This is a genomic window from Streptomyces fulvorobeus, from assembly GCF_013167895.1.
In the GTDB taxonomy this organism is placed as follows: domain Bacteria; phylum Actinomycetota; class Actinomycetes; order Streptomycetales; family Streptomycetaceae; genus Streptomyces; species Streptomyces fulvorobeus.
In genome coordinates this window covers 4450793-4566135 of record NZ_BLWC01000001.1, presented here as the reverse complement: position 1 = coordinate 4566135, position 115343 = coordinate 4450793, and the positions used below count along the sequence as shown (strand labels likewise).

At 70.9% G+C, this 115343-nt stretch carries 77 protein-coding genes and 12 pseudogenes (2 of these 89 running past the window's edge); 42 read left to right on the top strand and 47 right to left on the bottom strand.

Annotated elements, in window-relative coordinates; all coding sequences use genetic code 11:
• Nucleotides 1-588: the end of a serine hydroxymethyltransferase gene (gene glyA, locus Sfulv_RS20610; RefSeq protein ID WP_173316057.1), read on the top strand. Its footprint begins 672 nt before the window's first position; only the last 588 of its 1260 coding nucleotides appear in the window; its start codon lies beyond the left edge, outside the window; its stop codon occupies nt 586-588.
• A gap of 161 nt (nt 589-749) precedes the next feature.
• On the top strand, nt 750-2135 hold the full coding sequence (locus Sfulv_RS20605; protein ID WP_173316056.1) for an L-serine ammonia-lyase: 1386 nt from the start codon (nt 750-752) through the stop codon (nt 2133-2135).
• A gap of 200 nt (nt 2136-2335) precedes the next feature.
• Here the strand turns inward: Sfulv_RS20605 and Sfulv_RS20600 are convergent, their stop codons facing one another.
• Both Sfulv_RS20600 and Sfulv_RS20595 read right to left on the bottom strand, forming a co-directional pair.
• A complete protein-coding gene (locus tag Sfulv_RS20600) occupies nt 2336-3718 on the bottom strand; it encodes a cellulase family glycosylhydrolase (RefSeq protein ID WP_173316055.1) in 1383 nt (460 codons plus the stop codon).
• 88 nt (nt 3719-3806) lie between these two features.
• Nucleotides 3807-6365, bottom strand: coding sequence for a glycoside hydrolase family 9 protein (locus Sfulv_RS20595; protein ID WP_173318064.1), 2559 nt, complete (start codon nt 6363-6365; stop codon nt 3807-3809).
• Nucleotides 6366-6826: 461 nt separating this feature from the next.
• On the opposite strand from Sfulv_RS20595, the gene Sfulv_RS20590 reads away from it, so the two are divergent.
• The 4 genes and pseudogenes from Sfulv_RS20590 (at nt 6827) to Sfulv_RS20575 (ending at nt 12575) form a co-directional block, all read left to right on the top strand.
• On the top strand, nt 6827-7849 hold the full coding sequence (locus Sfulv_RS20590) for a LacI family DNA-binding transcriptional regulator (RefSeq protein ID WP_173316054.1): 1023 nt from the start codon (nt 6827-6829) through the stop codon (nt 7847-7849).
• Nucleotides 7850-8376: 527 nt separating this feature from the next.
• On the top strand, nt 8377-9528 hold the full coding sequence (locus Sfulv_RS20585; RefSeq protein ID WP_173316053.1) for a lytic polysaccharide monooxygenase: 1152 nt from the start codon (nt 8377-8379) through the stop codon (nt 9526-9528).
• 525 nt (nt 9529-10053) lie between these two features.
• Nucleotides 10054-10998 (top strand): terpene synthase family protein, encoded by a 945-nt coding sequence (locus Sfulv_RS20580; RefSeq protein ID WP_425576922.1) that lies wholly within the window; start codon nt 10054-10056, stop codon nt 10996-10998.
• A 108-nt stretch (nt 10999-11106) separates the two neighbouring features.
• Nucleotides 11107-12575, top strand: a pseudogene (locus Sfulv_RS20575) (carboxylesterase/lipase family protein).
• 42 nt (nt 12576-12617) lie between these two features.
• Here the strand turns inward: Sfulv_RS20575 and Sfulv_RS20570 are convergent.
• The 5 genes from Sfulv_RS20570 to Sfulv_RS20550 all read right to left on the bottom strand — a co-directional run bounded on the left by Sfulv_RS20570 (nt 12618) and on the right by Sfulv_RS20550 (nt 17592).
• Nucleotides 12618-12833 carry an EF-hand domain-containing protein gene (locus Sfulv_RS20570; protein ID WP_173316052.1) on the bottom strand — a complete coding sequence of 72 codons (216 nt, stop codon included), beginning with the start codon at nt 12831-12833 and terminating at the stop codon, nt 12618-12620.
• Nucleotides 12834-13300: 467 nt separating this feature from the next.
• Nucleotides 13301-13816: an ATP-binding protein gene (locus tag Sfulv_RS20565; protein WP_173318060.1), complete on the bottom strand. Its 516-nt coding sequence runs from the start codon at nt 13814-13816 to the stop codon at nt 13301-13303.
• A 251-nt stretch (nt 13817-14067) separates the two neighbouring features.
• Nucleotides 14068-14835: an enoyl-CoA hydratase/isomerase family protein gene (locus Sfulv_RS20560; RefSeq protein ID WP_173316051.1), complete on the bottom strand. Its 768-nt coding sequence runs from the start codon at nt 14833-14835 to the stop codon at nt 14068-14070.
• 82 nt (nt 14836-14917) lie between these two features.
• The gene (locus Sfulv_RS20555) at nt 14918-16171 is read right to left on the bottom strand and encodes a L,D-transpeptidase (RefSeq protein ID WP_173316050.1); all 1254 of its coding nucleotides are present in this window, start codon (nt 16169-16171) and stop codon (nt 14918-14920) included.
• Nucleotides 16172-16365: 194 nt separating this feature from the next.
• Nucleotides 16366-17592 carry a L,D-transpeptidase gene (locus Sfulv_RS20550; protein ID WP_173316049.1) on the bottom strand — a complete coding sequence of 409 codons (1227 nt, stop codon included), beginning with the start codon at nt 17590-17592 and terminating at the stop codon, nt 16366-16368.
• A 275-nt stretch (nt 17593-17867) separates the two neighbouring features.
• Here Sfulv_RS20550 and glgX point away from each other — a divergent pair, with 275 nt between their 5' ends.
• From glgX to Sfulv_RS20530, 4 genes are all read left to right on the top strand, one after another.
• Entirely contained in the window at nt 17868-19988 is a 2121-nt protein-coding gene (gene glgX, locus Sfulv_RS20545) for a glycogen debranching protein GlgX (protein ID WP_256669032.1), read from the top strand.
• A 177-nt stretch (nt 19989-20165) separates the two neighbouring features.
• Nucleotides 20166-21995 (top strand): ABC transporter ATP-binding protein, encoded by a 1830-nt coding sequence (locus Sfulv_RS20540; protein ID WP_173316048.1) that lies wholly within the window; start codon nt 20166-20168, stop codon nt 21993-21995.
• Entirely contained in the window at nt 21992-23863 is a 1872-nt protein-coding gene (locus Sfulv_RS20535; RefSeq protein WP_173316047.1) for an ABC transporter ATP-binding protein, read from the top strand. Before Sfulv_RS20540 ends, Sfulv_RS20535 begins: the two co-directional genes overlap by 4 nt.
• 641 nt (nt 23864-24504) lie before the next feature.
• Nucleotides 24505-26532, top strand: a complete 2028-nt coding sequence (locus tag Sfulv_RS20530) for a M4 family metallopeptidase (protein WP_173316046.1) — start codon at nt 24505-24507, stop codon at nt 26530-26532.
• A gap of 125 nt (nt 26533-26657) precedes the next feature.
• On the opposite strand, the pseudogene glgP reads toward Sfulv_RS20530, so the two are convergent.
• A pseudogene (gene glgP / locus Sfulv_RS20525) lies at nt 26658-29269 on the bottom strand (alpha-glucan family phosphorylase).
• Nucleotides 29270-29952: 683 nt separating this feature from the next.
• Here glgP and Sfulv_RS20520 point away from each other — a divergent pair.
• The 4 genes and pseudogenes from Sfulv_RS20520 (at nt 29953) to glgB (ending at nt 37968) form a co-directional block, all read left to right on the top strand.
• A complete protein-coding gene (locus Sfulv_RS20520; protein ID WP_173316045.1) occupies nt 29953-32004 on the top strand; it encodes an alpha-1,4-glucan--maltose-1-phosphate maltosyltransferase in 2052 nt (683 codons plus the stop codon).
• On the top strand, nt 32001-33725 hold the full coding sequence (treS, locus tag Sfulv_RS20515; protein ID WP_173316044.1) for a maltose alpha-D-glucosyltransferase: 1725 nt from the start codon (nt 32001-32003) through the stop codon (nt 33723-33725). Before Sfulv_RS20520 ends, treS begins: the two co-directional genes overlap by 4 nt.
• A 216-nt stretch (nt 33726-33941) precedes the next feature.
• Nucleotides 33942-35504 carry a maltokinase N-terminal cap-like domain-containing protein gene (locus Sfulv_RS20510; protein ID WP_246353178.1) on the top strand — a complete coding sequence of 521 codons (1563 nt, stop codon included), beginning with the start codon at nt 33942-33944 and terminating at the stop codon, nt 35502-35504.
• Between the two features lie 53 nt (nt 35505-35557).
• Nucleotides 35558-37968, top strand: a pseudogene (gene glgB, locus Sfulv_RS20505) (1,4-alpha-glucan branching enzyme).
• Between the two features lie 141 nt (nt 37969-38109).
• Here the strand turns inward: glgB and Sfulv_RS20500 are convergent.
• Nucleotides 38110-39468, bottom strand: coding sequence for a cation:dicarboxylate symporter family transporter (locus Sfulv_RS20500; protein ID WP_173316043.1), 1359 nt, complete (start codon nt 39466-39468; stop codon nt 38110-38112).
• 158 nt (nt 39469-39626) lie between these two features.
• Between Sfulv_RS20500 and Sfulv_RS20495 the strand changes: the two genes are divergently transcribed.
• The 3 genes from Sfulv_RS20495 (at nt 39627) to Sfulv_RS20485 (ending at nt 42850) form a co-directional block, all read left to right on the top strand.
• Nucleotides 39627-41303 carry a sensor histidine kinase gene (locus Sfulv_RS20495; RefSeq protein WP_173316042.1) on the top strand — a complete coding sequence of 559 codons (1677 nt, stop codon included), beginning with the start codon at nt 39627-39629 and terminating at the stop codon, nt 41301-41303.
• On the top strand, nt 41300-41974 hold the full coding sequence (locus tag Sfulv_RS20490) for a response regulator (RefSeq protein ID WP_173316041.1): 675 nt from the start codon (nt 41300-41302) through the stop codon (nt 41972-41974). The genes Sfulv_RS20495 and Sfulv_RS20490 overlap by 4 nt, the downstream gene beginning before the upstream one ends.
• Nucleotides 41975-42226: 252 nt before the next feature.
• Nucleotides 42227-42850: a helix-turn-helix domain-containing protein gene (locus tag Sfulv_RS20485; RefSeq protein ID WP_218901506.1), complete on the top strand. Its 624-nt coding sequence runs from the start codon at nt 42227-42229 to the stop codon at nt 42848-42850.
• Nucleotides 42851-42923: 73 nt separating this feature from the next.
• Here the strand turns inward: Sfulv_RS20485 and Sfulv_RS20480 are convergent, their stop codons facing one another.
• Nucleotides 42924-43949 (bottom strand): ATP-dependent 6-phosphofructokinase, encoded by a 1026-nt coding sequence (locus Sfulv_RS20480; RefSeq protein WP_173316039.1) that lies wholly within the window; start codon nt 43947-43949, stop codon nt 42924-42926.
• Between the two features lie 370 nt (nt 43950-44319).
• On the opposite strand from Sfulv_RS20480, the gene pta reads away from it, so the two are divergent.
• The 3 genes and pseudogenes from pta (at nt 44320) to pyk (ending at nt 49200) form a co-directional block, all read left to right on the top strand.
• Nucleotides 44320-46392, top strand: a complete 2073-nt coding sequence (pta, locus tag Sfulv_RS20475) for a phosphate acetyltransferase (RefSeq protein ID WP_173316038.1) — start codon at nt 44320-44322, stop codon at nt 46390-46392.
• 5 nt (nt 46393-46397) lie between these two features.
• Nucleotides 46398-47696, top strand: a complete 1299-nt coding sequence (locus tag Sfulv_RS20470; protein WP_173316037.1) for an acetate kinase — start codon at nt 46398-46400, stop codon at nt 47694-47696.
• Between the two features lie 74 nt (nt 47697-47770).
• Nucleotides 47771-49200 (top strand): annotated as a pseudogene (gene pyk, locus Sfulv_RS20465) (pyruvate kinase).
• 339 nt (nt 49201-49539) lie between these two features.
• Here the strand turns inward: pyk and Sfulv_RS20460 are convergent.
• Nucleotides 49540-49764 (bottom strand): hypothetical protein, encoded by a 225-nt coding sequence (locus Sfulv_RS20460; protein ID WP_173316036.1) that lies wholly within the window; start codon nt 49762-49764, stop codon nt 49540-49542.
• A 1-nt stretch (nt 49765) separates the two neighbouring features.
• Between Sfulv_RS20460 and Sfulv_RS20455 the strand changes: the two genes are divergently transcribed.
• Together Sfulv_RS20455 and Sfulv_RS20450 are read left to right on the top strand one after the other, a co-directional pair.
• Nucleotides 49766-57052, top strand: a complete 7287-nt coding sequence (locus Sfulv_RS20455) for a hypothetical protein (RefSeq protein ID WP_256669029.1) — start codon at nt 49766-49768, stop codon at nt 57050-57052.
• 92 nt (nt 57053-57144) lie between these two features.
• On the top strand, nt 57145-57534 hold the full coding sequence (locus Sfulv_RS20450) for a hypothetical protein (RefSeq protein ID WP_179764197.1): 390 nt from the start codon (nt 57145-57147) through the stop codon (nt 57532-57534).
• 78 nt (nt 57535-57612) lie between these two features.
• On the opposite strand, the gene Sfulv_RS20445 is transcribed toward Sfulv_RS20450, so the two are convergent.
• From Sfulv_RS20445 to Sfulv_RS20425, 5 genes are all read right to left on the bottom strand, one after another.
• A complete protein-coding gene (locus tag Sfulv_RS20445; protein WP_173316034.1) occupies nt 57613-58353 on the bottom strand; it encodes a hypothetical protein in 741 nt (246 codons plus the stop codon).
• Between the two features lie 474 nt (nt 58354-58827).
• The gene (locus Sfulv_RS20440; protein ID WP_173316033.1) at nt 58828-60099 is read right to left on the bottom strand and encodes a hypothetical protein; all 1272 of its coding nucleotides are present in this window, start codon (nt 60097-60099) and stop codon (nt 58828-58830) included.
• Entirely contained in the window at nt 60089-60658 is a 570-nt protein-coding gene (locus tag Sfulv_RS20435; protein WP_173316032.1) for a DUF6114 domain-containing protein, read from the bottom strand. The genes Sfulv_RS20440 and Sfulv_RS20435 overlap by 11 nt, the downstream gene beginning before the upstream one ends.
• 95 nt (nt 60659-60753) lie before the next feature.
• A complete protein-coding gene (locus Sfulv_RS20430; RefSeq protein WP_173316031.1) occupies nt 60754-61395 on the bottom strand; it encodes a DUF6230 family protein in 642 nt (213 codons plus the stop codon).
• A gap of 600 nt (nt 61396-61995) precedes the next feature.
• The gene (locus tag Sfulv_RS20425) at nt 61996-62976 is read right to left on the bottom strand and encodes a tetratricopeptide repeat protein (RefSeq protein WP_173316030.1); all 981 of its coding nucleotides are present in this window, start codon (nt 62974-62976) and stop codon (nt 61996-61998) included.
• A 336-nt stretch (nt 62977-63312) separates the two neighbouring features.
• On the opposite strand from Sfulv_RS20425, the pseudogene Sfulv_RS20420 reads away from it, so the two are divergent.
• Nucleotides 63313-63954: pseudogene (locus Sfulv_RS20420) on the top strand (TetR/AcrR family transcriptional regulator); the annotation flags it as partial.
• Here the strand turns inward: Sfulv_RS20420 and icmA are convergent.
• The 3 genes from icmA to Sfulv_RS20405 form a co-directional block, all read right to left on the bottom strand.
• Nucleotides 63930-65630, bottom strand: a complete 1701-nt coding sequence (gene icmA, locus Sfulv_RS20415) for a coenzyme B12-dependent isobutyryl-CoA mutase large subunit (RefSeq protein ID WP_173316029.1) — start codon at nt 65628-65630, stop codon at nt 63930-63932. The pseudogene Sfulv_RS20420 and the gene icmA overlap by 25 nt on opposite strands.
• Nucleotides 65631-65710: 80 nt before the next feature.
• Nucleotides 65711-66037, bottom strand: coding sequence for a DUF3817 domain-containing protein (locus Sfulv_RS20410; RefSeq protein WP_173316028.1), 327 nt, complete (start codon nt 66035-66037; stop codon nt 65711-65713).
• A gap of 43 nt (nt 66038-66080) precedes the next feature.
• Nucleotides 66081-66590, bottom strand: a complete 510-nt coding sequence (locus Sfulv_RS20405; protein ID WP_173316027.1) for a MarR family winged helix-turn-helix transcriptional regulator — start codon at nt 66588-66590, stop codon at nt 66081-66083.
• 298 nt (nt 66591-66888) lie between these two features.
• Here Sfulv_RS20405 and Sfulv_RS20400 point away from each other — a divergent pair.
• Nucleotides 66889-67922 (top strand): annotated as a pseudogene (locus tag Sfulv_RS20400) (glycoside hydrolase family 6 protein).
• A gap of 21 nt (nt 67923-67943) precedes the next feature.
• Here the strand turns inward: Sfulv_RS20400 and glxA are convergent.
• The 4 genes from glxA to Sfulv_RS20380 form a co-directional block, all read right to left on the bottom strand.
• Nucleotides 67944-69896 carry a radical copper oxidase GlxA gene (glxA, locus tag Sfulv_RS20395; protein ID WP_173316026.1) on the bottom strand — a complete coding sequence of 651 codons (1953 nt, stop codon included), beginning with the start codon at nt 69894-69896 and terminating at the stop codon, nt 67944-67946.
• Between the two features lie 3 nt (nt 69897-69899).
• The gene (locus tag Sfulv_RS20390) at nt 69900-71717 is read right to left on the bottom strand and encodes a glycosyltransferase family 2 protein (protein WP_173316025.1); all 1818 of its coding nucleotides are present in this window, start codon (nt 71715-71717) and stop codon (nt 69900-69902) included.
• A gap of 175 nt (nt 71718-71892) precedes the next feature.
• On the bottom strand, nt 71893-72186 hold the full coding sequence (locus tag Sfulv_RS20385; protein WP_173316024.1) for an MTH1187 family thiamine-binding protein: 294 nt from the start codon (nt 72184-72186) through the stop codon (nt 71893-71895).
• The gene (locus Sfulv_RS20380; protein WP_173316023.1) at nt 72183-72530 is read right to left on the bottom strand and encodes a DUF3817 domain-containing protein; all 348 of its coding nucleotides are present in this window, start codon (nt 72528-72530) and stop codon (nt 72183-72185) included. The genes Sfulv_RS20385 and Sfulv_RS20380 overlap by 4 nt, the downstream gene beginning before the upstream one ends.
• 158 nt (nt 72531-72688) lie before the next feature.
• Between Sfulv_RS20380 and Sfulv_RS20375 the strand changes: the two genes are divergently transcribed.
• The 4 genes and pseudogenes from Sfulv_RS20375 (at nt 72689) to Sfulv_RS20360 (ending at nt 75331) form a co-directional block, all read left to right on the top strand.
• Nucleotides 72689-73321 (top strand): AIM24 family protein, encoded by a 633-nt coding sequence (locus tag Sfulv_RS20375; RefSeq protein ID WP_173318052.1) that lies wholly within the window; start codon nt 72689-72691, stop codon nt 73319-73321.
• Nucleotides 73321-73970, top strand: a pseudogene (locus tag Sfulv_RS20370) (AIM24 family protein). Before Sfulv_RS20375 ends, Sfulv_RS20370 begins: the two are co-directional and overlap by 1 nt.
• Nucleotides 73967-74748, top strand: a pseudogene (locus Sfulv_RS20365) (AIM24 family protein). The pseudogenes Sfulv_RS20370 and Sfulv_RS20365 overlap by 4 nt, the downstream one beginning before the upstream one ends.
• 106 nt (nt 74749-74854) lie before the next feature.
• Nucleotides 74855-75331, top strand: a complete 477-nt coding sequence (locus Sfulv_RS20360) for a MarR family winged helix-turn-helix transcriptional regulator (protein ID WP_173316022.1) — start codon at nt 74855-74857, stop codon at nt 75329-75331.
• Between the two features lie 74 nt (nt 75332-75405).
• Here the strand turns inward: Sfulv_RS20360 and Sfulv_RS20355 are convergent, their stop codons facing one another.
• Both Sfulv_RS20355 and Sfulv_RS20350 read right to left on the bottom strand, forming a co-directional pair.
• Nucleotides 75406-76911: a sensor histidine kinase gene (locus Sfulv_RS20355; protein WP_173316021.1), complete on the bottom strand. Its 1506-nt coding sequence runs from the start codon at nt 76909-76911 to the stop codon at nt 75406-75408.
• Nucleotides 76908-77570, bottom strand: a complete 663-nt coding sequence (locus tag Sfulv_RS20350; RefSeq protein ID WP_173316020.1) for a response regulator transcription factor — start codon at nt 77568-77570, stop codon at nt 76908-76910. Before Sfulv_RS20350 ends, Sfulv_RS20355 begins: the two co-directional genes overlap by 4 nt.
• A 118-nt stretch (nt 77571-77688) precedes the next feature.
• On the opposite strand from Sfulv_RS20350, the gene Sfulv_RS20345 reads away from it, so the two are divergent.
• A complete protein-coding gene (locus Sfulv_RS20345; protein ID WP_173316019.1) occupies nt 77689-78303 on the top strand; it encodes a PepSY domain-containing protein in 615 nt (204 codons plus the stop codon).
• 58 nt (nt 78304-78361) lie between these two features.
• Here Sfulv_RS20345 and meaB read toward each other — a convergent pair whose 3' ends face one another.
• Together meaB and Sfulv_RS20335 are read right to left on the bottom strand one after the other, a co-directional pair.
• Complete coding sequence (gene meaB / locus Sfulv_RS20340; RefSeq protein ID WP_173316018.1) at nt 78362-79321, bottom strand: methylmalonyl Co-A mutase-associated GTPase MeaB; 960 nt, start codon at nt 79319-79321, stop codon at nt 78362-78364.
• A gap of 44 nt (nt 79322-79365) precedes the next feature.
• Nucleotides 79366-80567, bottom strand: a pseudogene (locus tag Sfulv_RS20335) (acetyl-CoA C-acetyltransferase).
• Between the two features lie 134 nt (nt 80568-80701).
• Here Sfulv_RS20335 and mce point away from each other — a divergent pair.
• From mce to Sfulv_RS20300, 7 genes are all read left to right on the top strand, one after another.
• Entirely contained in the window at nt 80702-81130 is a 429-nt protein-coding gene (mce, locus tag Sfulv_RS20330) for a methylmalonyl-CoA epimerase (RefSeq protein ID WP_173316017.1), read from the top strand.
• A gap of 166 nt (nt 81131-81296) precedes the next feature.
• Nucleotides 81297-85160, top strand: a complete 3864-nt coding sequence (gene scy / locus Sfulv_RS20325) for a polarized growth protein Scy (RefSeq protein ID WP_173316016.1) — start codon at nt 81297-81299, stop codon at nt 85158-85160.
• 184 nt (nt 85161-85344) lie between these two features.
• Entirely contained in the window at nt 85345-86283 is a 939-nt protein-coding gene (locus Sfulv_RS20320; protein ID WP_173316015.1) for a coiled-coil domain-containing protein, read from the top strand.
• 97 nt (nt 86284-86380) lie between these two features.
• On the top strand, nt 86381-87382 hold the full coding sequence (locus Sfulv_RS20315; protein WP_173316014.1) for an ABC transporter ATP-binding protein: 1002 nt from the start codon (nt 86381-86383) through the stop codon (nt 87380-87382).
• A 5-nt stretch (nt 87383-87387) separates the two neighbouring features.
• Nucleotides 87388-88167 (top strand): ABC transporter permease, encoded by a 780-nt coding sequence (locus tag Sfulv_RS20310; RefSeq protein WP_173316013.1) that lies wholly within the window; start codon nt 87388-87390, stop codon nt 88165-88167.
• Between the two features lie 106 nt (nt 88168-88273).
• Nucleotides 88274-89476, top strand: a complete 1203-nt coding sequence (locus Sfulv_RS20305) for an ABC transporter ATP-binding protein (protein ID WP_173316012.1) — start codon at nt 88274-88276, stop codon at nt 89474-89476.
• Nucleotides 89473-90345 (top strand): ABC transporter permease, encoded by an 873-nt coding sequence (locus Sfulv_RS20300; RefSeq protein WP_173316011.1) that lies wholly within the window; start codon nt 89473-89475, stop codon nt 90343-90345. The genes Sfulv_RS20305 and Sfulv_RS20300 overlap by 4 nt, the downstream gene beginning before the upstream one ends.
• Nucleotides 90346-90370: 25 nt before the next feature.
• Here the strand turns inward: Sfulv_RS20300 and Sfulv_RS20295 are convergent.
• Nucleotides 90371-90699, bottom strand: a pseudogene (locus Sfulv_RS20295) (Rv1322 family protein).
• A 210-nt stretch (nt 90700-90909) separates the two neighbouring features.
• Here Sfulv_RS20295 and Sfulv_RS20290 point away from each other — a divergent pair.
• Nucleotides 90910-91950 carry an LLM class flavin-dependent oxidoreductase gene (locus Sfulv_RS20290; RefSeq protein WP_173316010.1) on the top strand — a complete coding sequence of 347 codons (1041 nt, stop codon included), beginning with the start codon at nt 90910-90912 and terminating at the stop codon, nt 91948-91950.
• Nucleotides 91951-92092: 142 nt separating this feature from the next.
• Here the strand turns inward: Sfulv_RS20290 and Sfulv_RS20285 are convergent, their stop codons facing one another.
• A complete protein-coding gene (locus tag Sfulv_RS20285; protein ID WP_173316009.1) occupies nt 92093-92485 on the bottom strand; it encodes an SCO5389 family protein in 393 nt (130 codons plus the stop codon).
• A 260-nt stretch (nt 92486-92745) separates the two neighbouring features.
• Between Sfulv_RS20285 and nucS the strand changes: the two genes are divergently transcribed.
• A complete protein-coding gene (gene nucS, locus Sfulv_RS20280; RefSeq protein WP_173316008.1) occupies nt 92746-93417 on the top strand; it encodes an endonuclease NucS in 672 nt (223 codons plus the stop codon).
• Between the two features lie 68 nt (nt 93418-93485).
• On the opposite strand, the gene Sfulv_RS20275 is transcribed toward nucS, so the two are convergent.
• From Sfulv_RS20275 to Sfulv_RS20265, 3 genes are all read right to left on the bottom strand, one after another.
• A complete protein-coding gene (locus tag Sfulv_RS20275; RefSeq protein ID WP_173316007.1) occupies nt 93486-95858 on the bottom strand; it encodes an ATP-binding protein in 2373 nt (790 codons plus the stop codon).
• A 223-nt stretch (nt 95859-96081) separates the two neighbouring features.
• The gene (locus tag Sfulv_RS20270) at nt 96082-96405 is read right to left on the bottom strand and encodes an STAS domain-containing protein (RefSeq protein WP_173316006.1); all 324 of its coding nucleotides are present in this window, start codon (nt 96403-96405) and stop codon (nt 96082-96084) included.
• A gap of 238 nt (nt 96406-96643) precedes the next feature.
• The gene (locus tag Sfulv_RS20265) at nt 96644-97492 is read right to left on the bottom strand and encodes a 3-hydroxyacyl-CoA dehydrogenase family protein (protein ID WP_173316005.1); all 849 of its coding nucleotides are present in this window, start codon (nt 97490-97492) and stop codon (nt 96644-96646) included.
• A gap of 200 nt (nt 97493-97692) precedes the next feature.
• Here Sfulv_RS20265 and Sfulv_RS20260 point away from each other — a divergent pair, with 200 nt between their 5' ends.
• A complete protein-coding gene (locus Sfulv_RS20260) occupies nt 97693-98265 on the top strand; it encodes a cob(I)yrinic acid a,c-diamide adenosyltransferase (protein WP_173316004.1) in 573 nt (190 codons plus the stop codon).
• Between the two features lie 22 nt (nt 98266-98287).
• On the opposite strand, the gene Sfulv_RS20255 is transcribed toward Sfulv_RS20260, so the two are convergent.
• Complete coding sequence (locus Sfulv_RS20255) at nt 98288-98830, bottom strand: hypothetical protein (RefSeq protein ID WP_173316003.1); 543 nt, start codon at nt 98828-98830, stop codon at nt 98288-98290.
• A gap of 151 nt (nt 98831-98981) precedes the next feature.
• On the opposite strand from Sfulv_RS20255, the gene Sfulv_RS20250 reads away from it, so the two are divergent.
• The 3 genes and pseudogenes from Sfulv_RS20250 (at nt 98982) to Sfulv_RS20240 (ending at nt 102870) form a co-directional block, all read left to right on the top strand.
• On the top strand, nt 98982-100178 hold the full coding sequence (locus tag Sfulv_RS20250) for a sensor histidine kinase (RefSeq protein ID WP_256669276.1): 1197 nt from the start codon (nt 98982-98984) through the stop codon (nt 100176-100178).
• Nucleotides 100175-100824, top strand: a pseudogene (locus tag Sfulv_RS20245) (response regulator). Before Sfulv_RS20250 ends, Sfulv_RS20245 begins: the two are co-directional and overlap by 4 nt.
• Before the next feature lie 168 nt (nt 100825-100992).
• Nucleotides 100993-102870, top strand: a complete 1878-nt coding sequence (locus Sfulv_RS20240; RefSeq protein WP_173316001.1) for a glycoside hydrolase family 18 chitinase — start codon at nt 100993-100995, stop codon at nt 102868-102870.
• Between the two features lie 106 nt (nt 102871-102976).
• Here the strand turns inward: Sfulv_RS20240 and Sfulv_RS20235 are convergent, their stop codons facing one another.
• The 14 genes and pseudogenes from Sfulv_RS20235 to Sfulv_RS20170 all read right to left on the bottom strand — a co-directional run.
• Nucleotides 102977-103423: a DUF2550 domain-containing protein gene (locus Sfulv_RS20235; RefSeq protein WP_173316000.1), complete on the bottom strand. Its 447-nt coding sequence runs from the start codon at nt 103421-103423 to the stop codon at nt 102977-102979.
• 133 nt (nt 103424-103556) lie between these two features.
• Nucleotides 103557-103931 (bottom strand): F0F1 ATP synthase subunit epsilon, encoded by a 375-nt coding sequence (locus tag Sfulv_RS20230; protein ID WP_173315999.1) that lies wholly within the window; start codon nt 103929-103931, stop codon nt 103557-103559.
• A 109-nt stretch (nt 103932-104040) separates the two neighbouring features.
• A complete protein-coding gene (atpD, locus tag Sfulv_RS20225; protein WP_173315998.1) occupies nt 104041-105492 on the bottom strand; it encodes a F0F1 ATP synthase subunit beta in 1452 nt (483 codons plus the stop codon).
• Entirely contained in the window at nt 105493-106419 is a 927-nt protein-coding gene (locus Sfulv_RS20220; RefSeq protein WP_173315997.1) for a F0F1 ATP synthase subunit gamma, read from the bottom strand. It abuts the gene before it with no gap.
• A gap of 3 nt (nt 106420-106422) precedes the next feature.
• Nucleotides 106423-107994 (bottom strand): F0F1 ATP synthase subunit alpha, encoded by a 1572-nt coding sequence (gene atpA, locus Sfulv_RS20215; protein ID WP_173315996.1) that lies wholly within the window; start codon nt 107992-107994, stop codon nt 106423-106425.
• Nucleotides 107995-108137: 143 nt separating this feature from the next.
• The gene (locus tag Sfulv_RS20210; protein ID WP_173315995.1) at nt 108138-108953 is read right to left on the bottom strand and encodes a F0F1 ATP synthase subunit delta; all 816 of its coding nucleotides are present in this window, start codon (nt 108951-108953) and stop codon (nt 108138-108140) included.
• Nucleotides 108950-109495 carry a F0F1 ATP synthase subunit B gene (locus tag Sfulv_RS20205; RefSeq protein ID WP_173315994.1) on the bottom strand — a complete coding sequence of 182 codons (546 nt, stop codon included), beginning with the start codon at nt 109493-109495 and terminating at the stop codon, nt 108950-108952. Before Sfulv_RS20205 ends, Sfulv_RS20210 begins: the two co-directional genes overlap by 4 nt.
• Nucleotides 109496-109534: 39 nt before the next feature.
• Nucleotides 109535-109759 carry an ATP synthase F0 subunit C gene (atpE, locus tag Sfulv_RS20200; protein WP_018521144.1) on the bottom strand — a complete coding sequence of 75 codons (225 nt, stop codon included), beginning with the start codon at nt 109757-109759 and terminating at the stop codon, nt 109535-109537.
• Between the two features lie 72 nt (nt 109760-109831).
• Nucleotides 109832-110653: a F0F1 ATP synthase subunit A gene (gene atpB / locus Sfulv_RS20195; RefSeq protein WP_173315993.1), complete on the bottom strand. Its 822-nt coding sequence runs from the start codon at nt 110651-110653 to the stop codon at nt 109832-109834.
• Between the two features lie 225 nt (nt 110654-110878).
• Entirely contained in the window at nt 110879-111316 is a 438-nt protein-coding gene (locus Sfulv_RS20190) for a Cg1360 family ATP-synthase-associated protein (RefSeq protein ID WP_173318050.1), read from the bottom strand.
• A 263-nt stretch (nt 111317-111579) separates the two neighbouring features.
• Nucleotides 111580-112944, bottom strand: coding sequence for an MraY family glycosyltransferase (locus tag Sfulv_RS20185; RefSeq protein ID WP_173315992.1), 1365 nt, complete (start codon nt 112942-112944; stop codon nt 111580-111582).
• Between the two features lie 84 nt (nt 112945-113028).
• Nucleotides 113029-114309, bottom strand: a complete 1281-nt coding sequence (glyA, locus tag Sfulv_RS20180) for a serine hydroxymethyltransferase (RefSeq protein ID WP_173315991.1) — start codon at nt 114307-114309, stop codon at nt 113029-113031.
• A 107-nt stretch (nt 114310-114416) separates the two neighbouring features.
• Nucleotides 114417-115057: pseudogene (locus Sfulv_RS20175) on the bottom strand (arsenate reductase/protein-tyrosine-phosphatase family protein).
• Nucleotides 115054-115343 carry the 3' end of an L-threonylcarbamoyladenylate synthase gene (locus Sfulv_RS20170; RefSeq protein ID WP_173315990.1) on the bottom strand. 358 nt of this gene lie beyond the right edge of the window, so the window shows 290 of its 648 coding nt (coding positions 359-648); its start codon lies beyond the right edge, outside the window; its stop codon occupies nt 115054-115056. The pseudogene Sfulv_RS20175 and the gene Sfulv_RS20170 overlap by 4 nt, the downstream one beginning before the upstream one ends.

Genomic DNA, 115343 nt, shown 5'->3' with positions numbered 1-115343 from the left:
ACCACCACGCACAAGACCCTCGGCGGTCCGCGCGGCGGCGTGATCCTCTCGACGCAGGAGCTCGCCAAGAAGATCAACTCGGCGGTCTTCCCCGGCCAGCAGGGCGGCCCGCTGGAGCACGTGATCGCGGCCAAGGCCGTCTCGTTCAAGATCGCGGCGGGCGAGGAGTTCAAGGAGCGCCAGCAGCGCACCCTGGACGGCGCCCGCATCCTCGCGGAGCGCCTGGTGCAGCCGGACGTCACCGAGGCCGGCGTCTCCGTCCTCTCCGGCGGCACGGACGTGCACCTGGTCCTCGTCGACCTGCGTGACTCCGAGCTGGACGGGCAGCAGGCCGAGGACCGGCTCCACGAGCTGGGCATCACGGTCAACCGCAACGCCATCCCGAACGACCCCCGGCCGCCGATGGTCACCTCGGGTCTGCGGATCGGTACGCCGGCCCTGGCCACCCGCGGTTTCGGGGCCGAGGACTTCACGGAGGTCGCCGAGATCATCGCGTCGGCCCTCAAGCCGTCCTACGACGCCGACGACCTCAAGGCCCGCGTCGTCGCGCTGGCCGAGAAGTTCCCGCTGTACCCCGGCCTGAAGTAGTCCGCCGGGCAGTTCCGTACGTTCGGGTGGGGCACCGCGCACACTGGACAGTGTGCGCGGTGCCCCCACCCTTGTCCCCCCGCTGCACTCGGGCCCGACCGGCCCGTACCGCACCACCCGGCAGACAACGGCGTCTACCAACCCTGTATTGGAGTCCTCCCGTGGCCATCTCGGTCTTCGACCTCTTCTCGGTCGGCATCGGCCCGTCCAGCTCCCACACCGTCGGCCCGATGCGCGCCGCCCGCATGTTCGCCCGCCGTCTGAAGAACGAGGGCCTGCTGGCCCACACCGCCTCGATACGGGCCGAGCTCTACGGTTCGCTCGGCGCGACCGGCCACGGCCACGGCACCCCCAAGGCCGTCCTGCTCGGCCTGGAGGGCGAGTCGCCCCGTACGGTCGACGTGGAATCCGCCGACGCCCGCGTCGAGGAGATCCGCACCCGGGGCCGGATCAACCTCCTGGGCATGCACGAGATCCCCTTCGACGCGGACGAGCAGCTGGTACTGCACCGCCGCAAGGCCCTGCCGTACCACGCCAACGGCATGACGGTCCTCGCGTACGACGACGAGGGCGCCCCGCTCCTGGAGAAGACGTACTACTCGGTCGGCGGCGGCTTCGTCGTGGACGAGGACGCGGTGGCCGGGGAGAACCCGATCGTCCCCGACGACACCGTACTGAAGCACCCCTTCCGCACCGGCGACGAGCTGCTGCGCCTGGCCCGCGAGACCGGCCTGTCCATCTCCTCGCTGATGCTGGAGAACGAGAAGGCATGGCGCACCGAGGCCGAGATCCGCGCCGGCCTGCTGGACATCTGGGGCGTCATGCAGGCGTGCGTCGCACGCGGCATGGCCACCGAGGGCATCCTGCCCGGCGGTCTGAAGGTCCGCCGCCGCGCGGCGAACTCCGCCCGCCAGCTGCGGGCCGAGGGCGACTCGCAGGCTCACGCGATGGAGTGGATCACCCTCTACGCGATGGCGGTCAACGAGGAGAACGCCGCGGGCGGCCGTGTCGTCACCGCGCCCACCAACGGCGCCGCGGGCATCATCCCCGCCGTTCTGCACTACTACATGAACTTCGCGGCGGGCGGCTGCACCGAGACGGAGAAGGAGGACAGCGTCGTGCGCTTCCTGCTCTCCGCGGGGGCGATCGGCATGCTCTTCAAGGAGAACGCCTCGATCTCCGGCGCGGAGGTCGGCTGCCAGGGCGAGGTCGGCTCGGCCTGCTCCATGGCGGCGGGCGCCCTCGCCGAGGTGCTCGGCGGTTCGCCCGAGCAGGTGGAGAACGCCGCCGAGATCGGCATGGAGCACAACCTGGGTCTGACCTGCGACCCGGTGGGCGGCCTCGTCCAGATCCCGTGCATCGAGCGCAACGGCATGGCGGCGGTCAAGGCGGTCACCGCGGCCAAGATGGCACTGCGCGGCGACGGGACGCACAAGGTCTCCCTCGACAAGGTCATCAAGACCATGAAGGAGACGGGCGCGGACATGAGCGTGAAGTACAAGGAGACCGCGCGCGGCGGTCTCGCGGTGAACATCATCGAGTGCTGAGCCCGTAGGCCCTGACCAGCGCGTTTCTGTCTTTCAGCCGGGCGGACACGTCAGCACCGGGAAGCTCATGCGGGGTGGGTGGTCAGCTGCACCGCGTGACAAGCGCCGGCGGCTCGGCCTGCCGGAATTCCCCCTGGACAGCGGAACGGGGCTCCGGCTGTGCCGGAGCCCCGTTCCTGGTCAGCTTGCCCAGTTGCGGATCAGCTGGTGGGGAAGTTGTCGGCGGTGCTGATGCGGCTCTTGAGAAGGGCCCCGGACTCGGTCAGCACAGCGCTGCTGCTGTAGTCGGTCCCGTTGCAGGTGCCGGGCTTGAACGTCGCGCTGCTCTCATTGGCGTCGGAGTAGGTCCAGTTCGCGTAACCGATCTTGAGCTGGTCGAGCAGGTCGAGCCAGGCCGTGGTGCTGGCCCGGTCCATCGCTCCACCGCCGGTTGCGCTCACCGTGCCGAACTCGGTCACGAACAGGGGCAGCTTGCTGGCTGCCCGGCTCACCGTGGCGCGGTAGTTGTCCTTGTGGCTCGCGGCGTAGAAGTGGAACGCGTACATGATGTTGGTGGCGTTGACGGGAGCGTTGATGATCTCGCTCTCGTTGGAGCCGTCGGAGACTCCCAGCGAGGACCAGCCACGGGTGCCGACGATGATGACGGCGTCCGGGTCGGCCGCCCGGATCACCGGGATGACCTGCTCGGCGTAGCTCTTGATGGCCGCCCAGCTGACGCCGTTGGGCTCGTTGGTGATCTCGTAAATCACGTGCTTCTTGTCGGCGTTGCGGGCCGCGACGGACCTGAAGAACGTCTTGGCGCGCTCCAGGTTGTAGTTCGGGTCACCCGGCGTCAGGGTGTGGAAGTCGATCATCGCGTACATCCCGCGCGCCTCGGCCATGTCGACGAGGCTGTTCACCCGGGCGGTGAAGCCCGCCGGGTCGGTCTCGTACCCGCCCTCCTGCACGTACATCGCGGCGCGCAGCAGGTCCGACTTCCAGTCCTTCGCCAGCGCGTCCACGGACGCGGTGTTGTAGCACTTGGCGAACCACTGGAGGCCGTGGGTGCTCATGCCCCGCAGCTGGATGGGACGGTTGTACTGGTTGCACAGGTGCACGCCGCAGACGTGGAGCTTGCCGTTGATGTCCACGGGGGTGCCGGTGCCCGGGGCGGGCGGGTCGACGGGCGGGGGGTCCACGACCGAGCCCGTACAGGCGACGCCGTTGAGCGTGAACGCGGTGGGCTTCGGGTTGGCGCTCGTGAAGGAGCCCACCATCCCCAGGTCGGCCACCGCCCCGGTGGCCAGCGAGCGGTTCCAGTCGAGGTTGACGGCACTGGCCGTGGCACCCGACTGCGACCAGGTGGCGTTCCAGCCCTGGACGACCTTCTGCCCCGCGTCGGGCATCGTGATCTTCAGCGTCCACCCGTTGACGGGCTCACCCAGGTTGGTGACCTTCACCGCGGCCTGGAAGCCACCCTGCCACTGACTGGTGACCGTGTAGTCGACCTTGCATCCGGTGGCGGCCATCGCCGGCGGACTGGCCAGGGCCGAGAGGCCCAGGACCGTCGCACCGGTCGCCAGTAGAGCTAGAAAGCGTTTCACAGCATTCCTCCTGTTAGGAAGCGGGAACGACGCGTGGGGAGCGCTCCCGGAATCCGTCGGCACGGGTCCGGGTCAGGGGTGACCCTGCTCATCGTCGTGAGGCCGTCGAGCAGACCTTGTCGTTGAGCCGGAAGACCACCGGGTCGTGCACGAGACCGGTGGACCGGCCGTTGAAGCCGAACCGCACGGTGGCGCCGGGTGCGAGATTGGCGTTCCAGGTCAGGGCGTCGGCGGTGACCCGGGGACCGGACTGCCGGACAGCGGCGCCCCAGGGGTCGGACACCCGCTGCGGGTCGGCGAACGTCCACTTGAGGTGCCAGGGCTGGACGGGCTGGGTGCCGGTGTTCTTCACCACGACCTGGGTGGTGAAGCCGTCGCTCCAGCGCTGCGAGGTGTAGGTGACCTCGCACGTGGTCTTCACGGGCGCGCCGCTGCCCAGATCGTCCACGTAGGACGCCACCCAGGCGAGCGGGGCGTTCCAGTTGATGGTGATCTCGTTGGTGGCCCAGGACTCGATGTCGTCGATGTAGCACATCGACGGCGCGCAGCCCTTCAGCTTGGCCTGTGCGACCGGGTCCTCGATGGAGGCGTTCGGGCCACCGGCGAGGGAGCCGGGCGCGGGGTTGGGCAGCGCCGGGTCGAGCTGGTCGGCCCAGAACCGGTGGTGCTGGTTGCGCGAGTCCCGCTCGCCGTATCCGGTGACGTAGGACTGGTTCAGCGCGTTGCGGCCCAGCAGGTAGTCCAGTCCGCGCAGTACGGCGTCGCGGTAGGCGGTCTTGCCGGTCAGGTCGTGCGCCGAGCCGAGGACGACCATGTTGTTGGCGACCTGGCTGTTCGAACCCCACACGAAGTGCCCGTTGTCGGGGGCGTACGGAAGGCCGTACGCGGCCCCGGCCGAGTCGGCCGCGTAGCCGTCGGCGGCTTCGGTCACCATGCCCCGCACCGTCGCGAGCTGCTGGGCGGAGAGCTTGCTCGGCACCGTCGCGAGGTTCAGGGCGCCGAGACCGGCGACCGAACCCCAGGACATGCCGCCGCGCGGGAAGACCGCGTCGGTGTCACCGTGCAGCGGGGAGTTGAGGACTGCGAGGCGGTACGCGTCCTCGCCGGTGGAGAGGTAGAGCTCGGCCGCCGCCCAGTAGAACTCGTCCCGCACGTCGTTGTCGGGGTAGGCGCCGCCGCCCGTGCCGTCCTGGGGATCGGCGAGGACGTTCGGGTGGGCCTTGGCCGCGGTCCACGCGGTCCGCGCGGCCTTTCCGCAACGGGCGGCGAAGTCGGCGTCGTAGACCCGGAAGAGGCGGGCGCACTGGGCGGCGGTGGCGGCCAGGTTGAGCGTGGCAGCCGTGGTCGGCGGGTGCAGTTCCCGGGGCTGTGGGTCACGGTCCGGCCGGGTCGGCAGTCCCGTCCACGCCTTGTCGTGCAGCTTGTGGTGGACCATGCCGGCCAGCGGCTTCCCCGCGGGCACCTGCATCCTCATGAGGAACTCCAGCTCCCACCGGGCCTCGTCGAGGATGTCGGGGGTGGCGTTCCCGTGCTCGGGCAGCCGGAGCGCACCGTCACCGAGCGGTCCCGCGTCGGCGGTCTCCTCGGTCAGGGTCCGCTCGAACGTGGACATCAGCTGGCCGACGGAGATCCCGCCGTTGACGACGTACTTGCCGTGGTCACCGGCGTCGTACCAGCCACCCACCGCGTTGAGGCGGTAGTCGCACACACCCGGCTGGCAGGGCACGTCGTTGTCGCCCTGGTTGGGGCTCACTCCCACGTGGCCGGCCGGCCGCGCGTACTCCTCCCCCACGATGTCCGCGTCGATCTCGATGCCGCTGCGGTTGTGGTAGAAGTACGCCAGCGCGTCCGTGCGCAGCGAGTCGTAGAGGTTGTCACCGATGGCGAAGGGCTCGCTCTTCTCCCCCGCGACCGTGACGGTGTATCCCTCCCCGGCGGTGGTCACCGCGCTGAAGTCGAAGGTGTGGACGTTCTGCCGTGAGGCGCTGTCCACGCCCGCCGGAGTGGTGGTGCCGCCGGCCCGGCGTGTCCCGTCCGCCGAGTTCAGCGTCCAGGGCAGCGGGTCGGTCCCCTCGGCGACGACGGTGCCGCCCTTGGGGCCGTGGGTGAGGTATCCGACCTGGTTGACCCGGACCGGGGACCCGGTGTCCGGCTCGTAAGGCGGTGGCGCGGTCCCGCCGCGCAGCGACACGTCGTCGACGCAGAAGGTGAGCGCCTGGGCGCTGCCCCCGATCTGGAAGGCGAGCTGCGCGGCCTCGTGGTCGGCTCCGGCGGTGAAGGTCTCGGTGACGCGCTCGGCGGCCGTGCCGACCGGCTGCGCGGTGGAGAGCTCCGTGGTCCACGGTTCGGTCGCCATCTGCACGTTGGTGCGAATGGTGATCGGCACGGTGGACGTCGCCGTGTAGCTGAGGGTGTACGCCTCACCGGCGGTGAGGGCCAGGTCGTTCTGCCCGACGATGGCGTCCCACGCGTTGGCCGTGCCCGCGGGCACGTCGGCGCACAGGCGTCCTTCGGAGACTGCGAGGGGGCTGTTGGCCGTCGACCACCAGGGGGCGGTGCCCTCGGCGAAGTCCCCGTTGACGATGAGCTCGGGGCCCTCTTCGGCGGTTTCGGCCGCGCCGGCGGGTACGACGAGGCTGCCGGCCAGCAGCCCGGCGGTGACCGCGGCCCCCAGAAGAACGCTTACGCGTCCGGAGCTGCCCGGGCGGCGGAACGTACGGGACCGGCGGGGAGAGAGTGGCTGATGTCGCGGCACACTGAAGTCCTTACGGGAGGGAAACGGGCACGCGGTGGCTGGGGCACCGACGCTGCGTCCGATGGGGCTCGACAGAAGTGGGAGCGCTCCCAATCTCAGGGTCGAGAGGCGCGGCGTCAAGCCGTTGGACAGGATTCGCCGCCACCCCCGTGCCCACGGGTACGGCCGTCCCCGTGGGCCGGGGCCCGTCTTCCCGGTCGTCGGCCGTCCGCCCGGCGCCAGGAACACCGGGCGGCCGCCGCTCCGGAGCACGCACAGCGGCACTCCGCGAGCGTGCTGTTCCCGCCGGTCAGCCCGGGCGCTCGGCCGGGCACCCGGGGGCCGTAGGATCGGGGTTTCTTGGGGGTAAGAACATGCTGAAGCGAAGTTCCGGCACACCGACGCTGGAGGAAGTGGCCGCCCTCGCCGGAGTGGGGCGGGGCACGGTCTCCCGGGTGATCAACAACGCGTCGGGCGTCAAGCCGTCCACACGCCGTGCCGTGCAGCGCGCCATCGACGAACTGGACTACGTACCCAACCTGGCCGCGCGTTCACTGGCCGGGCGGCGCGCGGACGCCGTCGCGCTGGTGATGACGAAGACGGACTGGCGGCTGTTCGGGGAGCCGTTCTTCTCGGAGGTCGTGCAGGCGGTCGGGGACGCCCTGACCGAGGCGGGCGTGCAGTTGCTGCTCACCCTCGTGCGCACCGACGCCGAGCGGCAGCGGCTCGTGGAGTACGTGCGCGGCGGCCGGATCGACGGGGCGCTGCTGATGTCCGTGCGGGCCGAGGACCGGTTGCCGGACATGCTCGCCGACGCCGGGCTGCCCACGGTGCTGCTGGGCAGGCGCTCGGGTGACGAGCGGGTGACCTACGTGGACGCGGACAACGTGGGCGGTGCCCGGGCCGCGGTCGCCCACCTGGTGGGCGGCGGGCGGCGGGCCATCGCCTCGATCACGGGCCCGCCCGAGATGTACGTCGCCCGGTGCAGGCTGCGCGGCTACCGGGAAGCCCTGAAGGACGCCGGGATCGACGAGGACCCGTCCCTGGTCGTACAGGGGGACTTCACCGAGACGAGCGGACGGCGGGCGATGGCCGGGCTGCTGGAGCGGCACCCGGAGGTCGACGCCGTCTTCGCCGCGTCGGACAGCATGGCCGCCGGGGCGCTGACCGCCCTGCACGCGGCGGGGCGCCGGGTGCCGCAGGACGTGGCGGTTGTCGGCTTCGACGACTTCGAGCTGGCCGAGCAGACCGAGCCGCCGCTGACGACCGTCCGCCAGCCGATGGAGGAGATCGGGCGGACCATGGTGCGGCTGCTGCTGGAGGAGATGGACCAGCCGGAGGTGGCCTGGCGCCATGTGATCCTGCGGACGCGGCTGGTGGTGCGCGAGTCGGCCTGACTCGCCTTTCCCCGCCACGCCGCCCGCCGTGCCGGCCGGGCCGCCCGCCGTGCCGCCGCCGGCCCGGCCGGAGCGGCCCGACGGCCCGCGGATCGGGGCGTCTCCCGCCACCGCCCCTGACCCGCGTCCGGTGAATCCGCCCTACGCATTTTGTACCGATGGGTTGTCAGGGACAGGTGACGCTCCTACAGTCCCCTACGAACCCGCGAATGGGAGCGCTCCCAGAACTGCGGGGAACCAGTGCTCCCGATGACGTGATCGTCCCAGCACCTCCCTGACGGGGCCGCGGGCCCCACGACCCCGTCAGGCCCGCGCTCCTCCGGCCCCCACCCGGAAAGGCCCCACGCCATGAGCCCGAGCTCCGCCCCTTCGCACCGCCACCCGGCGAGCGTCGCCACGCTGTGCGCGGCGCCGTCCGTCCCGGCCCGCACACCGTCGACCGCCGCGCCACAGCGGTTGATCCGTCCGAGGTGACCGCGGGAGAGAAGCCCCACCGGAAGACCATCCACTCAGGCACAGGAGACACCATGGCTCGACGCAGAAAACAGCTTGTTTCCCTGGCGGCGGTGCTCGCGACGCTGCTCGGCGGAATAACCCTGACCTTACTGGGCCAGGGAAACGCCCAGGCGCACGGCGTCACGATGACGCCGGGATCGCGTACCTACCTCTGCTGGCTGGACTCCAAGAGCGGCACGGGCGCACTGGACCCGACCAACCCGGCGTGCCGGGCGGCGCTCAACGAGAGCGGCTCCACCGCTCTGTACAACTGGTTCGCCGTGCTCGACTCCAACGCGGGCGGGCGGGGGGCGGGTTACGTCCCGGACGGAAAGCTGTGCAGCGCCGGTGACCGGTCGCCGTACAACTTCACCGGATACAACGCCGCTCGCGCCGACTGGCCGCGTACGCACCTGACGTCCGGGAAGACGATCCAGGTCAAGCACAGCAACTGGGCGGCGCACCCGGGCTCGTTCCGGGTGTACCTGTCCAAGCCCGGCTACTCGCCCACCTCCCCGCTGGGCTGGGGCGACCTGGAGCTGATCGAGACCGTCACCAACCCGGCGCAGACCGGTTCGGCGGGCTCGGAAGGCGGCCACTACTTCTGGAACCTGAACCTGCCCTCGGGCCGCTCGGGTAACGCGGTGATGTTCATCCAGTGGGTGCGCTCGGACAGCCAGGAGAACTTCTTCTCCTGCTCCGACATCGTCTTCGACGGCGGCAACGGTGAGGTGACCGGCATCCGCGGCTCGGGCGCCACGCCGACACCGACACCCACGCCGACGCCGACGCCGACGCCCACCCCGACACCCACGCCGACGCCGACCCCGACGCCGACACCCACTCCGACGCCCACCACGCCCACCGACCCGCAGGACGGGTGCATGGTCATCTACAACGTGACCAACTCCTGGAACGGCGGCTTCCAGGGTTCCGTCGAGGTCATGAACCACGCCAAGACGACGCGCGCGGGCTGGGCCGTGAAATGGATGCCCGGCGCGGGCGCCAAGGTCAGCAGTGTGTGGAACGGTGCGATGACCACGGGCTCCGACGGGGCGGTCACCGTCAAGAACCTGGACTACAACCGGAACATCACGCCGGAAGGCAGCGTCACCTTCGGGTTCACCGCGACGTCGACCGGCAACAACTACCCGGCCGGCTCGATCGGCTGCGTCACTCCGTAGCCGTTGCACCAGACAGCGCCGGTTCCCGCATCGTGCGGGGACCGGCGCTGTCGTGCGTCCGTTCGCTGTCGCGTCCCGGCCCGGGACGCTCTTCCTCCGCACCGCCGGCCCCAACTAGGCGATCGGTCCCACGAGTCCGCCTACTGCTCAGGAACGATCAGGCGTTCATGGCGATCACACAGTTTCGGTCACAAACGGCTTCCGCCAGCCGCCGCCACAGGGTTCACTAGGTGTCACGCATGGTGACGCGCGGGGGGCCGGCAGCTCACGCGCACCGCTCGGCGCCCGGCCGGCTGACGGAGAGAGGGGGACCGCGATGACCGTCTCACCTCCTACGGCGCCCCTTCGGCCAGGACCGGCGCACCTGGAGCACTCCCGCGCCGACGAGTTCGCACCGATGCGTGAATTCGATCAATTCCGCGTTCGCATCGTTAATCCGCAGCGTCTCGACGAGGGGCACCAATGAGCCAGATCGTGTTGCCGGCGTTTCATATGCCGTTCCAGAGCACAGGGTGCAATCCGGGCATGGAGCAGACGCGAAAGGCCGCCTGGGAGTGGGCGGATGGCAATGATCTCCTGCTGTCACCGATGGCCAGGAAGAAAATGCTGCGGACCCGGCCGGAGCTATGGATATCTCTCGTCTTCCCCTCGGCTTCGCAGCAGCATCTCGATCTCTTCTGCCAATGGCTCTTCTGGGCTTTCCTGGTCGACGACGAGTTCGACGACGGACCGGCCGGGCGCGACCCCCGGATGTGCGAGGAGGCGATCGCCCGGCTCGTGGACGTGCTGGACGGCGCCGTACCGAACGGCCCGATGGAGCGCGCGCTCGACGGGCTGCGGATGCGGACCTGCCAGGGCCGTTCCCCGCGCTGGGTCCGACAGTTCCGCCGGGACACGGTCGCCTGGCTGTGGACGTACTACGCGGAGGCCGTCGAGCGGGCCGCGGGGCAGGTGCCGACCCGGGCCGACTTCGTGAAGCACCGCCGGGACTCGGTGGCGATGCAGCCCTTCCTCGACCTGCACGAGATCACCGCGGGAATCGATCTCCCGGAGTCCGCGCGCAGCCTGCCCGCGTATATCGCTCTGCGCAACGCGGTGACCGATCACTCCGGCCTCTGCAATGACATCTGCTCCTTCGAGAAGGAGGCACTGCTCGGTTACGAGCACAACGCCGTACGGCTCCTTCAGCGGGACCGAAGATGCACGCTCCAGCAAGCGGTCGACGAGGCGGGAATTCAGCTGGGCCGCATCGCGGAGCGTGTACAGCGGGCCGAAAAGGAACTTGCCGATGAGATGGACGCGGCGGGTATCGACGGCAGCACGAGGGTGGCTCTCGAACGCTGCGTCCGGGACTATCGCGGGCTCGTGCGGGGCGATTTCGACTACCACGCGCGCGCCGAGCGCTACACCCGTCCCGATCTGGTGGAGCTCGACGAACGGGATGTGATGTCCGGGTACTTCGCCGCCTGACCGCGGTCCGCCCGCAGGGCGCCCGGCGCCTGCTCCGGGCGCCGTCCGGCGCGGAAGCGGGTAGGTATGGAGTCACGAGGGACCTCCCGCGAAAGGCTGACGCACCCCATGTCCGAGACCCGGGTGGAGATACCCCCGCTGGTGGCCACCGCCCACGGGACCGTGCGCGGCGCGGTCGAGCGGGGCGTGACGGTCTTCCGGGGCATCCCGTACGCCGCCCCTCCGGTGGGAGCCAGGCGCTTCCGGGCTCCGGAACCGCCCGAGCCGTGGGTCGGCGTCAGGGACGCGCTCACGTTCGGCCCCACGGCACCCAAACGGGGGTACGCGCCTCCGCTGGACAGGCTGCTGCCGGACCCGGAGGTGGCGGGCGACGGTTGCCTCAACCTGAACGTCTGGACGCCGGACGCCGGTGCGCACGGGCTGCCGGTCCTGGTCTGGGTCCACGGTGGCTCACTGCTGCACGGCTCGTCGGCCGTTCCCCTGTACGACGGCACCGCGTTCGCCCGGGACGGGGTGGTCCTGGTCTCGGTCAACTACCGCCTGGGCGTCGAGGGGTTCGGGGTGCTCCCCGACGCGCCCGCCAACCGGGGGCTGCTCGACCAGCTCGCCGCCCTGGAGTGGGTGCGGGACAACATCGCCGCGTTCGGGGGTGACCCGGAGCGGGTGACGGTGGCCGGGGAGTCGGCGGGAGCGGTCGGCGTCGGCGCGCTGCTCGCGGCGCCCCGGTCGGCCGGCCTGTTCCGGCGGGCGGTGCTGCAGAGCGGTACGCCCACGGCGCTCCCGCCCGAGGCCGGGCGGCGTACGACGGAGCTGATCGCGAGGCGTCTGGGTGTCCCGGCGACGGCCGCGGCCCTGGCGGCGGTCGACCCGGAGCTGCTGCTGGAAGCACAGACCCGGGTGACGGGCGGCGGCTCCCCGCTGACCGGCGGGAACTCCTTCCAGCTCGTGGTCGACGGCACACTGCTGCCCCGCGATCCGGCCCGGGCCCTGCTCGAAGGCGCCGGCCACGGCGTCGGTCTGCTGATGGGGGCGAACACCGAGGAGTACCGGCTCTGGTTCGTGCCCAGCGGAGTGACGAGGAGGCTGGGGCGCCTCGGGCTGCGCCTGGCGCTGAGGAGGCTCGGCGTACCGCGCGCCACACTCCGTACGTACCGGGGGAACCGCCCCCGGGCGACGCCCGGTGAACTGCTCGGCGCCCTCGCCACGGATCTGCTGCTGCGGGTCCCGCTCAACCGGCTGGCCGACAGCCGGGCGGCGGGCCGTGCCGCCACGCATGTGTACGAGTTCGGCTGGCCCTCCCCGTGCACGGCCTCGGGGCCTGTCACGGGCTGGAGATCGCTTTCGTCTTCGACACCCTGGACCGGCCCGAGGCGGTGGCGCTGACCGGACCGGGAGCTCCGCGGGAGCTGGCCGACGCGATGCACAGGGCGTGGGTACGGTTCGTGGCCTCCGGTGATCCCGGCTGGCCGTCCTGGGACGCGACCCGGCCGGTGATGGCGTTCGGTCCCGGGGCACCCTCGGTGGTCAGGGCACCGCGCCAGGACGAGCTGGACGGCTGGGACCCGTACCGCGGCTGACGGCGGTCCCCCGGCCCGGCGGCCGGGGGTCCTCCAGGCGGGTCAGCCCTTGTTCTGCGAGGCCCAGAACTCCTCGAAGGTGAGCAGGCCGTCACCGTTCGCGTCGTTCGAGTTGATGATCGCCTGCGCCACCGTCTCGGTGACGAACGGGTCGCCGAGCTGCGCCATCGCGCTCTTGTACTCGTGCGCCGTGATGAGGCCGTCGCCGTTCCCGTCGAACCGGTCGAATGCCTTACGTGCCGACTCGATGTCCGCCACTGTTCCGCCCCTTCGTCCTGCGTCACTGACGGGGTCAGATTATCGGGCGTATACGGGGGCGGGAGCGGCGGCCCGCGCACCGCCCTGAAGGGGGTTGCCCGTCGCGCGGCGGGCCGGAGCCACCAGATCGGCCACGGAGCAGATGATCAATGAATTACCCGCCCGCTCCCATGATTATGCCCCGAAAGCCAGGCGAGTGACTCAACACACCTACGATTTACAAGCGCTATGTGCGGTTACGTGGCGACTCGTCCGATTTGGGACTTTGGCGGCCGGGTCACCGATCTGCCATAGTCGGGGTCACGACCTCCATTGACCCGGGCCAGGTCGTCCGTAGCGGCCGTGGAACTCACCCCCACTTCACGGCCCCCCACAGATGCCCCCGACGCGCCGCACCACGGCTGACCGGGGGCTTCTGTGCGTCCGAAGACGGGTTCGGGCGAGTGCGGCGGGGCCGGACCCGGCTGTCAGCGGTCGGAGATCCGCATCTCGAACCAGGTGGTCTTGCCGCGGGGTAAGAGGTCCACGCCCCAGCGGTCGGACAGCTTGTCGACGAGGAAGAGACCCCGGCCGCTGACGTCCATCTCCCGGACGGGCATCAGACAGGGCAGGCCACGTGAGGGGTCGCGCACCTCGACCCTGATCCAGCCCCGGCGGCGCACCATGCGCAGACCGAAGATCCGGGCACCGGTATGGCGCACCGCGTTGCCGACCAGTTCCGAGACGAGCAGGACCGCGTGCTCGGCGATCAGCGGGGAGAGGCCCCACTGCCGCAGCACCACACCGGAGGTGAGCCGCCTGGCGGTCGCGGCGGACTCCGGACGCGAGGGCAACCGGACCTCGTTCTCCGTCGGATTTCCGAACAACTCCAGCGCTTTGGACGCCTGTTCGTCCTCCAGGGTCGATGTCCAGCGTGCCGCGGTCGCGCTGCTGCGCTGTCGCGGCTGTTCCACACCCTCCAGGCCCGCCATGCCCACCATCATGGCCGCACGGAGCGGGTTCCGGGGCCGTTCCCGGGGAATCCCCGGGTCGGAATCTGCCATTCCGCACGGGTGGTCCGGCATATGCCACCGGCAGAAAGTCCCCCTCCATACCCCACCTGAGCTGCGGGAACACCTCTCCGTACAAGGTGTCACACCCCCGTGGGACCACTGGGCCCCAAGGCTCCCTCAAGGCCCAGCTAAACCGCCCACACGGATGAACGCACGTCATTCCGTGCCCAACTGGCGTTCGGTCAGACGAACTTGGCCTTGCCCGGGCCCTCCTCCACGAAGCTGCGCATCCCGCGCTCCCGGTCCTCGGTGGCGAACAGACCCGCGAACCAGTTCCGCTCGATCGTGAGCCCGGTGTCGATGTCGGTCTCCAGGCCCGCGTCCACGGACTCCTTGGCGGCGCGCAGCGCCAGCGCGGGCCCCCTGGCGAGGCGCGCGGCCCAGGCGTGCGCCTGCTCGTACACCTCGGCGGCGGGCACCACCCGGTCCACGAGGCCGATCTCCAGAGCCTCCGCCGCCTTCACCTGACGGCCCGTGAAGATGAGGTCCTTGGCCCGGGACGGGCCGACCAGCCGGGCGAGCCGCTGCGTACCGCCCGCGCCGGGGATCAGGCCGAGCAGGATCTCCGGCTGACCCAGCTTCGCGTTGTCCGCCGCGATCCGGTAGTCGGCGCAGAGCGCCAGTTCGCAGCCGCCGCCGAGCGCGTAGCCGGTGACGGCGGCGACGACGGGCTTGGGGATACGCGCCACGGCGGTGAAGGAGTCCTGCAACGCCTTGGAGCGCACGACCATGGCCGGGTGGTCCATCTGCTGCATCTCCTTGATGTCCGCGCCGGCGGCGAACACCTTCTCGCCGCCGTAGAGGATCACGGCGCGCACGTCGTCGCGGCGGGTGGCCTCCTCGGCCAGTTCGCGCAGACGGTCCTGGACGGCGATGTCCAGGGCGTTCATCGGCGGGCGGTCCAGCCGGATCGTACCGACGTGGTCGCTTACTTCGAGGGTTACGGTCATGGGCAGCAGGTTAACCGGCGCTAACGCGCGGGGGCCGGTGCTGTTGGTCACAGCACCGGCCCCCCGCGTCGGACGACCGTACCTACGCGGTCCACTCCGACCAGGCCATGTTCCAGCCGTTGAGGCCGTTCTCCGGCTTGATCGTCTTGTCCTTGCTGTTCTTCACGATGACCACGTCCCCGATGAGGGACCGGTCGAAGAACCAGGCGGCCGGGGTCCGGCCGTCGTACCCGCCGCGCACATCGCGCAGACCGACACAGCCGTGGCTCGTGTTGGTCCTGCCGAAGATGTCCGAGGCGCCCCAGTAGTTGCCGTGGATGAAGGTGCCCGAGGTGGACAGCCGCATCGCGTGGGGCACGTCCTTGATGTCGTACTCGCCGCCGAAACCGACGGTGTCCCCGTTCATCCGGGTCACCTCGAGCTTCTCGCTGATGACCATCTGACCGTTGTACGTGGTCGTGGCCGGGGCGCCGGCGGAGATCGGGATGTCCTTGATCTGCTTGCCGTCCCTGACCACCCTCATCCGGTGGGTGCTCGCGTCGACCGTGGAGACCTGGCTGCGGCCGATGGTGAACGACACCGTCTTGGCCTGCTTGCCGTAGACCCCCGGCCGGCCCTCGACCCCGTCGAGGTCGAGCCGCACGGTGACCTTCGTGCCCGCGGCCCAGTACTTCTCCGGACGGAAGTCGAGCCGGTCGTTGCCGAACCAGTGGCCCGCCACCTCCACGGGCGGATCGGCCGTCACCCGGATCGCCTTCTCCACGGCTTCCGGATCGGTGATCCCCCGGGTGAAGTTGATCGACACCGGCATGCCGACGCCGACCGTCGAACCGTCCTCGGGCGTGTACTGCCCGATGAAGGTGTTCTGCGGGACGAGCGTGGTGAACGTGGTGTCCTTCGCCGACTCCCGCCCCTCGGCGTCCTTGGCGACCGCGTGCACCGCGTACTTCGTCGCCGCGGCCAGATGCCGGTCCGGGACCCAGCTCGCCCCGTCCGCCGCGATCTTCCCCTCGACCTCGTCCCCCTTGGGACCGGTGACCCGCACCGCGCTCAGCTTGCCCTTGGCCGCCGAGATTCTCAGTGCTCCGCTCGTCGCCACGGAGTCCGCGCCGTCCTCGGGCGCGATGGTGACGACCGCCTGCGAGGCGGTCGTGTCCACGGCCTTGGGCCCGTCGTCCTCACCGGGCTTCTTCCCGCTCGCGCTCGCTCCCCCGCCGCAGGCCGTGACCAGCAACAGCAGCGCACCCAGTACCAGCGCCAGAAGTCCGGACGCCCCGCGTCCGCGCCGCCCACCGGCCGCTCCGGCCGATGCCCCCCATATGGGCTGCCCGTTCAATGTGGTTGTCTCCCCTCGCACGGCCCGGCGACCCGCCGGAACCCGCACCCCCGCGCGCCGAACATGCGCGCCAGCGCTAGATAATCACACCGGGCGCGGGGAGTGCTCCCTCGCGCATGTCACCGTTCAGTCCCAACGTGCCGGGGAGGTGCGCAGGTGGCGCGGGGTGCGGCGGGCCGGGGCCCGGCGGGGTGTCAGCGCAGCGCGGAGCCCGCCTTCCACGCCTGCCAGCTGAGGTTCCAGCCGCTGAGGCCGTTGTCGGGGGCGACCTTCCTGTCCGGGGAGTTGACCACCTCGACGACGTCGCCGATGAGCGTGCGGTCGAAGAACCAGCCGCCCGGCGCCGACCCGCCGCCGCCCTTCACGTCGCGCAGGCCGATACAGCCGTGGCTGGTGTTGAGCGAGCCGAAGGTGTCGGCGGGGGCCCAGTAGTTGCCGTGCAGGAAGGTGCCGGACTCGGTGAGCCGGATGGCGTGCGGGACGTCCTTGATGTCGTACTCCCCGCCGAAGCCGACCGTGCGGCCGTCCATCCTGGTGACCTCGTGCATCTCGCTGACCACCATCTTCCCGTTGTACGTGGGCGTCTTCGGGGCGCCGGCCGAGATCGGCACGGTGCTGATCAGCTCGCCGTCACGGCGTACCTGCATGGTGTGCCCGGCCGCGTCGACCAGGGAGACCTGGGACCGGCCGACCGTGAAGCCGACCGTCCTGCGCTGGCTCCCGAACACCCCGGGGGCACCCTCCACATCGCGCAGCCCGACCTCGACGGTGACCTCGGTGCCCGGCTTCCAGTACGCCGCGGGCCGGAAGTCGAGCCGGTCCCTGCCGAACCAGTGGCCCACCACCTCCACAGCCGGGTCCGCGGTGACCCGGATGGCCTTCTGCACGGCGGCGCGGTCGCGGATGGGACGGCTGAACTCGAAGGCCACGATCATGCCGGTGCCCACCGTCGAGCGGTTCTCCGGCTTGAAGTAGCCGATGAAGCGGTGGTCGGGCACCACGGTGGTGAAGGCCGTGTTGCGGGCCGAGCGGCGGCCCTCGGCGTCGACGGCCACCGCTTCCACGCTGTACTTCGAGGCCAGCGCGAGCCGGCCGGCGCCGCCCGCGGGCCGCCAGGAGAGCCCGTCGTCCGAGATCCGGCCCGGGACGGCCTGCCGCCGCGCGTCCTCGACCCGGGTCACCCGCACCCGTTCGAGCCGCCCGTCGGGAATGCTCACCTCGATCCGGCGCTCCGGGCCGACGTCCTCGGCGCCGTCGCGCGGGAAGATCTGGATCGCGTCGCCGGACGAGCCGGGCTTTCCCTCGCCGATGTCCCGGCTTCCCCCGGTGCAGCCGGCCAGTACGGCCAGCACGGTCAGCAGTCCTGCCCATGTCAGCACGGCGGCCGATCCCGCCCGTGCCCTCTTCGTTACGTGGTTCACGCACCCCCAACGACCAGGGCCGCGCGGGGGAAACGTGAATGCGGGGCCCGCCCTGGGCAGAACAGAGGGAAGGACCACACCGGGAAGGGCCCGGCCGGGACGCCGTGGGCTCCCTCGCCGGTGCCGGTCCGACGAGCCGCGGGAGGCTGGAAGGTGTCGAGCGCAGCCGAGCAGGAGACGGTGCAGGAGCGGATCGGGAAGGCGGTGGAAGGGAAGCGGGGGCCGTCGCGGCGCGCGGCGCACCGCAGGCACCACCCGTGTGGCCGGGGGCTCCCATGCCCCTCGGCGCCCGCTTCCGGGTGGGCCCGGACGGGGTGGCGGGGACGAACTTCGCGCTCTGGGCGGGCGGCGCGGAATCGGTCGACCTCTGTCTCTTCGACGAACAGGGCAACGAGACGCGGTGCCCGCTGACCGAGCTGACCCACGAGATCTGGCACGGCTTCGTGCCGGGCGTCCGGCCGGGCACGCGCTACGGCTACCGGGTGCACGGCCGCTGGGACCCGTGGACCGGCGCCCGCTGGAACGCGGCGAAGCTGCTCCTGGACCCGTACGCACGGGCGGTGGACGGCTCCTTCACCCTGCCGTCCGAGGTGTACGGCCATGTGCGCGACTGGCCGCAGCAGCACGTCGCGGACACGGTGCGCGACGACCGGGACTCGGCCCCCTTCGTCCCCAAGGGCGTCGTCGTCCACGACGACGACGACTGGGTGGACGACCGGCGTCCCAAGACGCCCTGGGCGGACTCCGTCATCTACGAGCTCCACGTGCGCGGATTCACCAGGCTCCACCCGGACATCCCCCCGGAGCTGCGCGGTACGTACGCCGGTCTCGCCCATCCGGCGGCCGTCGGCCATCTGAAGCGGCTGGGGGTGACGGCGGTCGAACTGCTGCCGGTGCACCAGTTCGCGCACGAGGACCATCTGCTCCGGCGGGGGCTGCGCAACTACTGGGGCTACAACTCCATCGGCTACTTCGCCCCGCACGCGGGCTACTCGGCGAGCGGCACCGCGGGCCAGCAGGTCGGCGAGTTCAAACGGATGGTGCACGCCCTGCACGACGCCGGGATCGAGGTGATCCTCGACGTGGTCTACAACCACACGGCGGAGGCGGGCGAGCTGGGTCCGATGCTGTCGCTGCGCGGCATCGACAACCGTGGCTACTACCGGCTCCAGGCCGACGCCCGCAGATACGCGGACTACACCGGCTGCGGCAACACCCTGCACGTGGTGCAGCCGCAGGTGCTGCGGCTGATCACCGACTCGCTCCGCTACTGGGTGACGGAGATGGGCGTGGACGGATTCCGCTTCGACCTGGCGGCGGCGCTCGCCCGCTCCATGCACGACGTCGACATGCTGTCCCCGTTCCTCGCGGTGATCGCACAGGACCCGGTGCTGCGCCGGGTCAAGCTGATCGCCGAACCGTGGGACGTCGGCAACGGCGGTTACCAGGTCGGCGCGTTCCCCCCGCTGTGGACCGAGTGGAACGACCGCTACCGCGATGCCGTACGGGACTTCTGGCGCGGCGCCCTGCCCGACGTCCGTGACCTCGGCTACCGGCTGACCGGTTCGAGCGACCTCTACGCCTGGGGCGGCAGACGGCCGTACGCCTCGGTCAACTTCGTCACGGCGCACGACGGTTTCACCCTGCGCGACCTGGTCAGTTACGAGCAGAAGCACAACGAGGCGAACGGTGAGGGCAACCGGGACGGCACGCACGACAACCGGGCGTGGAACTGCGGCGCCGAGGGCGAGACGGACGATCCCGGTGTCAACGCGCTGCGCAGGCGCCAACTGCGCAACCTGCTGACCACCCTGCTCCTGTCCACCGGTGTCCCGATGCTGGTGGCGGGCGACGAGATGGGCCGTACGCAGAGGGGCAACAACAACGCGTACTGCCAGGACAACGAGGTCAGCTGGCTGGACTGGTCGCTGCTGGAACAGCCGGAGTGGCGCGGGCTGACCGAACTGACCGCCCGGGTGCTGGCCCTGCGCCACACCCACCCGGTGCTGCGGCGCCGGGCCTTCTTCTCGGGCCGCGCGCAGGCGCCGGACGGGCTGCGCGACCTGGCGTGGTTCACCCGCGAGGGCAAGGAGATGACCGAGCGGGACTGGTACGCGCCCGCGGCGGCGCTCGGCCTGTACCTGTCCGGGCGGGACATCCCGGGACGGGACGCCCGGGGCGAGCAGGTGAGCGACGACAGCTTCCTGACGATCCTCCACGCGGGCGGAGCGCCGACCGGTTTCACCCTCCCGGGGCCGCCCTGGGCGACGACGTACGAACTGCTTCTGGACACCTCGCTCGAGGACCAGACGGCCGCCCCGGGGACCTTGCACCCCGGGGGTACGGCCCTGACGGTACCGGGACGGGCGGTGCTGCTGCTGCGGGTGCGGGCGTGAGCGGTGCGGGGTTTCCCGGGAGGCTGCGACGCGGCAGGAGGGCTCCTTCGTTGCTCGTGGGGAGCGACTGCGCAGGTGGAAGGAGTGCCGTCGCCGGCACGGCGGGGTCGCGGTCCGGCGGATACGGCCAGAAAAGGTGCTGAGAGATGTCAGTGGTGAATCGTAGGCTCGCTCCTGATGCCCGAAACACCTGCAGAGCACACGGACCGGTCCGCCGTGCGCTCGCTGCTGCGCCTGTGGCCCTACGTCCGTCCCATCCGTCTCCGGCTGTTCAGCGCGGCGTTCGTGGCGGTCCTGGCCTCGTGCCTCGGGCTCGTGATCCCGCTCGTACTGAAGTGGATGGTGGACGGCCCGGTCGCCGGCCGTGACCCCGGCGGCGTGTGGCTGGGGGCGCTGTACCTCCTGCTCCTCGGGCTGGCCGAGGCGGGCCTCTTCGGCCTGCGCAGGTGGCTCGTGGCCCGGCCGCTCGCGGGGGTCGAGGCGTCGATGCGCGCCGACCTGTACCGGCATATGCAACGGCTCCCCGTGGCCTTCCACGACCGCTGGCCCTCGGGGCAGCTGCTCTCGCGCGGGACCACGGACCTGACGCTGCTGCGGATGTTCCTCGCCTTCCCGCTGACCTTCCTGTTCGTCAACGCGACCACGATCCTGGTCGGTTTCGTCATCCTGTTCGACCAGGCCTGGTCGCTCGGTCTGGTGCTGCTCGCACCCGCCGTCCCGCTGGTGATCCTCTGCTCGCTCTTCGAGACGAAGTACTCCGTGGCGGCGCGCGGGGCCCAGGACCAGGTGGGAGATCTGACGACGGTCGTCGAGGAGAGCGTGCTCGGCATCCGGATCGTCAAGGGCTTCGGCCGGCACCGCAGCCAGGCACTGGCCTTCCACGCGCTCTCGCGGCGGCTGCGCGGTACGGAACTGGTCAAGGCCAGGCTGCTCGCCGGGATCTGGGCCCTCATCACCACCCTTCCCGAGCTGGCGATCGGGGCGGCGCTGGTGCTCGGCACGGTCCAGGTGGCGGACGGCGCGCTGTCGGCGGGCACGCTCGTGGCCTTCCTCTCGACGGCGCTCGCGCTGCGCTGGCCGGTGGAGTCGATCGGCTTCCTGCTGGCGATGAGCCAGGAGTCGGCGACCGCGACCGAGCGGTACTTCGAGGTCATGGACGTGGCGCAGGAGCGCGACGCGGACGGTGACGGCCGTGCCCGCGTGAGCGATGAGCCCGGCATGGTGTTCGAAGGCGTCGAGTTCCGGTATCCCGACGCCGATCCCGCCTCCGCACCCGTCCTGGCCCGCGTCGACCTCCGGGTACGCCCGGGCGAGACCATGGCCCTGGTGGGCGCCACGGGCTCGGGCAAGACGACGCTCACCGCGCTCGTCCCCCGGCTGCACGAGGTCACCGCGGGCCGGATCACGCTGGACGGCGAGGACATCGCGGGGATGGCACGGCCGCGGCTGCGCGAGCTTGTGTCGGTGGCGTTCGAGGAGCCGACCCTCTTCTCCGCGACCGTGGGCGAGAACGTACTGATGGGCGCCGAAGGGGCGGGCGAGGAGGAGCTGCGCCGGGCCCTCTCCGTCGCGCAGGCGGACTTCGTCCACGACCTTCCGCACGGTCTGGACACCCAGGTCGGCGAGCAGGGGCTCAGCCTGTCGGGCGGTCAGCGCCAGCGCCTCGCGCTGGCCCGCGCGGTCGTCGGCCGTCCCCGCTTCCTGGTGCTGGACGACCCGCTCTCCGCGCTGGACGTGCACACCGAGACGCGCGTCGAGGCGGCGCTGCGGCAGGTGCTCGCACGGACGACCGCCGTGGTCGTGGCGCACCGGCCGTCGACCGTCATGCTCGCCGACCGGGTGGCGCTGCTCTCCGGGGGCCGGATCAGCGCGGTCGGTACGCATCAGGAGCTGCTGCGCACGAGCGCGGAGTACGCCTGGCTGATGTCGGGCGCCACGGAAGCGGGGGCCGGCCAGGGGAGTTCGGCCGCCGAGGACGCCACTGCCGAGGAGGGCAGCACCCGATGACCGGTGCGAAGACGGACCGACCCGCCCTCGCCGACGACGGCCCTCCGCCCGGGGAACCGGCTCTGACCGGGGCGGCCGGTGATCCGTTCGACCGGGACGCGCTGCCCGCGCCGCGCGGCGCCACACGGGCCCTGCTCGCCTCGCTGCTGCGTCCGCTGCGCGGCCGCGTGTGGGTGACCGGTCTGCTCCTGGTGCTCCAGCAGGCGGCCGTCCAGGCGGGGCCGCTGCTGGTGGCGTACGCCATCGACAGCGGCGTACCCGCGTTCCGGTCCGGCGACCACGGGCCGCTGACCGCCGTGGCCTGCGGGTACGCGCTCTGTTCGGTCGGGGCGGGAATCCTCCAGTACGCGTTCGTCAGAGGCTCCGCGCGGATCAGCCAGGACGTCCTGCTCGACCTGCGCGGCCGGATCTTCCGGCACGCGCAGGCCCTGTGTGTGGAGTTCCACGAGCGCTACACCTCGGGGCGGCTGATCTCACGGTCGACCACGGACGTGGAGTCCCTGCGGGAGCTGCTGGAAGAAGGGCTCCAGGAACTGATCGGCGTGATCATGTCCTTCGTGTCCATCTCCGTGCTGCTGCTCTGGCTCGACCCGGCCATCGGCTCGGTCGCGGTGCTCTCCTTCGTACCGCTGTACCTGCTGGTGCGTCTGTACCAGCGGCGGGCGGGGAAGGCGTTCGCCCTGCGGTCCACGGCGATCGCCTCGGTCATCGTCAAGTTCGCGGAGACGATGAACGGCATCCGGCCGGTCCAGGCGTTCCGCCGCGAGCGGGGCAACGACGCGGACTTCGCGGTGCTCAACCACCGTCATGAGCGCTCCAACGGCGACGCGATGCTGGAGATGGCGCGTTACGTCATCGGCTCCCGGCTGGTCGCCAACACGGCGGTGGCGGCGATGGTGCTGTGGGGCGCCTATCGCGTGGCGTCCGGGACGCTCGCCCTCGGCGTGCTGGCCGCCGCCGTGCTCTATCTGCGACGGCTCTACGACCCGATCGACCGGCTCGGGATGTTCCTGAACTCGTATCAGTCGGCCGCCGCGTCACTGGACAAGATCGCGGGCCTGCTGGCGCAGACGCCCACGGTCCCCGAGACGGCCGACCCGAAGGACCTGCCGGCCCTGACCGACGGGCATCCGGGCCGGGAGGTGGTCTTCGACGGGGTGCGCTTCGCGTACCGCACGGGCGGCGAGGTCCTGCCGCGCCTCGATCTGACGGTGCCGGCCGGGCAGACCGTCGCCGTGGTCGGTTCGACGGGCGCGGGGAAGTCGACGCTGGCGAAGCTGCTGGCCCGCTTCTACGATCCGGTCGAGGGCCGGGTCCTGCTGGACGGCACCGATCTGCGGGACCTCGCCACCGCCGAGCTGCGGCGGGGCGTGGTGATGGTGACCCAGGAGGCGTTCCTGTTCTCCGGGACGGTCGCGGAGAACATCGCGATCGGCCGGCCGGACGCGACGCCCGGGGAGATCGAGCGCGCGGCCAAGGCCATCGGCGCGCACGACTTCATCAGCGGCCTGCCCGACGGCTACGACACGGACGTACGCAAGCGGGGCGGCCGGATCTCGGCGGGCCAGCGACAGCTCGTCGCGTTCGCCCGCGCCCTGCTCGCCGATCCGGCGGTGCTGATCCTCGACGAGGCGACGAGCTCCCTGGACATCCCGGGGGAACGGGCGGTCCAGCAGGCGATGGACACGGTGCTGCACGGCCGTACGGCGGTGGTGATCGCGCACCGGCTCTCGACCGTGGAGATCGCGGACCGGGTGCTGGTGATGGAGCGCGGCCGGATCGTGGAGGACGGGGCCCCGGCGGAACTCATCGGTGGCACGGGCAGGTTCGCCGGACTGCACAGGGCCTGGCGGGACAGCCTGGCCTGACCCGGGCCCCTTGCGGGTTCCGCGATTGCACCGTGCCGCCGGGCGTGCCGGTCCACCGGACAGGCCGCGCCGTCCGGGAGGACCGTACGGCCACCGGGGTGATCATCACACCAGCAGGGGGAGAACGTCTGGATCGAGGCCAGCACGACCGACGGCAAGGTGTACGAGACCTCATGCGTCAGCCCCGGCATGAGACTGATCTGCGGCAAGCCCTGGACCCGCCTCCACCGAGACGCCCGCACCTGCCGGCGGTGCTCGTGAAGCAACGCTCCCCGCCCCGGCCCCGACTCGGCACCGAAGAGGACGGCGCGGAACGAGCCACACTCCGCGCCGTCTCATCAGGTGGTCGTCGGCCGGAATCCCCCGGGCCGCCCGCACCCGCCTCCTGCCCTCCGCAACCCCTGATCTCCCTGGGATTACGGGCGTCGGCGAACTCCGGACGTCATCACGGCGACGAGCGGGGAAACGTCCGCTCAACGGACATGGCCGATCGGGCAGCGAACGATTTCCGGCCAAGTTATTGACGCGGTCCTGACAGGTGCACTCATCTGCTGACACTCTTCACCCCGTTCTGCGCACCGCTTGCTCTGCCCGGATGGCTTACCCGGCCGCCCGAGACCCCCCTCGCAGAAGGAGTCAGCGTGAGACCCACGCACACCCGTCGTGCCACAGCGGCCGGCGCTCTGATAGCCGCGGCAGCGATGCTCGCCGTCGGCATCCAGTCCGGCACCGCAACCGCCACCCCCGCCGGCGGCCCCGTCGCCGCCCCGGCCGCCGCCAAGGCCGACCCCGGTTCGCTCCCCGCGCAGCTCTCACCCTCGCAGCGCGCCGAACTGCTCCGCGACGCCAACTCCACCAAGGCGGACACCGCCAAGGAGCTCGGTCTCGGCCCGCAGGAGAAGCTCGTCCCCCGCGACGTCGTCCAGGACCGCGACGGCACCACCCACACCCGCTACGAGCGCACCTTCGACGGGCTCCCCGTACTCGGCGGCGACCTCGTCGTGCAGGAGTCGAAGGCGGGGCGCACCGAGCGCGTCACCAAGGCGTCCAAGGCCACCAGCGCTCAGCTCAAGGCCGTCGGCACGGCCGCGGACGTCACTCCGGCCGCCGCCGAGAAGCAGGCGCTCGGCGCGGCGAGGACCGAGGGTTCGAAGGCGACCGAGGCCGACAAGGCCCCGCGCAAGGTGGTCTGGATGGCGAGCGGCACTCCGCAGCTCGCCTACGAGACCGTCGTCGGCGGTTTCCAGCACGACGGCACGCCGAACGAGCTGCACGTCGTCACGGACGCGTCGAGCGGCGCCAAGCTCTTCGAGTGGCAGGCCGTCAAGAACGGCACCGGCAACACCCAGTACAGCGGCCAGGTGACGCTCGGCACCGCGCCCTCGTACACGCTGACCGACACCACGCGGGGCAACGGCAAGACGTACAACCTGAACCGCGCCACCTCGGGCACCGGGACCCTCTTCTCCGGCCCCGACGACATCTGGGGCAACGGCACCCCGCAGAACCTGGAGACCGCGGGCGCCGACGCGCACTACGGCGCCGCCGAGACCTGGGACTACTTCAAGAACATCCACGGCCGCACGGGCATCCGGGGTGACGGGGTGGCCGCGTACTCCCGCGTCCACTACGGCAACGCCTACGTCAACGCGTTCTGGCAGGACAGCTGCTTCTGCATGACGTACGGCGACGGGGCGAACAACACCAAGCCGCTGACCTCGCTCGACGTCGCCGCCCACGAGATGGCGCACGGCGTCACCGCGGCCACGGCCAAGCTCGTCTACAGCGGCGAGTCCGGCGGCCTCAACGAGGCCACGTCGGACATCTTCGCCGCGGGTGTGGAGTTCTACTCCGACACCAGCGCCGACCCGGGTGACTACTTCGTCGGCGAGAAGATCGACATCAGGGGCAACGGCACCCCGCTGCGCTACATGGACAAGCCGAGCAAGGACGGTTCGTCCAAGGACGCCTGGTACTCGGGCATCGGCTCGATCGACGTCCACTACTCCTCGGGTCCGGCGAACCACTGGTTCTACCTGCTCTCCGAGGGCAGCGGCGCCAAGACCGTCAACGGCGTCGCCTACGACTCGCCGACCTCCGACGGGCTGCCCGTGACCGGCATCGGCCGGGACAAGGCCCTGCAGATCTGGTTCAAGGCGCTCACCACCAAGTTCACCTCCACCACGAACTACGCGGCGGCCCGCACCGGCACCCTCGCCGTGGCCGGTGAGCTGTACGGCACGGCCAGCGCCGAGTACAAGGCGGTGGCCCACGCCTGGGCCGGCGTCAACGTCGGTACCCGCCCCGGTGGCGGCGGCGGTGGCACCGTCTTCGAGAACACCACCGCCGTGGCGGTCCCGGACAACGGCGCGGCCGTCACCAGCACGGTCAACGTCACCGGTGTCGCGGGCAACGCCCCCAGCACCCTCCAGGCCGGCGTGGACATCACGCACACCTACCGCGGTGACCTGGTCATCGACCTGGTCGCCCCCGACGGCACGGCCTACCGGCTGAAGAACTCCTCGTCGAGCGACTCAGCGGACAACGTGGTCACGACCTACACGGTCAACGCCTCGTCCGAGGTGGCGAACGGCGCCTGGAAGCTCAAGGTCCAGGACATCGCCGCGCAGGACACCGGCAGGATCAACAGCTTCAGACTGACCTTCTGAGTGGTCCGGGGCCTGTCCCTCGGGTCAGGCCCCGGAGCACCGGGGTCCACCGAACGGAACGGCCCGGGCGGGGTTCGCTCTCCTCCCGGGCCGTTCGCCATGCCGTGGCCGTACGCGACGGGCCGTCAGCGCAGCAGCACGCCCGTGCCCTCCACCGCCCCCTCCGCCGGCAGCGCGACCAGGCCGAGCTCGGCGCCGGACGCCAGCAGCCGGTGGGAGGGCAGGACACGCACGGTGTAGCCGTACGGTCCCGTCCGGTCCAGGGCGAGCGGACCCTCGTACAGCCAGCGGTCCTCCAGGTCGTGACCGCCCGCGGGCTTCAGCGGGAACGCCTGCGCGTCCGCGATCGCGTCCCCGGAGTCGACCCGCCCCGCGACCACCTGGACCTCGACGTCGTCCGGGTCCAGCCCGCCGAGGGCGATCCGCACCCGCAGCGACAGGGTGGAGCCGAGCTCGGCCGCACCGCCCGTGACGGTGGCGGCCGACGCCTCCACGTGGTCGACGGCCACCCCGGACCACGCCGCCCGCACACGGGTCTTCCACGCCGCCAGTTCCCGCGCCGCCGCCGGGTCGAGGGCGCGCCGTGCCTGCGCGGCGGGCGTGTAGAGCCGCTCCACGTACTCCCGCACCATGCGTCCGGCGAGCACCTTGGGTCCGAGCGTGACGAGGGTACGGCGGACCATCTCGATCCAGCGCTCCGGCAGCCCCTCGGGGTCCCGGTCGTAGAAACGCGGTGCGACGCGGTCCTCGATCAGCGCGTAGAGGGCGTTGGCCTCCAGCTCGTCGCGCCGGTCCTCGTCCGTGGCGGAACCGTCGGCGGTGGGGATCTCCCAGCCGAAGTCCGGCTCGTACCACTCGTCCCACCACCCGTCGCGCACCGACAGGTTGAGGCAGCCGTTGAGCGCCGCCTTCATCCCGCTGGTGCCGCACGCCTCCAGCGGGCGCAGCGGGTTGTTGAGCCAGACGTCGCAGCCCGGATAGAGCTTCTTCGCCATGCCCATGCCGTAGTCCGGCAGGAAGACGATGCGGTGGCGCACCCGCGGGTCGTCCGAGAAGCGCACCAGCTCCTGCACCAGCCTCTTGCCGCCGTCGTCGGCCGGATGCGCCTTGCCCGCGACGACGATCTGGATGGGGTGCTCCGGGTGGAGCAGCAGCTCCGTCAGCCGGTCGCGGTCGCGGAGCATGAGCGTGAGGCGCTTGTACGAGGGCACGCGGCGGGCGAACCCGATGGTCAGGACGTCCGGGTCCAGTACGCCGTCGATCCAGCCGAGCTCGGCCGTACCCGCGCCGCGACGGCGCCAGGAGGCGTGAAGCCGCCTGCGCACCTCCGTCACCAGCTGTTCGCGCAGGACCCGGCGCAGGTCCCAGATCTCCCGGTCCGGGACGGCCGCCACGGCGTCCCCCTGCCGGAGGGTGCCGGCGGGACGAGCCTTCCCGGCGCCGAGCCCGTAGACCTCGGGAGCCACCCAGGTCGGGGCGTGCACCCCGTTGGTCACCGAGGTGATGGGCACCTCGGAGGGGTCGAATCCCGGCCACAGCCCGGAGAACATCTCCCGGCTGACGGCTCCGTGCAGGGTGGAGACCCCGTTGGCGCGCTGGGCGAGCCGCAGCCCCATCACCGCCATGTTGAAGAGGCCGGGCTCGCCGCCCTCGTAGGTCTCCATGCCGAGCCGCAGCACCCGCTCGACGGCGACGCCCGGCAGCTCGCCGTCGTCCCCGAAGTGGCGGGCCACCAGCTGGCGGTCGAAGCGGTCTATCCCGGCGGGCACGGGGGTGTGGGTGGTGAACACCGTGCCGGCCCGTACCACTTCCAGGGCGGCGTCGAAGTCCAGGCCGGTCTCGGAGAGTTCCCGGATGCGCTCCAGGCCGAGGAATCCGGCGTGCCCCTCGTTGGTGTGGAAGACCTCGGGGCGGGGGTCCCGGTCAGCCGGCAGTAGGTCCGCACCGCGCGGACCCCGCCGATGCCGAGCAGCATCTCCTGGAGGAGCCGGTGGTCGCTGCCGCCGCCGTACAGCCGGTCGGTGACGTCGCGCTCGCGCGCCGCGTTCTCCTCCACGTCGGAGTCGAGCAGCAGCAGCGGTACGCGCCCGACCTGCGCCTGCCAGACGCAGGCGTGGAGCGAGCGTCCGCCGGGCAGTGCCAGTACCACCCGGCTGGGAGTGCCGTCGGTCTCGCGCACCAGGGTGAGCGGCAGCTCGTTCGGGTCGAGGACGGGGTAGTGCTCCTGCTGCCAGCCGTCGCGCGAGAGGCTCTGGCGGAAGTAGCCGTGCCGGTAGAGCAGGCCCACTCCGATGAGCGGTACGCCCAGGTCGCTGGCGGCCTTGAGGTGGTCGCCCGCCAGGATGCCGAGGCCGCCGGAGTACTGCGGCAGCGCCGCGGTCACTCCGAACTCGGGTGAGAAGTAGGCCACGCCGGCGGGGAGTTCCGCGCCGGCGGCGAGCTGGTCCTGATACCACCTCGGGCCGTCCAGGTAGGCGCGCAGGTCCTCGGCCACCTCGGTCAGCCGGCGGACGAACTGCTCGTCCCCGGCCAGCTCGGCGAGGCGCCCGGCGGACACGGCGCCGAGCAGCCGGACCGGGTCGGCGTCGGCCGGCCGCCAGCCCTCGGGGTCGACGGCCTGGAAGAGCTCACGGGTCTCGGTGTGCCAGGACCAGCGCAGGTTGCGCGCGAGATCCTGAAGCGGTCGGAGGGAATCGGGGAGGACAGGACGCACGGTGAATCGACGAATGGCCTTCACGTATTCCACCTTTACAGGGGACGTACGAATCCGAGGGGACGCACCACGGTGTGCACCCCCTCCGTCACCCTCGAAGGTAGCGCCACGCCGGGGAATCCGGCCACGGCGTGCGACCGGCTCACCGGGTGCGGCGGTCACGCCCCGCCCGCTCCCGCGCACCCCGGCTCCGCCCCGTGCCCCTCTCCCGGGCACCTTCTGACACCTCACGCCTCACCCGTACTTACCCGGCCCACGCGCCTTATGCCCACCCATTGGCCCAATGCGTAGGAATTCACCCGAAGTGATATGGCCGATTCCGCCCCCTCATGCGGCCTTGTGGGGGTACGGGGCACAGGGAAGGCTTCCAGTGGCGGCCGGGGAACGGGAATCGCCGCGCCCGGCAGCTACGACCGAGTAGTTAACACGCTGCCGGATTGCCCACCCGAGAACAGTGGGCAGGCTTCCCCGGTACACGACCCAGGCAGTCCGTATCCGCTCACCCGAACTGGGCGCGGATACCCCGCGCACCACCCATTCGAGTGCCATTCGAGTGAACGCGGACAGGAGCGGCCATGCCCAGAGCCAGCCAGCCGACAGCAGAGCGGCTACAAAGGACAAACCCCAACAAGCGCGGCACACCCGTACAGCTTCCCGCCTCAGCCTCACGCCCCGCGCCCACCGAGCTCCAGCCCCCAGGTGATTCCATGATCGGTCGCATTCCCGTCCTCGACGTCCGTCCGCTCGTCGACTGCGGCAGAAGGCCGGCGAAAGCCGTAGCCGGTGAGACCTTCCAGGTCACCGCCACCGTCTTCCGCGAAGGCCACGACGCGGTGGCCGCCAACGTCGTCCTCACGGACCCGAACGGACGCCCCGGACCCTGGACGCCGATGCGCGAACTGGCGCCCGGCACGGACCGGTGGGGCGCCGACGTCACCCCGTCAGCCGAAGGCCGGTGGACCTACACGGTGGAGGCGTGGAGCGATCCGGTCGCCACCTGGCGGCACGCCGCGGGGATCAAGATCCCCGCGGGCATCGACACCGAACTGGTCCTGGCGGAGGGCGCCGCGCTCTACGAGCGGGCCGCCGAGGACGTACCGAAGCAGGACGGCCGGGAGGCGGTGCTCGCGGCCGCCGACGCCCTGCGCGACCCCACGCTCCCCGCGGCATCCCGGCTCGCCGCGGCGCTCGCCCCCGCGGCGGACGAGGCGCTGTCGCGCCATCCGCTGCGCGAACTGGTGACCGCCTCGCGCCCGATGCCCCTGACCGTGGAGCGCCGCCGGGCGCTCTACGGCTCCTGGTACGAGCTGTTCCCCCGCTCCGAGGGCGCCCGGGTGGAGGAGGTCAAGCCGCCGAAGGGCACCAGGAAGGGCCGGACGGGCAAGGCCGCGGAGCCCCGGCCGCCCGCCACCCGGATCATCAGCGGCACCTTCCGCACGGCCGCCGAGCGACTGCCCGCCGTCGCTGCGATGGGCTTCGATGTGGTCTACCTCCCCCCCATCCACCCCATCGGCACCACCCACCGCAAGGGCGCGGACAACACCCTCACCCCCGGCCCGGACGACCCGGGTGTGCCGTGGGCCATCGGCTCCGCCGACGGCGGACACGACACCGTCCACCCCGAGCTCGGCACCCTGGCCGACTTCGACCACTTCGTCGACACCGCCCGCACCCTGCGGATGGAGGTCGCCCTGGACTTCGCCCTCCAGTGCTCCCCCGACCACCCCTGGGTGACCGAGCACCCGGAGTGGTTCCACCACCGTCCCGACGGCTCCATCGCCTACGCGGAGAACCCGCCCAAGAAGTACCAGGACATCTACCCGATCGCCTTCGACAAGGACATGGCCGGGCTGGTCGCGGAGTCGGTCCGCGTCCTGCGGTTCTGGATGGGCCACGGCGTACGCGTCTTCCGCGTCGACAATCCGCACACCAAGCCGGTGGTCTTCTGGGAGAAGGTGATCGGCGAGATCAACCGCACCGACCCCGACGTGATCTTCCTGGCGGAGGCGTTCACCCGGCCCGCGATGATGCGCACGCTCGCCGCGGTCGGCTTCCAGCAGTCGTACACGTACTTCACCTGGCGTAACACGAAGCAGGAACTCACCGAGTACGTCACGGAGCTTTCGGGCGAATCCGCCTCGTACATGCGGCCCAACTTCTTCGTGAACACCCCCGACATCCTTCCCGGATACCTCCAGGAAGGCGGCCGCCCCGCCTTCGAGGCGCGGGCCGTCCTGGGCGCGACCCTGTCGCCGTCCTGGGGCGTCTACGCGGGATTCGAACTGTGCGAGAACACCCCGGTGCGTCCGGGGAGCGAGGAGTACCTGCACTCGGAGAAGTACGAGATCAAACCGCGGGACTGGGAGTCGGCGGAGCGCGAGGGCCGTTCGCTGGCACCTCTGATCACCTCGCTCAACCGGATCAGACGACGCCACCCGGCGCTCCAGCAACTGCGCGACGTGCACTTCCACTCCGTCGACAACGAGGCACTGATCGCGTACAGCAAGCGCTCGGGCACCGACATCGTCCTGGTGGTCGTCAACCTCGACCCCCACCACACCCAGGAGGCCACGGTCTCGTTGGACATGCCACAGCTCTGCCTCGACTGGCATGAGCGCGTACCGGTGCGCGACGAGCTCACCGGCGACACCTATCACTGGGGCAGGACCTTCTATGTGCGTCTGGAGCCGGGTGTCACACCCGCGCACATCGTCGTTCTGCGACCGTCCCCGCCGACCGGAGGGTCACCCACACCATGATCGTCAACGAGCCCGTCCACGACACGTTCGAGGACACTCCCGCCAAGGACCGCGATCCCGACTGGTTCAAACGAGCCGTCTTCTACGAGGTCCTCGTCCGGTCCTTCCAGGACTCCAACGGCGACGGCATCGGCGACCTCAAGGGCATCACCGCCAAACTCGACTACCTGCAGTGGCTGGGCGTCGACTGCCTCTGGCTCCCGCCGTTCTTCAAGTCGCCGCTGCGCGACGGCGGGTACGACGTCTCCGACTACACCGCGGTCCTGCCGGAGTTCGGTGACCTCGCCGACTTCGTCGAGTTCGTCGACGCCGCGCACCAGCGCGGCATGCGCGTGATCATCGACTTCGTCATGAACCACACGAGCGATCAGCACGACTGGTTCCAGCAGTCCCGCACGGACCCCGACGGGCCGTACGGGAACTACTACGTCTGGGCCGACGACGACAAGCAGTTCCAGGACGCCCGGATCATCTTCGTCGACACCGAGACGTCCAACTGGACCTTCGACCCGGTGCGCAAGCAGTACTACTGGCACCGGTTCTTCTCGCACCAGCCCGATCTCAACTACGAGAACCCGGCGGTGCAGGAGGAGATCATCTCGGCGCTGCGCTTCTGGCTGGACCTGGGGATCGACGGCTTCCGCCTGGACGCCGTGCCCTACCTCTACCAGCGCGAGAACACCAACTGCGAGAACCTCCCCGAGGCCCACGACTTCCTCAAGCGGGTCCGCAAGGAGATCGACGCCAACTACCCGGACACCGTGCTGCTGGCCGAGGCCAACCAGTGGCCCGAGGACGTCGTCGACTACTTCGGTGACTTCCAGACCGGCGGGGACGAGTGCCACATGGCATTCCACTTCCCGGTGATGCCCCGCATCTTCATGGCCGTACGGCGTGAGAGCCGCTACCCGGTCTCGGAAATCCTGGCGAAGACCCCGGCGATCCCGAAGAACTGCCAGTGGGGCATCTTCCTGCGCAACCACGACGAGCTGACGCTCGAAATGGTCACGGACGAAGAGCGCGACTACATGTACGCGGAGTACGCCAAGGACCCGCGGATGCGGGCCAACATCGGCATCCGCCGCCGGCTGGCGCCCCTCCTGGACAACGACCGCAACCAGATCGAGCTGTTCACCGCGCTCCTGCTGTCCCTGCCCGGCTCCCCGATCCTCTACTACGGGGACGAGATCGGGATGGGCGACAACATCTGGCTGGGCGACCGCGACGCCGTACGCACCCCGATGCAGTGGACCCCCGACCGCAACGCCGGCTTCTCCTCCAGCGATCCGGGACGGCTCTACCTCCCCACCATCATGGACCCGGTCTACGGCTACCAGGTCACCAACGTCGAGGCGTCGATGGCCTCTCCGTCCTCACTGCTGCACTGGACCCGGCGGATGATCGAGATCCGCAAGCAGAACCACGCGTTCGGCACCGGCTCGTACGCGGAACTGCCGTCCTCGAACCCGGCCGTCCTGGCCTTCATCCGGGAGGCACCCCCGAACGGCGACGGCACCGACGACCTGGTGCTGTGCGTCCACAACTTCTCGCGGTTCGCGCAACCGACGGAACTGGACCTGCGGGCGTACAACGGCCGCCATCCGGTGGAGCTGATCGGCGGGGTGCGCTTCCCCGCCATCGGCCAGTGGCCCTACCTGCTCACCCTCGCGGGACACGGCTTCTACTGGTTCAGGCTCCGCAAGGACCCGCCCGTCGCCTAGGGGCGCGGCCTCCCGCGGGGCGGTTTCCGCCGCCTCGCAGGGGCACCCTCCCCCCGTATCGAGCTCTTCCGGGCTCCTCCGGGCCCCCTCGGGGTCACAGATCGAGTCCGTACGGACCATCCTCTCCCGACACGTCCCGCACAGCCGGACAGCCATTGCCGCAATCCGGGACACTCTTCGCATCCTGTGGTGTGCCCGGGGAAAGGACGCGATGCCATGTCGGAGGCTGCATCCACTCGAGTCGCCACATCGAAAAGCAACACGCCGAGCGAGACTACGAGCACGACGACAAGCACGGGAGCGGGCGCTTCGCCGCCTCGCAGGACGAGTCCCGAGGCGGACGCGGCGGACAGCGTCACCGCCGCCGCGCCGGAGCAGACGCCCGGGAACCTGACGGCAGACCAGTCGGACCAGTCGGCCGCTCCGGTTCCCGGCGCCGAGCTGCTGCCCTCCCTCGCCCCCCTGCTGCACGCCTGGCTGCCCGGTCAGCGCTGGTTCGCGGGCAAGGGGCAGCCGGTCACCCGCTTCTCGCTCGTCTCGATGACCGAGATGCTGCCGGTGAGCTCCGCCGGCACCGGTCCCGGACTGCTCCACCTGCTCGTCAGGGCCCACCAGCCCGGCCTGCCGGCGAACGCGCCGGGCGACTGCTACCAGCTCCTCCTGGGGGTGCGGGACACGCTTCCGCCCCGGCTGGCCGCCGCCCGCATCGGGCAGCTCCGGGACGGGCCACTGGCGGGCCGCACGGTCTACGAGGGGCTGCACGACCCACGGGTCGCCGAACTTCTGCTGGAACGGTTCCGCTGCCCCGGCGCCCTCGGCCCGCTCCGCTTCGGCCAGACCGCCGCGGTCCCCTCCGGCCTGACCCCGCGGATGCTGGACGCCGAGCAGTCCAACTCCTCACTCGTCTACGGCGACTCCTACATCCTCAAGATCTTCCGCCGGGTCTTCCCGGGTACCAACCCCGATCTGGAGCTGCCTCTCGCCCTCTCACGCGAGGGGTGCGGAAGGGTGCCCGCCCCGGTCGCCTGGTTCGAGGCCACCGCTCCGCAGCCGGTGACCCTCGGGGTGCTCCAGCCGTTCCTGCGCGGTGCGCGCGACGGCTGGCAGCTCGCCCTCGGCGCACTCGCGGTGGGCACGGACTTCCTGCCGGAGGCCCGTGCGCTGGGCCGGGCCACCGCCGAGGTGCACCTGGCGCTCGCCGCTGCCCTGCCGACGCCCCCGCTGGACCGCTCGCGGACCAGGCAGCTCGTCGAGGGGATGACGGAGCGGCTGGAGGCGGCGGCCGGCGCCGTACCGGCACTCGTGCCCTACGTGCCGGGACTGCGTGCCACCTTCGACGCCGTCGCCACCCTGGGCCACGGGGACACCGGCTGGTCGGTCCAGCGGGTCCACGGCGACCTCCACCTCGGCCAGGCGCTGCGCGGCGAGGACGGTTTCTGGTCACTGATCGACTTCGAGGGGGAGCCCGCCCGTCCCCTTCCCGAACGCCGCCGCCCGCAGCCGCCGGTACGCGACGTCGCGGGCATGCTCCGCTCCTTCGACTACGCCGCCCGCTCGCACCACCCCTGGAACGCCGAGTGGGCGACCCGCTGCCGCGCGGCCTACTGCGAGGGCTACGCGCAGGCCGCCGGTACCGATCCGCGCAGCCGGCCCGAACTCCTGCGCGCCTTCGAGACCGACAAGGCGGTGTACGAGGTGCTGTACGAGGCACGGAACCGGCCCGACTGGCTGCCGGTGCCGATGGCCGCGATCCAGCGCCTGGCCGCGACCGCCGACTGAACCACCCCGTCCCGCCCCACCCCTCCGCTTCTCTCCCCCGAGGAGGCAGTCCTGTGACCGCCCGCAAGCCGTCCCGCAAGACGTCGGACCCCATCGAGGCCCCGCCAGCCAAGCAGCCGGTGACCACCGAGGTCTCCGCCCCGACCGCACCCGCCGCTCCCGACGCGCCGGCAGCGCCCGCCGCGCCCGCCGCGCCGCAGGCCAGGCGGAACCGGGCCAGGCGGACCGCCGCCACGCCGCCCCGCCCGCGGCGCGGCGGCGCCGCCAAGGGCGTACTGCCCGCCGTCGCCATGGACGCCGGGGACCGGGCCCGGCTGCTCGCCGGTGAGCACCACGCCCCGCACGACGTGCTGGGCGCGCACCTGACCGGCGGCGGGGTGGAGTTCCGGGCGCTGCGCCCCTTCGCGCGCTCGGTGACCGTGCTGGCCGAAGGGGTGCGGGCGGAGCTGCACGAGGACGGTGACGGCTTCTTCGCCGGGGTCGTTCCGCTCTCCGCCGTCCCCGAGTACCGGCTCGCGGTCGCCTACGAGGACGGCACGGCCGAGGTCGAGGACCCGTACCGCTTCCTGCCCGCGCTCGGCGAACTCGACCTGCACCTGATCGGCGAGGGACGGCACGAGGAGCTGTGGACCGCGCTCGGCGCCCAGCCGATGGAGCACCAGGGCGTGAGCGGCACCCGGTTCACCGTGTGGGCGCCGAACGCCCGTGGGGTGCGGGTCGCCGGTGACTTCAACTTCTGGGACGGCCAGGGCCTTCCGATGCGCTCGCTCGGCTCCTCGGGCGTGTGGGAGCTGTTCGTGCCGGCGGTCGGCGAGGGCGCCCTGTACAAGTTCGACATCTGCCGCCCCGACGGCTCGCACACGATGCGCGCCGACCCGATGGCCCGCCAGGCGGAGGTGCCGCCGGCCACCGCGTCGGTGGTCACCGCCTCGCACCACGAGTGGCAGGACGCGGACTGGATGGCGCACCGGGGCGACCGCCCGGTGCACGAGGCCCCCTTCTCTGTGTACGAGCTCCATCTCGCCTCCTGGCGACCCGGCCTGACGTACCGCCAGCTCGCCACCCAGCTGCCGGAGTACGTGCGCGAACTGGGCTTCACGCACGTCGAGCTGATGCCGGTGGCCGAGCACCCCTTCGGCGGGTCCTGGGGTTACCAGGTCACCGGTTTCTACGCGCCGACCTCGCGCATGGGCGGCCCGGACGACTTCCGCCACCTCGTGGACGCCCTGCACCGGGCGGGCATCGGGGTCATCGTCGACTGGGTGCCCGCGCACTTCCCGCGCGACGACTGGGCGCTCGCGGAGTTCGACGGCCGTCCGCTGTACGAGCACTCGGACCCGGCCCGGGCGGCGCACCCCGACTGGGGCACGCTGGAGTTCGACTACGGCCGCAAGGAGGTCCGCAACTTCCTGGTCTCCAACGCCACGTACTGGTGCGAGGAGTTCCACATCGACGGCCTGCGGGTCGACGCGGTGGCCTCGATGCTCTACCTGGACTACTCCCGCGAGGACGGGCAGTGGTCGCCGAACGAGCACGGCGGCCGGGAGAACCTGGACGCCGTCGCCTTCCTCCAGGAGATGAACGCGACCGTCTACCGGCGCAACCCCGGGGTCGTCACGATCGCCGAGGAGTCCACCGCCTGGGACGGTGTCACGCGCCCCACGCACCTGGTCGGGCCCGGCGGCTTCGGGGGCCTGGGCTTCGGGCTGAAGTGGAACATGGGCTGGATGCACGACTCCCTCGAGTACGTGTCGAAGGAGCCGGTGCACCGCAAGTACCACCACAACGAGATGACGTTCTCGATGGTGTACGCGTACAGCGAGAACTACGTCCTGCCGATCTCGCACGACGAGGTGGTGCACGGGAAGCAGGCGCTGGTCAGCAAGATGCCCGGCGACTGGTGGCAGCAGCGGGCCACCCACCGCGCCTACCTCGGCTTCATGTGGGCCCACCCCGGCAAGCAGCTTCTCTTCATGGGGCAGGAGTTCGCCCAGGGCGCGGAGTGGTCCGAGGGCCACGGCCCCGACTGGTGGCTGCTCGACCCCTCGTACGAGGCGTCCGACGACCACCGCGGTGTACGCACCCTGGTGAGCGACCTCAACGCGGTCTACGGGGCGGTGCCCGCCCTCTGGCAGCGCGACACCGTGCCGGAGGGCTTCGCCTGGGTGGAGGGGAACGCGGCCGAGGACAACGTGTTCGCGTTCCTGCGCTACGACGCCGACGGCTCCCCCTCCTGGCGGTCTCGCACTTCTCGCCGGTCGTACGCCACGACTACCGGCTCGGGGTGCCGGAGGGCTTCGAGAGCTGGGTGGAGGTCCTCAACACGGACGCGGCCCGTTACGGCGGTGGCGACGTGCGCAACGAGGAGCCGCTGAAGCCGGAGGCGGTGGCCGCGCACGGCAGGCAGGCGAGCGTACTGCTGGCCCTGCCGCCGCTGGCGACGGTGTACTTCCGCCCGGCCTGATCACCCGGCCGCCCCCGGGGGCCCGCACCGCTCCGTGCCGGTGCGGGCCCCCGCGCGTGCGGTGCGCCGCGGGAACAGGGGCGCTCGGACCGGCGCGGACACGTCCGCCGGGCAAGGACCGGGGCTGCGCCAGGTGCCCGGTCAGACAACCTTCGCGGGCGCCTCGGTGCTCTCGCGGGGCTCCGGGACCGCGTTCTCCGCCGGGGTGTCGTCGGTGAGCGTCCGCTCGTCGAACGGCACGCGTCCGGCGAGGACTTCACCGACCCGCTCCTTGTCGATCTCCTTGGTCCAGGTGCCGACCAGGACCGTGGCGACCGCGTTGCCGGCGAAGTTCGTCAGGGCGCGGGCCTCGCTCATGAAGCGGTCGATGCCGACGATCAGGCCGACCCCGTCGACCAGTTCGGGGCGGTGCGACTGGAGGCCGCCCGCGAGGGTGGCGAGACCGGCACCGGTGACACCCGCGGCGCCCTTCGACGCGATCACCATGAAGACCAGGAGGGAGATCTGCTCGCTCGCGGTCAGCGGGTCGCCCATCGCGTTGGCGATGAAGAGCGAGGACATCGTGAGGTAGATCGCGGTGCCGTCGAGGTTGAAGGAGTAGCCGGTCGGCACGGTGATGCCGACGACGGGCTTGCTGATGCCCAGGTGCTCCATCTTCGCGATGAGCCGGGGCAGGGCCGACTCCGAGGAGGAGGTGGACAGGATCAGCAGGAACTCGCGGCCCAGGTACTTCAGCAGCGACAGCAGGTTGACCCCGGCCACCAGCCGCAGGATCGTGCCGAGCACCACGAAGACGAAGAGCGCGCAGGTGACGTAGAAGCCGATCATGATGATCGCCAGCGACTTCAGCGCGTCGAGGCCGGTCTCGCCGACCACCGCGGCCATCGCACCGAACGCGCCGACCGGGGCGGCCCACATGATCATGGCGAGGATGCGGAAGACGAGCCGCTGGATGTGGCCGATGCCGCGCAGGACCGGTTCGCCGGCCGCCCCCATCGCCTGGAGCGCGAAGCCCGCGAGCAGGGCGATGAGCAGCGTCTGGAGGACCTCGCCGCCGGTGAAGGCGGAGACCATCGTGGTCGGGATGATGCCGAGCAGGAAGTCCACCGTCGACTCGCTGGCGCCCGCGGCCTGCTGCTCACCTGCGGTGCGGGCCGCCTCGGTGATGTGGAGACCGGAGCCGGGCTCGAGGATGTTGCCGACGACCAGGCCGATGGCCAGGGCGACCGTCGACATCACCAGGAAGTAGCCGAGGGCGAGCCCGCCGACGGCACCGACCTTGGCGGCCTTGCGTACGGAGCCGACGCCCAGCACGATCGTGCAGAAGATGATCGGCGAGATCATCATCTTGATCAGGTTCACGAAGCCGGTGCCGATGGGCTTGAGCTCCACGGCGACCCCGGGAGCCACGAAGCCCACCAGGATGCCGAGAATCACGGCTCCGATCACGGCCAGATAGAGATAGTGGGTCCGGTCCCGTCTTGCGGCTGCTGCTGCCACGGGGCCTCCTCGGCTGATGTCGCGGTCGCTCCCCCGTCCCTGGGGGCCTCGGCGACTATCCATCTCCCTGTGACGGCCGTCACCCTTGCGTTCATATCGTTCACGGTCGGGTTCAAGCCATCTGCCCTCGGCGGAGCGGGCCAGGCAGACTGGGCTCCATGCGCCTCCCCCGTACCCGTCCCCGCAGCCTGGCCGGCCAGCTCTTCGCCATGCAGGTGGTGCTGGTGGCCGCTGTCGTCGCAGGATGCGCGTTCTTCGCCTACGCCTCGGGGAGCGCGCAGGCGCAGGAGACCGCCGCCCGGCAGGTACGGGCCGCCGCGCTCGCGGTGGCCGGTTCTCCCTCCGTACGGGAGGCGATCCGTACCCCGGACCCGTCCGCCGCACTCCAGCCGTACGCGGAGCAGGTCCGCGAGGAGACCGGGATCGCCTTCGTCACGATCATGAGCCCGCAGCGGGTGCGCTGGACACATCCGGACCCCGGGCGGATCGGCGAGACCTTCCTCGGGCACACCGAGCAGGCGCTGCGCGGCGAGACGTTCGCGGAGACGTACACCGGCACGCTCGGACCCTCGATACGGGTCGTGACCCCGGTCAGGGACGGCGGCCGGATCACGGGACTCGTCAGTGCGGGCATCACCGTCGAGCGGGTCTCCACCCAGGTGCGCGAGCAGCTGGGCGCCCTCGGCCTCGCGGCGGGCGGGGCGCTGGCGCTCGGCGGTCTCGGCACGTACGTGATCAACGCCCGGCTGCGGCGCCACACGCACGGCATGAACGCGGGCGAGCTGAGCCGGATGCACGACTACCACGAGGCCACCCTGCACGCGCTCCGCGAGGGCCTGCTGATGCTCGACGGCCGGCGGCGGATCGCACTGGTCAACGACGCGGGCCGGGAACTGCTCGGCCTGGGGCCGGGCGCGGTCGGCCGGACCGTCGCCGAGCTGGAGCTGCCCGCCCCGCTCACCGGGGCGCTGCTCGCCTCGGAGCCGCGGGTGGACGAAGTGCATCTGGCGGCGGACCGGGTGATCGTCGTCAACACCCGGCCGGTGGTGGGCGGGGAGCAGCGGGGCACCGTGGTGACCCTCCGGGACCACACCGAACTCCTGGCGCTCTGGGGTGAACTGGACTCGGAGCGCGGCTTCACCCAGGCTCTGCGCTCCCAGGCGCACGAGGCGGCGAACCGACTGCACACCGTGGTGTCGCTCATCGAACTCGGCCGCGTCCAGGCGGCGGTCGACTTCGCCACGGCCGAACTGGAACTGGCCCAGGTGCTCACCGACCGGGTCGTCGGCGCGGTCGCCGAACCGGTGCTGGCCGCGCTGCTGCTCGGCAAGGCCGCGCAGGCGAACGAGCGGGGTGTGGAGCTGGTGCTCGCCGACAACAGCCTGATCGACGACGGGGCGCTGCCCGCCACCCTGGCCCAGCGCGACCTGGTGACCATCCTCGGCAACCTGATCGACAACGCTGTCGACGCGGCATCGGAGGCGGCGACGAGCGGCCCCGGCACGGTGGACACGGAGCCCGGCGCCGCCACCGCCCCCTCCGCGCGCTCCGGCGCGCGGGCCCGGGTCACGGTGACGGCGCTCGCCGGGGACGGTGAGCTGCTGCTGCGGGTGGCGGACACCGGGGCGGGCATCGGCCCCGACGACGCCGGCGAGGTGTTCCGGCGGGGCTGGTCGACCCACGGCGCCGGACGCGGGCTCGGGCTCGCGCTCGTACGGCAGGCGGCGCACCGCAACGGCGGGACGGTCGCACTGGACCGGAGCGCGCAGGGCGGCGCCGAGTTCACCGTACGGCTGCCGCTGCGGGCCCGGGCGGGCGAGGAGGCCCCCGCGTGATCCGGGTACTGGTGGTCGAGGACGACCCGGTGGCGGCGGACGCCCACCAGCTGTACGTGGGCCGGGTGCCGGGCTTCGAGGTGGCGGCCGTGGCGCACTCGCGCGCGGAGGCGGTCCGGGCGCTGGACCGCACGCCGGTGGACCTGCTGCTCCTGGACCTGTACCTGCCGGACGGGCACGGCCTGCACCTGCTGCGCTCGCTGCGGGCCGCCGGTCACGCGGCCGACGTCATCGCCGTGACGTCGGCGCGTGATCTGGCGGTGGTGCGGGAAGGGGTCTCGCTCGGTGTCGTCCAGTACGTGCTGAAGCCGTTCACCTACCCCACCCTCCGGGACCGGCTCGCGCGGTACGCGGAGTTCCGTGCGGCGGCGGGCGAGGCGAGCGGTCAGGAGGAGGTGGACCGGGCTCTCGGCGCGCTGCGGGTCACGCACCCCTCCGCGCTGCCCAAGGGGCTGAGCGGTCCGACGCTGGAGGCGGTGACTCTGGCCCTGCGCGCCGCCGGGGAAGGGCTGACGGCGGCGGCGGCCGGTGAGGCGCTGGGCATGTCACGGATCACGGCCCGCCGCTACCTGGAACACCTGGTGACGACGGGCCGGGCGGCGCGCAGGCCGCATTACGGACAGGTCGGCCGCCCGGAGCTGCACTACCGCTGGGTACCGGAAGGCGGCTGACCACTCCGCCGACGAGGCCGATGCCGGTCGGGACGGAGAGTCTGCCCCTGAGCGAGGGGGTGCGGCGTGTGAGGCCGGGGGTCCGGAACGGCCTCGGCACCCGCGCCGACCTGCGCTCGGAGGTTCCTACGAAGGGTGATCCGGGCGGAAGCCACCGTAGCCAGGCGGAGTCCATGCTTCTACGGTGGGGCCGTGCACCCCTCTCCGCCCTTCAACGCCCCCGCCGCGCGCCGACTTCGCGAGGCTCTGGGGATGGCGCCCGGTCATGTCGCGTACGGTCTCGCAGCTCAGTACGGCCTCCGGCTCCCGCCGGAGACCGTGATCGCCTGGGAGCGGGGCACGGCGACGCCGACCGAGCGCGAGCTGACGGCGCTGGCCGGTGTGCTCTGGTGCGCCCCTGGCGAACTGCTCTCCGCCGCCTCCACCCTGCGGGAGCACCGGCTGACGCGGGGTCTCTCGGTCGACGAGCTGGCCGGGCGGACGGGGCTGAGCGGCGCCTCCTACCAGCGCATGGAGGAGTCGAACCGCTGGCGCGGCAACGAACGGCAGTCCGCGGCGCTCCGCGAGGCGCTGGAGCTGACCGCCGCGCAGTTCCTGACGGCGAGCGGCCGGGACGAGGAGCTGTCCGAGTTGCTGAAGAGCGCGGTGACGACCCGCTGGCAGGCGTACACGCGCCCGGTGGCGAAGCTCGTACCGCTGGAGCGGGGACTGGTCCAGGGCGTGCTGGAGCAGCTGCACGCCGACTACCAGTCGCTGATGGTCTCGACCCTCAGCTGGAGCAGCGCCGACACGCAGCGGCCGGCGACGACGGGTGACGCGGGCCGGGCGTACCTGGCCCGGATCGTGGAGCACTTCTGGCGCACGGCGGGCGGGTAGCACCTCACCGCGCGCCGCCGGAGCCCGGTGCCGGTTCGCGTCCGGTTCCGGGCCCGGTCCGCTGCGGGCCGGGTCAGAAGACCGACTCGGCCTCGTACATCCGGTCCGCGGGCACCGTCTTCAGCCGGGTGACCGCGTCGGCGAGCGGGACCATGGCGATCTCGTTGCCGCGCAGCGCCGTCATCTTCCCGAAGTCGCCTCGGTGGGTCGCCTCCACCGCGTTCCAGCCGAAGCGCGTCGCCAGGACCCGGTCGTACGCGGTCGGGGTGCCACCGCGCTGCACGTGCCCGAGGATGACCGGTCTGGCCTCCTTGCCGAGCCTGCGCTCCAGCTCGATGGCGAGGCGGTTGCCGATGCCGGTGAAGCGCTCGTGTCCGAACTGGTCGATCTCGCCCTTGGCGTACGGCATGGAGCCCTCGGCCGGGTGCGCGCCCTCCGCCACACAGATCACGGCGAACTTCTTGCCGCGTGCGAAGCGCTCCTCGACCATCTTGACCAGGTCGTCGACCTGGAACGGGCGCTCGGGCAGGCAGATCCCGTGCGCGCCGCCCGCCATGCCGGACTCCAGCGCGATCCAGCCCGCGTGCCGGCCCATCACCTCGACGACCATGACCCGCTGGTGCGATTCGGCGGTCGTCTTGAGCCGGTCTATGGCCTCGGTGGCGACGCCGACGGCGGTGTCGAAGCCGAAGGTCCGGTCGGTGGCGGAGATGTCGTTGTCGATGGTCTTGGGCACGCCGACGACGGGCATCCCGGCGTCCGCCAGCATCCGGGCGGCGGTCAGGGTGCCCTCGCCGCCGATCGGGATGAGCGCGTCGATGCCGTAACGGCGGCTGAGTGCGTCGCAGTTCTCGGCGGCTTCCCGCAGCCGGTCGCGCTCCAGGCGGGCCGAGCCGAGGATGGTGCCGCCGCGGGCCAGGATGCCGCTGACCGCGTTGAGGTCGAGCGGCCTGAAGTGCCCGTCGAGCAGCCCTTTGAACCCGTCCTCGAAGCCGATGACCTCATCACCGTGACCCACCACGGCACGGTGCACGACCGACCGGATCACTGCGTTCAGGCCAGGGCAGTCGCCGCCTGCGGTGAGAATTCCGATGCGCATCGCGCTGTGTCTCCTGCTCGCTAGTGCCGTGCCTTCGGGGGCTCCTCGAAGAGGCCCCCCGTACCGTGAGCCACCGCGATTGTCCCATGCCCGGCCCGGCCCCCGCGCTCCCGGACGGTGCGGCGGCCGGACCGGGCCGCCCGGGGGGAAGGCGCGGGGGCCCGGAAGGGAGGGGAGCTGCCGGTGGCCGGAGGGGCCCCGGGAGACCCCGGAAGCGGCCCCGGGTAGGTCCCCGCGGGCACCCCGGCTCCGGCGGGCGCCCACGCCGCACCCGCAGGTATCGTCAAGAACAATGCAAGCCAATGAGACCTCTTCGGGGACTTCAGCGCCCCCACCGGACGAGCCGGCCGATCAGGACGGGAGAGCACGCGTGGCGCGCAGCGTGTACGTGACGGGAATCGACCGGGGAGACGGCCGCCAGGTCGTCGACCTGGGGGTCATGGAGCTACTGACGCGCCAGGTGGACCGGGTCGGGGTCTTCCGGCCGCTGGTGCACGACGGTCCCGACCGGTTGTTCGAGCTGCTACGGGCCCGCTACCGCCTCACCCAGAGCCCGGCGAGCGTGTATGGCCTGGACTACCACGAGGCGTCCGCGGTGCAGGCGGAGCAGGGCACCGACGAGCTGGTCTCCCTGCTCGTGGAGCGCTTCCACCGGGTGGCCCGGGAGTACGAGGTGGTGCTGGTCCTCGGCTCGGACTTCGCCGCCACCCAGCTCCCGGACGAGCTGGCGCTCAACGCCCGTCTGGCCAACGAGTTCGGCGCCTCGGTGATCGCGGTGGTCGGCGGCAAGGGGCAGACCGCCGAGTCCGTACGGTCCGAGACGGGCAACGCCTACCGGGCCTACGCGGGCCTCGGCTGCGACGTCCTCGCGATGATCGTCAACCGGGTGGCGCCCGAGGACCGCGAGAGGATCGCCGAGCGGCTCACGGCCCGGCTGCCCGTCCCCTGCTCGGTCCTCCCCGACGACCCGGCGCTCTCCGCGCCCACCGTCGCCCAGGTCACCGCGGCGCTCGACGGCACGGTGCTGCTCGGCGACGAGGCGGGCCTGTCCCGGGACGCCCTGGACTTCGTCTTCGGCGGCGCCATGCTGCCGAACGTCCTGAACGCGCTGACCCCGGGCTGCATGGTCGTCACCCCCGGGGACCGCTCGGATCTCGTGATCGGGGCGCTGGCCGCGCACAGCGCGGGCACACCGCCCATCGCGGGCCTGCTGCTGACACTGGACGAGCGGCCCGGCGCGGACATCCTGCGGCTCGCCGCCCGGCTGGCGCCCGGCACCCCGGTCGTCGCGGTGGCCGGCGGCTCCTTCCCCACCGCCGCGGAGCTCTTCACCCTGGAAGGCAAGCTGAACGCGGCCACGCCCCGCAAGGCGGAGACCGCGCTCGGCGTCTTCGAGCGCCACGTGGACACCGCCGGTCTGCTGGCCCGGCTCTCCGTGGCCCGCAGCGCCCGCGTCACCCCGATGATGTTCGAGCACGACCTGCTGGAGCAGGCCCGTGCCAAGCGCCGCCGGGTCGTCCTGCCCGAGGGCACCGAGGAGCGCGTGCTGCGCGCCGCCGACGTGCTGCTGCGGCGCGACGTCTGCGAACTGACGCTCCTCGGCGACGCCGACGTGATCCGCAAGAAGGCAGCGGACCTCGGGATCGACCTGGCCGGAACCCAGCTGATCGATCCGCAGACCTCCGGGCTGCGCCAGTCCTTCGCCGAGCGGTACGCGCAGCTGCGCGCGCACCGCGGGGTGACGGTGGAGCTCGCGTACGACGTCGTGTCGGACGTGAACTACTTCGGCACGCTGATGGTCCAGGAGGGCCACGCCGACGGCATGGTCTCCGGCTCGGTGCACTCGACCGCGGCGACCATCCGCCCGGCCTTCGAGATCATCAAGACGAAGCCGGACGCCTCCATCGTCTCGTCCGTCTTCTTCATGTGCCTCGCCGACAAGGTCCTGGTGTACGGCGACTGCGCGGTCAACCCGGACCCGGACGCCGAACAGCTCGCGGACATCGCCGTGCAGTCGGCCGCCACCGCCGCCCGCTTCGGTGTGGAGCCCCGGATCGCGATGCTGTCGTACTCGACGGGCACCTCGGGAACCGGTGCCGACGTCGACAAGGTGCGGGAGGCCACGGAGCGGGTACGCGCCGCACGGCCGGATCTGCGGATCGAGGGCCCGATCCAGTACGACGCGGCCGTCGAACCGTCCGTCGCGGCGACGAAACTCCCCGGTTCCAAGGTGGCGGGACAGGCTACGGTGCTGATCTTCCCGGACCTCAACACCGGCAACAACACCTACAAGGCCGTGCAGCGCTCGGCGGGCGCGGTGGCCGTGGGCCCGGTGCTCCAGGGGCTCCGCAAGCCGGTCAACGACCTGTCCCGCGGCGCGCTCGTACAGGACATCGTCAACACCGTGGCCATTACAGCGATCCAGGCGCAGGGCGAGGAGTGAACCGGATGACGACCCCGATCAGCGAGGGCGCGCCCAGCGGTGCGGTGCGCCCCCACCGCGTCCTCGTGCTCAACTCCGGCTCCTCGTCGGTGAAGTACCAGCTCCTCGACATGCACGGCCACGCCCGGCTCGCGACCGGCCTGATCGAGCGGATCGGTGAGAAGACCTCCCGGCTCACCCACACCCCGCGGCCCGGCGACGGCGGCGAACCACGGACGCGGTCGGGCCCGATCGCCGACCACGACGAGGCGCTGAAGGCGGCGGCCGGCGAGCTGGCCGCCGACGGGCTCGGACTCGACTCCCCCGAACTGGCCGCGATCGGCCACCGGGTCGTGCACGGCGGACTGCGGTTCACCGAGCCCACCGTGGTCACGGACGAGGTGCTGACGGAGATCGAACGGCTCGTCCCGCTCGCCCCGCTCCACAACCCGGCGAACATCACCGGCATCCGTACGGCGCACGGCCTGCGCCCGGACCTGCCGCAGGTCGCGGTCTTCGACACGGCGTTCCACACGACGATGCCGGAGAGCGCGGCCCGGTACGCGATCGATGCCGACACGGCCGACGCGCACCGCATCCGCCGCTACGGCTTCCACGGCACCTCGCACGCGTACGTCTCCCGCAGGACCGCCGAGCTGCTGGGGCGCCCGCCGGAGGACGTCAACGTGATCGTCCTGCACCTGGGCAACGGCGCTTCGGCGTCCGCGGTGGCGGGCGGCAGGTGCGTGGACACCTCGATGGGACTGACCCCCTTGGAGGGGCTGGTGATGGGTACGCGTTCGGGAGACATCGATCCGGCCGTCATCTTCCACCTGAAGCGGGTGGCGGGGATGTCCACGGACGAGATCGACGTCCTGCTGAACAGGAGGAGCGGTCTCGTCGGCCTCTGCGGCGACAACGACATGCGGGAGATCCGCCGCCGGGTCGACGAGGGCGACGAGCGGGCCGCGCTCGCGTTCGACATCTACATCCACCGGCTGAAGAAGTACATCGGCGCCTATGCGGCGGTCCTCGGCCGGGTGGACGCGGTGGTGTTCACGGCGGGTGTCGGCGAGAACTCGGCCCCGGTACGGGAGGCTGCCATCGCCGGTCTGGCGGAGCTCGGGCCGGTGGTGGACGGAGATCTCAACGCCGTGCGCTCCCGCGAGCCCCGGCTGATCTCGCCGGACCACGCGCGTGTGGCGGTCGCCGTGGTGCCGACGGACGAGGAGCTGGAGATCGCGGAGCAGACCTTCGCCCTCGTCGGCCGGTCCGGCACGCCCTCCGGACAGGCCGGACCGCCGCTCGGACAGGCCGACAACTGAGCACCCCCGCGCCCCTTTGTATCTTCCACCAGACGGAATATTCCGCAGTGAAACAAACCGATAGGATCCGCCTCATGCGCCGTTCCAAAATCGTCTGCACCCTCGGTCCCGCCGTCGACTCCCATGAGCAGCTCGTCGCTCTGATCGAGGCCGGCATGAGCGTGGCCCGCTTCAACTTCAGTCACGGCACCCATGAGGAGCACCAGGGCCGATACGACCGGGTCCGCAAGGCGGCCGACGACACCGGCCGGGCCGTCGGCGTGCTCGCCGACCTCCAGGGCCCCAAGATCCGCCTGGCGAAGTTCGCCGAGGGCCCCGTCGAGCTGGTCCGCGGGACGAGTTCACGATCACCTCCGAGGACGTCCCGGGCGACAAGTCGATCTGCGGCACCACCTACAAGGGCCTGCCAGGCGACGTCGCCAAGGGCGACCCCATCCTGATCAACGACGGCAACGTCGAGCTCAAGGTCGTCGCGGTCGAGGGCCCCCGGGTCCGGACCATCGTGATCGAGGGCGGTGTCATCTCCGACCACAAGGGCATCAACCTGCCCGGCGCGGCCGTGAACGTCCCCGCCCTCTCCGAGAAGGACGTAGACGACCTGCGGTTCGCCCTCCGGATGGGCTGCGACCTGGTGGCCCTGTCCTTCGTGCGGGACGCCGAGGACGTGAAGGACGTCCACAAGGTGATGGACGAGGAGGGCCGCCGGGTCCCCGTCATCGCCAAGGTGGAGAAGCCGCAGGCCGTCGAGCACATGGAGGGCATCGTCGCCGCCTTCGACGGTGTGATGGTGGCCCGTGGCGACCTGGCCGTCGAGTACCCGCTCGAAAAGGTCCCGATGGTGCAGAAGCGCCTCATCGAGCTGTGCCGCCGCAACGCCAAGCCGGTGATCGTGGCGACCCAGATGATGGAGTCGATGATCACGAACTCGCGTCCGACGCGCGCCGAGGCGTCCGACGTCGCCAACGCGATCCTGGACGGGGCCGACGCGGTCATGCTGTCCGCCGAGTCGAGCGTGGGCGCGTACCCGATCGAGACGGTCAAGACGATGTCGAAGATCGTCGTCGCGGCCGAGGAGGAGCTGCTCTCCAAGGGCCTCCAGCCACTGGTCCCGGGCAAGAAGCCCCGTACGCAGGGCGGTTCGGTGGCCCGCGCCGCCTGCGAGATCGCGGACTTCCTGGACGGCAAGGCCCTGGTCGCGTTCACCAAGTCCGGCGACACGGCCCGCCGCCTCTCCCGCTACCGCGTGGCACAGCCGATCCTCGCCTTCACCACGGAGGAGGCCACCCGCAACCAGCTCGCGCTGAGCTGGGGCGTCGAGTCCTACGTCGTCCCGCACGTGGACAACACGGACGCCATGGTGGACCTCGTGGACGCGGAGCTGCTGAAGCTCAACCGCTACAACGACGGCGACGCGATGGTCATCACGGCCGGCTCGCCCCCCGGCGTCCCCGGCACCACCAACATGGTCCGGGTGCACCACCTGGGCGGCGGCGAGCGCGCCTGACGCGTCGTCCGACGACACATACAGCCGTGGGCCGCACCCCCTTCCGACAGAAGGGGGTGCGGCCCACGGCCGTTCTTGGTTACCAGTGGTCAATTGGCAGCTCGACCGGGCCCGTCGGCGCCGACACGATGTCCTTGCTGTCGGCGTACTCGCGAAAGCGCTCCAGCAAGTGCGCACCGCTCGCCGCGACGCGTTCCCGAGGATCTCGACATACAAGACAGGCGTACCTGAGCGTGCCGCCTTACGGCGGGTAACAACTTGATCAACAAGCGGTTCGCTTTGCCCCCTGCTGGGACTTCAGACACCCTTGGCGAAGATTATTCGATCTCCATTTGATCTTCACTTGCCGAGCGGGGCATGGCACGGTTGCAGCGCAAGCGGCGGTGCCAACTCGTGGGGGACGAGCGTGCCGGCACGTGCCGCGTCCGGGTGCTTGCTGTCATGCCCATGACTGAACTTGCCGACCGATCGAGAGATTGCAAGGCAGGCCATGTCATTGTTCAGAAGAGACGTCGGTAGACGTCGGCGTCTCATCCGGTCCACGCTGACCAGGGCCACCAGCACGGTGGCGCTCATCACCGCCGCGGCCGTACTGGCCGGCGTGATCCAGGCCGTTCCAGCCGTGGCCGACCAGGTACCCGAGGACACCGGGACCGACCGCAACAGCATCGGCCAAGAGCTCCGGCGCGACCGTTGCCTCGCCGGTGTGGCGCTGCACGTCGGCGGCCCCCGGATGAAGGCCAAGGCCATCGAGGCATTGACCGGCACCGAGGAGCAGCTCCGCGAGGCCATCGGCGACATCGGCTGGATCGGTTACGGCCCCCTGGGCATGGAAGGAATCGCCGACAAGGAGGACGGCACCGCCTACCAGGAAGCCAATGACCGGCGTGCTGATGAACTGACCGCGGCCAATAAGCCCTACGTCGAGTCCGCGTGGACCGACGACGTTATGGACTTCCACACGCCCAAGTTCGGCGCGGAGGTGAACTACTTCACCGCGCTCGCACAGGTTCAGCTCGCCTCCCCGCTCGGGTGGGACGGCCACAGCGAGGCCAGTGCCGAGGCGATCTCGCAGGCCCGGGCAATCGCCGACAAGAACAACGGCAAGGACGACTGGCACGACTTCTCGGCGCACTGGATGCTGCAGAACGTCGGATACGAGTATTCGGGCGGCACCACTTCCAGCGACATCGCTGCCTATCTGCGGCGCGGCGGATTCGCGTCCGAGGCACCGGCCAAGGGTTCCGCCGAGTACAACATCGATGTCGAGGACCTCAAGCAGGCATGGGCCGCCTGCGATTACCAGAACCCGATCGACCCGCGGCGCAAGCTCAACGAGCCGGTCATGGCCGCGATGGTCGAATGGGAGCTGGAGTACGCCGGACAGGCGGCGCAGCGCGCCACGATCATCCAGGCGGAGGCGGACGCCGCCGGGGCGACCCAGGCCGCGACCAACGACATGATCGAGGCCATCAGGCAGGCTTGGATCGTCGAGCAGATCCTGACATGGCGCAAGTACTGGCAGGACGAACTCGCCAACGACCCCGACACGATCTTCGAGAAGCCCGACCAGGCGTTCTACGACAAGGCCACGGCCGATCAGGACGCCGCCCGCACCAAGGTGGCCGCCTTGGTCGTCTCGGTTAAGGCGCAGGTCGCCAAGGCAGCCACGGCTGCCCAGAAGGCCGCAACCGCGCAGCAGGAGGCGTGGGCCATCGCCGACACCACCCACGTGCCACGCGGCCGCGGTCTGATGTACGCCCAGCAGTCGGTCCAGGTCGCCCGCGCCTCCAGCGCCGCCGCCGCAGCCGCGGCGAAGGCGACCGAGACCGCACTCTCCGCCGCCAACGCGACGATCGCCGACGCGGACGCGCTGCTCGCCAAGGCGCAGACCGATGCGCACGCGATCAACACGGAGTTCCGCCGTGTCGCCGCCGAGGAGGCCGCCTCGCAGGCGAAGACCGCCGCCGACAGCGCCGAGGCCAACGCCAAGGCGGCCGCCGAGAGCGCGACCACCGCCAAGGCCGCCCTTACGACGGCCGAGCAGAAGCGAGGCAAAGCCAAGACCGCCGCCGCCACCGCCGCCACCGAGCGCGCCAAGGCCCAGGCCGAGCAGGCCACCGCCGTCGCCTCCCGGGCCAAGGCCGCCACCGAGCGGGCCAAGGCGCAGGAGGCCGAGGAGCGGGCCGTTACCCAGCAGACGACGGCCAGGAGCGCCGACACTGCTGTGGGGACCGCGACCACGAATGCCACGGCGAAGCGCAAGGTCGCCGACGAGAGGGCGAAGGCCGCACAGACCGCCCGTGAGAAGGCGGTCGTCGCGCTTCAGGCGAAGCAGGCCACCGCGGCCCGCGCCGCCGCCCTCGAAGCCGCGGCCGCCGCCGCCGAGGGCACCGCGGCCGCGGCCGAGACTCGTACGGCCGCTACCGCCGCCCGTACGGCCTCGAACCAGGCAGTCCAAGCCGCGACTGCCGCCCAGACCGCCGCCGACCAGGCCACCACGGCCGCCGTCGGGGCGCGCACCGCCGCCACCACGGCGGAAGGCGCCGCCGAGCGCGCCCAGGCCAACGCGAGCAACGCGTGGTCGGCGTACCGGGGATCCCTCGACGCGGCTTCCACCGCGCACGCTGCCGCGGCCGTCGCGCTCGACGCCTCGCAGGACGCGGCGATCCGTGCGGACGGTGCCGCCACGGCGTCGGAGAACGCCACCGAACTCGCCAAGAAGGCCCAGCTGGAGTCGGCCGCCGCCGGGACAAGCGCGGAAGAGGCCGTGAAGTCGGCGGGTACGGTCGTGGGCCGCGCCTACGCCGCCGGTCAGGCGGCGCTCGCCGCCCGCGACAGTGCCACGGCCGCCGTCTCCGCCGCCGACACCGCCATCTCCGTCGGTACGCCGTACCAGGAAAGGGACAGCGCGGCCGCGTTCGCCGTACTCGTCGGCCAGTCGTCGAAGACGATCGCCCAGCAGCAGGCCGCGGCGGCCGAGGCCAAGGCCGTTGAGGCAGCGGCAGCCGCCGAGTCCGCCCAGCAGACCGCCGCGCAGGCGACCGGTGACGCGAAGCTCGCGGCCGAGGCCGCCGCGCGGGCGGCGAGCGATTCGGTGCGTGCCGTCGAGGCCGTGATCCGCGCCCAGGCATCAGCGGTCGAGGCCGCCGGTGACCAGAAGGGTGCCAAGGCCGCCGCCGACACCGCTGCCGACTACTCCCGGCAGGCAGGCAACGACGCCGTGTCCGCCCGCCTCACCGCGGACGGTGCGAGCAGCGCGGCCGTCGAGGCCGACCGTGAGGCCACCGACGCCGAGCGGCACGCCGCGGAGGCGAACGAGAAGGCCAGCCGGGCCGGCGAGGCGGCAAAGGGCGCCTTGGACAAGGCGACCCAGGCCGAGCGGGACGCCGTGGCCGCCGAGGAAAAGGCAGCCGACGCGGAAGGTGACAGCACCACCGCTGAGGAGGCCGCCGAACAGGCCGAACAGCAGCAGCGCGAAAAGAACGAGATCGCCCATGAGAACGCGCTCGCCGAGGGCACCACGCCCATCAAGGGCGGCGCGGACAACTGGCCGAAGCTCGGCCAGCGCGAGGAGAAGACTCTCCTCGACTCCTGCGGCCAGACCTGCGTCGACGACTACCGGAAGGGCCTCGCCGCCGTCTCCGTGAACGTCGTCGCATGGGCTACCGCCAACGGCGGTCAGATCCTCTTCCAGCAACTCGACGCCGCGCAGGCCAAGGAGTGCCTGGCCAAGTTCGACGTCGAGGAGTGCCTCTGGTCGCTGGTCGACGTCCCCTCGTCCGCCGTGATCGTGGGCCGCATGCCGGCGCTCGCTCAGGCGATCGAGAAGGTCTCCACCGGCATGCGGCAGATCTTCATCGACGCCGACAACGCCCTGCGCCGCCTCAGCGAGCTCACCGCCGTCATCCGTGACGTCCGCTCCACCCCGCGCCTCAACCGGTGCCTCGCCGGAGTCGCCCTGCATGCGGGCGGCGCCAAGATGAAGGCCAAGGCCATCGAGGGCCTTACGGGCACCAACGACCAGCTGCACGCCGTCATCGGCGATGTCGGCTGGATCGGGTTCATGCCCCTGGGGCAGGCCAGCAACCTGGACAAGCAGGCCGGTTACTCCTACATGGATGCCGTCGCGGCCCGCAAGGCCCTCTTGGAGGACGCCAACCGCCCGTACGCGATGAGCTCGTTCAGCGACGAGATCACGCTGCAAGGACCGGAGTTCGGCTCCAACATCCTCGACTACACCCTCTCCACACAGGCGAAACTGGCTGCACGCCTCGGCTGGGACGCCCACACCAACGCTGGCCCGGAGGCGATCGCCAGGGCCCGTGAGCTCACCGAGCAGAACCGCGGTAAGGACAACTGGCACGACTCTTCCGCGGACGTCATGCTGCGGGACACCAGCCTGAACAACACCCGTTGGGCCGGTGGCACCACCTCCGCCGACATCGCCACCTACCTGCGGCACGGCGGATTCCCCGCCCGGAAGGTCGCCGAAGGCACCCCCGAGTTCCGCATCGAGGTCGAAACCCTCAAGCATGCCTGGGCCACGTGCAACCACGCTGACCCGGTGGACCCGCGCAACGCCCTGAGCGAGGCCGTTTCCCATGCCTCGGCCGAGTGGGAAGCGGAGTACGCGGCACAGGCCGCCCCGCGCGCCGTCATCATGCAGGCGGAGGCCGACGCCGCCGCAGCAACGCGGGCCGCCGCCGACAACATGGTCGAGGCCATCGGCCAGGCGTGGCGGGCCGACCAGGTCCTGCGTTGGCAGAAGTACTGGCACGACCAGCTCGAAGCCGACCCGGACCACATCCACAAGCCGAAGCAGGCCCTCTTCGACAAGGCGAAGACGGATCTGGCGAACGCGCGCGGCAAGGTCCAGGCCCTGGTCACCAAGGCCAAGGAGCAGGCGACCCTGGCCACCGGCGCCTCACAGCGCGCGGTGACCGCCCAGCAGCAGGCATGGACGATCGCGGACGCGACGGAGGTCCCGCGCGGTCGCGGCCTGATGTACGCCCAGCAGTCGGTGCAGGTCGCCCGTGCCTCGGGTGCGGCCGCCACGGCCGCCGCGAAGGCGACCGAGACGGCACTGAACGCGGCGAACGCCACGGTCTCGACGTCGGAGGCGCTCCTCGCGCTGGCGCAGACCGAGGCGCACGCGGTGAACACCGAGTTCCGCCGCATCGCCGCGCAGGAGGCCGCCGCCCAGGCGAAGGCCGCGGCGGACAGCGCCGACGCCTACGCGGTCTCGGCCGCGAACAACGCCGCCCTTGCTAAGAAGGCCAAGGAAACCGCGCTGGCGGAGGAGGAGCAGGCCCGCGAGGCCGCCGCCGACGCGCAGGCGCAGCGCGCGGTGGCCGAACTGGAGCGCGCCAACGCGGCGGCCTACCGGGCCACTGCGGAGAGCGAGCGGGACAAGGCCAAGGGCCACGAGGCCGACGCCGTCGCCCAGGGTCTGATCGCCAGTAACGCCCGCACGTCGGCGGAGTCGGCGGGCACCACGGCGTCGGCCCGCAGGGGCGACGCCGAGCAGGCCGAGCGCGATGCGGTCGCCGCCCGCGACAGGGCCCTGGAGGCCGAGCAACGGCGAGACTCCCTCGCTGCGAAGGCGGCGGCCCTGGAGGCCCATGCCGCGGCCGTGGACGGCACGGACGCAGCCGAGGCCGCCCGCGCCGCCTCGACCGATGCCCGGTCGGCCGCCAACACGGCGACCACGGCGGCCGCCAACGCCCGTGCGTCGGCGAACGCAGCGACGACCGCGGCCGTCAACGCCCGTGACGCGGCCACCAAGGCGCAGGGCTCCGCGTCCCGCGCCAAGGCCGCGGCGGACAGCGCCTGGTCCTCGTACATGGTCGCGGCCGGTTCCGCGGCCGCGGCGCACGCCGCGGCGGCCGAGGCCATCGACGCCTCCGAGGCAGCGGCGGCCGATGCCCGGGGTGCCAAGGCACAGTCCGAGAAGGCATCCGCGGCGGCCAAGGTCGGCAAGGCGGAGGCACTTGCCGCCCGTTCCGAGGCGATGCAGACCGCGGCCTGGGCGGCGACCACGGCGGGTAAGGCCCTCGCGGCCGTGCGATCGTCGCTCGCGGCCCGTGACTCCGCCGCTGCGGTGATCAAGCCGGCCAACGAGGCGATCGCCCTCGGTGGTCCATTCCAGGAGGTCGACAGCTCGGCCGCCTTCGCGGTCCTGACGGGACAGCAGTCCCTGACGCTGTCGCAGCAGCAGGCCGCGGCGGCAGCAGCCACCGCGACCATGGCCGAAGGGTTCTCCGCCGAGGCGAAGGCATTGGCCGCGCAGGCCGCCGCGGACATGAAGCTCGCGGCGCAGGCCGCCTCTGCGGCGGCGACCGACGCGCTCCGCGCCGCCAAGGCGTACGAGCGAGCCCAGGTCTCGGCCACCCAAGCGGCGAAGGACGCCAAGGAGGCACAGGCGTCGGCGAACCGTGCCGACGGCTACGCGCTGTCGGCCGGTAACGACGCGTTGGCGGCGTCATGGGCGGCGATGGACGCCGAGCAGGACGCCATCGCGGCGGACGCCGCGGCGACCGAGGCGGAGAAGGACGCCGCCAACGCCCGCACCGTGGCCACACAGGCCGAGGAGGACGCTGCCAGCGCCCAGGCCACCGCCACCCAGGCGGAAATCGACGCGACGGCGGCGGAGAAGGCGGCCGCCGGTGCGTGGGACGCGGCGAACGAGGCACAGGAGGCCGCGGACCGGACGGAGAAGGGCGGCAACACCGAGCAGATCACGCAGGGCGTCACCACCGGGATCGGCGGGGTGTGGGCGGTTCTCGACCACATCGAGTACATCGGCGAGCCGCGGAACGTCGTCAAGGACAACTGCAACCCGATCATCCACGTCGGCGACTGCACGATCACGGCAGACATCACGTACAAATCGCACGTCGACCTGTTCATGTGCATCGCATCGCCCGGAACGTACACGGGCGGCTGCCCGGATGCGGACACTGTCTATCTCGGTCTCGAGGTGTCGGAAGCCAGGACCGAACGGCTCAGCTACACGCTGACGATGACCGAGTTCAACTCGGGCATCGACCCGATCGATGTCCTGCTCGGTGACTTCATCGGCTGCGCCAAGCTGATCACGCCGGGCGTGTCGGGGGGCAGTTGGGGCGACTGTGCCTGGGCGGCGAGCTGGTTCGTCGCAGGCGTGATCTTCAGATCGGCGAAGGCCGCCGTGACGGCGATGGACGCAGCCCTCAAGACCGGCGTCGGCTTCACCGACGCCTGGCTGGCGCTTCGATCCATCGGCCTGACCGAGGCTGCTGTGCAGGGCATGGTCAGCCGTATCGTCAGGAAACTCGACGACGCGTGCGAAAGAGTCGACACCGCGACGTTCAGGGTCGAGGCCTCCGCAGCCGCCTCCGGTTCCAGCGGCGGTACCGGACCCGGGTGCTGGGTGGGTGGCATCAACGGACCGGGGTTTTGGTCCGCGGAGAAGGAGGCCATGGATCCCGCGGCCGCCACCTACCAGCAGCGAGCGACGGGCGGTGTACCGGAAGGCTTCGTCTACAAGCTCAAGATGAAGTACGCGGTTTCCGGCCGAAAGGGAGAGTACGTCAAGCTCGACGGTTACCAGAACGGCAAGCTGATCGACGCGAAGTTCTGGAGCGACAGCGGCGTCATCGATTCGGCGACCGGCAAGTTCAAGTTCTTCGTCACAGCCCCGATCACGGAAGCCAAGGCACAGGTCGCGGGAGCGAAGTCCGCGGTCGGTGGCACCTACACACCCATCGTGTACTACGTGAGCTCTCCAGAGGCGGCAACCGCGTTCCGCCACATGGTTGCGGACACTCCCGAACTCGCTGGAAAGATCGACGTCATTTACATGCCGTAACATGCTCCACCGATGAGGCCGTCCCGGGAAAGTCTGCTTCTCCGGGACGGCCTCATCCAGATCGTTGGGAAACACTCCATGAGGATCCAACAATGAGTCGCATGCTGTTCGTGCTCCGCTATCGGAACGGTCAACCGGAGCCCCTCGACCTGGAGCTCGTACGGGAAGTCCTGGCGCCGTACATCGTCGCCGCTGACGAGGACCTCATGAACGGCGTGCTGATCCGGACTCCCGACGGCCACGAGGTCGACGTGGACGTCAACGAGATGTGCGTCGCCGTCAGCCGTTTCCCGCCTGGCCGGTTCTTCGATGTCCTGGCCGAACTGGTGGACCGGCTCGGGGCGAGTGTGACCCCGTCGGACCGGCCGGTGATTCTCCGCGAGGAAACGGACCGGGCGCACCTTCCTGCGGAAGCGGGGGAGGGGGCAACCGTCGTTGCCATGACAGGCCCGGTCCTTGAGGGGTATCTCAGCGGCTCCTGACGGAGGGCGCGAGGACTAGGGGGCCTCCGGTGCACCGTGCACCAAGGAGGCCCCCTTCTCCTACGTACGGAACCGGCGTCAGCCCTTCGCGTCGGCGAGCCGCTTCAGCTGGGCCTTGATCACGGGCTCCGGGATCGCTGCCTTCTTCGCGTCCAGCATGTTCACGCCGTAGAACGCCGATATGATGCCCCCGCTGCGCACCACCGTGTACGTCATGGGGACCTTCTGCTTGCCGATGTCGCCGGTGATCCGGTAGCCGACGGCCTCGTCGCCGAGCTTCGGCGCCGGGAGGCTCTCGACCTTGCCGTAGGTGAGGCCCAGGGTCTTGAAGCCCTTGGGGCAGTCGGTGACGGCCGCGCGGAGCTCCTTCATCGCCCGGGTGGCGTCGTCCTCCGAGTGGGAGGCGAGCCACATGGAGCCGACGGTTGCGTTGGTCGCCTTACTTGGCTGCAGGGAGCGGTGCACCGTGCTCACCGCGGGGAGGTGCGTGAACCCGCCGATGAGGCTGGCAAGCGGCTGGCAGTCCTTCTTGTCGGCGTCCATGCCACGGCCAGCCTCGACCTCCGCCTTGGCGATCTTCTTGGCGTCGAAGCCCGCGGTCTTTCCGGTGATGGCGGCCTTCTCAAGGGCCTTCCCGTCGAGCGCCCCCAGAAGCTTTGCCTCGGCCGTCTCTTTCTCCTCGAGGCTCTGCTTGGTGTTCGCACCGGCGCTCGCGCTCGGCTTCTTACCGTCGGAATCCGCCGATTCGCCGCTGCACGCGGATATCGCGAGAAGGGCCGGTATCACGGCGGCAATAGGGAGGGCCCTGCGCAGTTTCATGGTCTTTCCTGGCATCTCTCGCGGGAAGGAATGAGCGAAATGATCTTACCGGCGGCCGTGAGCCTCTCTCGTTACGTTTTGGTGTCGGCTGCCGCCGTTCAGTCCGTGTCGGACACGTCCCTGGGGCCTGGCGCGGTGGCTTGAGAATGACTGGTCAAGCAGCTCCATGACTATTTGCGCGGACGGGTCCGAATCACGGAGGGCCGGGAAGCCGAGCCGACCCGCAGCGATCATCGGCTCCCAGTCGGTGAAGGGAGTCGCGTCGACCCAGGGCGCTTGCAAAAGTCGGGAGCCTGGTTGATCCGGCGTAAGGGGTGCGAGTTCGAGCGGGCGGCGGGTGCCCCGCGGGGCACCCGCCGCCCGCTCGAACTCGTCTGGTCCCCCGGACCTCACATGGGTGTGGGCCGTACCCCTCGCGCGAGGGGTACGGCCCACACTCATACCTTGCGTCTCCCGAACGGGCCTGTGTCTCGGCTAGCTGTTGCTGCCGGTGAAGAAGTTGGAAAGTCCGGGCACCTGCAGCGAGCCGCCGAACTGGCCGGCCTGCGTCACCTTCACCTTGGTGAAGAAGGCGAAGGGTACGTTCAGCGGCGGCGGGGTCTGCGGGCTGAAGGTGATCGGGATGAGGCCGAAGAGGTTGCCCTTCAGCTCCTCCGTGTACATCGTCACCTCGCCGTCGCGGATCGTGGACGTGGAGCCCTTTTCCGAGGTGACGTGACCGGTCGTGCCGGCCGGTCCGGCCGTCAGCTGGTGGAGGTCCTTGATGTCGATGGAGGTCGCGGTGAACTTCAGCACCTTCTTGATGCTGCCGTCCGCCCTCTTCACCTCGACGATGCCCTTGTAGTCGAGCCCGTTGAGCGTGAGCATCGTCGACTCGAGGACCCACGGCTCGTTCGGGAGCAGCGGGATGCCCTGCTCCAGGTCGGCCGCGGCGAGCGCCTCGGGGTCGGCGGTCGGACACGGGAAGCGCTCCTTGGCGCCGTCCGGGATGTCCTCGTCCTTCACCGGGTCCAGGCCCTTGACGCGCTCGTCGAGCTCCTCTACCTGCTCGCCCGCCTTGTCCGCAGCATCGCGGATGGCGTCGGCGGTCTTGTCGACCGTGTCCTTCGCATCCTCGGCCGGCTTGGTCGCCGGTTCGCTCGCGGGGGTCTCCGACGGCTTCGGTGACTCGGTGGTGGGAGTCGGGGACGGGCTCGCCGTCTCCTTGTCCGGTCCGTCGAGCAGATCCTTGAGCGCGTCACCGACACCGAGGGGGTCGAGCGGGTTCTTCGTCCCTGTGGGCTCGGGCGTCGCGGCCGGCGTCGTCGCGGACCTGTCCCGCTCGGTGGCGGCGGGAGCGGTCGGGCTCGCCGAGGGTTCGGGCACGGCCGGTTCGGTCGCGTCCGGCTTCTCGGCCGGGGCGGTAGCACCGGCGCCCGGCTTCGCACTCGGCGTGGCGCTCGGCGTGGCACTCGGAGTCGCGGTCGGCTTCGGCTCCTGCGACTCGCCCGGCTCGTCGGAGCGGGTGACGCAGGGGCCAGGGGCGAAGGGGATGTCCGAGGCGTCGTTCGCCATCGCGAGCCTGGGGGTGAGCCCCATGCCGACGAAGACCGCCGTGGGCATCGCGGCGAGCGCGAACGCCTTGCCCGCGGGTATCTGCAACTTCGTCAGCAGCGACTTCCTCGGGGCCGCGTGGCGCGGGCCCTTCCGCTCGCGGAGGTGCTCGCCGGTGACCGTGTCTGTCGGCTGTCCTTCGTCACCCCGCACGATGCCCCCCGCCCTCGGTCTCGGCCGCCGCGTCGTACGCGGCCGGCTTCTGCTGGGGCACCGCCGCCCCGTGGAACGCCCCGTCCGCGGGCGCGGCCTGCGGTTCGCCCTTGCCGTACCGGTCCTGGTACGGCTCCTGGTACGGGTCCTCGGCCGCCACCGGCTCCCCCGGTGCCCACGAGATGGACAGCGCGCCGCCCAGCATGGAGAGCAGGAAGCCGATCAGGAAGCCGCCTATGTTGGCGACGGGTATGGAGATCAGCGCCAGCAGGATCGCCGCGACCCCGGCGAACACGCGCACGATGTGGTGAAACCACATGGTCAGGCCCAGCGTGACGAGCAGGACTCCGATGATCAGCGATCCCGCACCGGCGGTCGTGGACATCGCGATCGTCATGTTGCCGAGGTGCATGTTCGCGTACGGGAAGTACGCGATGGGTAGACCACCCACGATGGTGAAAAGGCCCGCCCAGAACGGCCGGTTACCCCGCCAGGCGCGGAATCCCCGCCGGAAGACGGTGAGGTGGTGCTCGTTCTGCCCTGTGGACTCGGGGCTCATGGAAAACAGCTCCCTGGAACCGGTACTGCCGTGAGAAGAGAAGGGGTGGGCGGCCGGAGGCCCTCAGGGAGCGTTCCGGCCACCCGGGCGAGTGCTTAGAAGCACTCCTCGACGCCCTTGTGCAGCCGCAGCTTCAGGTCGCTGAGCTTGAACGTGCCGGCGGTGGTTGCCCACGCCGTCTGCTCCACACCGGTCAGCGTGGCAAGCCTGGCCCGCTGAGCGAAGCCGTTCGGGTTGACCGCCTTCTCGGTACCGGTCTGGATACCGGGCTTGCCCATCGAGCCGGCCGCGACGCCGATGTCGATGTCCTCGAAGTACGCATCCGCGTCGAGCTGAGCGACGTCGAGGTACAGATTCGTCGCCACGACAGGGTTCTTCGGGTCCGTACCGGCGTTCAGCTCCAGGCTGACGCTGCCGAGACCGAAGGGCAGGTCAGGCGTGACCACCGACTGGCACATGTTGGTGATCGTGGCCTTGCTGAAGCCCGACACCGCCACTGGGTGGGCAGCCTTCTTGCCCTCCAGGTCCGTGCCGACAGCGACGCTGCCGTACTGGACGAAGTCCTCACCGACGAGCCTGTCCGTGCTGACCTTGAAGCTCTGGCCGGACACGGCGAAGGACGCGGCCAGCGCACCCTGCGCGAGGCCCACACCCACTGCTGCGGTCGCGACGACGCTCGGCACCATGACCAGAGCGAAGCGCTTCCATCTCGTGCCACCGCGGACCTGGGAACTCATACATTTCCTCCTTCTCGGACGTACATCTCCGGAGCGAGCTCGTGCCCGGCCTGGGATGGGAGAAGTGCTACGTCCTCGGGAAGGAGAGCGCCCGGACCGGAGGCGCGTACCGCATCCGAATCACCGGCGATCACCCCCGAGCGACAACCACTGGGCACGCTTCTGCGCGACCGGTTCGGACAGGCCCCGCCGGACGGCAGGAACCCCCCTGTCCGCGGTCGGCGCCACTGTCGCCGACCGGCCCGGTGGGGACCCGAAGGGTCCGCCGGCCCCGACTGGTGGTGGGGCTTGGCGGTATCGGACCGAGCCTGGCCGATCGTGGTGCATTCACGGCCGGGACACAAGGGGTGTCGTTACTCGCTAGTAACGGGCCGATAACCGAGCCGCGACGAGGCGGTGTCGAGCGGCCACACAGGGTGGTGCCAAACGGACACCGGAATAGGAAAAAGGGGGTCCTTAAGCGGACAGATCCCCAAGGGCGCTTTACTGCGAGTAACAGCGCGCACCTTTGTCAAGATTTGGTAAAGGGACCAGGTCCCTTATCGCCCCGGACGCGAAAACGGCCGTGGTGCCCGAAGGCGCCACGGCCGTGTTGTCACATCAGAACAAGACACGCGCCAGGGCGGCCCGCGCCGCCGTGACCCGGGGGTCGTCGGGTCCGATGACCTCGAACAGTTCCAGGAGGCGGAGCCGTGCGGCGTCCCGGTCGTCGCCGAAGCTGCGGCGGACGGCCTCCACGAGCCGTCCGAACGCGTCCTCGACGTGCCCGCCCACGAGGTCCAGGTCGGCGGCGGCGATCTGCGTCGTCAGGTCGTCCGGCTTCTCGGCGGCGTCCCTGCGCACCTGCTGCGGGTCCATCTTCTGGACCCGGCCCAGCAGTTCCGCCTGGGCGAGACCGAGCTTGGCCTCGGCGTTGGCCGGATCGTCGGACAGCACGTTCTTGTACGCCTGGACGGCGCCGCCGAAGTCGTTGGCGTCCAGTGCCTGCGCCGCCGCCTCCAGCAGCGCGTCGTACGGCCCCGCCGGCACCTCGGCCGGCACGTGGCCCGCCGGGTCCTCGCCCTCGGCGGCGGGGCCGACGACGATCCCGGTGAGACCGAAGCGCTCCTCGCCGACCTGGATCAGCTGGTCGAGCGTCTCGCGGATCTGGGCCTCGGGGGCGGCACCCTGGAAGAGCGGGAGCGCCTGCCCGGCGACGACGGCGAAGACCGCGGGGATGCCCTGGATGCCGAACTGCTGCATCAGCATCTGGTTGGCGTCGACGTCGACCTTGGCGAGCACGAAACGGCCGTTGTACTCGACGGCCAGGCGCTCCAGGAGCGGGCCGAGCTGCTTGCACGGCTCGCACCACTCGGCCCAGAAGTCGATGACGACCGGGACCTCGGCGGAGCGGGTCAGCACATCGCGCTCGAACCCCGCCTCGTCGACGTCGATCACGAGGGAGCTGGGGGCCGCGGCGGCACCGCCGCCCTGCCGGGAGGCGTCGGCACGGGCCTGCTCGGCCTTGGCCTTGGCCTCACCGGCTGCTTTCACGGCGGCGAGGTCGACGACGCCGCTCATGGACATGTTCCTAGGCTGCATGCGTACATCCTCCCCGTGGACAGGCCGTTACGTGAAGCGGTACGGGAACCGGCTCCGTCCGCGGCCTGCGCCGGTGTGCGCGGCGTGCGGACGGACCCGGTCCCGGGGACCGGAAGGCCCCTGGTTTCCGGTGCCGGGTCCCCACCCGGCTCCTGTGGTTGTCGATCGGTCGTGGCGCGAACCGGGTGCGAACCCCCGTCCATACGCTACGACCCGTAGCGTAACTCCCCGGCGGCCCTCAGGGACAGGAGGCACCGGTGATCTGTCTCACGGCCACCGGACACGGCGGACCTTACTTACCGGCGGGTATGGTCGCGGGATGCTGAGCCGCAGCCACCCGAAGCCCCCCGGACAGGGCGCCCGCGCAGTGCCGCGGCGGACGAGGCGATCCTGGAGGCGACCCGTGCCTCCCTCGTCGATCTGGGCTGGTCCAAGCTGACGATGGGGGACGTGGCGCTGCGCGCGGGGGTCGCCAAGACGACGCTCTACCGGCGCTGGGCGGGCAAGAACGAGCTGGTGGTGGACGCCGTGGCGGTCCTCTTCGACGAGCTGGAGCTCCCGGACCTCGGCAGCCTCTCCGCCGATGTACAGGGAGTCGTGCTCCAGTTCGCGGCGCTGCTGGAGCGGCCGGAGACCAAGACCGCGCTGATGGCGGTGGTCGCGGAGTCGACCCGCGACGAGGCGCTGCGGACCCGCATCCGGGATTCGATCGTGGCCCGGCAGAAGCGGCTGGTGCTGCTGGGGCGGGAGCGGGCCCAGGAGCGCGGGGAACTGCCCTCCGAGGCCGACCCGGCCACGGCGGCGCGGACCGCGGACCTCATCTTCGACGTGATCGCCGGCGCGGTGGTGCACCGGGCACTGGTGAGCGCCGAGCCCGTCGACGCCGACTGGGCCCAGCGCTTCACCGTGCTGCTGATCGCGGGACTGGGCGCCACCGCGTCGGGCCGGGTGGATCAGAAGCCCGGCGGCTCCGTGTAGGTGCCCCATTCCTCGCGCAGGACGCCGCAGATCTCGCCGAGGGTCGCCTCGGCCCGTGCGGCCTCCAGCATGGGCGCGATCATGTTCGAGCCGTCGCGCGCGGCGGCCAGCATCGCGTCCAGCGCGGCGCGGACCCTGGCGTCGTCCCGGCCGGCCTTGCGGCTCGTCAGTTCCCGCACCTGCTCGCGCTCGACCTCGTGGCTGACGCGGAGGATCTCCAGGTCGCCGGTGACGGAGCCGAGTGCGGTGTTGACGCCGACGACGCGCTTGTCGCCCTTCTCCAGCGCCCTCTGGTAGACGAAGGCGGACTCGGCGATCTCGCCGGTGAACCAGCCGTCCTCGATGCCGCGCAGGATGCCGGAGGTCATCGGGCCGATCGGGTGCTTGCCGTCCGGGTGGGCCCGGGTGCCGCGCTCCCTGATCTGCTCGAAGATCTTCTCGGCTTCCGCCTCGATACGGTCGGTGAGCTGCTCGACGTACCAGGAGCCGCCCAGCGGGTCCGCCACATTGGCGACGCCGGTCTCCTCCATCAGCACCTGCTGGGTGCGCAGGGCGATCTCGGCGGCCTGTTCGGAGGGGAGCGCGAGGGTCTCGTCCAGGGCGTTGGTGTGCAGCGAGTTGGTGCCGCCGAGGACGGCGGACAGGGCCTCGACCGCGGTCCTGACGACGTTGTTGTACGGCTGCTGGGCGGTGAGCGAGACTCCGGCCGTCTGGGTGTGGAAGCGCAGCCACTGCGCCTTGTCGGTCTTCGCCCCGTACACCTCCTTCATCCAGCGGGCCCAGATCCGGCGGGCCGCGCGGAACTTGGCGATCTCCTCGAAGAAGTCGAGGTGCGCGTCGAAGAAGAAGGAGAGGCCGGGGGCGAAGGTGTCGACCTCCAGCCCGCGGGACAGGCCGAGCTCCACGTATCCGAAACCGTCAGCGAGGGTGTACGCGAGCTCCTGCGCGGCCGTGGCTCCGGCCTCGCGGATGTGGTAGCCGGAGACGGAGAGCGGCTTGTACGCGGGGATGTCGCGGGCGCAGTGCTCCATCAGGTCACCGATGAGGCGCAGATGGGGCTCCGGCTGGAAGAGCCACTCCTTCTGCGCGATGTACTCCTTGAAGATGTCGGTCTGGAGCGTGCCGTTGAGCACGGCCGGATCGACGCCCTGGCGCTCGGCGGCCACCAGGTACATGCAGAAGACGGGCACGGCGGGGCCGCTGATGGTCATGGACGTCGTGACGTCACCGAGCGGGATGTCCCTGAACAGGACCTCCATGTCGGCGGCGGAGTCGATGGCGACCCCGCAGTGCCCGACCTCGCCGAGCGAGCGGGGCTCGTCGGAGTCGCGGCCCATCAGGGTCGGCATGTCGAAGGCGACGCTGAGTCCGCCGCCGCCCGCGGCGAGGATCATCTTGTAGCGCTCGTTGGTCTGCTCGGCGTTGCCGAAGCCGGCGAACTGGCGGATGGTCCAGGTCCGGCCGCGGTAGCCGGTCGGGTGGAGCCCCCGGGTGAAGGGGTACTCACCGGGCCAGCCGATCCGCTCGAACCCCTCGTACGTGTCGCCGGGGCGTGGCCCGTACGCGGGCTCCACCGGGTCTCCGGAGAGCGTGGTGAAGTCCGCGTCGCGCTTGCGGGCCTTGTCGTAACGGGCCTGCCAGCGGCGGCGGCCTTCCTCGATCGCGTCAGCGTCCATTCCTCGAATTTACTAGGACGTCCTAGTAAATGTCGATGGCAAACCGCCCTGCGCTTTTCGCGCGGGGCGGTCGGGGGGGGTCAGACCTCGGCGGTGACCGGTGCGGGGTCGGTGACCAGGGCGCGAGCCTCGCGGCTGACCTTCGGCTCGACGAAGAACGAGGCGAAGGGGATGCAGCCCGCGGCCAGCACCCACAGGAGCTTGCCGAAGGGCCACTTCGCCTTGGAGCCGAGATCGAAGGCGAAGACGACGTAGACGATGAACAGCACGCCGTGGATCTGGGAGATCAGCATGGTGTCGCCGGTCTCGAACCCGTACTTCGCGATGATCGCCGCGGTGAAGACGAGCAGCCAGACGGCGGTGACGTAGGCCATCACCCGGTAGCGGGTGAGCACGTTCTGTTTCATGACCACGAGCGTAACGGGGCAACCGGGGCGATCTTGCAGCGCCCTACCGCTCCTCGAAGTCCCTGGCCGCGACCCGCAGGGGGCGCAGCGTCGCGAAGATCTCGGCGCACTCCTCGGCGTCGTACACCCCGAGGCCGAACTCCATGGCCATCAGGTCCCGGGTGGCCGACTCGACCACCTCGCGGCCCTTGTCCGTGATGGAGGCGAGGGTTCCGCGGCCGTCGTTCGGGTTGGGGCGCTTGTCCACCAGACCGGACCTGACCAGCCGGTCCACGGTGTTCGTCACCGAGGTGGGGTGCACCATCAGCCGCTCGCCGATCTTGGACATCGGCAACTCGCCGGCCTGGGAGAACGTGAGCAGCACCAGCGCCTCGTACCGTGCGAAGGTCAGCCCGTACGGCTTGACCACCGCGTCGACCTCGGCCAGCAGGATCTGCTGCGCCCGCATGATCGAGGTGATCGCGCCCATCGAGGGCACGGGCCCCCAGCGCCGCTGCCAGAGTTCGTCGGCGCGGGCGATCGGATCGAAGGGAAGGCTGAGCGGCTTCGGCACGGCACGACCTTACCCAGTGGTCACATGCCGGTCTGCCTTGTCTCGCACTTCGGTACCGCACTTCTGTTCGGAAGCCGTCCGGGGGCGTCGGAGCGGCCGTGCCCCTGTCGCGCGGTGGCCCGGCCCTTGCCTGGAGGCGGCACGGGTCCGGAGCCGTACGGCCGTACGGCGCCCGGAGTCGCGTCGGCGGTGTCGGACCACCACTCCGCGTGAGCGATATGTCACGATGGGTGACACTTGTGTATCCGTCTGTACCTGTGCCCTTGCCTGCCCGTGCGCCACTGTCCGAGGGGGCTGGATGTCCGGCCGCAGAATCTTCCCCGTACGCACCACCGTGCTCACCGCCGTGGTCCTCGCCGCCACCCTGTCGGCGGGCTGTGCCTCTCCGCCCCCGGGGTCCGGGAGGCAGTCCTCCGGCACCGGCGCCGTACGGGGTGAGGCCGCGCCGAGCGCCGCCGCCCCGTACTGGGTGGACCCCGACAGCGACGCCGCCCGCCAGGTCCGCGCCTGGGAGAAGCGGGGCCGCGCCGAGGACGCGAAGGTCCTCAAGCGCATCGCCGACCGCCCGGTGGCGGACTGGCCGGCCGGTGACCAGCCGGCCGCCGGAATCCGGGCAGCCGTCCGCAGCGCCGCGAAGAGCGACCAGAGCGTGCTGCTGGTGGCGTACAACATCCCGCACCGCGACTGCGGCGCCTACTCGGCGGGCGGCGCGGCCGACGCGGAGTTCTACCGCTGGTGGATCGGGGAGTTCGCCGGAGCGATCGGCGGCGCCCCCGCCACCGTCGTCCTGGAACCGGACGCGATCCCCCACATCGCGGACGGCTGCACCCCGCCGGAGCACCACGAGGAGCGGTACACGCTCCTCGCCGAGGCCGTCGACACCCTGAAGAAACTCTCCCGCACCAAGGTCTACCTCGACGCGGGCAACCCCGAGTGGATCAAGGACCCGTCGAAGCTGGTCGAGCCGCTCCGGCGCGCGGGGATCGAGCGGGCCGACGGCTTCGCGCTCAACGTCGCCAACTTCCAGACCAACGCCACGGTGACCTCGTACGGAGCCAGGCTCTCCGCCCTGACGGGCGGCTCCCACTTCGTCATCGACACCAGCCGCAACGGCAACGGCCCGCTCTCCGGGGACCGTGCCGAAGCCTGGTGCAACCCGCCCGGGCGGGCCCTGGGAACACCCCGGCCGCCCTCACGGGTGAGGACGGGCTCGACGCCTATCTGTGGATCAAGCGGCCCGGCGACTCGGACGGCACCTGCCGCGGCGGCCCGTCGGCGGGCACCTGGTGGCCGGAGTACGCGCTGGGGCTGGCCGAGAGGGCGCGGTCCTGAGCCCTCCCGGCCTCCGGCCGCTCAGCCGACCCTGACCCACTTCGCCTCGGACGGCGTGCCGTCCGTGTCGGTGACGAAGAGCATGTACCAGCCGGGCGGCACGAGCGTGCTGTCGTCCGGCAGCTCCACCGTCACCCCGCCCCTGCCCTTCCTCAGCCCGAGCTCGACCGAACGCTGCTCCACGTCGGTGGTGTGCGTGACGGCGCTCGGCCGCATCAGCCGGGCGGTGGCGATCCTGGCGGGGTCGCTGACCTCGAAGGTGGCGCTGCCACCGCGTACGACGTCCTTGGGCCCGGCGCCGATCACCGGCCGCTCGCCCTTCCCGTGCAGCGAGGGGGGCGTGTAGACCTCCATACGCTGTTCGAACCTGCCCAGCTTGGTGTTGTCCTTGTCGCCGTAGAGCGAGTCGGAACCGAACGTCGCCACACGTCCGTCGGGCAGGAGCAGTGCCTCGGAGTGGTAGTTGCGGCCGACGGTCGGTGCCGCCGCCTCCTCGAAGGCGTTGGTCCTGGGGTCGTAGAACTGCGCCTTGAGGATGTTGCTGGCGCCGCGGCCCCGGTAGTCCTTCGATCCGCCGGTGGTGAAGACGGTGTCGTCGGGCATGATCACGCTGTTCAGATAACGGGTGCCCTGCGGAAGGTCCGGGCCCTTCTCGAAGAGCGGGCTGTCGGCCTTGAGGTCGACGATCGCGGTGCGCGCGGTCGACTTCTTGGACTCGCCGACCCCGCCGCCGCCCAGGATCATCACCTTCTGGTCCTGCGCCGGCGGCAGCATCAGGGAGGCCGCGGTCTCGGTCTCGTCGGTGTCGGTGAGCCCGCCGACCTCGGTGAAGGTGTTCTTCCTCAGGTCCCACACCCCCGGCACCCTGCCCTTGTCGGCGGGCCCGTAGCCGGCGTTGGCGCCCGGGTAGAAGAGTTTGCCGCCCTTGGTCAGGAAGAGCGCCGGGTAGGTCGGGAAGTAGTGGAAGGGGCCCCTGGACCACTTCTTCGTCTTCGGGTCGTAGATCTCGTTGTCACCGGGCAGGATCGCGCCCACGTCGTCGAGGCCGGAGACGGCGAGCACCCTGCCGTCCTCGAGACCGACGAGCGTCGGATACCAGCGGGCCTCCTTCATGGGGTCGACGCGGATGTACTTCTCGGCCACCGGGTCGAACTCGTACGCCGCCCTGATCCCCTGGAAGTCCTGCTTGTCCATGGTGATCTTCTCGGCGAGGCCGTAGGCGTTGTCGGCGGCCTTGCCCTTCAGCCCCTCGATCTCGTACTGGGCGGCCTCGGTGGTCACCGCCTGCGGTCCCTCGGTCAGCGACTCCACGAAGACCCGCGCCTCCGCGGCGGTCACCTTGGTCTTCCACGGCTTCATCCGGCCGCTCTTGAAGTAGTCGACCTCGAACTCGCGCTTGGCTCTGGGCACGGTCACGTCGAACCGCGAGACGTACTCGGCGCCGGACGGCGAACGGAAGACGGTGCCCTTCTTGAGGGTGAGGGGCTTGTCCGGGTTCTCGTTCTTCACCCGCATCCCGCCGCCCGCCCGTTCCACCTTGTCGTCCAGGACCTCGTAGCGCGCGGTGCCGCCCGCGACCAGCAGCCGGCCGTCCGGGAGCGCCGCGTGGCCGCCGCAGAAGAAGTCCTCGGGCGTGGGGATCTTCTGGAAGGCGTTCGACTCCGGGTCCCAGAGGACCGTGTCGAAGGTGCCCTCGTCGAAGTGCTGCTCGTCGTTGCCCGAGCCCGCCACGATCAGCACCTTGCCGGTGTGCAGCAGGGCGGCGTGGATGGCGTTCGTCCGGTACTCCTCGGGGATGTCCACCCGCTTCCAGGAGCCGTACCGGGCCTTGTAGGCAGGCTGGTCGATCTTGTACGCGTGGTACCGGTCCTCGGCGAAGGAGAGCGCCGCCGGAGCGTTGAGCCCCGCGAGCACCACGATGGCACCGCCGCCCAGGAGCGTCTTCTTCATCCGTTTCGTGGGCGTGTACGCCATGGCTCAGTTCCCTCCTGCGGTGGTGGTGGAAGCGGCGGCGGCGGACGACGAGGCCGCCGACGCCGTGGTGGTGGCCGTGGTGGTGACGAAGGCGGGGGCGGAGGCGGGGGCCTTCACCGGTACGGGCACGACCCTGCGGGGCCGGCCGCGGTGCTCCCGCCAGACCGTCCAGGACCAGACGGCGACCGGGGAGAGGGAGATGGCCAGGGCCAGCACGGCCCAGGTGCGCATCGCCGCGTGGGTGTTGCCCAGCTGGACGGAGGCGATGAGCGAACTCAGCAGCACAGCCGCCCAGAAGAGGTGGATACGGAAGGTGAGCAGCCGGTCGGGGCTGGTCTGGCCGCCCTTGGGGGTGACGACGAACCGCCCGTCGGTGCGCAGGACGGCCGAGCCGAGCGACTTGAGGTAGATCGGCGCGGAGAGCGCGGACATCGCCATGCCCGCGAGCCCGCCCGATCCCTCGGGTTCGTGCGGGGAGACGTTGTGGCGCCGGTTCCAGAGGTAGAGGCCGATCTGGAGCGCGGCCGCGTCGCTGTAGAGCATCAGCCAGATGGAGGCCGCGACCTGGGTGCCGGAGGCCCCGAGCCAGAGGAACAGCACACAGCTCACCACGCCCAGGAGCCAGTTGACCGCGGTCATCGGGTAGTAGACGAGCATCAGGGTGTAGCTGAGGAGCCGGCCGGGCGGGACCCGGAACAGCGCCTTGCCGTACTGCCGGAACAGCGTCTCGTACGTCCCCCTGGACCAGCGCAGCTGCTGGGTGAAGAAGTCGGTCCAGGAGGCCGGGCCCTCACCGACGGCCAGCACGTCCGGGGTGTAGACGGAACGCCAGTACCTCCCGGTCAGGGGGTTGCGGCGGCGGTGGATCTCGAAGCCGGTCGCCATGTCCTCGGTGATCGAGTCGTACAGCCCGCCTGCCTGGCGGAGCGCCGCGATGCGTACGACGTTGTTGGTGCCGACGAACATGGGGGCGCCGTAGCGGTTGCCCGCGCGCTGGATCAGCGCGTGGAAGAGGAACTGCTGGGACTCGGCCGCCTTGGTGACGGCCGACTCGTAGTTCCCGTAGACCTGCGGTCCGACGACGAAGGCGATGTCGGGGTCACGGAAGTAGCCCGTCATCCGTTCGAGGAAGTTGGGCATGGGCACGTGGTCGGTGTCGACGGAGGCGAAGAAGTCGTAGCCGTCCCCGTGCATGGCGAGCCAGGCGTTGTAGTTGCCGTGCTTGGTGCGTGCCTTGTGGACGCCCTTCCTGCGGTTCCACTCGGGCACCCCGCGCCTGGTGAAGTGGTGCACGCCCAGTTCGGCGCAGAGCATCCTGGCGGCCGGGTCGTCGCCCTCGTCCAGCAGCCAGATGTCCAGCGGACCGTCGTGGTGCATCCGCACGGCGCCCTGGAGGGTGGCCCGCACCATCGAGAGCGGTTCCTTGCCCGGTACGTACGTGGTGAGGAACGCGACCCGCCTGCCGGGCTCCGGCCTGACCGGGACCGGGTCCCTGGCGACCAGCGTGGCGTGCGCCACCGAGACGACGTTGACCAGCATGAACAGCTCGATCAGTCCGATCGAGGTGAGCATCACCGCGTCGGCCAGGACCAGCCAGCGTTCACCGTTCTCGCGCTCGGTCCAGTGCGAGGGCCAGACCAGGTACAGGAGCAGCAGGCCGGTGAGCACCGGGGCCAGTGTCATCAGGAGCACTGCCCTTATTCGGTGCTTCTCCGTCGACAGCAGACTCCGGTACCGCACCCGGTATCCCGCCGCGTCCGGCTCCGTGAGCGGACCCGCGAGCCGGCTGTGGATGTCGTAGTCGTAGCCCTCCGACCGCACCGTGCCTCCAAGTGTCGAACGGGTTGGTAATCCCAACAGAAAGGGAGTTCCAACGGCGTGGCGACTCGACAGGTCCGAGTGAGGGGTTTTGGGATCGGAACGCGTCAGGCCCCGGCCGTGTGGCGGCGGGGGCCTAACGGGTGAACGTGGAGGGCCGTGCGGGGCGGCCGGGGCGTCAGCCCGCCAGGTGCCGTTCCACCGTCTCGACCTTGGACGTGAGGCCGTCGGTGACGCCCTGGCGGATGTCGGCCTTCAGTACCAGGGAGACGCGTCCGGCGCGTGCCTCGACCGCGGCGACGGCTCGCCTGACGACGTCCATGACCTCGTCCCACTCGCCTTCGACCGAGGTGAACATCGCGTCGGTGCGGTTGGGCAGCCCGGACTCGCGGACCACGCGCACCGCGTCGGCGACGTACTCGCCGACGTCCTCACCGACACCGACCGGGGAGACCGAGAAGGCGACGATCACGCGACCACCCCTTCGCGGCGGGCGCGGCCGGCGATGACGCCGTCCGACTCGTACCGCTTGATGAGCTTGTCGCCGTACAGCCCGCCGAAGGGCAGGAGCGAGAGCACGAAGAAGAGGGCGACGCGCTTCAGCGGCCACTTGGCCTTGACCCACACGTCCAGCAGGAACACCGCGTAGATCACGAAGAGCACGCCGTGCAGGATGCCGAGCGGCATCATCAGGAAGTCGATGTCCGAGACGCGGCTGAGGATCGAGCCGAAGAGGATGAGCGCCGGGAAGGAGAGCGCCTCGGGAACCGAGATGAGGCGCAGCCGGTGCAGGGCGGAAGCGGTCTTGATGTCCACGGGGGCACCTTCGGTGGGAGGACGGTGACGGCTTGTGAACGCAGGCACAAGCGGGGACCCATTGTGGCACCGTCCGCGACCGCTCCGGGGGTGGGGGCCGCTTTCCCGGGGGGTGCCTGTCCCCGCGGCGGCGCTCCGGCTACCGTCGTGGTGTGGCAATGTTCCGGCTCCAGGGCGGCAAGACGCTCGCCGTCGACCTCACGGGTGACGGCGTCAAGGCGAAGAACGGCTCGATGGTCGCGTACGACGGCCGGATGGCGTTCAAGAAGATGTCCGGCGGCGGTGAGGGCATACGCGGCATGGTGACCCGCCGGCTGACCGGCGAGCAGATGACCATGATGGAGGTGACGGGCCAGGGCACCTGCTACTTCGCGGACCGGGCGAGCGAGATCAGCCTGGTCACCCTGCGCGGCGACAAGCTGTACGTGGAGGCGAGCAACCTGCTGGCCACCGACTCCGGGCTGCGCACCGGCACCAGTTTCACCGGGGTGCGCGGCGGGGCGAGCGGCAACGGCCTGTTCACCACGACCGTCGAGGGCACCGGCCAGGCGGCGATCGTGTCGGACGGTACGGCGGTGGTGCTGCGGGTGACGACCCGGTACCCCCTGAGCGTCGACCCGGGGGCCTACATCGCCCATCAGGGCAACCTCCAGCAGCACTTCCAGTCCGGGGTGAACTTCCGCACACTGATGGGTGAGGGCTCCGGCGAGTCGTTCCAGATCCGCTTCGAGGGCGAGGGCCTGGTCTACGTGCAGCCCAGCGAGCGCAACACCCTCGGGGGCGATGTCTGATGCCGTTCCGTGAGATCAACGCGAAGATGGTCGAGGCCGCGGTGGTTCCCGGCCAGAAGATGTACAGCCAGCGGGGCGCGATGCTCGCCTACCGCGGCGACGTCACCTTCACCCGAACACGCGGGGCGGTCAGGGCGGCCTGGCCTCGATGATCGGCCGGCGGGTGGCCGGCGAGGCGACCCCGCTGATGACGGTCGAGGGCAGTGGCACGGTGATGTTCGGCCACGGCGGCCACCACATCCAGGTGATCGCCCTGGCCGGCGACACCCTCTACGTGGAGGCGGACCGGCTGCTCGCGTTCGACGGGACGCTCCGGCAGAGCACGATGTTCATGGGCTCGCAGGGTGGGGTGATGGGCATGGTGCGCGGCCAGGTGACCGGGCAGGGCCTGTTCACCACGAGCCTGACGGGCCACGGCTCCGTCGCGGTGATGGCCCACGGCGGAGTGGTCGAACTGCCCATCGCGCCGGGCCGTGAGGTGCATGTGGACCCGCAGGCGTACGTCGCCCACCACGGAGACGTACGCAACAAGCTCTCCACCGCGCTCGGCTGGCGGGACATGGTGGGGCGCGGCTCCGGTGAGGCGTTCCAGCTGGAGCTCAGCGGCAGTGGTGCGGTGTACGTCCAGGCGTCGGAGGAGAAGCTGTGAGCACGCCCGTGATCCACGACCCGATGACCCTGCCGTCGGACGACAACGTCAACGCGTACACCTTCTGCGTGGAGCTCACGGGGAGCCGGTGGTTCCTGCAGAAGGGCAAGATGATCGCCTACTACGGGCAGATCGAGTTCAGCGGCATCGGGCACGGCCGCTTCGAACGGCTGATCCGTACGAGCTTCCACTCGCCGCTGCACGCGAACGACTGGGTGGTGGCCGAGGGCAGCGGCAAGATGCTGCTCGCGGACCGGGCCTACGACGTGAACTCGTTCGACCTGGAGAACGGGAACCTGACGGTCCGCTCAGGCAACCTGCTGGCCTACCAGCCCACGCTGGCCCTGAAGCAGTCGATCGTGCCGGGTTTCGTGACCCTGATCGGTACGGGGAAGTTCGTGGCCGCGTCCAACGGCCCGGTGGTCTTCATGGAACCGCCGCTGCGGGTCGACCCCAGGCGCTGGTGGGCTGGGCGGACTGCCCCGCGCCCTGCCACCACTACGACCACGGGTACATGTCGGGCGTGCTGGGCGGGCTGCGGTCGCTGACGGGGATCGGCGGCGCCTCGGGCGAGGAGCACCAGTTCGAGTTCGTCGGGGCGGGGACGGTCCTGCTCCAGTCGACGGAGGTGCTGATGGCCGAGCAGCCCTCGGGCGCGGTGCCGCAGCAGGCAGGGGTGCCGGGCGGCGGGCCGCACTCCCCCGGCGCGGGTCAACACGGGGCCGCACCCCGTCTGCCCGGCCAGCTGGGGGACCTCCAGCGTCGCTTCGGGCTGTGAACGGTAGGCTGCGGAGTGTGACGTCGAACGTCTGCGCCCAGCTTCACGCGGCGCGTCACACCCTCACGCTTCGTCCGGCTTTCAACTTCTTAGGTAGAATCCATACATGGAGACCGAGACGGCCACTCGCTGGCTGACCGACGCAGAGCAGTGCGCCTGGCGCACCCACCTTGACGTCAGCAGGCTGCTGATGCACCAGCTGGAGAAGGACCTCCAGCCGTTCGGCCTGACCAACAACGACTACGAGATCCTCGTCAACCTGTCGGAGGCCGAGGAGCAGCGCATGCGGATGAGCGACCTCGCCGCCTCGACGCTGCAGTCCAAGAGCCGGCTCTCGCACCAGATCACCCGCATGGAGAGCGCGGGCCTGGTCCGCCGCGAGAACTGCGAGTCGGACCGGCGCGGGCTGTACGCCGTGCTCACCGAGCCGGGCGCGGAGACGATGCGCAAGGTCGCCCCGCACCACGTCGCTTCGGTGCGCAAGCACTTCATGGACCTGCTGTCCCCTGAGGCGCTGGCGGAGCTGCACACCGCGCTGACGCCGATCGCGGACCACCTGCGCGGCAGGCGCGGCAAGCCGTAGCGGCTCCGTCCTCGATCGCCGGACGGGTGCTGTCCGGGCACCTTGAGCCCGCCGGGTGGTCGAGGGCGCGGCGTTCACGTGTTCCGGGGCAGGCGCAGGCGGAACAGGGCTCCGCCACCCCCGGCATCGCCCACGGTCAGCGTGCCGCCGTGGCGGGCCGCCACGTCCCGCGCGATGGCGAGGCCGAGACCCGCCCCACCGTCGTCCCGGCCGCGCGCGTCGTCCAGTCGGACGAACCGCTCGAAGATCCGCTCCCGCTCCTCCCGCGGCACCCCCGTCCCGTCGTCGGTGACGTCGACGAACACCGCGTCCCGCTCCGCGCCCACCGCCACGGTGACCACACTCCCGGCATGCCGCTCCGCGTTGTCCAGCAGATTGCCGACCACCCGGGCCAGCTGCCCGCGCGAACCGCTCACATCGAACGACTCGTCCTCGGGTACGGACACCGTCACCGCGATCCGGTCGCCCGTGCGCTGCGACGCCTCCTCGCGCACCAGCGCCCCCAGCTCCACCGCCGCGCGCCCGGGCCGCTCGCCCGCGTCCAGCCGGGCCAGCAGCAGCAGATCGGCGGCGAGATCCTGGAGCCGTACGGTGTCGGCGACCGCCCCCGGCACGTCCAGCAGCCCGGGGTGCGCGACGCCCACCTCCAGCTGGGTGCGCAGCGAGGCGATCGGGCTGCGCAGCTCGTGCGAGGCGTCCGCCACGAAGCGCCGCTGCCGGCCGACCGATGCCTCCAGCACGGTGAGTGTCTCGTTGGTCGTACGGGCCAGCCTGGCGATCTCGTCGCGCGACCCCGGCTCCGGCACCCGGCGGCCCAGGTCCTGGGAGGCGGTGATCGCGGCCAGCTCCCGCCGGATGCCCTCCACGGGGCGCAGGGCGCGGCGGGTCACCAGCCAGGTCACGGCGGCGACCACGAGCAGCAGGACGGGCAGCCCCGTCAGCATGGCGCCGCGCACGGTGCTCACGGCCTCCTGCCCGGCGGCGAGCGGGGCGCCCGCGTGGACCGTCAGCGTCAGACCGGCGGAGTTCGTCGCCTCGACGGCGGCGAACCGGTAGTCGGCCGTCTCGCCGTCGACCGTGGCCGTGCCGTCGGTGAGCACCGGTTCGTCGGACGAGACCTCGCGGCGGGCGCGGTCGTTGCCGTTGCTGTCGCTGTCGTCGCCTTCATCGCCTTCGTCACCTGCATCGCCCGCATCGCCCGCACCGCCCTCACCGCCCTCAATGGATGCCTCACCGTTGTCGCGCACCGACTCCGGCGCCCGCGCCGAACGGACCGGGGCGACCTCCCGCGTACCGGTTCCTTCGACCGCCTCCAGGTCCTGGGAGGCCGCCACCAGCCGCCCGTCCTCATCGGTCACCTGGACCGGGTGGATGTCCTCGTCCCCCAGGTCCAGCTCGTCCAAGGGCCTGTCCAGCGCCAGTTGCCCCGCCACCTCGCGGGCGGCCACCTCCGCCTCCAGGCCCGCCCGGTCGGTGAGCTCGGCGCGCAGGACGAGCAGTACGGCGAGCCCGGCCCCGATCAGCGCCACGGCGACGACCAGCGTGGCACCCAGGGCGGCCCTGGCCCGTACGGACCTCACAGCGCTTCCAGCCGGTAGCCCGCGCCACGGACGGTACGGATGGCCGCGGCGCCCAGCTTGCGCCGCAGCGTGCTGACGTAGACCTCGACGATGTTCGGATCGCCGTCGTAGGCGAAGTCCCACACGTGCTCCAGGATGTCCGCCTTGCTCACCACCGCGCCCGCCCGCAGGGCGAGCTGCTCCAGCACGGCGAACTCCTTGGTCGTCAGCTCGATCTCGTCCTCGCCCCGGTGCACCCGCCGGGCCGCGGTGTCCATGCGCAGCGAGCCGACGGCCAGTACGGGCGAGGGGGAGCCACCGCCGCGCCTGCGGAGCAGCGCCCTGATCCGGGCGACCAGGACGACGTAGCTGAACGGCTTGGTCAGGTAGTCGTCGGCGCCCGTGTCGAGCCCCTCCGCCTCGTCGTACTCCCCGTCCTTGGCCGTCAGCATCAGGATCGGCTCCTCGTGGCCCGCGGCGCGCAGGGCGGCGCAGACCCGGTAGCCGTTCATGCCGGGCAGCATGACGTCGAGCACGACGAGGTCGTACATCCCCTCCCCCGCGCGGTGCAGCCCTTCCAGGCCGTCGTGCACGACGTCCACGGCGAAGCCCTCGGCGGTGAGTCCCCCGGCCAGGGACATCGCCAGCCGCTTCTCGTCCTCCACGATCAACAAGCGCATAGCCACCAGAGTCGCAAACCGAACCTGAAGACGCCTTCAGGTGGCTTCAGGCCGTCTTCAGCATCGGCCCGGCAGTGTGGACCGCGTCGAACCGGACAGCTATCGGGGAGGAACCCTCATGAAGCGCAACATCGCCATCGCGGCCGTCACCGCGGCCGTACTCGTCGGCGGCGGAGCCGTCGCCACCGCCGCCTTCGCGGACGACGACGACAAGGCGGGCGGCGAGCGGGGAACGGCGGCGGCCGGCGCCGTGATCACCGTCGACGAGGCCACGGCCGCCGCGCTCAGGACCGTCCCCGGCACGGTCACCGACGCGGAGCTGGACGACGAGGACGACGCCGGCCGGCTCGTCTGGGACCTCGCCGTGTACGGCTCCGACAAGGTCTGGCACGACGTGACCGTGGACGCGTACAAGGCGAAGGTGCTCAGCGACCGCGAGGACGCCAACGACGACGACCGTGACGCGCGCGCCCCCCGGTCCGCGGACGTCTCGCTCAAGGACGCGGCCGACGCCGCTCTGGCGGAGCGGGCGGGCACGGTGACGTCCGTCGACCTCGACGACGATGACGACGACCGCCGCGGCGGCGCGCCGCGCTGGGACGTCGACGTCAGGGGCAAGGACGGCAAGGGGTACGAGCTGACCGTCGACGCCCGGAACGGCAACGTCACGGTGGAACGGGATGACCAGAAGGACGACCAGGACGACGACCAGGACGACGACCACGACAGCTGACCGGGCCGCCGCACGGTTCCGGGCCGGCCCGCACGCCGCCCCGGAACCGCTGTGCGGGTCACCCGCTGCCGGTGATCCCCGCCACCAGCTCGTCGGCCGCCGCGTACGGGTCGAGCCGGCCCGCCACGATGCGCTCGGCGAGTGCGTCGAGCCGGCGGTCGCCGTGCAGGTCGGCGATCCGCTCGCGCAGCGCCGTGACCGCGATCGTCTCGACCTCGTGGGCCGCCCGCGCGGTGCGCCGCGCGGTCAGCACCCCGTTCTCCGCCATCCACGCCCGGTGCTTCTCCAGGGCCTCGACGACCTCGTCTACGCCCTCGCCCCGGGCGGCGACCGTCTTCACGATCGGCGGACGCCAGGCGCCGGGCCCCCGGCTCTCCCCGAGGCCCAGCATGTGGTTCAGCTCGCGGACGGTGGCGTCGGCGCCGTCCCGGTCGGCCTTGTTGACGACGTAGACATCCCCGATCTCCAGGATTCCCGCCTTCGCCGCCTGGATGCCGTCGCCCATGCCGGGCGCCAGCAGGACCACGGAGGTGTCGGCCTGCGAGGCGATCTCCACCTCCGACTGCCCGACGCCGACCGTCTCGACGAGGATCACCTCGCACCCCGCCGCGTCCAGCACCCGGATCGCCTGCGGGGCCGACCAGGCGAGACCGCCGAGATGGCCGCGGGTGGCCATGGAGCGGATGTAGACGCCGGGGTCGCAGACGTGTTCCGACATCCGGATGCGGTCACCGAGGAGCGCGCCCCCGGAGAACGGCGACGACGGGTCGACGGCGAGGACGCCGACCCGCTTCCCGGCCCGCCGGTACGCGGAGACCAGCGCCGACGTCGATGTCGACTTGCCGACACCGGGTGATCCGGTGAGCCCGACGACGTACGCGTTCCCGGCCAGCGGTGCCAGGGCCGCCATCACCTCGCGCAGGTGCGGCGAAGCCCCCTCCACCAGGGAGATCAGCCGGGCCACGGCCCGCGGCCTGCCCTCCCGCGCCTGCTCGACCAGGGTGGGGACGTCCACCATCACCGCTCCGTTCACTCGTAGGGCTCTCGGCTGTTCGGGTACCGCTACCTGGGGACGCGGATGATCAGCGCGTCACCCTGGCCGCCGCCGCCGCACAGCGCCGCCGCACCCGTGCCGCCGCCGCGGCGCTTCAGCTCCAGGGCGAGGTGCAGGACGACGCGGGCGCCGGACATCCCGATGGGGTGGCCGAGCGCGATGGCGCCGCCGTTGACGTTGACCTTGTCCGAGGTGACGCCGAGATCCTTCATCGACTGGACGGCCACGGCCGCGAACGCCTCGTTGATCTCGATCAGGTCGAGGTCCCCGACCTCCAGGCCGTCCTTCTTCAGGGCGTGCCGGATGGCGCTGGAGGGCTGCGACTGGAGCGAGTTGTCCGGGCCCGCCACGTTGCCGTGGGCGCCGATCTCGGCGATCCAGTCCAGGCCGAGCTCCTCGGCCTTGGCCCTGCTCATGACGACGACCGCGGCGGCGCCGTCGGAGATCTGCGAGGAGGTGCCCGCCGTGATCGTGCCGTCCTTGGCGAAGGCGGGGCGCAGCCTGCCGAGCGACTCGACGGTGGTCTCGGGCCGGATGCCCTCGTCCTTGGCGAAGAGAATCGGGTCGCCCTTGCGCTGCGGGATCTCGACCGGGGTGATCTCGGCCTCGAAGACACCGTTCTTCTGGGCGGCCGCGGCGCGCTGGTGGGAGAGCGCGGCGATCTCGTCCTGCGCCGCACGCGCGAGGCCGAGGCGGGTGTTGTGCTTCTCGGTGGACTCACCCATCGCGATGTTCTCGAAGGCGTCGGTGAGACCGTCGTGGGCCATCGCGTCGAGCATCTCGATCGCACCGTACTTGTAGCCCTCGCGGGACTTCGGCAGGAGGTGCGGCGCGTTCGTCATCGACTCCTGGCCACCGGCCACCACGATGTCGAACTCACCGGCGCGGATCAGCTGGTCGGCGAGCGCGATCGCGTCGAGCCCCGACAGGCACACCTTGTTGACGGTGAGCGCGGGCACGTTCATCGGGATGCCGGCCTTGACCGCGGCCTGGCGCGCGGGAATCTGCCCGGCCCCCGCCTGGAGGACCTGGCCCATGATCACGTACTCGACCTGGTCGCCGCCGATGCCGGCCCGGTCCAGCGCCGCCTTGATGGCGACACCCCCGAGGTCGGCCCCGAGAAGGACTTGAGGGAGCCGAGGAGGCGGCCCATGGGCGTCCGGGCGCCCGCGACGATCACAGAGGTGGTGGTACCGGTCGTTCCTGGCATGGGCACGGCCCCTAGGGGTGAGAGGTGAACGAGGGTTTACCCGAATGTACTGAGCGGTACCCCGCCCGTCATCCGGCAGCGGGTGTGATCGCGCGCACGTTGCGTAACCAACGCCACGGCGGTGCACTGGTTCCATGCTGACGCGAATCGACCACATCGGGATCGCCTGTTTCGACCTCGACCTAACCGTCGAGTTCTACCGCTCGACCTACGGCTTCGAGGTGTTCCACTCCGAGGTCAACGAGGAGCAGGGCGTGCGGGAGGCCATGCTCAAAATCAACGATACGTCCGACGGCGGTGCCTCCTACCTCCAGCTGCTCGAACCGACCCGTCAGGACTCGGCGGTGGGCAAGTGGCTGGCCAGGCACGGCGAGGGCGTCCACCACATCGCGTTCGGTACGGCGGACGTGGACGGGGACGCCGCCGGCATCCGCGAGAAGGGCGTTCGGGTGCTGTACGACGAGCCCAGGACCGGGTCCATGGGGTCCCGGATCACGTTCCTGCACCCCAAGGACTGCCACGGTGTCCTCACGGAACTGGTCACCTCCCGGACGGAGCACTGACCACCGCATACCCGGCCCGGTAGAGTGGGCGGTTCCGGGCCGGGGCCGGGCCGGGGCCGCGCCGCGTCCCTGCCGTTGATCTGTCACCATTCCCCCGGGGGACCGCTCGCCAGGCGAGCGGTGCTCGTTTGGAGAATTGCGACCAGGGGACGGATGGGACCGCGCAGTGCGGGGCTACGAACGCCAGGAGAGCCACCGAGCTGAAGTCGACCATCTCTCGCGGTTCGAAGCCGAGATGGACCGGCTGAGGACCGACCGGGAGAAGGCCGTCCAGCACGCCGAGGACCTCGGCTACCAGGTCGAGGTCTTGCGCGCCAAGCTGCACGAGGCCCGGCGCAATCTCGCGACGCGTCCCGCCTACGACAGCGCGGACCTCGGCTACCAGGCCGAACAGCTGCTCCGCAATGCCCAGGTCCAGGCCGAACAGCTGCGCACCGACGCCGAGCGCGAGCTGCGTGACGCCCGGGCCCAGACCCAGCGCATCCTCCAGGAGCACGCGGAGCACCAGGCCCGTCTCCAGGCGGAGTTGCACGCCGAGGCCGTACAGCGCCGCCAGCGGCTCGACCAGGAGCTGGCCGAGCGCCGCCAGACCGTCGAGTCCCACGTCAACGAGAACGTCGCCTGGGCCGAGCAGTTGCGCGCCCGCACCGAGGCGCAGGCCCGCCGGCTCCTGGAGGAGTCCCGCGCCGAGGCCGAGCAGTCCCTCGCGGCGGCCCGCGCCGAGGCCATCCGGCTCGCGGACGAGACCCGTCAACGGCTGGGCTCCGAGGCCGAGTCGGCCCGCGCCGAAGCCGAAGCGATCCTGCTGCGGGCCCGCAGGGACGCCGAACGGCTGATCAGCGCCGCCTCGGACCAGGCCCAGGAGGCCACCTCCCACGCCGAGCAGCTGCGCACCTCGACGACGGCGGAGACCCAGCAGACCCGGCAGCAGACCGCCGAACTGAACCGGGTCGCCGAGCAGCGTATGCAGGAGGCCGAGACGCGGCTGCGCGAGGCGCGCCTGGAGGCCGACAAGGTCGTCACCGAGGCGAAGGAGGCCGCGGCGAAGCGGCTGGCCGGCGCCGAGTCGCAGAACGAGCAGCGCACCCGTACGGCCAGGTCGGAGATCGCCCGGCTGGTCGGCGAGGCCACGAAGGACGCCGAAGCCCTCAAGGCGGAGGCCGAGCAGGCGCTCGCCGACGCCCGCGCGGAGGCCGACCGGCTCAAGTCCGAGGCGTCCGAGAAGGCCCGCGCCGCGGCTGCCGAGGACACCGCGGCCCAGCTCGCCAAGGCGGCCAGGACGGCCGAGGAGGTGCTGACCAAGGCGTCCGAGGACGCGAGGTCCACCACCAGGGCGGCGAGCGAGGAGGCCGAGCGCATCCGCCGGGAGGCCGAGGCCGAGGCCGACCGGCTGCGCGGCGAGGCCGCCGAGCAGGCGGACGAGCTCAAGGGCGCGGCCAAGGACGACACCGAGGAGTACCGGGCCAGGACGGTCGAACTCCAGGAGGAGGCACGCCGGCTGCGCGGCGAGGCCGAGCAGCTGCGCTCCGAGGCGGTCGCCGAGGGCGAGCGCATCCGAGGCGAGGCCCGCCGTGAGGCCGTCCAGCAGATCGAGGAGGGCGCGCGGACCGCCGAGGAGCTGCTGACCAAGGCCAAGGCGGACGCCGACGAACTGCGTACGTCCGCGGGCGCCGAGGGCGACCGGGTCAGGTCCGAGGCGGCCGAGCGTGCCGCAGCCCTGCGCAAGCAGGCGGAGGAGACCCTGGCACGCGCCCTGGCCGAGGCCGAGCGGCTGCGGACCGAGGCCGAGGAGCAGGCCGAGTCGACCACCACCGCGGCCGAGCGTGCGGCGGCCGAGCTCCGCGAGGAGACCGAGCGGGCGGTCACCGCCCGGCGGACCGAGGCGGCCGACGAGCTCGCCCGGCTGCGCGCCGAGGCCGAGAAGCGCGTCGCCGCGGCCGAGGAGGCGCTCGGCGAGGCCCGTACCGAGGCGGAGCGCGTGCGCCTCGAAGCGAAGGAGGAGGCCGAACGGCTCCGTACGGAGGCTGCCGAGCGGCTCCGTACGCTCCGCGAGCAGGCCGAGACCGAGGCCGAGCGGCTGCGCACCGAAGCCGCCGCCGACGCGGCTCGGTCCCGCGCGGAGGGCGAGTCCGTCGCCGTACGGCTGCGCACGGAGGCGGCCACCGAGGCCGAGCGGCTCAAGTCGGAGGCGCAGGAGAGCGCCGACCGGGTGCGCTCCGAGGCGGCGGCAGCCGCCGAGCGGGTCGGTACGGAGGCCGCCGAGGCCCTCGCCGCCGCCCAGGAGGAGGCCGGCCGGCGCCGCCGCGAGGCCGAGGAGACGCTCGGCGGCGCGCGCGCCGAGGCCGACCAGGAGCGCGAGCGCGCCCGCGAGCAGAGCGAGGAGCTGCTCGCCTCCGCCCGCAAGCGGGTCGAGGAGGCCCAGACCGAGGCCCAGCGCCTGGTCGAGGAGGCGGACCGCCGGGCGAGCGGGATGGTCTCCGCCGCCGAGCAGACCGCACAGCAGGTGCGGGAGTCCGTCGCCGGTCTCCAGGAACAGGCCGAGCAGGAGATCGCCGGGCTGCGCTCCACCGCCGAGCACGTCGCCGAGCGGACCAGGACCGAGGCGCAGCAGGAGGCGGACCGCGTCCGCGCCGACGCCTACGCCGAGCGGGAGCGGGCCACCGAGGACGCCAACCGCGTCCGCCGGGTCGCCAACGAGGAGACCGAGGCGGCGAAGGCGCTGGCCGAGCGGACGGTTGCCGACGCGATCACCGAGTCCGAGCGGATGCGCGCGGACTCCTCCGAGTACAGCCAGCGGGTCCGTACCGAAGCTTCCGACGCGCTGGCCTCGGCCGAGCAGGACGCCTCGCGCTCCCGTGCCGAGGCCCGCGACGACGCCAACCGCATCCGCGGCGAGGCGGCGGCCCAGGCCGACCGGCTCATCGGTGAGGCGTCGAGCGAGAGCGAGCTGCTGCGTACCGAGACCGCGGCCCGGTCGGAGCTCCTCATCCGGGAGGCCACCGAAGAGGCCGAGCGGCTGCGCGCGGAGGCGGCCGAGCAGCACGGCCAGCTCATCGGCGAGGCCACCGGCGAGGCGGAACGCCTGCGCGCGGAGGCGGCGGAGACCGTCGGTTCGGCGCAGGAACACGCGGCACGGACCCGCGCCGAGTCCGAACGGGTGCGCGCCGAGGCGGAGTCGGCGGCGGAGCTGATGCGCGCGGAGGCACGCGAGGAGGCGGACCGCCTGCTCGACGAGGCGCGCGAAGCGGCGTCGAAGCGCCGCGCCGACGCCGCCGAGCAGGCCGACCAGCTCATCAACAAGGCCCAGGAGGAGGCGCTGCGCGCCGCCACCGAGGCCGAGGAGCAGGCGGACACGATGGTCGGCATGGCCCGCAAGGAGGCCGCGCGGATCACCTCGGAGGCGACGGTCGAGGGCAACACCCTGGTGGAGCGGGCCCGCACGGACGCCGACGAGCTGCTGGTCGGCGCCCGCCGCGATGCCACCGCCACCAGGGAACGGGCCGAGGAGCTGCGCCGGCGTCTGGAGAGCGAGATCGAGGAACTGCACGAGCGGGCCCGCCGCGAGACCTCCGAGCAGATGAAGACCGCCGGTGAGCGCGTGGACAAGCTGATGAAGGCGGCGGCGGAGCAGCGCGAGGAGGCCGCGGCGAAGGCCAAGGAGCTGCTGGCGGACGCCAACTCGGAGGCGAGCAAGGTCCGGATCGCCGCGGTGAAGCGTGCCGAGTCACTGCTCAAGGAGGCCGAGCTGAAGAAGGCCACCCTGGTCCGCGAGGCCGAGAAGCTGCGCGCCGACGCCCAGGCGGAGGCGGAGCGGACGGTGGACGAGGGCCGGCGCGAACTCGACCTGCTGGTGCGCAGACGCGAGGACATCAATGCGGAGATCTCCCGTGTCCAGGACGTACTGGAGGCGTTGGAATCTTTCGAGGCGCCCACAGGAGGCGGGAAGGCGGCCAACGGGAGTACGTCCGGTGGCGTCAAGGCCACAGCGGCGGCGGCCGGCCGTTCCGGTGGCAAGTCGTCCGACGGCTAGCCCGTCAGCCGTTTCACGTGCTTCGACATGAACATGCAATCCTTTGAGTAGCAAGCGCTCCGAGGGCCAGCCACTCAAAAGGGGTGTCATTCTCCAGATCAAAGCGGCATCTGCACGTTGACACGCCGCCCAGGCCCCTAGGATTCCCCCTATCACCTCACCGGTCTCATTCGACAGGAAACCCATGAGCGACCCTTCCTCCCCCTTCGGCTTCGAGCTCGTGCGACGTGGTTACGACCGCGGTCAGGTGGACGACCGCATTTCCAAGCTCGTCGCCGACCGTGACAGTGCTCTGGCCCGAATCACCTCTCTGGAAAAGCGCATCGAGGAGCTCCACCTCGAAACGCAGAACGCCCAGGCCCAGGTCAACGACGCGGAACCGTCGTACGCCGGTCTGGGCGCCCGCGTGGAGAAGATCCTCCGCCTCGCCGAGGAGGAGGCGAAGGACCTGCGCGAGGAGGCCCGTCGCGCCGCCGAGCAGCACCGCGAGCTGGCGGAGTCGGCCGCCCAGCAGGTGCGCAACGACGCGGAGTCGTTCTCCGCCGAGCGCAAGGCGAAGGCCGAGGACGAGGGCGTCCGCATCGTCGAGAAGGCCAAGGGCGAGGCGACCACGCTGCGCACCGAGGCGCAGAAGGACGCTCAGCAGAAGCGCGAGGAGGCCGACGCCCTCTTCGAGGAGACCCGCGCCAAGGCCGCTCAGGCCGCCGCGGACTTCGAGACGAACCTGGCGAAGCGCCGCGAGCAGTCGGAGCGCGACCTCGCGTCCCGTCAGGCGAAGGCCGAGAAGCGTCTCGCCGAGATCGAGCACCGCGCCGAGCAGCTCCGCCTGGAGGCCGAGAAGCTCCGCACGGACGCCGAGCGCAGGGCGCGTCAGACGGTGGAGACGGCGCAGCGCCAGGCCGAGGACATCGTGGCCGACGCGAACGCCAAGGCCGACCGCATCCGCAGCGAGTCGGAGCGCGAGCTGGCGGCGCTCACGAACCGCCGCGACTCGATCAACGCGCAGCTGACCAACGTCCGCGAGATGCTGGCGACGCTGACGGGTGCCGCGGTGGCCGCCGCGAGCTCCCCGGTGGACGACGAGCCCGCCACCCGCGGGGTTCCGGCTCAGCAGACCCGCTGACACCGGAGTACCGCAGCTGTACCCCCTGGCATAATCCGTCGCGCCCGGTTCCGCCCTTGTGGTGGCGCCGGGCGCGCGGCCGTTCTAGCGTGTGCGCATGATCGAGCTTGAGGGTCTCACCAAGCGATTCGGCGACAAGGTCGCCGTCGACCATCTGACGTTCCAGGTCAGACCTGGAATGGTGACGGGTTTCCTCGGCCCCAACGGGGCGGGCAAGTCGACCACGATGCGCATGATGCTCGATCTCGACAACCCGACCAGCGGTACGGTCCGCATCGACGGCAGGCACTACCACGAGCTGGACGAACCTCTGAAGTACATCGGGGCGCTGCTCGACGCCAAGTCGATGCACGGGGGCCGGAGCGCGTACAACAACCTGCTGTGTCTCGCCCAGAGCAACCGCATCCCGACGAGCCGGGTCGCCGAGGTCCTCGACATGGTCGGACTCGGCGCGGTGGCGAGGAAGAAGTCGAAGGGTTTCTCGCTCGGCATGGGCCAGCGTCTGGGAATCGCTTCGGCGCTTCTCGGTGATCCGGAGATCCTGATGTTCGACGAACCGGTCAATGGTCTGGACCCGGAGGGAATTCACTGGATCAGGAATCTGATGAAGGCCCTCGCGGGAGAGGGACGGACGATCTTCGTCTCCTCCCATCTGATGAGTGAGATGGCGCTCACCGCCGATCACTTGATCGTCATCGGACAGGGGCGCCTGCTGGCCGACACGTCGATGGCGGATTTCATCCACGACAACTCCCGCAGCTATGTGCGGCTGCGTTCTCCGCAGCAGGAGCGGTTGCGCGATGTGCTGCGCGAGGAGGGCCTCACCGCGGTCGAGGCGGGCGAGGGCGCGCTGGAGATCGACGGGGCGACCACCGAGGCGCTCGGTGAGCTCGCCGCCCGGCACGGGATCGTGCTGCACGAGCTGAGCTCCCAACGGGCCTCCCTGGAGGAGGCGTTCATGCAGATGACCGCGGGTTCGGTGGAGTACCACGCGCACTCGGAGCACGACGGCGCCCCGCCGCCGCCCGCGGGCCCGCGGTGGGGCGGCGAGTGGGACCGGTCCCCCGGCGGCGTCAGCGATCACGGCAAGGGAGCATGACCACGATGGCATCGGTACCCGCGGTCCTGACCTCGGAGTGGACCAAGATCCGTACGGTCTCCTCGACCACCTGGACGCTCATCTGCGCGTTCGCGGTCACCGTCGCGCTGAGCGCGGCACTCTGCGCGCTGACGAACTCCCAGTTCGACGATCTCCCCGACGCCGAGCGCGCCACCTTCGACCCGACCCTGGTCAGCTTCTCCGGCATGATCCTCGGTCAGCTCGCGATGGTGGTCTTCGGCGTCCTGGTGGTCGGTACGGAGTACAGCTCCGGCATGATCCGTACGTCACTGGCGGCCGTGCCCCGGCGCGCCACGTTCCTCTTCAGCAAGATCGCGGTGGCGGGCGTCCTGGCCCTGGCGGTCGGCCTCGCGACCAGCTTCGCCTCGTTCTTCCTGGGCCAGGCCCTGCTCGGTGACCACCGTACGGACCTCGGCGCGGACAACGTGCTGCGCGCGGTCTTCGGTGGCGGCGTCTACATGGGCCTCATCGCGGTCTTCTCCATGGGCGTGGCCGCGATACTGCGCAGCTCGATGCTCTCGCTCGGCATCCTGATGCCGTTCTTCTTCCTCGTCTCGCAGATCCTGTCGGCCGTCCCGGGCGCCAAGAACGTGGCCCGCTACTTCCCCGACCAGGCCGGATCGAAGATCATGCAGGTGGTTCCCGAAGCGATGAACAGCGAGCCGGCTCCGTACGGTCCCTGGGGAGGGCTGGGCATCCTGCTGGCCTGGGTGGTGGCCGCGGTGGCCGGCGGTTACCTCGTGCTGAAGAAGCGGGACGCGTGACAACTTGGCCGGAACCGTCAAGGCGTGGTTATCCTCCTAACTCTTACGGGGGCGTGCGGCCAGGTGGCCTGGGCCCCGACGACAGATAAGTCGATGGGGCTGGAGAATGATCGAGGCAGTCGGCCTGACCAAGCGCTACGGCGCGAAGACGGCCGTGCACAACCTTTCCTTCCAGGTGCGGCCGGGGGCCGTCACCGGGTTCCTCGGTCCCAACGGGTCCGGCAAGTCCACCACCATGCGCATGATGCTCGGTCTGGACACCCCGACCGCGGGCCACGTCACGATCGGCGGTCACGCCTTCCGCAGTCTGCCGAACGCACCCCGCCAGGTCGGCGCGCTGCTCGACGCCAAGGCCGTGCACGGCGGACGCAGCGCCCGGAACCACCTTCTCTCGCTCGCCCAGCTGTCCGGCATCCCGGCGGCCCGGGTCGACGAGGTCCTCGGCGTCGTCGGCCTCCAGGACGTGGCCCGCAAGCGGTCCAAGGGCTTCTCGCTCGGCATGGGCCAGCGCCTCGGCATCGCCGCGGCCATGCTCGGCGACCCGCAGGTGCTGCTCTTCGACGAGCCGGTCAACGGTCTCGACCCCGAGGGCATCCTCTGGGTGCGCAACCTGATGAAGATGCTGGCATCGGAGGGCCGCACGGTCTTCGTCTCCAGCCACCTGATGAGCGAGATGGCGCTGACCGCCGACCACCTCATCGTGATCGGCCGCGGCCAGCTGCTCGCCGACATGAGCGTCACGCACTTCATCTCCGCCAACTCCGCCGACTTCGCCCGCGTCCGGGTGCCGTCCGAGTTCCCGGAGCAGCGCGAGAAGCTCGTGGGCTCGCTCACCGAGGCGGGCGGCCAGGTCATGCCCGAGCCGGACGGGGCCCTGCGGGTCACCGGCCTCCCGCTCTCCCGGATCAGCGATCTGGCGCACGGAGCCGACGTCCGGCTGTGGGAGCTCTCACCGCACCAGGCGTCGCTCGAGGAGGCGTACATGCGGATGACGCAGGGCGCGGTGGACTACCGCTCGACCGTCGACGCCAAGGCGGCGCTCCAGCAGCAGGCACCGGCCGGCTACGGACAGCCCGGTCACGCGCAGCCCCAGCCCGAGATGCCGCAGCAGGGCTGGTACGCCCCGCCGCCGCCGGGACAGAACCCGTACGCGTCCGCCCCGGCCGCCCCGGCCCCCGTCGCGGCCCCGGCGCCCGTCGCGGCCCCGGCCCAGGAGCCGGCCCCGGTCCAGGCCCCCGTTCAGGCCGCCGCGCCCGCGGCCGCCCCCGCAGAACCGACCAAGCGTGAGACCAGCGAGGACCCCCGATGACGACGCCGGCGCCCCAGGCCCCGTACCAGCCCCCGCAGCAGGCCCCGGCGCCGCACTCCTGGCAGGGTGCTCCCGGGGGCCTGTACCACTCGCCGATCCCGGTACGCCGCGCCAGCCTCGGTGACGCCATCGCCTCCGAGTGGACGAAGATCCGCTCCGTACGCTCCACGATCTGGACGCTCGGCGTGATGATCGTGCTGCTGCTCGGCATCGGGCTGCTGTCCGCGTTCGCGGTGAGCACGTCGGACGCCGATCTCGGGGAGACGCCGGTGCTCAGCCTCGGCTTCTTCGGTGTGCTCCTCGGCTCGATCTGCGTGATGACGCTGGGCGTGCTGACCATCGCGTCGGAGTACGGCACGGGGATGATCCGTACGACGCTGACGGCCTGCCCCAGCCGGGCCCGGGTGCTGACCGCGAAGGCGATCGTCTTCTTCCTGCTGTCCTTCGTGATCACCACGGTGACGACCGCGGTCGTCGGCGTCCTCCAGACGTCCATGCTGGACGGCGCGGCGCCCACGGGCGAGGACTGGCTGCGCTCCACGGTGGGGGTCGGCCTCTACGTCGCGACGCTCGGGCTGCTCTCCCTCGCGCTCGGTGCCCTGATCCGGCACTCGGCCGGCGCCATCACCATCATGATCGCCGTGGTGCTGCTGCCGCTGGTGCTGGCGATGTTCATGTTCTCGGAGACGCTGGCCGAGCTCCAGCAGGCGCTCTTCGAGTACTCGATCCCCAACCAGCTCGGCGCGTTCTACGACGCCTCGGTCACCAGCTCGGGTCCGTCCGGCTGGGAGCCCCTGTGGATCATCTTCGGCGTGACCGCGGTCACGCTGGCCGCCGCCTACCTCACGCTGGACCGCCGCGACGTCTGACGCCGGGCGGCGTCCGGCCGCCGGCTCAGTAGCGCGGAGCGTTCCGGGACCGCTGTACCCGTGTGGTGCGGCGGTCCCTCGCGTTCCAGCACGCCTTGTGCCAGTGTCTGCGGTCCTCGATGCCGCCGAACTCGGGCCAGGTGACGAGGTGCGGGAGCCCGGAGGGGATCTCCTGGTCGCAGCCGGGGCAGCGGTACCGTTTCCCCGCGGCGCTCGCGCCGCTCACCGGGCGCACCGACCACTCCTCGCCCCGCCAGCTCTCGGTGGCGCCGCCCCGCCGTACCTCTGCCTCTCGGCGAACGGGGCGGTGGCGGGGCTCTCGCCGCCTCTGGGGCGGTTGCGGCGCGGAGACACGTGACACCTCAGGGGCAGAGCGGGCGGCTTCTCGTCCAGCGTAGGCCCATCGGGTGCGGCAGCCGGTCCGCAGGGCAGGAGAGCGTGAGCGCGCCGGACGCCGGTTAGCGGAAAATCGGAACAACTTGTCCGCGGACCGTGCCTTTGGCACGTGTCGGACGTTGTTGCCTGTAGGGGAGAACCGCGTCGGCCGTAAGGAGGCAACAGGCGATGCGCGTCGGAACGTTCGTACTTGCAGCTCAGTTTCCGGGCCAGGGGCAGGGTGAGGCACTGCACCGTGCCATCCGCTCCGCCGAGGTCGCGGAGGAGTCCGGGCTCGACTCGGTCTGGCTGGCGGAACACCACTTCGTGCCGTACGGGGTCTGCCCCTCCGCGGTCACCCTGGCCGCGCTGCTGCTCGGCCGCACCCGCAGAATCCGGGTCGGCACGGCGGTGAGCGTGCTGCCCAACCAACACCCCGTCGCCCTCGGCGAGCAGGCCGCCCTGCTGCACATCACCAGCGGGGGCCGCTTCTCCCTCGGGGTGGGGCGGGGCGGGCCCTGGGTGGACCTGGAGGTGTTCGGCGGGGGTCTCGCGGCGTACGAGCGGGACTTCCCCGAATCGCTGGAGCTGCTCCTCGACTGGCTGCGCATGCCGCGGGTGGGCGCCGCCGGGGAGCGGTTCGGCTTCCGCGAGGTGGCGGTCGTGCCGCGCGCCGACGAGCTGCCGGCCCACGATCCGGCAGGACCCGCGGGGCCGGAGGTGATCGTGGCGTGCACCTCGCCGAAGAGTGTCCGGCTCGCCGCCGCCAAGGCCCTGCCGATGCTTCTGGGCATGCACTGCGGGGACGAGGAGAAGGCCGGGATGGTCGCCCTGTGGAGCACGGCCGCCCGGGAGGCCGGCCACTCGCCCGAGGTCGTGGAAAGTGCCGCACATGTGTCCGCAGGGGTGGCCCAGATCGCGGACCGGCCGGCCGACGCCGTGGAGACGCTCGTGAAGGCGATGCCGGGATGGCTCAGGCAGGGGCTGGACGCCCATGTGACGGTCGACGGGAGGCACCGGGTGATGCGCGATCCCGTGGCCTACACGGAACTGCTGTGCGCCATGCATCCGGTGGGCCCGCCCCGTCTCGCGGCCGACCGTCTCGCCGCGACCGCGGAGCGGACCGGCATCACGCGGTTCGCCCTCCTGGTCGAAGGTTCGGGCGACCTCGACGCGACCGAGGAGAACGTGCGACGGCTGGGCACCGAGGTGCTGCCGCTGCTGAGGTGACGCGTGCGTACCGGGGGTGGTGACGGTGCTCATGGTGCCTGTGGTGCTCACGGTTTCCGTGGTGCCGGTGTGCTGGTGGTACGGGAGCTGCCGCCCCGGAGCCTGTCGCACCTTCCGCGGCCCGGAGCGGCAGCAGAAGCTCTCAGCAGTCCCGTAGTCCGGGCGACTGGTTGAGCAACTGGCCCCTCACCGAGGTGAAGCGGGCCAGACGCTCGTCGACCGAGGCGTCAAGCGGGAACACCGCGAGGCGGTGGCAGTTCTGGAATGCCAGACGCACTCCGAAGTGCCGCTGGAGTGCACCGCGTATCGCATCACTGGCGAGTGCGCGCAGCAGCTGACCACGTGCCTGCTCGTCCGGCGGCGGCGTCTGGTTGTCGGCGAACTCTCCGCCGTCGACCTTCAGCTGTGCCACCAGAGAGCTGATCATCTCCCATGCGTAGGGCAGGGAGGTCCGGACGCAGTCGACGAAGTCGGCTTCGTCGACCTCGCCTCGCTCGGCCTGTTCCAACAGCGCCGGTGAGACGTCGAGCGACATGGGTTCTCCTCTCGCGACCCCGGCTGTGGGCCGGGGCCTTACGGGCAGGGAAGGAGGACGGCGACGCAGCGTACACAGACGGCGACCTCCCGGTTACAAGGTAAGGGCGCGGTCCGGGCCGCACCAGGAGATTGGGAACACAACCGGCCAATAACGAAGGCTCTCAAAGAGGGGCAAGCCCGAAGGGGCTGGTCGGGCGGGTGGGGCGGGGAGCCGGGTGAATCGCGTGGAGCACCCGTCGTCGAGTAGCGTTGCCGACCATGCGTCTCGTCATCGCCCGTTGCTCCGTCGACTACGCGGGCCGGCTCACCGCCCACCTGCCCTCCGCCCCCCGTCTGATCCTGGTGAAGGCGGACGGCAGTGTGTCGATCCACGCCGACGACCGGGCGTACAAACCGCTCAACTGGATGTCCCCGCCGTGCTCCCTGAAGGAGGGCGCCGACGGCGACGAGGGCATCTGGACCGTGGTGAACAAAGCGGGCGAGAAACTGATCATCACGATGGAGGAAATCCTCCACGACTCCTCGTACGAACTGGGCGTCGACCCCGGCCTGATCAAGGACGGTGTGGAAGCACACCTCCAGGAGCTGCTGGCCGACCGGATCGAGATCCTCGGCGAGGGCCACACGCTGATCCGCCGCGAGTACCCCACCGCCATCGGCCCGGTGGACATCCTGTGCCGCGACGCGGACGGCGGGACGGTGGCCGTGGAGCTGAAGCGCCGCGGCGACATCGACGGTGTGGAGCAGCTGACCCGCTATCTGGAGCTGCTCAACCGCGACCCCCATCTGGCGCCGGTCAAGGGCGTCTTCGCGGCCCAGGAGATCAAGCCGCAGGCGCGGGTGCTGGCGACGGACCGCGGTATCGGCTGCGTGGTGCTGGACTACAACGCGATGCGGGGCATCGAGGACGACAAACTGCGGCTGTTCTGACCACCGGGCGTGCCCTCGGTCGCCGGACGGGCTCGGTGCGGGCCCGTCCGGTGCTCCGACGCCCTGTCTCAGGCTCCGGCGTCGGCGGCGGTCCGGTCCCCGGCCGGCCCGCCGGCCGAGTCGGAGCCGGACGGCTCCTGGGTCTTCGAGTCGGAGGGGGACGGGGTCGGACTGTCGGTCGGCGTCGGCGTCCCGGTCTCCGTGGGCGTCGGGGACGGTGACTCGCTCGGTGTCGCCGTGGCGGACAGCGTCGGCGACGGGGCGGTCCCGCTCGGCGTGGTCGGTGTCCGGCTCGGCGTGGGGTCCGTGGACGGTGCCGTGACCCGGTCCGAGGGGCTCGCGGATGAGGTGGTCCCGGCGGACGGAGTGGCCGGGCCGGACGCGGCGGGTGCCTCGGTGCCCTCGTCGGGCGCGCCGCTCTGCGCGGGCGCGCCCTGCGTGGGCTCCCGCTCCGGCAGACCGTTCTCGCCGTCGTCCTCGCTCACGGACTGCTCGGTCGTCACGTTCCGGCTGTCCGGCTCCTCGCTGCCCGAGGCCGCGCCGAGCGCGACGACGGTGCCGAGCACCCCGACCAGCAGGACCCCCGCACCGGCCCCGACGAAGTTGCGCCGGGCGCCGCGGAGGAACGCGGGGCCGCGGCCCGCCGGAGCGTCGGAGTGGAGGACGGCCGTCGGCCCGGCGGGCACGGCACGGGGCAGGAGCGGCAGCGTCACCGGGGTGCCGCCGGGCGGCGGGGCCGCCTCCTCGCCGCCCGGCACCGGCCCTCCGGAGCGGTCCGCGACGAGGGCGAGCGCCCTGCGTCCGGCCACCGCGCCGGACTTGTCGGCGAGCGCGCCGCGCAGGCCGATCGACGCCTCCAGCTCCGCCCTGGCCCGGTCGAGATGGCCGGTGCAGAGCGCGAGTACGCCCAACTCGTGGTGGAAGTACGCCTCCTGCGCCACTTCACCGGCGATCCGCGCGGCCTCCTGGCCCAACCGGAGAGCCTTCTCCCAGGCTCCCCAGTGCCTTCCGGCGGCGAAGGCCGGAGCGGCGCTCCGGGCCAGCAGCACGGCGACACTCGCCTGTCCGGCTCTGCTCCCCGGCACCAGCCGCGCCAGCGCGGCGAGTACGGCGTCGGCCTCGGCGACCGCCCGCGCGGACGAGACCGAGGGGTGCCCCGCCCACCAGGCGTAGTGCTGCGCGGCGGTCCTGGCGCGTACCACGGCGTCCTCGCCGTACCCACCGGCCTCCAGCTGGGCCAGGACACCCGCCGCGAGCCGGTAACGGGGGCCGGCCGGAGAGAGCAGTCCGCACCCGGCCAGCTCGCCGAGGGCGGCGTCGGCGTGGGTGTCCCCCACGAGCGCCGGCAGGTGCGCCGGGTGCGGCACCTCGCCGCCGAGTGCGACGGCGAAGCGCAGGGTGTCGCGCGCGGCCCCGCTCAGCCGGGAGGCGAGCAGCAGCGCGGGGGCCGCGCCCTCCCCCAGGCTGGGCAGCGGCGGGCCATCGGCGCGCGCGAGGGACGCCGAGCCGTACGCGTCGAAGGCTTCGGGGTCGCGCCGGCGGTCCCGGTGGCGCAGCAGCGCGCCCGCCTGGACGAACCGCAGGGGCAGCCCTTCGGACTCGAACCAGAGGTCGCCCGCCCAGTTCCGCTCGTCCTCGGTGAGCGGGCGTTCGACGACCTGCTCCAGCAGGTCGATCGAGGCACTGCGGCCGAGGCCGGTGAGCGGGAGCTCCTCCAGGTGCGAGTCGGGGCCCGGGGCGGCGGCATCGGGCGTCGTCGCCAGGACGAACGCGCACTCGGGCGTGGCGGCCAGCAGCTCGCCGAGTCCGGCACCGCCGAACTCCAGGTCGTCGAGGACGACGACGGCTCCGATGCCCCGGAGCAGCCCCAGGAGCGTCTCGCGTCCCGGCCGGTGCGCGGGCGCGTCGTAGACGGCGTCGAAGAGGGCGTACTGGAGGTCTGTGGTGGTGCGCTTGTGACCACTGAGGCGTACGACCCCGTCGGGCGCCAGGCCGGCGCAGTCGGCGGCGACGGCGTTCAGCAGGGCCGTGCGGCCCGATCCGGCGGGCCCGGTCACGCGTACCGAGCGTCCGCGCGCCAGCAGGCGTACCAGCCGTTCGCGGAGCTCCTGGCGCTCCAGGAGCGGGCGTTGCGGGCCGGGCGGCCCCGGCGGGACGGACGGGGCCGCCGCGCGTTCCCGGTCGGCGCGCTCGGTGGCGGTGTGCCGCACGGGCGCCTCGGGCTGCCGTCCCGGCGGGCGGGACTCGACCTCGCTGCCGTCGACCGGATTGACGGTGAGCAGGAGGTCTCCGGCGAGGAGTTGTACCGTGCGGGCCCGCTGCGGTGGCTGGAGCCCGAAGCCGGGGGTCAGCGGTTCACGGGACTGCCGCTGCACGGCGTCCTCTTCGAGGCCGTCGTGGTCCCGGCCGTACTCTTCGGCTCCCCGGTTGTTCGGGTCCATCAGTGCCCCCAGATGCGTCGCGTGCGGTCGTCCCTTCCGGCCTCGCACATCCCGCTGTCGCTTCTGGTCCGGTGTCCGCCCATGGGTCCGTCGATCGCGGCAGACGGCCGAACCTCAGACGTTCGCACAGTATCTACGAACCGGCGGGGTACCACGCCGTCCAGGACATCACGGTCTCGTGAGGATTGTGCGTGCGTCGCCGCCGGGTCCTGCGCAGGAGGTCTCAGACGCGCGGCAGTGACTCCGCGGCGATACCGCCCTCGATGGCCAGGATGCGGTGCAGCCTGGTCGCGACGAGCAGCCGCTGCATCTGCGGGGGCACGTTGCGGAGCACGAGCCGCCGGCCGGCCCGGCCTGCTCGTCGGTGGGCGCCCATGATGACGCCGAGTCCGGTGGCGTCCCAGGAGTCCAGCTCGGTCAGGTTCAGCACGAGATCGCCGACGCCGTCGTCGACGGCCGAGTGCAGGACCGTACGGGCGTCCGCCGCGCTTCGGACGTCGAGGCGGCCCCCGACGACCAGCTCGGCGTGGTCGCCCCTGATATGCATATGCGCTCCCCGGGAGTTACTCCGTAGCAAGGTCTGTCTGTCTGTTCTGTGTCTGCCACAACTGACTACCGCGACGACGAGGAAGTTGCCGTCTGTAAGCGAACCGATACCGAATTCACTCCGTGGAGTGACATCGGACCGCCTCCCACCGCCTGGTCCGGCGCGCCGGACTCCTCCGGCCCACCGGGGCCCCGGGCCCGGTCCGCGGCGAACCGGGCGGCCCGGGACCCGACCGGTCTCAGTACGTGTAGAAGCCCTGCCCGCTCTTGCGTCCGATGTCACCTGCATCGACCATCCGGCGCATCAGCTCCGGAGCCGCGAACTTCTCGTCCTGCGACTCCGTGTAGATGTTGCCGGCCGCGTGCAGCAGGATGTCGACGCCGGTCAGGTCGGCCGTGGCGAGAGGGCCCATGGCGTGGCCGAAGCCGAGCTTGCACGCGGTGTCGATGTCCTCGGCCGAGGCGACGCCCGACTCGTACAGCTTGGCGGCCTCGACGACCAGCGCCGAGATGAGGCGCGTGGTGACGAATCCGGCGACGTCCCGGTTGACGACGATGCAGGTCTTGCCAACGGACTCGGCGAACTCCCGCGCGGTGGCGAGGGTTTCGTCGCTCGTCTTGTAGCCGCGCACCAGTTCGCACAGCTGCATCATGGGGACCGGCGAGAAGAAGTGCACGCCGACGACCCGCTCGGGCCGCTCGGTCACCGCCGCGATCTTGGTGATCGGGATGGCGGAGGTGTTGGAGGCGAGCACGGTGTCCTCGCGCACGATCCTGTCGAGCGCGCGGAAGATCTCGTGCTTGACCTCCAGCTTCTCGAAGACGGCCTCCACGACGACGTCCGCGTCGGCGACCGCGTCGAGGTCGGTGGAGGTCGTGATGCGCGCGAGCGCGGCCTCGGCGTCGGCCGCCGCCAGCCTGCCCTTGGCGACGAACCGGTCGTACGAACCCCTGATGCCGTCCAGACCGCGGGCCAGTGCCGCGTCGGTGACATCGCGCAGGACGACGTCCCAGCCCGCCTGGGCGGAGACCTGCGCGATTCCGGACCCCATGAGTCCGGCCCCGATGACGGCGAGCTTCCTGGCCACGTTCGCACCCCTTTGGATAACGGTTGTTCACACGCTCTCGGGCGGAGATTAGTACCCGTGAGGGGCCCTGGGGAGCCGAAGAGATACGCGTCACGTCTCGGATGACGGACATCACACCGGGACGCCTCATTCGGCGGCGCGCCGCGTGCAGTTGGCCACCCCCGCCCCCGCGGGAGGGCGTACGTCTCTAGGCTGGCCCCATGGTCAATCTGACGCGCATCTACACCCGTACCGGCGACCAGGGCACCACGGCCCTCGGCGACATGAGCCGGACCGCCAAGACCGATCTGCGGATCGCGGCGTACGCCGACGCGAACGAGGCCAACGCCGTCATCGGTACGGCGGTCGCGCTGGGGCAGCTTCCCGAGGACGTCGTGAAGGTGCTCGTGCGGGTGCAGAACGACCTCTTCGACGTCGGCGCGGACCTGTCGACGCCGGTCGTCCCGGACCCGGCGTATCCGCCGCTGCGGGTGGAGCAGTCCTACATCGACAAACTGGAGGCGGACTGCGACCGCTTCCTGGAGGAGCTGGAGAAGCTGCGCAGCTTCATCCTGCCGGGCGGTACGCCGGGGGCGGCCCTGCTGCACCAGGCGTGCACCGTCGTCCGGCGGGCCGAGCGGTCCACCTGGGCGGCGATCGAGGTGCACGGGGACGTGATGAACGCGCTGACCGCGACGTACCTCAACCGGCTGTCCGACCTCCTGTTCATCCTCGCCAGGACGGCGAACAAGGAGGTCGGCGACGTGCTGTGGGTGCCGGGCGGCGACCGCTGAGGGCCGCCCGCCCGGCCCGGGGTCAGGCCCCTGCCGGTGCCCGCTTCGGGAACAGGGTGTAGCTCCCGGCGATGACCAGGTTGATGCCGATCAGCCAGACCATCTTCTGCTGCCACATCTCCAGCGATCCGGTGTTCCCGTCGTCCCCGACGTACCAGACAGCGGCCTGGAGCAGGGCCATGGCGGTCACCGCCGCGGTGGTCCAGCGGGCCGCGGTGCGCCACTCGTGGACGGCCCGGGCCCTGCCGTACCTCGGCGGCTTCACCGGCGGCGGACCGCCCGCGAAGCGGTGGGCGAACCGGGCGTCCGCCCACCTGATGGCGGAGTGGCCGAGTCCCACGGTGAACCCGATGTAGACGGCGGCGAGCCCGTGCTTCCAGTCGGGTTCCGCGCCGTTCCTCAGGTCGACGGCCGTGACGACCAGCAGCACGACCTCCAGCAGCGGTTCGCACAGCAGCACCGCGGCGCCGAGCCGGGGCCTGCGCGCCAGGTAGCGCAGCGCGAGTCCGGCGGCCAGCAGCACCCAGAAGCCGACCTCGCAGAGCACGATCAGTACGACGATCACGGTTCTTCTCCTCCCGGTCCCCTCAAGACTCGCCGGTGAACCGGGCCAGGTCGTCGTCGTCGGTGACGAAGCCCGGCTGCATCCTTCGATGTATCCCCGGCTCACCCGCCGTGCGGAGGTCCGCGCCGGGGCGGCCGTGTTGGATGGGAGGGTGCTCGCCGTCTCCCGTCCCCACCGCCACGACGTGATCATCGCGGCCGTCGGCCTCTCCGGCGGCCTGGTGCTCTGGCTCATCGGTCTGCACATGCAGGTCGGGCGGCCGTTCGACGCGCCCTGGCTGGCACTGGTGCCCCTCGCCGTGACGGCCGGGCTGGAACTGCTGCGCAGGAGCGCCTCGCTGACGGCTCTGCTGATCGCCGTGGCCGCGCTCGTCGCCGACCAGTTCACGGTCGGGAACCTGGCCACCGTCGTGATGTTCACGGACCTGGTGTACGCGGCCGTGGTGTACGGGTCCCCGGCCGTCGCCCGCCGCCTCCCGGTGACCTCCTTCCTGGTCACGGTCGGGGTGACGATCGCCTTCCTCGCCTGGTTCCGTACGGCGGAGGCGCTGCTGATCGGTGTGGTGGCCGGCCTGGTGTCCTTCGCGCCCGCCATCACGGGGGTCAGTGTGCGCAACCACCGCGACGCGGCGGAGACCGCCAGGCTGCGGGCCGACCAGACCGCCCTGCTCGCCGAGATGGACCGCGCCCAGGCGGTGACAGCCGAGCGTGCGCGGATGGCGCGGGAGCTGCACGACATGGTGGCCAACCACCTCTCCGCGATCGCCATCCACTCCACCGCCGCGCTCTCCATCGACGACCCGGGCACCTCACGCGAGGCGCTCGGGGTGATCCGCGAGAACAGCGTCCAGGGACTGGCCGAGATGCGGCGGCTCATCGGGCTGCTCCGGGACCGCGGGACGGAGCCGGGGCCGAGCCCGGCCCCGACCCTCGCCTCGGTGGACGTCCTGGTCGAACAGGCCCGCTCCAACGGGGCCACGAGCGGGCTGACCTGCACGCTGGAGGACGCGCGCGGCACGACCGGGCGGCTGCCCGCTCCGGTCGAGCTGGCCGCGTACCGCATCGTCCAGGAGTCCCTGACGAACGCGCTGAAGCACGCCGCTCCCGGGCAGGTGGCGGTGCGGCTCGCACACGAGGGTGACGTGCTCTCCGTGGAGGTCACCAGCGAGTACGGGAGCCGGCCGGGACCGCGCGCACCCGGTTCCGGGGCCGGTCTGGTGGGCATGCGGGAGCGGGTCGCCCTGCTCGGCGGCACGATCGCCGCGGGCCCCGGGCCCGCGGCGGACGGCCGGACGATCTGGCGGGTACGGGCGGAACTGCCCGTCCGGGAGAGGACGGTGGGGGAATGACGATCCGGGTACTGGTCGCGGAGGACCAGTCGGCCGTGCGCGCGGGGCTGGTGCTGATCCTGGGCAGCGCGCCGGACATCGAGGTCGTCGGGGAGGCGGGCGACGGCGAGGCGGCCGTGCGGCTGGCCAGGGAACTGCGTCCGGACATCGTGCTGATGGACGTGCAGATGCCCCGCCTGGACGGCGTGTCGGCGACCCGGCAGGTGGTGGCCGAGCGGCTCGCGGACGTGCTGGTGCTGACGACGTTCGATCTGGACGACTACGTCTTCGGGGCGCTGCGGGCGGGGCGGCGGGCTTCCTGCTGAAGAACACCGAGGCCCGCGATCTGCTCGAAGCCGTACGCACGGTGGCGCGCGGCGAGGGGCTGATCGCCCCGGCGGTGACGCGCCGGCTGATCGCGGAGTTCGCCGGTGCCGCTCCCGCCCGCAGGCCGGGCACTCCCGCTCCGCCGGGGCTGGAGGCGCTCACCCGGCGGGAGCGCGAGGTGCTGGGATGTCTGGGCGAGGGGCTGTCGAACGCGGAGATCGCGGCGCGGCTCTCGATGGCGGAGGCGACGGTGAAGACGCACGTCAGCAGGGTGCTGGGGAAGCTGGAACTGCGCAGCCGGGCGCAGGCCGCGGTGATCGCCCAGCAGTGGGGGGTCTGAGGTTCAGAGATTCTTTGGTCTGGACCTCTTGACGATTGGTCCAGACCTTCCTAATCTCACCGAGCACACTGCGGTGAGTACGCCATGACAAATGGCGGGCTCAGGGCGGCGCAGGGTTTGCAGTCCACGGACCATCCCCGTTTGTCGGACCTCACCCGAGGAGCACCGTTGACCACCGAGAACCCCCCACGCCGGGCCGGCTTCAGACAGCGACTCACTTCCGGCGTCACCATCCGATCCAAGGCCGTGGCGGGCGTCACCGCCCTGCTGCTGCCACTCGCGGCGATGGTGGGCCTTGCCAGCCCCGCCGAGGCAGCCACGTCGGCGACCGCCACCTACGTCAAGAAGTCCGACTGGGGCAGCGGCTTCGAAGGCCAGTGGACGGTGAAGAACACCGGCACCACCGCGCTCTCCTCCTGGACGGTCGAGTGGGACTTCCCCTCCGGCACCGCGGTCGGCTCGGCCTGGGACGCGACCGTCACCGGCTCGGGCACCCACTGGACCGCCAAGAACCTCAGCTGGAACGGCTCCGTCGCCCCCGGTGCCAGCATCAGCTTCGGCTTCAACGGCACGGGCTCCGGCTCCCCCAGCGGCTGCAAGCTGAACGGCGCCTCCTGTGACGGCGGCAGCGTCCCCGGCGACAACGCCCCCTCCGCACCCGGCACCCCCACCGCGAGTCTGATCACCAACACCTCCGCGAAGCTCACCTGGACCGCGGCGACCGACGACAAGGGCGTGAAGAACTACGACGTCCTGCGTGGCGGCGCCAAGGTCGCGACGGTGACCGGTACGACGTACACGGACACCACCCTCACCGCGGGCACCGACTACTCGTACACCGTGCAGGCCCGCGACACCGCGGACCAGACCGGCCCGGTCAGCGGTTCCGTCTCGGTCCGCACCACCGGCGGCACCACCAATCCCCCGCCCGGTGACAAGATCAACCTGGGTTACTTCTCCAACTGGGGCGTCTACGGGCGCAACTACCACGTGAAGAACCTGGTGACCTCCGGCTCCGCCGCGAAGATCACGCACATCAACTACGCCTTCGGCAACGTCCAGGGCGGCAAGTGCACCATCGGTGACGCCTACGCCGACTACGACAAGGCGTACACGGCCGACCAGTCGGTCGACGGTGTCGCGGACACCTGGGACCAGCCGCTGCGCGGCAACTTCAACCAGCTGCGCAAGCTCAAGGCCAAGTACCCCAACATCAAGATCCTCTGGTCCTTCGGCGGCTGGACCTGGTCCGGCGGCTTCGGTGCCGCGGCCCAGAACCCGGCCGCGTTCGCCCAGTCCTGCTACGACCTGGTCGAGGACCCCCGCTGGGCCGATGTCTTCGACGGCATCGACATCGACTGGGAGTACCCCAACGCCTGCGGTCTCACCTGTGACACCAGCGGCCCGGCCGCACTGAAGAACCTCTCCACCGCGCTGCGCACCAAGTTCGGCGCGAACAACCTCGTCACCGCCGCCATCACCGCGGACGGCTCCGACGGCGGCAAGATCGACGCCGCGGACTACGCGGGCGCCGCGCAGTCCATGGACTGGTACAACGTGATGACGTACGACTTCTTCGGCGCCTGGGCGGCCAAGGGCCCGACGGCCCCGCACTCGCCGCTGACCTCGTACCCCGGCATCCCGCAGGCCGGCTTCACCGCCGCCGACGCGATAGCCAAGCTGAAGGCCAAGGGCGTCCCCGCCAAGAAGCTGCTGCTCGGTATCGGCTTCTACGGCCGCGGCTGGACCGGCGTCACCCAGTCCGCCCCGGGCGGCACGGCGACCGGAGCGGCCCCGGGTGCGTACGAAGCGGGCATCGAGGACTACAAGATCCTCAAGAACAGCTGCCCGGCCACCGGCACCATCGCCGGCACCGCCTACGCGCACTGCGGCACCAACTGGTGGAGCTACGACACGCCGGCCACCGTCGTCTCCAAGATGACGTGGGCGAAGAACCAGGGCCTCGGTGGCGCGTTCTTCTGGGAGTTCAGCGGTGACACCGCCAACGGCGAACTGGTGAGCGCGATCAACAGCGGCCTCCGGTAATCCTCACGCCGTAGCACCACCGCACCACCCGCAGAGCCCGGACATACGACCGGGGAGACAGGTCCGCCCCCTGTCTCCCCGGTTTTCCGCTGTCTCGGTACGGCCCTCAGGCCACGTTCACCCGCTGGCCGGGCGGCGCCGCCTCCAGCCAGGCGAGGAAGCCGGTGAGAGCGTCCTCGCTCATCGCCAGCTCCAGGAGCGTCCCGCGGTGGAGACAGCCGAGCACGATGGAATCGGAGAGGAGCGCGAGCTCCTCCTCGCCTTCGGGCAGCCGGCGGGCGACCACCTCGATCGAGGCGCGCTCCAGGGACCGGCGAGGCCGCGGGTCGTAGGAGAAGATCCGGAACCAGTCGACGCGGTCACCGCTGTAGCGGGCCACGCCGTACACCCAGCCCTTGCCCGTCGGGTCGGGTTCCCTGGAGATGTCCCAGCGCAGACTGCAGTCGAACGTACCGCCGGAGCGCTGGATCAGCCGGCGGCGCAGGCCGAACACGAACAGACCCAACAGGACCAGTACGACGACCAGACCGCCAACCCACAGAGCGAGGACCATCTCCACCGACCTCCTCGCAACGTCGATTACGGACATCCGGACCGAACTGCATCTGCATCGCCTCAGCCGCGACACCGTCTGGATAATTCCAGCTCGGGCCGCGGCTGAGTTAAAACATCTGTCGGCGGGGGTGCTAGCGCACCGCCACCGCACGCAGTCGCACATCGGCGCGCCGCTCGGCGGCGGCGTCCGTGTCCGACTTCGCGCGCTCCAGCGCACGCTCGGCGCGCTGGACATCGATCTCGTCCGCCAGCTCGGCGATCTCCGCCAGCAGCGACAGCTTGTCGTCCGCGAACGAGATGAATCCACCGTGCACAGCGGCGACGACGGTGCCGCCCTCACTGGTACGGATCGTCACCGGGCCCGATTCCAGCACACCGAGAAGCGGCTGGTGACCGGGCATGACGCCGATGTCGCCGGACGCGGTACGCGCGACGACCAGGGTGGCCTCGCCGGACCAGACACTGCGGTCCGCGGCGACCAGCTCGACATGCAGCTCAGCAGCCAAGGGTGGCTCCTCGGGTCACCACCCGGCGGTCTGGCCGGGTGTTGGGTCAATTCTACGGGGCGTGGTGAGGGGGGCGGGACACACCCACCCCCCTCGGTGAGCCGGAGGCTCAGGAGACGCCGAGCTCCTTGGCGTTGGCCTTGAGGTCCTCGATGCCACCGCACATGAAGAACGCCTGCTCGGGGAAGTGGTCGTACTCACCGTCGCAGATCGAGTTGAACGCGGCGATCGACTCGTCGAGCGGCACGTCCGAACCGTCCAGGCCGGTGAACTGCTTGGCGGCGTGGGTGTTCTGCGACAGGAAGCGCTCGACGCGACGGGCGCGGTGGACGACGAGCTTGTCCTCTTCGCCCAGCTCGTCGATACCGAGGATCGCGATGATGTCCTGGAGGTCCTTGTACTTCTGCAGGATTCCCTTGACACGGGTGGCCGTGTCGTAGTGGTCCTGCGTGATGTAGCGCGGGTCCAGGATGCGGGACGTGGAGTCCAGCGGGTCCACGGCCGGGTAGATGCCCTTCTCGGAGATCGGACGGGAGAGAACCGTCGTCGCGTCGAGGTGGGCGAACGTGGTGGCCGGGGCCGGGTCGGTCAGGTCGTCCGCGGGGACGTAGATCGCCTGCATCGAGGTGATCGAGTGACCACGCGTCGAGGTGATGCGCTCCTGGAGCACACCCATCTCGTCGGCCAGGGTCGGCTGGTAACCCACTGCGGACGGCATACGGCCGAGCAGCGTGGAGACCTCGGAACCGGCCTGCGTGAAGCGGAAGATGTTGTCGATGAAGAGCAGCACGTCCTGCTTCTGCACATCGCGGAAGTACTCCGCCATGGTCAGGGCGGACAGGGCCACACGCAGACGCGTGCCCGGCGGCTCGTCCATCTGGCCGAAGACCAGCGCGGTCTTCTCCAGGACGCCCGACTCGGTCATCTCGTCGATGAGGTCGTTGCCCTCACGGGTGCGCTCGCCGACACCGGCGAACACCGACACACCGTCGTGCAGCTTCGCCACACGCATGATCATTTCCTGGATGAGGACCGTCTTGCCGACGCCCGCACCACCGAACAGACCGATCTTGCCGCCCTTGACGTACGGGGTCAGCAGGTCGACGACCTTCAGGCCGGTCTCGAACATCTCGGTCTTCGACTCGAGCTGGTCGAAGGCCGGGGCCTTGCGGTGGATCGGCCAGCGCTCGGTGATCTGAGCTTCGGCTTCCGGGTCGTTCAGGATCTGACCAAGGGTGTTGAACACCTTGCCCTTGGTGATGTCACCGACGGGCACCATGATGCCCTTGCCGGTGTCGGTCACCGGGGCCTGGCGGACCAGGCCGTCGGTGGGCTGCATCGAGATCGCACGGACCACGCCGTCACCCAGGTGCTGGGCGACCTCGAGGGTCAGCAGCTTGCGCGCGCCCTCCTCGGCCGGGTCGTCGACCTCCACGTGCAGGGCGTTGTAGATCTCCGGCATCGCGTCGACGGGGAACTCCACGTCGACGACCGGGCCGATGACCCGGGCGACGCGGCCCGTGGCAGCGGCCGTCAGAACGCTGTCGGTAGTCGTCGTCATTTACTTGTCACTCCCCGCGGTCGCGTCGGCCAGAGCACTGGCACCGCCGACGATCTCGCTGATTTCCTGGGTGATTTCGGCCTGGCGGGCCGCGTTGGCAAGCCGGGAGAGACTCTTGATGAGGTCCCCGGCGTTGTCGGTCGCCGACTTCATCGCGCGGCGGCGGGCGGCGTGCTCGGAAGCAGCGGCCTGCAGCAGCGCGTTGTAGATACGGCTCTCGACGTAGCGCGGCAGGAGGGCGTCGAGGACGTCCTCCGCCGACGGCTCGAAGTCGAACAGCGGAAGGATCTCGCCCTTCGTGCCGCTCTCCTCCGCGCCCTCGTCGAGCTTGTCGAGCGAGAGCGGCAGCATCCGGTTGTCCACCGGGTTCTGCGTCATCATCGACACGAACTCGGTGAAGACGATGTGCAGTTCGTCGACGCCGCCCTCGGCCGAGTCCTTCTGGATGGCCTCGATCAGGGGCGCGGCGACGTTCTTGGCATCCCCGTACGCCGGGCTGTCGGTGAAGCCGGTCCACGACTCCGCGACCTTGCGCTCGCGGAAGCCGTAGTAGGCGACACCCTTGCGGCCGACGATGTACGTGTCGACCTCCTTGCCCTCACCCGCGAGCCGCTCCCGGAGCCGCTCCGCCGCCTTGATGGCGTTGGAGGAGTAGCCGCCGGCCAGACCGCGGTCGCTCGTGATGAGCAGGACCGCGGCACGGGCCGGGGACTCGGCTTCGGTGGTGAGCGGGTGCTTGGCGGAGGAACCCGTCGCCACCGCGGTCACCGCACGGTTCAGCTCGGTCGCGTACGGCATCGAAGCCTGCACCTTGCGCTGCGCCTTGACGATGCGCGAGGCGGCGATCATCTCCATCGCCTTGGTGATCTTCTTGGTCGCGGTGACGGCTTGGATGCGGCGCTTGTAAACGCGAAGCTGAGCGCCCATCGATCAGCCCTCGCCCAGAAGCTTGCCGTCCGAGGTCTCGAACTGCTGCTTGAAGGCGGCGATCGCGTCAGCGATCGACTGCAGCGTGTCGTCGGACATCTTGCCGCCCTCGGCGATGCTGGTCAGGAGGTCCTTGCGCTCGCGGCGCAGGTACTCCAGCAGCTCGCTCTCGAAGCGGCGGATGTCCTCGACCGGGACGTCGTCCATCTTGCCGGTGGTGCCGGCCCAGACGGAGACGACCTGCTCCTCGACGGGGAAGGGTGCGTACTGCGGCTGCTTCAGCAGCTCGACCATGCGCTTACCGCGCTCCAGCGAAGCCTTGGAGGCCGCGTCCAGGTCGGAACCGAAGGCGGCGAACGCCTCCAGCTCGCGGTACTGGGCGAGGTCCACGCGAAGACGGCCGGAGACCTGCTTCATGGCCTTGTGCTGGGCGGAGCCACCGACTCGGGAGACCGAGATACCGACGTTGAGCGCCGGACGCTGACCCGCGTTGAACAGGTCGGACTCCAGGAAGCACTGGCCGTCGGTGATGGAGATGACGTTGGTCGGGATGAACGCCGACACGTCGTTCGCCTTGGTCTCGACGATCGGGAGACCCGTCATCGAGCCCTTGCCCATCTCGTCCGAGAGCTTGGCGCAACGCTCCAGCAGACGCGAGTGCAGGTAGAAGACGTCGCCCGGGTACGCCTCGCGGCCCGGCGGGCGGCGCAGCAGCAGCGACACGGCGCGGTAGGCGTCGGCCTGCTTCGACAGGTCGTCGAAGATGATCAGGACGTGCTTGCCGGCGTACATCCAGTGCTGGCCGATGGCCGAACCGGTGTACGGCGCCAGGTACTTGAAGCCGGCCGGGTCGGACGCCGGGGCGGCGACGATGGTCGTGTACTCCAGCGCGCCGGCCTCTTCGAGGGCACCACGCACGGAGGCGATGGTGGACCCCTTCTGGCCGATGGCGACGTAGATGCAGCGCACCTGCTTGTTCACGTCGCCCGAGCGCCAGTTGTCGCGCTGGTTGATGATCGTGTCGACGGCCAGCGCGGTCTTACCCGTCTGACGGTCGCCGATGATCAGCTGACGCTGGCCACGGCCGATCGGCACCATGGCGTCGACGGCCTTGTAGCCGGTCTGCATCGGCTCGTGCACCGACTTGCGGACCATGACGCCAGGCGCCTGCAGCTCCAGGGCGCGACGGCTGTCCGTCGCGATCTCGCCGAGGCCGTCGATCGGGTTGCCGAGCGGGTCGACGACGCGGCCGAGGTAGCCCTCGCCGACGCCGACGGAGAGCACCTCACCGGTGCGCTGCACCGGCTGGCCCTCTTCGATTCCGCTGAACTCGCCGAGGACGATCGCACCGATCTCGCGCTCCTCGAGGTTGAGGGCGAGACCGAGGGTTCCGTCCTCGAACTTCAGCAGCTCGTTCGCCATGGCGGAGGGCAGACCCTCCACCTTCGCGATGCCGTCGCCGGCAACGCTGACCGTACCGACCTCCTCGCGCGAGGCCGCGTCCGGCTTGTACGACTGGACAAAGTTCTCCAGTGCGTCCCGGATCTCCTCCGGCCGGATCGTGAGCTCCGCCATCTGGGTTCCCTGCTCTCCTTGTTGGGCCCGAAGTTTCTTAAGGGGGTCTGGGGGCGACCCCCAGGAATCTTCTGCAATTTCTGCACGGCCCAACCGGGCCGCTGTTCTTGCTCGTTCAGGTGGTACTCGTGCGCTGTGCGCTGTCAGCCGGCCATCCGGCGGGTGACCTCTTCGAGGCGCTCCGCGATCGTGCCGTTGATGACCTCGTCACCGACGCGCACCGAGATCCCGCCGAGGACCGAGGGGTCCACGTCCAGGTTCAGGTGCATCTGCCGGCCGTAGATCTTCGCCAGGGCGGCGCCGAGGCGCTGCTTCTGCCGATCCGACAGCGGTACCGCCGAGGTGACGACGGCGACCATGCGGTCCCGGCGCTCCGCGGCGAGCTTGGACAGGGAGTCGAGTCCCGCTTCCAGGCTACGTCCACGGGGCTGGGTCACGAGGCGCGTGACGACTCGCTCGGTGACCGGCTGCGCCTTGCCGCCGAGCAGGCTGCGGAGCAGCTCGCCCTTGGCGGCGGTGGACGCGGTCCGGCTGGTCAGGGCGGAACGCAGTTCCTTGTCGGAACCAACGATCCGGCCGAACCGGAAGAGCTCGTCCTCGACGTCGTCCAGTGCACCCGCGCGCTGCGCCGCGGTGAGGTCTGCGGTGTTCGCCAGCTCCTCGGCCGAGTCGACCAGGTCACGCGAGTACGACCAGCGGGAACGGACCATGCCGGAGACCAGGTCCACGGCTTCGCCGCCCACCTGACCGCTCAGCAGTCGTCCGGCCAGCTCGGCCTTGGCCTCGCCGCTCTGCGACGGGTCGGTGAGGACCCGGCGCAGCGATACCTCGCGGTGGAGCAGCGCGGTGACGGCTGCCAGCTCCTCGGCGAGCTTCGCCGCGTCGACCGACGTGTTGTCGGTCAGCGCGTCGAGACGCTCACGTGCGGCAGCCAGTGCCTCGCGGCTCGCTCCGTTCATCGGACGGCCTCGGCCTTCGCCTCGAGTTCATCGAGGAAACGGTCGACGGTGCCGCTCTGCCGGGCGTGGTCCTCGAGGGACTCGCCGACGAGCTTGCCGGCCAGGGCGGTGGCGAGCGTGCCCACGTCCTGACGCAGCGCGGAGGACGCGGCCTTGCGGTCGGCCTCGATCTGGGCGTGGCCGGCGGCGACGATCTCTTCGCGCTGCCGCTGACCTTCCGCCCTCATCTCCTGGATGATGACGGCACCCTGCTCCTGCGCCTCCTGGCGCATGCGAGCGGCTTCGTGGCGGGCCTCGGCGAGCTGAGCCTTGTACTGCTCAAGAACGCTCTGGGCCTCGGTCTGGGCCGCATCGGCCTTCTCGATACCGCCTTCGATGGCCTCGCGACGCTCTTCCAGAACCTTGTTGATGTTCGGGAGGAGCTTCTTGGCGAGGAAGCCGAAGACGATGACGAAGGCGATGAGGCCGATGACGAGCTCTGGAATCGGCGGGATGAGGGGATTTTCCATCTCCTCAGCCGCGACCGTAAGCAGCTGGCTCACATCAGTGCCTTTCGTCGGTATGGACTAGTCGCGGTTCGTCTAGTAGACGAACGGCATGACCAGACCGATGAGGGCGAGCGCCTCACAGAAGGCGAAGCCGAGGATCTGGTTGGCGCGGATCAGGCCGGCAGCCTCAGGCTGACGGGCGAGAGCCTGGGTGCCGTTACCGAAGATGATGCCGACGCCGACGCCGGGGCCGATGGCAGCAAGGCCGTAACCGACGGAGCCGAGGTCACCAGTAACGGCAGCAAGGGTCTGGGACATGCCAGTTCTTCCTTCTCTTTACGGACCGGTGGGGGTTGGCCACCGGACGAATCGGGGGTTCAGCGAGGGGGCTCAGTGGTGCTTGGCGAGCGCGCCCTGGATGAAGGTGCAGGTCAGGAGGACGAAGACGTACGCCTGAACAGCCTGGATGAAGAGCTCGAAGGCGGTCATCACGATGACCATCACGAACGAGACGCCGGCGTAGGCGATCCCGATGCCGTTGAGCAGGTACCAGCTGGCGATCGTGAAGAGCAGCAGCAGGGTGTGACCGGCGAACATGTTCGCGAAGAGTCGCACCGCGTGGGTGAACGGGCGGACCAGCAGGTTCGAGAACAGCTCGATGAAGGCGGCCAGGTAGGCGACCGGGCCGAGCGACTTGTCGAAGCCCGTGAAGTTCTTGAACGCGCCGACGAACCCGTGCCGCTTGAACGTCAGGCTCACCCACGTGATGTAGACGAGCCCGGCCAGGACGGCGGGGTACGCGATGATCGACGTCACCGGGAACTGGGCGACCGGGATGATCGACCAGAGGTTCATCATCCAGACGAAGAAGAAGAGCGAGACGACGAAGGGGACGTACCGCTCGCCCTCGCGCTTGCCGATCGTCTCGTAGACGATGCCGCGACGGATGAAGTCGTACCCCATCTCCGCGATCGACTGCAGCTTGCCGGGGACCATCTTGGGCTTGCGGAAGGCCGCCCAGAAGAAGCCGACGATGATGAGCGAGCCGAGGAGCGCCAGCAGCATCGGCTTGTTGAAGTACAAGTTGCTGTGCGGGTCACCCCACAGCGGCTCGAACAGGAACGAGTGCAAGCCGGGTGCCGGGAAACCACAACCGTCGAAGATGTGGCAATCGGTCTCGAAGGCGAGCACCTGTGTCGGGTCAGCACTCACCGCGGGCTCCTTCAGCGTGGCGCATAGGTACGGCAACCTCGTTGTGTCGGCGCGGCGCGCAGCCGCGGTTCGGCACTGGACTGGTGTTACGGATGTGTGAGCGGCAGTCAGGCAATGAGCCTCGCGATCGAGCAGGCGTCAGCTCACATGCCCGCGCCCGCAGTGCCGCAGTTGGAACCGGACGATAGCAGGGTCTCGAACCTGTACTTATTCCGCCCCTACCCTTCACGCCGACGACCCCGTGTTCCTGGGCTTCTCGCCCTGGACGGAGTCGGGTTCGACGTAAAGGATCTTGGCCTTCATGTGCGCACGCGCCTGTGCGCCGATCCATACGAGAGTCGTCGCGACCAGCGTGATCGCGAACGCCTTCGGGTTGAACACCTCGGTGTTCTTGAACGCGGCGACGAAGATGAACAGCAGCAGGAGCTGCGCCGTGTACAGCATCAGCCCCATCGCCTGGAACAGGTGCGGGAGGGACCTGGCGGTCCGTTGCAGGACGATCAGCCCGATCCCCATGAAGAGGATCACCACCAGCGTCGCCACGACCGCTCCCACGGCTCCCTTGCCACCGGCGACCACAGCGCTGACCGCGACGGCGACAGCGCCGGCGGCAGCGGTGGGCACGGCGGCCTGGAGGAGAGTCCGGACGTCGTTGGACGGCATGGCGGCAACTCCGCTGTACAGGGGGTGGGCAGTAGGTGTCGTCATGGACGAGCGTATGCCCGGCGCGAGTCGAAGCTCCGCCGACGGACCCTCTTACCAAGGCCCCTCGGCTCTGTCACCGGGTCTCGTGAACGGTATCACAAACTATTTGATGAGGTCTTTACCTGAAAAGTGTGCCCACTGTCACACCTGAGAGTGACCCTGCGCGTTTGCGCGGGACAAAGTGCTGCATTGTGTGCTAATGCGTATCGGTGCCCGAGACGTCAACGCGATGAATCAGCCCTGCGCCGGTCGTGCGTACGTCCTCGGGAGCCGAGCGCTGTCGCCCCGTTGACACCGGAGACCCCGACCGCCACAGCGGTCCTCTCCCCGGGCTCCGGAGCCGTCTCCTGGTCCTCCTGCCCCTGTTGACCGGAGGCGGCCGGCTCCTGCGGCGGGGCGGCGTGCCTGCGGCGCCGGTAGCGCGGCGGTACGAAGGAGTCGGCCCAGTCCGGGGTGCGGGGCGTGAAGCGGGGCATCAGCAGCAGGACCAGGCCCACCGCGCTCGCCCCCATGATCGTGAGCACGATCCACATGGACGCCGAGTGGACCGAGTACCCGACCGCGCCGAAGGCGATCAGCGCGGACCAGAAGTACATGATCATGACGGCCCGGCTGTGCGAGTGCCCGATCTCCAGCAGCCGGTGGTGCAGGTGGCCGCGGTCGGCCGCGAACGGCGACTGCCCGTTCCAGGTCCGCCGCACGATGGCCAGCACCAGGTCGGCGGCCGGGATCGCGATGATCGTCAGCGGCAGGAGCAGCGGGATGAAGACCGGCAGCATCGCGTGGGTGGCCTGCCGCTCGCTGCCCTCGAACAGCTTCATCGTGTCCGGGTCGACCTGTCCGGTGACGGAGATCGCGCCCGCGGCGAGGACCAGGCCGATCAGCATCGATCCCGAGTCGCCCATGAAGATCCGGGCGGGGTGCATGTTGTGCGGCAGGAAGCCGAGGCACATGCCCATCAGGATCGCCGCGAAGAGCGTCGCGGGGGCGGCCGCCTCGATCCCGTACCCGTACCAGAGCCGGTAGGTGTAGAGGAAGAACGCGGCGGACGCGATGCACACCATGCCCGCCGCCAGGCCGTCCAGGCCGTCCACGAAGTTGACCGCGTTGATGGTGATGACGACCAGCGCGACCGTGAGCAGGGTGCCCTGCCACTGGGTGAGGGCGACCGTGCCCACGCCGGGGATCGGCAGCCACAGGACGGTCAGGCCCTGGATGACCATGACGGCGGCGGCGATCATCTGCCCGCCGAGCTTGATCAGCGCGTCGAGTTCGAACTTGTCGTCCAGCACGCCGATCAGCCAGATCAGTGCCGCGCCGGAGAGCAACGCCCGTGGCTCGTTGGACAGTTCGAAGACATCCGTGAGGTTGTTCAGGTGGGCGGCGACGATCAGCCCCGCGCACAGTCCGCCGAACATGGCGATGCCACCGAGCCGGGGTGTCGGTTCCCGGTGTACGTCACGCGCACGGATCGCGGGCATGGCCCCGATCGCGATGGCGAACTTACGCACGGGCCCGGTCAGCAGATAGGTAACCGCAGCCGTGACACAGAGCGTCAGCAGGTAGTCACGCAAGGTCTGCCCCACAGAAGTCGCCGGCCATCTCAGCCCCACACCCTAGCCTCAAGGACAAGGACTCCACGGTACGGGAGACGGTTGCATCCGCTTCGCCTACCCCTGATAGGGCGGATTCCTCTCCGTGAGTTCCCGCACGTCCGCCAGCAGGCGGCCGGCGTCCCCGGCCTCCCGGACCGCCGCGCCGAAGAGCACCGCGATCCGCGCCATGTCGGCTTCACCCATGCCCTGGGTGGTGACGGCGGCCGTGCCCAGCCTGATGCCCCGGGCGTCGCCGTAGGGCAGGGCGCAGGTGTCCAGGACCATGCCCGCCGCCGCCAGCCGCTCGCGGGCGGTACGGCCGTCGACCCCCAGCGGAGCGGGGTCCGCGACGATCAGATGGGTGTCGGTGCCGTCGGTGGTGACGTCGAAGCCCTCTGCCTCAAGGCCGCGGGCGAGTGCCCGCGCGTGGGCGACCACCTGGTGGGCGTAGAGCGCGAACGCGGGGGTCGCCGCCTCGCCGAAGGCGACGGCCTTGGCCGCGACCGTGTGCATCTGGGCGCCGCCCTGGGTGAACGGGAACACCGCCCGGTCGATCCGCTCCGCCAGCTCCGGTCCGCACAGGATCATGCCGCCGCGCGGTCCTCGCAGCACCTTGTGCGTGGTCGCGCAGACGACGTCCGCGTACGGTACGGGGCTGGGCGCCGCTCCCCCGGCGATCAGTCCCATCGGATGGGCGGCGTCGACGATCAGGTAGGCGCCGACCTCGTCGGCGATCTCCCGGAACAGTTCGTAGTCGGGGTGCCTGGGGTACGCGATGGAACCGCAGACGATCGCCTTGGGCCGCCTGGCCCGGGCCAGCGCGCGGAGCTGGGCGTAGTCGATGAGCCCGCTGTCGGGGTCCACGCCGTAGCCCACGAACTCGAACCAGCGGCCGGAGAAGTTGGCGGGCGAGCCGTGGGTGAGGTGCCCGCCGTACGGGAGCCCCATGGCCAGCACCGTGTCACCCGGGCGCAGCAGGGCGGCGTAGGCAGCGAGGACGGCCGAGGAGCCGGAGTGCGGCTGGACGTTGGCGTGCTCGGCGCCGAAGAGCGCGGTGGCCCGCTGGATCGCGATGCGTTCGGCGGCGTCCGCCTGCTCGCAGCCGCCGTGGTGGCGGGCGCCGGGGTAGCCCTCGGCGTACTTGTTGGCGAGCGGGGAGCCGAGCGCGGCGAGGACCGCGGGCGAGGTGAAGTTCTCGGCGGCGATCAGCTGGAGGGTGCCCGCCTGCCGGTTCGCCTCCCCCAGCAGCACGTCGGCGATCTCCGGGTCCTGCCGGAGCAGGGCGCCGAAGTCCTGCGGGAGGGCTGGGCGCGAGCGGGACACGGGGGCGGGTGCGGCTGGAGTGGTGACCGGCATCTGACGGCTCCGGGCCTGGGGAGGGGTGGGCTCTCAGACCAATGTAGGCCCGCGCGTGCGCCGCTGCCCGCTGCCGGACGCCCCGGTACGCCGGTCGGCGCACACCGTCAGTGCGTGGTCTGCACGCCTGTCAGCGCGGTGACGACGGGGTCCAGGGCCTGGTTGATCTCGTCGCCGACGGAGCGGAAGAACGTGATCGGGGCGCCGTAGGGGTCGTACACCTCGTCCGCCTCGGCGGTGGGGGCCAGCAGCCAGCCGCGCAGGGCCGCCGCGGCGCGCACCAGGGCGCGGGCGCGCTCGACGACGCCCTCGTCGCGCGGGTCCGGGAGGGTGGCGGGGTCTATGGCCCGCACCAGCCGGGTGAACTCCTTGAGGGTGAACGTCCGCAGCCCCGCCGAATGACCCATGGAGATCACCTGGGCCCGGTGGTCGCGGGTGGCGGTCAGGACCAGGTCGGCGCGGATCACGTGCTCGTCGAGCAGTTCGCGGCCCACGAAGCCGGTGGCGTCGGCGCCGAAGTCGGCGAGGACGATCTCGGCGTTGGCCTCCATGGGGGCTCCTTCGTGCCCCAGGTGCCCGCGCTCTCCACGATCAGGCCGCCGCTGAGCGGATCGCCGAGGCGGTCCACCAGGGCATGGCGGGTCAGCCGCTCGGTGATCGGCGAGCGGCAGACGTTGCCTGTGCTGACGTGGAGAATGCGGAAAGCGTCGGTCCGCCCCGCTATGCCACGCCCCTCAGGGGCGGTCAATTGGCCACCTCGAGGTCGGGTACCACCTTGCGGAGCTCCTCCACGGAGAGCGCGCCGGCGCGCAGCAGGACAGGAATCCTGCCCGTGACGTCGACGATGGAGGACGGCACGATGCCGGGCGTCGGACCGCCGTCGAGGTAGACGGAGACGGAGTCGCCCAGCATCTCCTGGGCGGCGTCGCAGTCCTCGGGCGAGGGGTGTCCGGTGAGGTTGGCGCTGGAGACGGCCATCGGGCCGACCTCGGTGAGCAGCTCGATGGCCACCGGGTGCAGGGGCATCCGGATGG

Excerpts from the sequence above, each read along its gene's own strand:
- Sfulv_RS20590 (WP_173316054.1), top strand. The coding sequence starts at position 6,827 with ATGCTGAAGCGAAGTTCCGGCACACCGACGCTGGAGGAAGTGGCCGCC.
- Sfulv_RS20585 (WP_173316053.1), top strand. The coding sequence starts at position 8,377 with ATGGCTCGACGCAGAAAACAGCTTGTTTCCCTGGCGGCGGTGCTCGCG.
- Sfulv_RS20580 (WP_425576922.1), top strand. The coding sequence starts at position 10,054 with ATGGAGCAGACGCGAAAGGCCGCCTGGGAGTGGGCGGATGGCAATGAT.
- Sfulv_RS20565 (WP_173318060.1), bottom strand. The coding sequence starts at position 13,816 with ATGATGGTGGGCATGGCGGGCCTGGAGGGTGTGGAACAGCCGCGACAG.
- Sfulv_RS20560 (WP_173316051.1), bottom strand. The coding sequence starts at position 14,835 with ATGACCGTAACCCTCGAAGTAAGCGACCACGTCGGTACGATCCGGCTG.
- glgX (WP_256669032.1), top strand. The coding sequence starts at position 17,868 with ATGCCCCTCGGCGCCCGCTTCCGGGTGGGCCCGGACGGGGTGGCGGGG.
- Sfulv_RS20540 (WP_173316048.1), top strand. The coding sequence starts at position 20,166 with ATGCCCGAAACACCTGCAGAGCACACGGACCGGTCCGCCGTGCGCTCG.
- Sfulv_RS20535 (WP_173316047.1), top strand. The coding sequence starts at position 21,992 with ATGACCGGTGCGAAGACGGACCGACCCGCCCTCGCCGACGACGGCCCT.
- Sfulv_RS20520 (WP_173316045.1), top strand. The coding sequence starts at position 29,953 with ATGATCGGTCGCATTCCCGTCCTCGACGTCCGTCCGCTCGTCGACTGC.
- treS (WP_173316044.1), top strand. The coding sequence starts at position 32,001 with ATGATCGTCAACGAGCCCGTCCACGACACGTTCGAGGACACTCCCGCC.
- Sfulv_RS20510 (WP_246353178.1), top strand. The coding sequence starts at position 33,942 with ATGTCGGAGGCTGCATCCACTCGAGTCGCCACATCGAAAAGCAACACG.
- Sfulv_RS20495 (WP_173316042.1), top strand. The coding sequence starts at position 39,627 with ATGCGCCTCCCCCGTACCCGTCCCCGCAGCCTGGCCGGCCAGCTCTTC.
- Sfulv_RS20485 (WP_218901506.1), top strand. The coding sequence starts at position 42,227 with ATGGCGCCCGGTCATGTCGCGTACGGTCTCGCAGCTCAGTACGGCCTC.
- Sfulv_RS20480 (WP_173316039.1), bottom strand. The coding sequence starts at position 43,949 with ATGCGCATCGGAATTCTCACCGCAGGCGGCGACTGCCCTGGCCTGAAC.
- Sfulv_RS20470 (WP_173316037.1), top strand. The coding sequence starts at position 46,398 with ATGACGACCCCGATCAGCGAGGGCGCGCCCAGCGGTGCGGTGCGCCCC.
- Sfulv_RS20450 (WP_179764197.1), top strand. The coding sequence starts at position 57,145 with ATGAGTCGCATGCTGTTCGTGCTCCGCTATCGGAACGGTCAACCGGAG.
- Sfulv_RS20445 (WP_173316034.1), bottom strand. The coding sequence starts at position 58,353 with ATGAAACTGCGCAGGGCCCTCCCTATTGCCGCCGTGATACCGGCCCTT.
- Sfulv_RS20435 (WP_173316032.1), bottom strand. The coding sequence starts at position 60,658 with ATGAGCCCCGAGTCCACAGGGCAGAACGAGCACCACCTCACCGTCTTC.
- Sfulv_RS20430 (WP_173316031.1), bottom strand. The coding sequence starts at position 61,395 with ATGAGTTCCCAGGTCCGCGGTGGCACGAGATGGAAGCGCTTCGCTCTG.
- Sfulv_RS20425 (WP_173316030.1), bottom strand. The coding sequence starts at position 62,976 with ATGCAGCCTAGGAACATGTCCATGAGCGGCGTCGTCGACCTCGCCGCC.
- icmA (WP_173316029.1), bottom strand. The coding sequence starts at position 65,630 with ATGGACGCTGACGCGATCGAGGAAGGCCGCCGCCGCTGGCAGGCCCGT.
- Sfulv_RS20410 (WP_173316028.1), bottom strand. The coding sequence starts at position 66,037 with ATGAAACAGAACGTGCTCACCCGCTACCGGGTGATGGCCTACGTCACC.
- glxA (WP_173316026.1), bottom strand. The coding sequence starts at position 69,896 with ATGGCGTACACGCCCACGAAACGGATGAAGAAGACGCTCCTGGGCGGC.
- Sfulv_RS20375 (WP_173318052.1), top strand. The coding sequence starts at position 72,689 with ATGTTCCGGCTCCAGGGCGGCAAGACGCTCGCCGTCGACCTCACGGGT.
- Sfulv_RS20360 (WP_173316022.1), top strand. The coding sequence starts at position 74,855 with ATGGAGACCGAGACGGCCACTCGCTGGCTGACCGACGCAGAGCAGTGC.
- Sfulv_RS20350 (WP_173316020.1), bottom strand. The coding sequence starts at position 77,570 with ATGCGCTTGTTGATCGTGGAGGACGAGAAGCGGCTGGCGATGTCCCTG.
- Sfulv_RS20345 (WP_173316019.1), top strand. The coding sequence starts at position 77,689 with ATGAAGCGCAACATCGCCATCGCGGCCGTCACCGCGGCCGTACTCGTC.
- meaB (WP_173316018.1), bottom strand. The coding sequence starts at position 79,321 with ATGGTGGACGTCCCCACCCTGGTCGAGCAGGCGCGGGAGGGCAGGCCG.
- mce (WP_173316017.1), top strand. The coding sequence starts at position 80,702 with ATGCTGACGCGAATCGACCACATCGGGATCGCCTGTTTCGACCTCGAC.
- Sfulv_RS20320 (WP_173316015.1), top strand. The coding sequence starts at position 85,345 with ATGAGCGACCCTTCCTCCCCCTTCGGCTTCGAGCTCGTGCGACGTGGT.
- Sfulv_RS20315 (WP_173316014.1), top strand. The coding sequence starts at position 86,381 with ATGATCGAGCTTGAGGGTCTCACCAAGCGATTCGGCGACAAGGTCGCC.
- Sfulv_RS20310 (WP_173316013.1), top strand. The coding sequence starts at position 87,388 with ATGGCATCGGTACCCGCGGTCCTGACCTCGGAGTGGACCAAGATCCGT.
- Sfulv_RS20305 (WP_173316012.1), top strand. The coding sequence starts at position 88,274 with ATGATCGAGGCAGTCGGCCTGACCAAGCGCTACGGCGCGAAGACGGCC.
- Sfulv_RS20300 (WP_173316011.1), top strand. The coding sequence starts at position 89,473 with ATGACGACGCCGGCGCCCCAGGCCCCGTACCAGCCCCCGCAGCAGGCC.
- Sfulv_RS20290 (WP_173316010.1), top strand. The coding sequence starts at position 90,910 with ATGCGCGTCGGAACGTTCGTACTTGCAGCTCAGTTTCCGGGCCAGGGG.
- Sfulv_RS20285 (WP_173316009.1), bottom strand. The coding sequence starts at position 92,485 with ATGTCGCTCGACGTCTCACCGGCGCTGTTGGAACAGGCCGAGCGAGGC.
- nucS (WP_173316008.1), top strand. The coding sequence starts at position 92,746 with ATGCGTCTCGTCATCGCCCGTTGCTCCGTCGACTACGCGGGCCGGCTC.
- Sfulv_RS20275 (WP_173316007.1), bottom strand. The coding sequence starts at position 95,858 with ATGGACCCGAACAACCGGGGAGCCGAAGAGTACGGCCGGGACCACGAC.
- Sfulv_RS20270 (WP_173316006.1), bottom strand. The coding sequence starts at position 96,405 with ATGCATATCAGGGGCGACCACGCCGAGCTGGTCGTCGGGGGCCGCCTC.
- Sfulv_RS20260 (WP_173316004.1), top strand. The coding sequence starts at position 97,693 with ATGGTCAATCTGACGCGCATCTACACCCGTACCGGCGACCAGGGCACC.
- Sfulv_RS20235 (WP_173316000.1), bottom strand. The coding sequence starts at position 103,423 with ATGGTCCTCGCTCTGTGGGTTGGCGGTCTGGTCGTCGTACTGGTCCTG.
- atpD (WP_173315998.1), bottom strand. The coding sequence starts at position 105,492 with ATGACGACGACTACCGACAGCGTTCTGACGGCCGCTGCCACGGGCCGC.
- Sfulv_RS20220 (WP_173315997.1), bottom strand. The coding sequence starts at position 106,419 with ATGGGCGCTCAGCTTCGCGTTTACAAGCGCCGCATCCAAGCCGTCACC.
- atpA (WP_173315996.1), bottom strand. The coding sequence starts at position 107,994 with ATGGCGGAGCTCACGATCCGGCCGGAGGAGATCCGGGACGCACTGGAG.
- Sfulv_RS20210 (WP_173315995.1), bottom strand. The coding sequence starts at position 108,953 with ATGAACGGAGCGAGCCGCGAGGCACTGGCTGCCGCACGTGAGCGTCTC.
- atpE (WP_018521144.1), bottom strand. The coding sequence starts at position 109,759 with ATGTCCCAGACCCTTGCTGCCGTTACTGGTGACCTCGGCTCCGTCGGT.
- Sfulv_RS20190 (WP_173318050.1), bottom strand. The coding sequence starts at position 111,316 with ATGCCGTCCAACGACGTCCGGACTCTCCTCCAGGCCGCCGTGCCCACC.
- glyA (WP_173315991.1), bottom strand. The coding sequence starts at position 114,309 with ATGCCGGTCACCACTCCAGCCGCACCCGCCCCCGTGTCCCGCTCGCGC.